Raw genomic sequence first — 115,343 nt, forward strand, 5'->3', positions numbered from 1 at the left:
TTGCACTTTTTCATTTCCTCGATCCATTCGTCAGACAAACCTTTACCTTTACGAACACTCTCGGTAATTTTAAAGGCCAAGCTCGCATCCATTCCCGCTTTATAAATTAAGAAGAGCATGATGTCATCACGACAACCGATAACGGTCTTAATGTTACAAGTGTTATTCTTTATAAGCTCTTGAGCGTTACCAAGCCAAACACCAGTACCATGAGACAAACCTGATATTTGCAGTAAGTCAGCAAAGCTGGACGGCTTCGACTCAATAAGCATTTGACGTACGAACTTGGTACCCATTTCGGGCACACCATAGGTCGCAACCGGTGATCTGATTTCGTCAGGTCTTACTCCAAGTGCATCTGTAGAGTTAAACATGCTCATTACTTTCGGATCATTCATCGGGATAGAAGTTGGATCAACACCTGTCAAATCCTGAAGCATCCGCATCATCGTCGGATCATCATGACCCAGAATATCAAGCTTCAGCAAATTCGCGTCAAAAGCGTGATAATCAAAGTGTGTGGTCTTCCATTCAGCATTGACATCATCCGCCGGGAATTGTACTGGCGTAATATCTTCTACCTCCATATAGTCTGGAACAACGACTATACCACCCGGATGCTGTCCCGTACTACGTTTAACGCCTGTACAGCCAGCCGCCAGACGGCCAACTTCAGCTCCACGCCAACGTTTCTGGTGAAGTTCTTCGTATTTTTTTGCAAATCCGAAGGCTGTCTTCTCAGCTACGGTACCAATCGTTCCGGCACGGAATACATTTTTCTCACCAAACATTTCTTTGGTAAAGTTATGTGCATTCGGTTGATATTCCCCTGAGAAATTCAAGTCGATATCGGGGACTTTATCCCCCTTAAATCCAAGGAAGGTCTCGAACGGAATATCCTGGCCTTCACCTTTGAGCTTCAGACCGCAATCCGGGCAGACTTTATCTGGTAAATCGAATCCGCTCCGCACACTACCGTCCAGGAACCATTCATTATGGCGACACTCGGGGTTTAGGCAAATATAATGCGCAGGCAAAGGATTAACTTCTGAAATTCCTAGAAATGTAGCTACTACAGATGAACCTACGGAACCCCGCGAGCCTACGAGATACCCATCCTGATTTGACTTTTTAACGAGACGTTCAGAAATCAAATAGTTGGCAGAGAACCCGTATTTAATAATCGGTGCAAGCTCTTTCTCCAAACGGGCAATAACTACCTCAGGCAGCTCTTCACCGTAAATGGATTTGGCAGTATTGTAGCAGGTCTCGCGAATTTCTTCGTCCGCCCCGTCAATAATTGGTGTAAATAGCTTATCTGGAAATAGCTCCAGTTCTTCAAAACGCTCCGCCAGCTCAACTGTATTTGTGACAACGACTTCCATCGCTTTTTCAGCACCAAGAAATTCGAATTCAGACAGCATTTCATCTGTTGTGCGGAAGTGTGCATCCGGTTTGCGTTGGTCTTTAAGCGGACTAAAGCCCGTAATCCCATTAATCGTAATATCACGATACAGCTTGTCCCGGGGTTCAAGATAATGTACATTCCCCGTTGCGATAACAGGTTTATTCAACTGTTCCCCTATTTCGCAAACCTTCCGGACTACATCGCGAAGCTCATCAGGGCCTGCTACAAAGCCCTTGTCCACCAAGTGCATGTACATGGTCAATGGCTGAATCTCCAGCACATCATAAAAATGAGCAACCTCCATGGCTTCCTCAGTCGTTTTGTTGAGTACTGCTTCAAAAAACTCTCCACGTTCACAACCGGAAATCACTAGCAGTCCATCTCTATGCTCTTCCAGCTTGGATTTTGGAATACAAGGTACACGTTTGAAATATTCCGTATGTGACATGGAAATGAGCTTATAGAGATTCTTTTTCCCTATTTGATTTAGTGCATAAATATTACAGTGGAACGGTCGTGTGTTCGAAAGATCATTACCCACATAATCGTTTAGTCGATCAAGGCGGGTCATGCCCTTCATCTTTTCAGCATCTGCGAGCAATCCTGTTAATATACCGCCGAGTGCTATGGTATCATCAATCGCACGGTGATGGCTTTCCAGAAGAACTTTATATTTATCGGCTAATGTGTTCAGCCTGTGATTCTTCATGCTTGGATATAGTAACCGCGCGAGCTCAAGCGTATCAAGAGATGGATTCGGAAGCACAGGTTCACCTATTTTACGTAACGAGGCCTGAATAAAACCCATATCAAATCTGGCGTTATGAGCTACAAGGATACTGTCACCCACAAATTCAACAAACTTACGCAGCACTGGTTCAAGATCAGGAGCATCCTTAACCATTTCATCCGTAATATTGGTCAATTGCTGAATATGATAAGGGATTTTCTCATGCGGATTAACAAAAGTAGAATAACGGTCTACTTCTTTGCCTTCGCACATTTTAATGGCCGCCAGCTCCGTAATATTATTGCGGGTAATCGATAAACCCGTGGTTTCTATATCAAACACTACATAGGTAGCTGTCTTCAAGTCCAAAGGCTGAGCGTTCTCAACAATATTCACAGAGTCATTTACAACATTAGCTTCCACGCCATAAATCATTTTTATCTTATGCTTATGAGCTGCATGGTTTGCATCAGGAAAAGCCTGAACGCCGCCATGATCAGAAATCGCAATCGCAGGATGCCCCCACTGGGCAGCTGTTTTGACATAGGTAGTGATCGGAGTGACCGCATCCATCGTACTCATCGTAGTGTGAAGGTGGAATTCCACCCGTTTCTTAGGAGCTGTATCTTTACGCGCAGGCGGTGCCTTAACTTCCGTTAAATCCGAAGGGATCATCACGAGCTCAGGAATCTGCATAAAACGGTCATATTCTACTTTCCCGCGTGCTCTTACCCATTTGCCATTAGCTAGCTGACTCATAACCTTCAGATCATCTTTAGTCTTCGCGAACATCTTCATTTGTAGAGAATCCGTAAAATCGGTCAGACTGAAAGTGAACAAGGTACTGCCATTGCGAAGCTCCTTACGATCCAGACCAAAAATGGTACCCTGAATTGTAATTTTCTTCTCTTCATCTTGAATTTCAAGAATCGGCACGGCCTGTTCCTTAATTTCATACCCCACTTGAAGCTTAATTACTTCATTAGGATCGCTATCATCAGCAGGAGCTTCTGTTTCCACAGCAGTCATCATCTGCTCAACGATCTCGCGTTGTTCTTGCTGAAGCTTTTGCTGAAATTCTTCGAATGCTTCAACATTATTATTTTCGTTCTCCGCCATTAGTAATTTAACCTTTAAGGAGAGACCGAAATACTTATCATAAAATTTAATAATTGCTCCATCGATGCTTTTTTTGCGAGCTAACTCCATCGAAGTGGAATCACTCATCGTTAACATTAAAGTATCCTCTTTAAGCTCCTGTGAGGAGCGGGTCAGCCAGCCGTTTACCGATGGAATCTCCCGATGTACCCACTCCAGAAACAGTCCCCAATATTCCTGGACAAGCTCCGCTCTGCTAACCTTCTCATCATAGATGAACAAAAAGCTTACTTTAGCTATATGCTGTAGCTTCTCACGCATTCTAAGGCAAAATGTCCGATATACCTGTGCTGGAACCAGACTATCTTTCGCTATAACGATTTGCCAGTCCCGGTTGCCACGACTGATCTCAACACGTTCTATATACCCATCCAAAAAGTAGGGGTCCATGATTGCAGGTGGAATTTCACCCTGCTTCATCAAGAGCTCGAACCTTTTTCTTCTCTCCTGGTTTTGTTCCATGCTTTCCTCCCACCTTTAATAACCCAGTTAAAACTATCCATGATATACAGTGAAAGTACAATATGATAAGAAGAAACGATGTAGTCGACTTTTAAAGACGACAACTGTTTCTCGTAAAAATATAAGAATTTATAGCGAAAACCTATAAATTCTTATATTTTAAAAAGCTTCTGGTTTCAAAAAGCATTGGGTTCTTACGGCCCGCCGACTCCTCTCGCCAGAAGCTAAATTAAAATACTACAAGACTGTTGATCGGTGCCTAATGATTAATACGCCTTTGCAAAAACCACAGTATGCTTGGCTGGTTGGCCACAGCAAATGCAGACTTGCTTAGTCTCCGCTGGATCAAAAGGAATATTGCGGCTACCCGCACCTGTCTCTTCCTTAACTTTGGACTCGCATTCTTCGGAACCACACCATCCAGCTAGAGCAAATCCACGTTTTTCGTCCATCGAAGCTTTCATTTCCTCCAAGGAATCCACAGAATAGAAATGGTCCTCACGGAATTTCAGCGCACGTTCGAACATTTCATTGTGAACCTGTTCAAGCATTGTTTGAACCTCTTCTACGAGGTTTTCCTGTTGAATAACCTTCTTCTCACCGGTGACACGTGAGACGAGAACGCAGACGCCATTCTCCATATCGCGTGGTCCAAGCTCCAAACGTACTGGCACTCCACGCATTTCATATTCATTAAACTTCCAGCCTGGGGTAACATCTGAACGATCATCTACACGTACACGAACGCCAGCATTCTTCAATTCCTTAAACAGCTCGTCCGTCCGCCCAATCACAGCTTCGCGGGTCTTAGGAGGTCCGATAGGAATCATAATAACTTGCGTTGGAGCTACCTTAGGCGGCAGAACAAGACCGCGGTCATCTCCATGTACCATAATCAAGGAGCCAATCAAGCGAGTGGTTGAGCCCCATGAAGTAGTGTGTACATACTCCAAATTATTGTCACGGCTTAAATATTGAATCTCAAAAGCTGTGGCAAACTTGGTGCCAAGGTAATGTGAAGTAGCAGCCTGAACAGCGCGTCCATCCTTCATCATCGCTTCAATAGAATACGTATCTACCGCACCGGCAAAACGCTCGGAAGGTGTCTTTTGTCCGGTAATAACCGGAATGGCAAGATAGGTCTCGACAAAATCACGGTAGTTATCCAGCATCCGCATAGTTTCTTCACGAGCTTCCGCTTCATTCTCATGCGCGGTATGCCCTTCTTGCCAAAGAAACTCAGTAGTGCGGATAAATGGCAATGTACGTTTCTCCCAACGAACCACGTTCGCCCATTGATTGATAAGTACAGGAAGATCACGATAAGATTGAATCCATTTGGAGTACATGTGGCCGAACATGGTCTCTGAAGTAGGACGAACTGCGAGACGTTCCTCAAGTACGTCACCACCCGCTTCTGTTACCCATGGCAGCTCTGGATTAAAGCCTTCAATGTGATCCTTTTCCTTCTGAAAGAAACTCTCTGGAATGAACACTGGAAAATAAGCGTTTCGATGCCCAGTTTCCTTGAGTCGACGGTTCATTTCCTCCTGAATATGCTCCCATATTTCATAGCCTTCTGGCTTAAATACAATACAGCCACGAACAGGAGAGTAATCCATCAAGTCTCCTTTTTTAATAACATCAATATACCAGCGTGAGAAATCCTCGCTTTGCGGCGTGATTTCCGTAACGAATTGTTTATCTTTTGCCATGTAATGGAATGCCTCCCGAAGAAAATTAGCCGCTGATCAAACGTAAAATATCATTATACGTAACAGCAATCATTAATAAAAATAGCAGTGCAAAACCTACAAAGTGAACCATGCCTTCATGACCCGGATCCACAGGTTTGCCACGCAGTGCCTCTACACCTAGGAATGCCAGACGGCTTCCATCGAGTGCCGGAATCGGCAAGAGGTTAAATATCCCCAGATATAGACTCAAAATAGCGGCCCAGTATGTAAGATACTGAATACCTTGTTGAGCAATTTGACCGGTTACTTCAAACGTACGAACCGGACCTCCAATATCATCCATATTGAATTTATTGATCAATTGTTTAAAGCCCAAAAAGATAGCTTCTGTCGTATCGACCATAGCTTTTCCTGAACCTGTTATCGTCTCGCCAAAACCAGCTTTACGAGTAGGCAGCTCAGGAGTGATGCCTATTTTACCGCCTTCTTGCCCTTCCATACTACGAGGAACTAGCGTAACGTTAAGGGTTTCCTCTCCCCGCTGCAGCGTCCAGTTCATTTCTTTCCCTTTGGACTCCGAGGTCAAGCTAATCATTTTTTGGTAATCAGCACCGATCTTCTCACCATTGATGGAGACAATGATGTCGCCCTTTTGGAGTCCTGCTTCTTGCGCAGGCATTCCTTCGGAGACGTCGCCAATCTTAACAAAAGTAGGATTTTCAACTTGAATACCGACCATTTGCAAATGGATGGCGAAGAGTACAAAGGCTAACAGAAAGTTCATCACAGGACCCGCAACAATAGCCAACGCACGCTGACCCACGGTCTTGCTGCCGAATTGACGATCTTTAGGTGCAATTTGTGTCTGTTGCGTTCCTTTAATCATCATCGCTTGCGGATGAACATCATAAGTAGTAACTTCTCCGTCCACATCTAAGGTAATCTGCAATTTATCCTCGAGATCGGTATTCAGCGCCTCACCACGGATAACATTTCTACGGGTGTCTAGTGCATCCAGATAAATGTTTTTAACTTTATTGTCTTGTCCGAGCCTTACCGCAATGGTCTGTCCAGAACCAATCTCGACAATCTCAGGATCTTCACCAGCCATACGGGCATAACCGCCAAAAGGCAGTAAGCGAAGAGTGAACTGAGTCTCATTCCGTTTATAAGAAAACAGTTTCGGACCGAAACCGATAGCAAATTCCCTCACGAGAATACCGGCGCGTTTGGCAAAATAATAGTGACCCCATTCGTGTACAGTCACAAGTACAAAAAACATGAGCACCGTTAAAAAAACGACCTGAACCATTTCCAAACGTATCATCCCCCTTTAGGTGTAAGACCGAAGTATGTCCTCTTAATTTATCATTATTCTCCGATCAGGCACAAGAGAATCAACTGTCCCAACCTATTTTTAGGGCAAAGTAAGTATTTCCAGTCAAGCAATAACACCATCGGTGTCCCTTAAGGAGTCGGTACGCGTTTACGCGAGAAATATAAGGATACTGTATAAAGTGAAACTTATACTTTCTTATATTTCTAAAAGGAGATCTTTCAACGTTCTACAGCGTAGCTGCCAGTTCTCGAACACGTCTATCACAGGATTCAATTTGTTCCAGATTCGGATTATGCTCGTTATTATGACGATCTAGCACTTCTCCGATTATCTCCTCAATACGCAGGAACGAGATCTCATGACTCAAGAATCGAGCAACAGCTATTTCGTTCGCAGCATTAAAAGCTGTAGTCGCCGTTCCACCAGCTTTTCCACAATCTATCGCTAGCTTCAGTGCAGGGTAACGTTCAAAGTCCATTTCACGGAAGGTCAAACGTCCTATCTCAGCTAACGACAACCGCTGAGCCGGAGATTCCCAACGAGCTGGATAAGTAAGTGCATATTGAATCGGGACACGCATATCGGGATTGCCAAGCTGGGCAATAATACTGCTGTCACGGAATTCAACATATGAGTGAATGATGCTCTCCGGGTGCAGCAGCACATTCACTTGTTCATACGGAAGACCGAATAACCAATGCGCTTCAATAACCTCTAGGCCCTTGTTCACCATTGTAGCAGAATCTATCGTTATTTTCGCGCCCATGCTCCAATTCGGATGACGAAGCGCATCTTCTACCGTCACATCCTTAAGCTGATCACGCGTGAAGTCGCGGAATGAGCCGCCGGATGCTGTTAAAGTAATGTAGGCAATATCTGAGATGTTCTCGCCATTGAGACATTGATAAATAGCTGAATGCTCACTATCAATCGGCAACAGCTTAACTCCCTTACGATTAGCAAGATCAGTGACCAAATGTCCGGCCGTTACTAATGTCTCTTTATTGGCGAGTCCAATATGTTTGCCAGCTTCAATTGCCGCTAGTGTTGATTGAAGCCCTACGCTTCCCATAACAGCCGTTACGACCATTTCGGCTTCGCCGCCAGCCGCCACTTCAACAAGCCCTTCATTCCCGCTGTAAAGCTCTATACCAGAAGGTAGGCTGGATCTAATCTCATCTGCCAGCTCTTTCGTTGCCACAGAGACTCTACGCGGGTTAAAACGACGAACTTGCTCCAGTAATAATGTTGTATTTGTTCCGGCCGCCAAGCCATCTACTTCAAAAGAGTCTGGGTGCATTGCGATGACATCTAGAGTCTGAGTGCCGATCGAACCCGTCGAACCTAGAACACTTATTTTTTTCATAGTTATACTCTCTCTCCCTTCGTTTAATAGTAAGGCATAAGCATTACAATATGTACGAATGGAAATACGATAATCCAGCTGTCACATCGATCAAGAATACCGCCATGCCCTGGCAAAAGTGTACCTGAGTCTTTAATGCCATACGCACGTTTATAAGCTGACTGCACAAGATCTCCAAGCTGTCCTAATATCGCACAAGAAAGCCCAATAAGCAATGCTCGTCCTATCGTCAAGTGTTCAGGAGCAAGCAGCGCAAACACGATAGAAATAAGCATCGAGATCAGTACCCCGCCAACAGCACCTTCCACCGTTTTGTTAGGACTGATGGCCGGCCAGAGCTTGTTCTTGCCAAAGCTTCTGCCTACAAAATATGCCCCCGCATCACTGCCCCAAATGCAGAACAGGAGCAAAAAAGTCCAGAACAAACCATGTCCGTCATCCGATGCACGAGCCACGGCCATATAAGAGAAGCCCATTCCAATGTATACAATACCAGTAAACAGCAAGGCTGTTACTCGAATATCTAATTTATTTTTAGTAAAAACGGTGACCAGAAGGAACAATAACAGCAGAATCCAAATCCCTTGCTCCCAGGACAACGGCTCATTAACACCAAGCAAATTCCATGGGATCATGAAGCTTAGAATAGCTGCGTAACCCAGAACAGTAGTACCGGAAAGCGTAGGAATACCTATCATTTTGACAAATTCATAAAAACCTATAAGAGCCATAGCAATAAGCAGAACCTGATACGGCCAGTTTCCCAGTACACATAACCCTAAAAATAATACTCCGGCAACAATTCCGGTAATCAATCGCTGCTTCAAAGGTTCCATCTCCTAACAAGCTACTTCAGTCCACCATAACGGCGTGTTCGTCGTTGATATTCAGCAACGGCCTGATGCAAATGCTCTTTGTCGAACTCAGGCCAGTACACATCAGTAAACCACAGTTCACTATAGGCAACCTGCCATAACATAAAATTGCTAAGCCGAATTTCTCCGCTTGTACGTATCAGCAAATCAGGATCGGGTAAACCAGCAGTTAATAGTCTGTTGTTAATCAACTCTGATGTAATTTCTTCTGGCGACAATATACCAGCTTGGATATCTTTCCCTAAGCTGCGCATACAGCCTTCTATTTCATTGCGTCCACCATAGTTAAGAGCAAAATTTAAGATCAATCCAGTATTCTCTTTTGTTCGAGCTACCGCCTCTTCCATAGCCTTACGGGTATATGAAGGTAAAGCGTCAGCGTCACCCATCATGCGTACTTGAACATTCTTCTCGATTAGCTCATCAAGCTCAATCGCCAGAAACTCCCCAGGCAAACGCATCAAGTAATCGACTTCTTCTTTCGGGCGTATCCAGTTTTCTGTCGAGAACGCATACATCGTTAAGTATTTAATACCTAATTCGTCTGCAGCGATCGTAGCACGTTTGACAGCCTTCATGCCGTTCTGATGACCCATAACGCGCGGTAAGCCGCGCCGTTTAGCCCAGCGTCCATTACCATCCATTATCACAGCCACATGCCGGGGAATGTTATCCGGTGAAATCTCGACTGACTGTTGCCTGTCTTTACGGCTCAGCCACGCTTGAATCCGTTTGATCATTTCCGTTTCCTCCAAGCTCTTATCAGAAAGAGACAAACCCCACCATTAACGGAGGGGCCTTAAGTCTCTTGAATATCATTAAACTTCCATAATCTCTTTTTCTTTGGAAACAAGCACTTTGTCAACTTCGGCTATGAACTTATCCGTTGTTTTTTGAATGTCTTCCTGATGGCCACGGGACTCATCTTCAGAGATACCGTTTTTCTCCATCTTTTTAATATCATCGTTGGCATCACGGCGAATGTTGCGGATCGCAACTTTCGCTTCTTCACCAAATTTCTTAGTCAGCTTAACCAAGTCCGTCCGACGCTCTTCAGTCAGCGGAGGGATAGAAAGACGAATAATGGTGCCGTCATTGGCAGGTGTCAATCCGATATCGGATTTCATGATCGCCCGTTCAATATCAGACATCGATGTTTTGTCCCACGGCTGAATCAACAGTGTCCGGGAATCCGGAGTGCTAATGTTGGCCAGCTGATTAATTGGAGTAGGTGCCCCGTAATATTCAACTTGAATACGATCGAGAAGTGATGTTGTTGCACGTCCTGCACGTAATGTTGCCAAGTCCCGTTTCAGCGATGAAATCGCTTTTTCCATACGCTCTTCAGCATTTTTTTTGACCGATTGTGGCATTAATCTACACTCCCTTTAACAATCGTTCCGATCTTCTCACCGAGAACGACACGTTTGATATTGCCTTGTTCTGTAATGGCAAATACAATGAGCGGTATATTGTTATCCATGCATAAAGATGAAGCTGTTGAATCCATAACACCGAGGTTTTTGTTCAGAACATCCATATAAGTAAGCTGTTCGAATTTCTCAGCGGTACTATCTTTGAACGGATCAGCAGAATATACTCCATCAACCTTATTTTTCGCCATCAGAATAACTTCTGCTTCGATCTCTGCCGCTCTAAGTGCTGCAGTAGTATCTGTTGAGAAGAATGGGTTACCTGTGCCTGCTGCAAAAATAACAACACGGCCCTTCTCCAAGTGGCGAATCGCACGACGACGAATGTATGGTTCAGCAATTTGCTGCATCGAGATCGAAGTCTGTACTCTTGTTGGCACATCGATTTGCTCCAATGCATCCTGCAGTGCAAGTGAGTTCATTACTGTTGCCAGCATGCCCATATAATCTGCAGTAGCGCGATCTATGCCGCTTGCGCTGCCCGCGATCCCGCGCCAAATGTTCCCCCCGCCACAAACAATCGCAACCTGAACGCCAAGTTCTACAACTTCCTTGATCTGTTCAGCGATGGAAATAATCATGTCGGCATCAATACCATATCCGTTTTGTCCTGCCAAAGACTCTCCACTTACCTTAAGGACTACTCTCTTAAATACCGGCTGTTCCAAATGTATACCCTCACTTTCTGCAAAAGACGGAACACTACGTGTACGTGTTCCGCTCTTCTGATGCTTGCCTCTATTCAATTCTTCACATTTATGATGAAACTATTATTGATTAACTTGTGCCATAACTTCTTCAACAAAGTTATCCACTTTCTTTTCCAAACCTTCGCCAAGTTCAAAACGAGCAAAACGACGGATCGAGATGTTTTCTCCGATGGTGCTGATTTTTTCATTCAACAATTGGGAGATTGTTTTGTCAGGGTCTTTAACGAAAGTTTGCTCAAGCAAGCAATATTCTTCGTAATATTTACCAATACGTCCTTCAACCATTTTTTCAATGATTTTCTCAGGCTTACCTTCGTTCAAAGCTTGAGCTTTCAGGATTTCTTTTTCTTTTTCAACATCTTCTTGTGGAACTTCTTCACGACGAACATAACGCGGGTTTGCTGCAGCGATTTGCATAGCGATATCGCGAGCAAATTCCTTGAAGGAATCTGTTTTACCAACAAAGTCAGTTTCGCAGTTGATTTCTACAAGTACACCAATACGGCCGCCAGCGTGGATGTAAGATTCTACAACGCCTTCAGTAGCAATACGTCCTGCTTTGTTCGCTGCTGCAGACAGACCTTTTTCACGAAGTAATTCTGCTGCTTTAGTGATATCGTTATTAGCTTCTTCAAGCGCTTTTTTACAATCAAGCATACCAGCGCCTGTTCTTTCACGAAGTTCTTTTACTGCTTTTGCATCAACTGCCATTGTTTATTCCCTCCAGGTAATTGTCGTTTTCTTACATTATTCAAGGCCTTTATCCTAAAAAAAGGGCAGTGAGAGGTTATCCACCTGCCAACCACCCTTTTCATTTAAGTTCTTGTATGTGTTAGTCGCTACTTAAGCAGTAGTTGTGTCTTCGCCTTGGTGAGCTTCAACAACAGCGTCTGCCATTTTACCAGTCAACAATTTAACAGCGCGGATAGCGTCGTCGTTACCTGGAATTACGTAGTCGATTTCGTCTGGATCACAGTTAGTATCAACGATAGCTACGATTGGAATACCCAATTTGCGAGCTTCTGCAACTGCAATACGCTCTTTACGCGGGTCAATGATGAACAGCGCGCTTGGAAGACCTTTCATGTTCTTGATACCGCCCAAGAATTTTTCAAGACGATCTTTCTCTTTGCGAAGAAGGATAACTTCTTTCTTAGGTAGTACTTCAAAAGTACCGTCTTCTTCCCAAGATTCCAATTTCTTCAAGCGATCAATACGCTTTTGGATAGTTTGGAAGTTGGTAAGAGTTCCGCCCAACCAACGTTGGTTAATGAAGAACATACCGGAACGTTCTGCTTCTTCTTTTACGGAATCTTGAGCTTGTTTCTTTGTTCCTACGAATAGGATTGTGCCGTTGTCACCAGCGACGCTTTTTACAAAGTTGTAAGCTTCCTCTACCTTTTTGACTGTTTTTTGCAAGTCAATAATGTAAATTCCGTTTCTTTCAGTGAAGATATAACGATCCATCTTTGGGTTCCAACGACGAGTCTGGTGACCGAAGTGTACCCCAGCTTCTAGAAGCTGTTTCATGGAGATTACTGCCATCTTCACACACCTCCTAAGTTTGGTTTATTGTGTGTCTCCTCCGCCATGCGTCATCTTTCAGCAAGACTTTCTTCAGAAGAAAGCACCCCTTGTCGAAATCAACCGGCGTGTGTTTTAACACCGTCAATTACTATACCATATTATCTCAGTGTATGCAACGATCACTTTAAAGTTATTAATTTCTCTATTATCGAGTCAATACTTTCTCCCTTATTAAAGCTATAAGAACCGGATTGAATTTTGGTATTAATCTTACGTTTGTTTGCAGCCTCTAGAAAAGTAGACTTATCTTTAATGACGCCAGCCTTCGCTAAAATATCTGTTGTTGCGGTCAATGTGCTGCCAGATGGAATTCGAACAGAAACACTAGCATTTGCTGTGACTTTAGGCGTTACAGGAGCTACAGCGGTTGGAGCGGCACTGGCCTTTGGAGTGACCTTTGGCTGCTCAACCTTGCCGTTAGTAGGCGTAGATGGCTTGTTCGGCGCAATGGCTTTATCAGAGCTCTCAGGCGTTGTAGGTGACACTGCCGGCGTGGGGGAGGCTGCAGCAGCCGGCGCAGAGGGGCTGACGTTCTCCTTGCTTTCTGCTGTCGCCCCCCCGGTCTCTGTGACTTCCTCTTTATTATCATTCTCAGCTTCCCCCGAGGAAGGTTCTGCAGCTTCATCGATGACTTTCATATTCAATTTCTCCGCACCCTGTAGAACTTGTTCTTTGGTAAGTGGAGCCGCTCCACCGGAGATCATTAGTTGAAGTAATAAAGCGCCAGTAATTAGTCCTGTGCCTAGCCCGAACAAGAATGAACGGTTCTTAATCATACCGATTCCTCCTGTTTGGCAAGTTGCAGAATCAGTTGCACTTCCCCTCGCTGAAGTCCAGCTGTCTTGGCAATGGAGTCTATCGATTTGCCCTGCTCATGCAGTTCAAACAATCTTGGGTAACGTAATTTTATCGAACTAATAGGTTTCGCTTTCACATCTGGCGACACTGAACTCATCTCTGCTGGGAGAGACGGATCTTCGTTTACACCAACTTTAACCTTCGAACCTTGTTCAACCGACACTGCAAGTTCTTTCAAACTCTTCTCTTCCTCGGCCACTCGTGCTTCTAGCTTTAAAGAGCTGTTCTGCAACTCTACCACTTGACTCTGTAATTCATTAACCTGTCCCTGCAGTACATTATGATTAGTTTGCGATTGTTGTTTAATACTACTAACTAATTGTACCAGTTCCTCATTCTCGCGCTCTATGTCTGCCATATATAGCTCAAGCGCAGCCTCTGTTTCTTTGAGGCTTTGCTGATTAGCTTTTCCTTCCTTTACACGTGCGGGAAGTAAAAGGGCATAAAGAATAGCGGCGACACCTACTAGCACAATATAAACCCATGGTTGCAAGTGCCTTATCTCCTTTTACATATCAGATGTAGATTCGTGTAGATTCTTATTAAAGACTTAGATCAATGCGTTGGCCTTTGTAAGGATGCTCAGCATCACGGGTTGCAGGCGGGTTCGAATGTTTATCTGACGAAGAATTGCCACCTGAATGCTGATTGCCTTTTCCACCGCCATCCCGTAAAGCTGATTCAGAAGACTCATCCACTTCAGTGCTCCGCATGGCCAATTCCTGACTTTGTTTTACATTTTGCCCAGCCAATTGATGTTGGTCGATAGCAGGACGTTGCTGAGATTCATTCTGAAGCTTGCCCGCCTCCGTGGTGCGAGGCAAAGCAATTTGCAGTTCCACCGGTTTTAGGCTCATCTTAACCCTTCTCTCACAAGTAATGGCCGGCCGCAAATGCTGCCCGCCCGATTAATTGTACGGCGTTAAAGATATATCCCCATCACTGTAAATAAACACAACCCGCTCCGTAGCATCCTTAACAAATCGGGTATATCTGCCGATCATGATCTTTGAACCGCCATAAATGGTTTTGATAACCTCAACTCTCGCTCTACCTGTATCTTCTAACATTCTTTCTATCTCTAGCACCCGTTCTTTAATTCTTTTTTCTTCACGTTGATGGGATTGTTTTGTAGCATTTAATTTGACGCGAAGCGCCACTTTATCCGCAGGGAGCTGACCGTTAGTAGCCAATTGATTTAATAGATACAAAGCTTTAGAGGTTTTATCCTCGTTCTCCAGCAGCTGCCGCAGCTCTTGACGAAGTTCGTTAATCTCATTTCTAAGCTCTGGAACCACGCCTACCTCAATCACAGTCGCAGTGGACATGGTGTTACCTATAGTTCTTGCTACAACTCTTTCTCCAGACTGAACGATTCCACCCACTATCAAACCTTTAGAGCCGTTACAGATAACATCTCTACCAGCACGTATATTGGAGTGCATAATACTCTGAGAAACAATTACATCTTCCCCAGCGGTTACGTTTCCATCTTGAATGAAAGAAACCTTCACACTTTTTCCAGCGGTAACTTGGCCTTTGTTATATCCGATAATTCCACCAGTAATTTCAATGGAGCCCCCAGAGATTAACTCTGCACCTTCAACGCCGCCTACAACCCGAATATCACCGGCAGACTTTACCGTAAAGCCTGAAAGGACATTCCCACGTATGACGACTGTACCTACAAAATCAATATTTCCAGTGCCGTAATCGACATCACCATTCACTTCATATACAGGAAACACATTAATTTTCCCGTTATCAGTTAACGTGACCAGTCCATCAATCGCTGCGTACATCGAAGTGCCATCGTTATCAATGAGTACATTTTTCCCGATTTTAAAATGAGCTTCCTTTCCAGCCTTGAAAGCAAGCTCATCACCAGTTACAGTCATCCCTAACTTTCCAGGCTGGGCAGGGATAATTTTAGCTATTAACTTTCCTTTAAGCACATTACGAAGCCGGACCAAGTCCTTGTAGTCGACCTTACCATCCGCTTTCTCAAGCGGTTTGCGGTCCTCTTCCAGATCAACTGTAAGCATAACTCGTCCATCTGTGCCATGCACAGCAGGATAACCTGCAGCAATCGGAACTTTACTCCAAAAAAACTCCTCAGGATGACTACTAATACGTTCGACAACATCACTCTTGATACCGTAGCGAATATTGTGACTGTGCAGGAAGGCTTCCAGTTCTGTAGATGAGCAGGAAAAATTCTCATCCTTTTTGGAGAACTGCAAATACGCGATTCCTTTGTCCTCCGAAAAAGTTATACTCAAGTACTGATTCAAAGCATATTGACCGATCAAATTTTGCTCCCCCTTGTCACCGCTAACGGTTAATCGTTCTGCATAAGGAGATCACGGTTCTTCTCGAGCGTTCCCCTCAGCCGCAAAATAGCTTTGGAATGCAACTGCGAAATTCTTGAAGGAGATAACGACATGACCTCAGCAATCTCACTTAAAGATAAATCTTCATAATATAAAAGGGACACAACGGTCCTTTCTTTCACCGTTAATTTCTCAATACCTTTGGTGAGCGCTTCGCGCAAGTAGAATTCATTTACCTTGCTATCCGGATTCTTAGCTTTATCGTCCACCAGTATGGACATTCGGGTCTCTGATTCCTCTTCACGAATCGGGTCTTCCAGTGAACAAAGTGACATCACAGCCACATCCTGCAACATATTTTGAAATTCCAGTTCACTAATATTAAGGTATTGGCTCATTTCCTCGTCACTAACTGACCTTAAGTGCTTCTGCTCCAGCTGCTGATAAGCGTCCTCAATTTTTTTAGCTTTTTCCCTAACGGATCTAGGTACCCAATCACTTTGGCGTAATGAATCTAATATCGCACCACGCACACGCCAGGACGCATAGGTCTGAAACTGCAATCCTCGTTTGTAGTCGAATTTCTCAATCGCATCAATTAGTCCCATAACCCCATTACTGGCTAAATCATCTTTGGATACATTTTTGGGTAATCCCACAGCCAAACGACTGGATACATAATCAACAATATGGAGATAACTCTCTATCAGCTTCTTTTTGGCATCAGGGTCTCTGTGTTCTTTCCACTGTTCCCATAGCTCGTCAGTTTCCAATTGAGAAGCTTTACGCTCGTTCAATAGCTTTCACCCTTCCCAAAGTTTAGTCAGCGAGCATTCGCGGCGAAATGTACCTTCCAATAAGATCACCGATTCCGCCTCAGCCCTCACTTATTCTTCTTTCAGGTGACGAACGGCCTTGGCCAATTCTTCAGGATCCTTCATCGAAACTAGCTTAGGAGGTGTAAGAGGCTTAAATCCCTCGCTATTTTCGTTTCCTTGTCCTGGCTTCGGTTTTAGTAGATTGATTAATTCTTCATCCTCATTAGGCGTGCTGATATCCAGCTTCGCCCCAAGTTCTTCACCACCAGTATCCACTTCATCCGGAGGCGATGTTTGAATCATAATAAAACCCAATACCCATCTTACGAGGAAAGCAAGCAGAAACCAGATGATAAATGCAATTAGGCTTCTTAATAAACTAGTACCCAATACATTGTTACTGTAGGTTACAAAAAAGGTAAATATGAAACCTACCAAACCCGACACCAAGTTTATCAAAATGTTTCCAATCATATTCATAATTATAGTTCCTTAGCGCCTTTTTGCACACTGCGAATAAACAATATACCAGTGTTGCAGGCTATTTCTATCGTACGGCCATAATTGCCGCCTGTGTCTTCTGCGATTAACGGAATTTTTAAATTTTCAAGTGCTAGTTTACAAGATTCAACATTACGAGGCCCGATCCTCATGGTGTCGCTCCCCCCGGCAAAGGCAAACATTTGTGAACCTCCGGCCATCTTGGCTACGATCCGGCTCCGAACCGCCCCAAGCTCTAGCAGACGGGATAAGAGCTCCGGCACTGCAGTATCTGCAAACTTAGCGATGTTTAACTGCCCTTCCCTAGCAATCTCAGATGATGGGAGCATTACATGCGCCATCCCTGCAAGCTTTTTTCCAGGGTCAAACAATGTTAATCCCACGCAGGAGCCAAGACCTGTGGTACGAATTAAACTGTCTTGGCTACCCACGTTAAGATCCGCCATCCCTACTTTAATAATGCTTTGTTCTTCAATCATTTTCAAAAGGAACTCCTAGCGATTTGAAGATTTTCGGGAATGATTCCGGATCGGGAATAAGGAAAAATTGCCCTTCAATTTCGTTTTTCCCTTCGAAGAAGGTAGTGTCGATCAACAATGCATCGTCCCCCATCTGCCCGAATTGCAGCAGACCGTAGCTAAGGATAGCGCCAGCCATGTCCATAGCAAGGGCCGGCACCGTTGGATACATAGAAAGTGCGGTGAAATCTGCTAGAGAAGAAAGATACGATCCTGCCAAAATATTGCCAATTTCGCTTAGTGCAGAGAGCTCCATTTCTCCAAGCTCTTCATTACTCGATAGCTCAATGCCCGCAATACGACTAAGCAAGTTCATAGCCGCTTCTGGTGACAGAATGAAAAACAGGTTACCTGGAGCTTCACCCTCCACACGTAGAAACACCGCATATACAAGTTCTTCGGCTCCGCCAACTTTATCTGTTATTTCTTCAAAGTTAAGGAGCTGTACCTTAGGAACAGCCATATCTATCGGCTTATTCAAGAGCTGTGATAATGCGGTGGCTGCATTTCCAGCTCCAATGTTCCCAACTTCCTTAAGCACATCCATTTTGAAATCCTTATAGTGCTTAAATAGTTCCACAGGTTAGCCCTCTAGGCTTTCTAATTGAACGATTTCGCTTTTGTTAAGCACTTCTGACAAGTTAAGCATAATCAGTAAGCGCTCGTCTCCAATCTTGGCCACCCCATCCAAATACTTTGCCTTGATGCCGCCAACAACATCAGGAGGTGTATCAATAGAATCTCTGTTCAAATCTATAACATCATTTGCAGAGTCTACAATGAAACCTACTTCCATTTCATTAACAGACACGATGATGATTCTTGTCTGATCGGTGTGTTCAGCCTCTTCGATGCCGAAACGGCCCCGTAGATCAATTACAGGAATAACAACCCCACGTAAATTAATTACACCTTTGATAAATGAATAGGTCTTAGGTACACGAGTAATGGGCATCATGCGCTCAATAGTTTGTACCTTTTCAACTTCAATTCCATATTCCTCTACGCCTAATTTAAACACTATCACTTTAATATCTTCAGCCATGGAATGAACCTCCCTGTTCTATCCTAGTTATTTAATAAAAGCGTTCGGATCAATAATAAGTGCTACTTGGCCATCACCAAGAATGGTTGCGCCAGATATTCCTTGTACATCAGGCAAATATTTACCCAGATTCTTAATCACAACCTCGTTCTGGCCAATAAAATCCTGTACTGCTAAGGCAACTAATCTTTCTCCCTTGCGCACCACTACGATTTCTGTTTCTTCTTCGGTACTCTCATCATAATCTGGTACTGAAAAGAGACGACTTAGCGAAACCAGAGGAATATGCGAATCACGGAATTCTACCATTTTATTGCCATGGATTGTACGGATCTGAGATTGCTTCACGATTCCGGTTTCCACTATAGAGGTCAAAGGAATGGCATACTTCTCGGAACCTAATCGGATAAGCATTGCAGCAATGATTGATAGAGTTAAAGGCAGCTGCACTGAGAAATTTGTTCCTTTACCTGGAGCAGAATAAATCGTTACATTGCCGCCTAAAGAAGAAATCTTAGATTTCACTACATCCAGCCCTACCCCGCGGCCTGAAACATCAGAAATGACCTCTGCTGTACTGAAGCCTGGGGCAAATAACAACTGAAAAGCTTCATCGTCCGACATACTGGCTGCCTGCTCTTGTGTTATAACACCCTTCTTCACAGCAGATTTCAGAACCTTCTCTGGATAAATCCCTGTTCCATCTTCTTCGATCTCAATGAAGACGTGATTACCACTGTGGAAAGCCCGCAAATAGACCGTTCCGGTCTCAGGCTTACCAGCAGCAACACGATCCGCAATGGATTCGATACCATGGTCAACTGCATTACGCAATAAATGCACCAGCGGATCCCCGATTTCGTCAATGACCGTTCGGTCCAGCTCAGTTTCTGCTCCTGTGATGATAAGATCTACTTTTTTGTCTAGTGACTTGGCTAGATCACGAATCATACGTGGGAATCGGTTAAATACTGTATCTACTGGAACCATCCGCAGCTTCATTACAATATTCTGGAGATCTCCGCTTACCCGGCCCATATGCTCAACCGTTTCTGTAAGATCACCATTTTGAACCTCAGAAGCCAGCTGTTCCAATCGGACACGGTCGATAAGAAGTTCACTGAATAAATTCATCAACACGTCCAAACGTTCAATATCTACACGAATGGTACGTGATGGTGCCCCACCTGTTTTGTGAGCTGCCGGTTTGTTCCCTTCTTCTTTGGTTGGCAGGGGTTTAGCGGCAGAAGCCGCAGGTGCAGCTGCTGCTGGAGCCTCAGTAGTCGTGGCAGCCACTTCAGAGGCTGCTGCTGCTGTTTCTTGACCCAGCTGTTGCAGAGAGTCTTGATCCAATGCTACTGCCGATACCTTATCAATCTCAGACAGATTTAGTATCATAGCCTGAATTTGATCAGCACTTTTTTGAGTTATGTAATAGAGAGAGAAGCTTTGATCAAATTTCTCTTGTTCAATATCCTGAACGGATGGGAAGGATTTAACCACTTCACCTGAACGCTCCAAAAGATCAAACACCATATATGCACGTACTGCCTTAAGCTGACAATCCTTGCGAATGGTTACGTCCACATATAATACTTGATGTCCTTCTTGAATCGACTGTTCTAGAACAGAAAATTGAAACTCATCTAAATGAATCGGGGTTTCAACCGCTTGTGCAGCAGGTCCTGAGACAGAAGCTGCCTCACCACCCGCAACAGGAATCTCTCCCCGGACTATAGCCTGTAAGGAGGAGACGATAGACGAAACATCCGCTTTACCCTCGCCTCCTCCCGTAATATCCTCAACCATAGACTCCAAGGCATCCAAACTTTTGAACAACGTATCAAAAATGAAATCCTGCATGCGCAGTTTGTTGTTGCGTACCAAATCAAGAACATTTTCCATTTGGTGTGTGAGTGAAGCCAAATCTTCAAAGCCCATAGTTGCTGCCATACCTTTTAAGGTATGCGCAGAGCGGAATATTACCTGTACAATACTAATGTCCTCAGGATTCGCTTCCAGCCCCATCATGCTCTCGTTCAATGACTGCAGATGATCGTTCGACTCATCAATAAACATGGATAAATATTGGTTCATGTCCATCAGTGAGCACCTCCCCTTTGAGTTCGCTTTTCTGTTATTTAACAGCTTGCACCAGCCTTGGAGCAATTTCTTGCAAAGGCAGTACGTGCTGGACGCACTGTAATTCCACCGCAGATCGCGGCATTCCATATACGACACAAGTTTCTTCGCTTTCAGCAAAGGTTGAGGTTACCCCAGAGTCGTATAAGGATTTCATCATTCTTGCCCCATCACTACCCATCCCTGTCATTAGTAACAAATGACGTTCTAACGATGTGAGCGGCAGCAATGATTCAAATAAAACATCCACAGAAGGTCGATGGCCATTACGTGCCTCCTCCTTTGTGAGTACAACCGCATATTGCCCTCTAGAGGATGGGACAACTTGTAAATGATAGCCTCCAGGTGCTATATAAGCAGTTCCTTTTTGCAATATCATCCCCTGCTCAGCTTCAATCACTTCTAGCGGGCTGAAGGTATTCAGTCGCTGGGCTAGTGATTTGGTAAAGTTAGGCGGCATATGCTGCACAATAACAATAGGCGCTGGAAAATCCGCAGGAATCTTCTCCAGAAATACCTTTAGAGCACGTGGTCCACCTGTAGAGCATCCCACGGCAACCAACTTTTGCAGATCATTACTCCCATACTTCCGGACCTGAGGATTTGCAGGAGCGTCAGAAGACACTTCCACTTTAGGTTTAGGCAACGGTTTTGGTGGGGTAGCGTTATTCTCTACTCTTGACCTTGCATTACTCTTTTCTGATAAAGGTGGTGGAGTAGAGATTAATGGTTTTGCTGCTCTTTTAGGAACAGTATGATCTAACGGCTGCTTCACCCGCGGTTTTTTGGTCACTTCATTTTTGAGTGAAGCTTTAGGTTCTACCTTGGGTTTGCCGGGCATCACTCTCGGTACAGTTGGCGGTGCGACTTCTACTGGCGGTATGTCTGGCAACTTAAATGCAGAAGCACGTGCTTCGCGCTGCTCCCGGGCCATCATAGCCTCTTTCATTTGTTCCCTTAAGGATTCTCCCACTCCCATGATATCCTGAGAGTTGGTAATCGAAGGTTTACGAATAAAGTCAAAAGCGCCCCATTCCAGTGCAAGAATGGTTTCCTTCATGCCCTCTTCATTGATCCCTGACAGCATAATCACTGGCAGAGGGTCTGAGGCCATTATTATTTTCAGCGCTTCCAGGCCGTTCATTTCTGGCATTTCTACATCCATAGTAACCAGATCTGGACGAAGCTCATTGATTTTTTCGATAGCCTCACGACCGTTTTTTGCTGTTGCCGTCACCTGAAAGTCAGCGTCATTTTCAATTAAATCGGAAATGATCTTGCGCATAAATGCCGAATCATCAACAACCAATACTTTATATGGCTTCATATCATTTCCACCTCTGTCCCAAATTCAGAACAACTATTTACTTCGCTTTAACCATTTATGGATAAAGCCTTTAATCCCTTGGACTTTTGTGGTCTTTTTAGAATCAATGGTCAAATAACTTAGGGCAAGCCGATGTATATCCTTTGCAGCAATACTGTTTGGAAAAGCCAATGTGAAAGGCGTTTGCCTTTTGACAGCCTGCACTACATGGGCATCTGAGCTTATATGACCAAGATAAGAAATATCTAATTGCAAAAAACGACTGGCGGCCATTCGGATCTTGTCGCTTGTCGCTATAGCTTCCCTTTCATCACCTGCCTGGTTCACAATCAATTTAAAGGAAGTCTCAGGATAGGTACGATTCACAACCTTCATTAATGCGTATGCATCTGTGATAGCTGTTGGTTCTGGTGTAGTAACGACTAAGCAATCGTCGGCAGAAGTTATAAACTTCATCGTTTCCTTAGATAATCCAGCACCTGTATCGAACAAAATATAATCCATGCTGTCCGCGATAAGTGCTATCTGATTTGTGAAATAATCAAGATCAGACTCTGAAAGAGTAAATAGCTCATCCATTCCAGAGCCACCTGCTATAAAAGGGAGCGAATTCGGACCGTATTGAATAATCTGCTCGATATCCGCTTCTCTTTTTAACAAATGATAAAGATTATATCTCGCCGATACGCCCATCAACACATCTATATTAGCCATGCCGATATCTGCATCGAACAGCAAAACCCGTTTGCCCATAGCCTTTAAAGTTAGAGCGAAGTTAAGTGTAAAATTCGACTTACCAACGCCCCCTTTACCACTACACACCGTAATGATCCTGGCGGATGATCCCCCTCTTACAGCTACTTTAGAATCCTGACTGGATACAAGCTGTCTTAAGGATTGTGCCTGATCCATCATGTTTCACCTGTTCCAAGAAGCAACTCACTAAGCTGTCCTTTGGTAGCCATAAGCAGATCATCAGGTACATTTTGACCATCAGTCATATAAGACAAGGTAAGTGGGAAGTCATTCAGGACATTAAAGAGCGGGCCGTAACTCCCCGTCTCATCCAGCTTTGTGAAAATAACCTTATCCAGTCTATATCTGCCGAAATGCTCTGCAATAAGTTTCATATCACGGCTTTTGGAGGTCAGGCTAAGCACAAGATAGGTTTCACTTCTCAATTCCTTCGCAAGCAAGCTTTGCAGTTCTGCTACTAGCATATCATTGCGATAATTTCGGCCAGCTGTATCCATTAATACTAGATCACAACTCTCCAAGCGAAAGAGTGCTCTTTGCAAATCTCCTGGCGATTGGACAACCTCCAGTGGAACATTGAGGATAGCAGCATAGGTTCGCAACTGTTCAACAGCTGAGATTCTATACGTATCGGAGGTGATAAAACCTACCTTGCGTCCGTGCTTAAATAGCTGTTCTGCCGCAAGCTTAGCTATGGTTGTGGTCTTTCCAACTCCAGTGGGTCCGGCAATATATACAATTTGAGTATCCCGGGCAATTCCATCAGCAATTCGTCCCGTCAGGAAACCATCAATCTGTTCTTTAAGAGATCCCATAAATTTCTCTGGTCCCCAAGTACGCCCTTCATCTACCCAACGTTCCGAGATGTTACTGATCCATTCCTCAACAAGCACAGCATCCATTTCTTGCTCTAATAAAAGATCCCGTAGCTCCTGCAGACTGTCTGGAAGTTCTCTTCCACCTGAGGATTGTCTGGCAATTCGCTCCATCCAGAGCTTCATATCTCTAATCTCACGAAGAACATCATTTTCGAGAGCAGTGGCAACCTCTGGCGATTGTTCTAATCCTAATGATTCATACAACGCTGATACAGAAGGTGCATCTTCCAGATTTAATTCAGGAAGTTTTTGCTCAGGTACTGGCTCCGGATGCTTGGCTATCGATTCTTGTACATTGATAGCTTCCGATAAGGCTGCGGCAATCTCAGCAAACGTCCGTGACTCTTCTGGCTTTTCTAATGAAACAGAAGGTACGGAAGGTATAGAAGATGTAGTGGAAGCAGATGACGCTTTTTGATAAGCCTGTGGTACTGCACTCCGTGGAATGTTCATCGCTGGCGCAGCCGGCTTTTTTGGAACATTATTCTTCTCTGCCTTTTCTACTGCTGCTACAACTTCTATTTTTTTCTTCTTAAATAACCCTAAAAATCCGCCGATTTTGATTTCCTTTGTACTTAAAATGACGGCCTCGCTCCCAAGCTCGTTGCGAATGGAAAGCATGGCGTCAGGCATCGAATCGACCACGTAACGCTTCACTCTCATAAATTCACCACTCCGACGCTTTGTATTTCAATGTTAGGCTCTAGCTCGCTATAAGACAGTACAGGAATGTCCTGCATCGTTCGTTCAATCACCTGCCGCAAATACATACGAATGGTTGGTGATGTGAGCACTATTGGCTGTTGCCCTGTCTGCAGCAATCGATTGATCTGTTCACTTAACCGCTGATAGATCGTTTGTGTCGAAGTTGGATCAAGGGCCAAATAACTTCCCTGTTCAGATTGCTGCACACTCTCGGAAATTTTCTTTTCAAGATTAGGTCCAACCGTGATGACTTTCAGTGTCTCTCCTACTTGTGAGAATTGCTGAGTAATCTGTCTGGACAAGGACTGACGAACATATTCAGTGAGAATATCCGGATCCTTGGTGTATGTCCCATAATCCGCCAATGTCTCAAAAATCGTAACCAAATCTCTGATCGATATCTTCTCACGAAGCAGCTTAGCAAGAACCTTCTGCACATCCCCAATCGCCAATACGGAAGGAATAAGATCGTCGACGAGCACTGGATAATTATCCCTAAGGTTGTCCACCAGCATCTTAGTTTCCTGTCTTCCTATCAGCTCATGTCCATGACGTTTGATTAACTCCGTCAGATGTGTTGCGACAACAGATGGAGGGTCTACTACAGTATAGCCGGACAATTCAGCCCGCTCTTTAACCGATTCATCAATCCATAATGCTGGAAGCCCAAAGGATGGTTCGATGGTCTCAATACCGTTTATAGATTCATCATCATATCCTGGACTCATTGCAAGGTAATGATTAAGTAATAATTCACCACCGCCGACTGTATTTCCTTTAATTTTTATGACATATTCATTCGGTTTTAGTTGAATATTGTCGCGAATGCGAATAATAGGTACTACAAGACCCATTTCTAGGGCACATTGCCGTCGAATCATGATGATACGATCTAACAGATCGCCTCCCTGACCTGTATCCGCCAAAGGAATAAGACCATAACCAAACTCGAATTCAATGGGATCAACTGACAGCAAATTAATGACACTTTCCGGACTTCGTACCTCTTCAATCTGCTTCTCTTCAACAAGTTGCTCTTCGGCAATCTGTTTCTTATTTAAATTTTGTCCCATACGGTAGGCTGCAAAAGCCAGCAATCCGGCCAATGGGAGCGTTGTAATCATATGTATGGGTGTAAAGAGTCCAAGAAAAGCTACCGTAACTGCGACAATATACAACAATTTCGGATAGGACAACAACTGTCCTGTCAGCTCTTCTGCAAGATTACCTTCCGAAGAAGCTCTAGTAACAATCAAGCCGGCTGCTGTCGAAATCAGCAAAGCTGGAATTTGACTGACGAGACCGTCCCCGATGGTTAATACAGAATAAGTGGATAACGCAGTAGCAAAGTCCATCCCGTGAACCATCATACCGATGATAAATCCACCGATGAGGTTGATCAGCAAGATGATAATACTCGCAATCGCGTCTCCTTTAACGAATTTACTCGCACCGTCCATGGCTCCGAAAAAATCCGCTTCGCGTTCTACGTTACGACGACGCTCACGTGCCTGGGTTTCGTTAATCATGCCTGCGTTAAGATCGGCATCAATACTCATTTGCTTACCGGGCATCGCATCCAAGGTAAATCTAGCGCCTACCTCAGCTACGCGCTCTGAACCTTTGGTGATAACAATAAACTGAACTACTACCAAGATCAGAAACACGATAAACCCAACAGCAATTTGTCCGCCAGCGATCCAGCTACCGAAAGTAGATACCACTGAACCGGCATCTCCGTAAGTCAGGATCAGTTTTGTAGTCGAGATGTTAAGTGACAGACGAAACAGTGTGGTTACTAGGAGCAATGAAGGGAAAATTGAAAATTCGAGTGCATTTTTCGTATTCATAGCAACCAGAATGATAATTAATGCGATTGAGATGTTAATAACAAGCAAAACGTCCAATAGCCAGGACGGGATAGGCAGAATCATCATAAGCACGATCCCGATGATGCCTAGCAAAACTGTTAAATCTTTAGCTTTCAATGTCCTAACCCCCCGCCTTATCTCCTCTTACCTTTAAGCTTATATACATATGCCAGCACTTCAGCCACAGCCTGGAACAGATCATTTGGAACGACATCTCCAATCTCTGCCCTTTGGAATAATGCCCGTGCCAGCGGTTTGTTTTCCATAGTCACGACGCCGTGCTCTTTAGCCAGCTCCCGGATGCGAAGTGCTACATAATCCTGCCCTTTTGCTATAATCTGCGGCGCTTCCATCTTGGTACCGTCATATTTAAGCGCAACAGCAAAGTGCGTAGGATTCGTAATGATTACATCCGCATTTGGAACTTCCTGCATCATACGCTGCATGGCCATTCTACGTTGGCGTTCCCTGATCTTACCTTTGATTAGAGGGTCACCCTCCATTTTTTTGTATTCATCCTTGATATCCTGCTTGGACATTTTTAGGCTTTTTTCATGCTCGTATTTCTGATACATGTAGTCCAGAAAAGCCATAGCCAATAGGGCAGCCCCGATTTTCAAACCAAGACTCATCGTCAGCTTGGCCGCAAATTTAAAAATCCCCTCCGCACTGATATGCGACAGGGATGCAAAGTTCTTCTTTTCTCCCCATAAAGTGCTATATACCAGATAAGCGATAATTAGAAGCTTAAATATGGATTTCAGGAACTCGACAAACGAACGCATGGAGAAAATATTTTTGAACCCTTTTATCGGATTAATCTTGCTGAATTTAGGGGTGATCCCCTCTCCTGTGGTCATAAATCCCACCTGCGCCAAATTGCTTACCAGCGCCATAACAAAAACTATTCCAAGTAATGGAGCTAGCAAAATCAGTATTTGTAGTCCATATTGATTAAATAGCAGCGTTATATTCTCAGGAGTAACCTCCAGTGTCATTTGATTCTGAAATACGTCCATATATAGCTTCATGAAACGCTCTTTCATAAAACCACCAAACATCATCAAGCTAACTATTGCTGATAACAATACAACTGCACCGGATAGCTCAGCACTTTTGGCTACTTGACCCTTCTTACGAGCATCTTGCCGTTTCTTCGGGGTTGCTTTTTCCGTCTTTTCACCGGCGAATTGTTGAAGATCCAGTCTATACCGCTTCGTCTTAGGCATAATACGCTCCCCTTACGGTCACCTACGGACTCTTCCCCATGAGACTCAATAAATTCTCCATGGATTCGAACATGATATCGAAGAGATTCTGAAACAGCACAGCCAGACCAGGCATGAGCACTAAAAGCAGTGCAAGACCTATAATGATTTTGAGCGGAACCCCAATAACAAATACATTATATTGCGGAGCCGTTCTCGCCAAGAAAGCAAGGCCAACATCAGTCAGAAACAGCGCAGTTACTAAAGGAGCCGACATTTGAAAAGCGAGTACAAAGGACTGCACAAATGTTCGAACCAGAAACTCTGATAAACTACCGTCAATCATGCCTAGAAATAAATCATTATTCATAGGAACCCATTTATAACTGTACACAATAGCATCTAGCAGATGGTGATGACCATTCATGCTCAGAAACATTAGCAGGGCAATCATATATTTGAAATTACCGATAACAGGTGCAGATGTTCCAGTCATAGGATCAATGACATTAGCAATACCGAAGCCAATCTGAATATCTATAAACGAACCTGCTGTCTGAATCGCCATAAACATCAAATATCCAATGAAACCTAGCAATAAACCTATTAATACCTCTCTGGCAATCAGCAAAATATAACTGAAATCCTGCGGGATTGTAAGTCCTGTTCCGTTAGCACTAAAGACAACCAATGCTACAAAAAAAGAAATGCCAATCTTAAAGGTTGTCGGGACCCCTTGTGAAGAAAATACAGGAACGACAACAAAAAAAGCGGTTATTCGACAAAAAATAAGCAAAAAGACGGGTAAACTTTGCAGTATGGTCTCCATGTTCATTGTTTAACCAATATACATGTAGAGATTACCTAAAATTTGGCTTGTAAAGTCAATCAGCTTCGTGACGATCCACGGACCAAATAGCAATAAAGCCAGTAGCACTGCGACGATTTTGGGAACAAACGCTAGCGTCTGTTCCTGAATCTGTGTCGTAGCCTGAAAAATACTGATTATTAGCCCTACCACCAGACCAAGAATCAGCATGGGTGCGCTGACTTCCAGCACTAAATATACGGCTTGGCTTGCTAGCCCGATTATAAACTCCGTACTCATCCCTCATGCCTCCTCTTTAGGTCAGGTGTTAAAACTAAGAAGTAATGATTTAATGACTAAGTACCAGCCGTCTACCAGTACAAAGAGCATTATTTTAAAAGGTAATGAAATCATAACCGGGGGAAGCATCATCATCCCCATGGCCATCAGTGTGCTCGCCACAACAATATCAATAATCAGGAATGGTATGAAAATTAAGAAGCCCATTGTAAAAGCTTTTTTCAATTCACCAATTGCGAAAGCTGGCACCATCACCGTCAGTGGAATATCACTGTATGTAGCCGGCTTAGTAGATCCGGTATAACCGGTGTATTTCATAAATAACAGAAGATCTTTGGTGTTCGTCTGTTTAAACATAAATTCTTTCATCGGATCAGCAGCTTTATCGAAAGCCTCGGTCTGGGTAATTGTCCCCTTCATATACGGCTGCAACGCGTTTTCATTCACTGTGGCCAGCGTTGGTGACATAATGAACAGGGTCAGAAACAGAGCAAGTCCTACCAGCACCTGGTTCGGAGGCATATTCTGAGTACCCAGCGAGGTTCTCACAAAACCTAATACGATTACAATTCTAGTAAAGCTAGTCATAAGAACCAGAAACGCCGGAGCAATACTCAGAACCGTAACAAGAAGAAGAATTGATATGGAACTGGTACCACTGCTTGAACCTTCATTACCGACCTGAATATTAACATTAGGTATAGGATCAGCATGTATCGGCGTCATCATAACCACACTGATAATACCGAACAGCAGAATAGCAAGAATTAGCTTCTTTTTCATATATTCCTCGACTCATCCTTAGTAACATCATCCCGAAGCAGCTCTTCCATTTTCTCTTTACGCTCTGGTGCAGAACGAAGCTTGGATTGCAAAGTCTCGTAAAAAGATGATGTTTCACTAAGTTCAATTTCCTGAGATGGAACCTCCCCACGCAGCTTTACCTTTACCTTGGCAATAAGCGGTGCGAGGAAATTATTCTGGTTAGAGGACTGATCCTCAAATGCCGCAATGATCAATGCTACCTCATCCGGATCGGTGACTTTATCCAAAATGGATATATTCTCACCAATCCCGATTAAGTAAAGACTGCTTCCCAGTTCGATAACCTGCATCGACTTATTAGGTCCAAGCCCTATTGCACCAAGCGTTCTTATGGAACGGTTGCTCATAAAGGTCTGATTACGTCGTCCAAGAAAACGAATTAGTACCACTATAAGTACAATGATTATCGCCAGGACAATAATAACTTTAAACAAATTCAGCAGGGTGTTACTGCTTCCGAGCGTTTCGGAATATAACATGACTTTATCCTACGCGCCCAACGTTTTGTTAATAGCTTCGATAACCCGGTCAGCTTGGAAAGGCTTCACGATAAAGTCTTTAGCTCCTGCTTGGATTGCATCGATAACCATAGCCTGCTGGCCCATGGCTGAACACATAATAACCTTTGCAGCCGGATCTACTTTTTTGATTTCTTTCAGGGCGGCGATTCCGTCCATCTCAGGCATAGTAATATCCATCGTGATGAGGTCCGGACGCAGTTCCTTGAATTTTTCTATCGCTTGAGAACCGTCCTGAGCTTCGCCCACTACTTCAAATCCGTTTTTCGACAAAATGTCACGGATCATCATTCTCATAAATGCTGCATCGTCCACGATTAGAATTCGGTTAGCCATTTTTACAAAATCCTCCCTAAGTATGCTTATTGTAATTTCTGAATTCGGTCCCACTGGCTGACGATATCCGTAACGCGTACGCCAAAGTTTTCGTCGATAACAACGACTTCACCTTTGGCAATAAGCTTGTTGTTAACCAAAATATCTACAGGCTCACCTGCGAGCTTGTCCAGCTCAATAATTGAGCCTTGTGACATTTCTAAAATATCTTTGATCTGCTTCTGGGTCCTTCCTAATTCTACGGTTACTCTAAGCGGTATGTCCATCAATAAATTTAAATTATTTTCATCAATATGACCAAAGGCCCCACCATTCAGATTTGCAAATTGCACAGGCTGTACATTTACATTGCGATTTGCCTCAGAATTAAGCGGTGGTGTCTGTCCATATGGCATCCCTTGCGGTGGCATACCGTATGGTGGCATCCCAGGCATTCCGTATGCTGGCATACCCGCTGGAGGATAATAATACCCGCCTTCTGGCATCCCTGGATACGGTGGCATACCCTGCGGTGGATATGGTGGTTGCGTTCCTCCTGCGGGCTGTGAGGGCGCCTGTTGCACCGGAGGTGCTGGAGGTGGTGTCTCAGCAGAATTCGTTATGGCAGGTGTTTCAGCCATTGTGACCGCTGCCTCCTCCTCTGCAGGACTAACATCACCAAGAAGCATGGATACCATATCTTTTGCGAACTGAACAGGCAAGAGCTGCATAATAGTAGAATCTATCAAATCACCAATTTTAAGCCGGAACGAAATACGAATTAGGGTCTCATCGTCTGGCAGACTGCCTACTCCTTCTCCGCTGGACATATTTAAAATGTCGATACCCGGAGGTGAGATATTAACAAACCGATTAAAAATCGTAGACATCGATGTAGCAGAAGAACCCATCATTTGATTCATAGCTTCTTGCACAGCGCTAATATGAATTTCATTCAACTCTTCATCCTTAGGTTCGCCAGCACCGCCAAGCATCAGATCGGCAATAACCTGCGCATCCCTAATCTTAATAACAAGTGAGTTAATGCCTTGAAACCCATCCACATATTGAACGTGAACAGCTACATGCGGTTTAGGAAAAGCAATTTCAAACTCCCCGCGTGTAATGATCGAAACTTGAGGGGTTGTAATATCTACTTTTTTCCCTAGTAAAGTGGAAAGTGCTGTTGCTGCACTGCCAAACGTTATATTACCAATTTCGCCCAAAGCATCCTGTTCAAACGGTGTTAGATAGTCATCTACCGTTTTCTCCGTAGGAGCTAATGAGCCCTCCGCAGATTGTCTCAGAAGGGCGTCGATTTCTTCTTGGGATAAATAATCTTTACTCGTCAAATTCTTCAACTCCTTCATTGACAATTTCGTCTATTTGCACGGCTACCCGATCTTTAACCATTCCGGGACTTCCGATGAACTTAAGCTTCTCCCCTACCTTAATCGACAGTCCAGAATCTACGTTTCTGTTGAGAGAAATCACGTCACCGACGCTAAGCCCTAGGAATTCAGATATGGATAAGCTCGATTCTCCAAGTTCAGCAACAATCGGCAGCTTCGCTTTATGAACTCTAGCTCTAATGGCCAGAAGCTCATCTTCATCCCGCGTCTTCTTCTCTGTCACAAACCATTGGTGAACAGAAAGTCTGGACATGATAGGCTCTAGAACGACATGCGGTATACAAAGATTGATCATGCCTGTTGTGTCTCCAATTTTGGTACTTAGAGAGATTAATGCAATGGTCTCATTGGGCGATACAATCTGCATGAACTGCGGATTCGTCTCAAGAGCTTCCATCCGCGGATGAATATCCAGCACCGTTTTCCAAGCCTCCTGCAGACTCTCAAAACATCTACTAAAGATGCGCTCCATAATTGTTGTTTCGATCTCAGTAAGAGCATTAATCTTAGAAGGTGCAGTTCCAAAGCCTCCAAGCAACCTGTCCAGCATAGCAAAAGCAATGTTAGGATGAACTTCCATTACCATGCGGCCCTCTAAAGGTTCTGCTTCAAAAATGTTCAATATCGTCATTTTCGGTATGGAGCGAATAAATTCATCATAAGGGAGCTGCTCTACTTGAACGACATTAATCTGAACGAAGGTGCGCAATTGGGCTGAAAAATACGTTGTAAGATAACGGGCGAAATTGTCATGTATCCGTGTAAGACTGCGGATATGATCTTTGGAAAAGCGGACAGCCCGTTTAAAGTCATAAGAGCGGATTTTCTTCTGAGTTTCTTCCTTTTTAAGTTCATCGGCGTCCATCTCACCTGAAGAAAGTGCAGCAAGTAGAGCATCAATTTCGTTTTGTGATAGTACATCAACCAATTCAATCACCCCCCCATCAAAGAATTATCAGGAATAAAGCTACACAGAAGCCAAAAGGAATTTGGTGATTTCGATCTGAGTAATTTGGCCCTCAGTCAATGTCTTATTGATCAGATTAATAAGCTTACTGCTAAGCTGATCTTTTCCATTCGCTCCATTAAGGTCCTCAGGTTTGGTATCTGCAAGCGTCTTGATAATTATTGGTTTGATTTTGATCTCTTTTATTTTTTCGAATTCTTCCTTTGATTTCGCAGAACTCAGTTGGAAGGCGAAATCTACTTGAAGGATAAAATCGGGATCAGCAAGATTTGTTTTGATATCAATGATCTCTGCCGTCAATTCGACGATTTCATCTGCAGTTAAATGTTTTGTTTCCACATTTTGAACAGCAGCACTTACCTCGTTCGTATCTTTCGGAAAGATCCTGTCCATTAGTAAAAATGCGGCGACCACTATCAGAGTAATCGCTAGTAATATCGTGATGAGCCACGGCATCATCTTTTTCATGTTAGCTCCTCCATTGACTGGATTTTAATGGTGGCAGCATATGTGCCTATGTCCCTGTTATAATCCCGGATCTTCGTAATAACCTCATCGGCTTTTTCGAGAACGATCAGTCTTTTTCCGGTTACGAGCGTAATATATGTATCCGGGCTTTCTTCTACCATTTCGACCAGTAGGGCATTGATCCACATCGGTGTTCCATTTAATCTTGTTACCGATATCATAACAGGCCTCCTAACAAAATAGGGGGAGGAGTAACTCCCCCACGACTCCGCATGAACCATTTAAGAAAATATAGAATTTATTGATTAAATTAACGCTTCAGGTTTACTACTTCCTGCAGCACTTCATCAGAAGTTGTGATGATACGGGAATTCGCCTGGAATCCACGCTGTGATACGATCATTTCTGTAAATTCATTGGTAAGATCCACATTGGACATTTCCAGCTGTCCAGAGATGATTGCCCCGGTGCCATCTTCTGTATTGTTCGCTGTAGTCGGAACTAGTTCGCCTTCTGCATTCGCATTAAGTGTCATACGATACAGATTGCCTCCGATTTTCTCCAGACCAGATGGGTTAGTAACCTTGGCTACACCAATCTTCACCCCAGCTCCAGTCGTTCCATCTTCCATGGTCTGAACAATTGTTCCATCATTAGAGATAGAAAACGCCGTTACATCGTCACCTAATTGAATGATCCCACCGTCGGAATCTAAAACATGAAGTCCGTCAGCGGTAACCAGATTACGCGCAGCGTCAATGTGGAAATCTCCGGCGCGGGTCAAAAATGCAGTATCTTGATCCTCAGTAAGCTTAACCAGGAAAAAACCATCTCCATCGATACGTAAATCTGTTGGGTTGTTGGTGGTTTGAGCACTGCCAGCCAAATGTAGGGTATCTATAGAAGCAATACTAACACCTAGTCCAACTTGTTTCGCATTTACCCCACCTTGACCATCCTCACCCGGTGCAGTAACACCAGAAACGGTTTGGCTCATAATATCCTTGAACATAACACGTCCGGATTTAAACCCGATAGTGTTTACGTTAGCAATATTATTACCGATTACATCAAGCTTAGTTTGAAAGCCTCTCATTCCTGAAACCCCTGAATACATTGATCTTAACATGTTTAATGTCCTCCCAGATTATAGAGTCCTAATAACTTTCCAAGTGAATTGGGACCGCGTCAGTCGGTCAGCGGCCGCCTCGGCTTTCCGTTAGGACCAGCCTATTATGAAATCACTATTGCACTATCGATTTGTGTAAATACATTATCTTTGATCGAGTTACCATCCATAGCAGTAACTACTGTGCGATTAGGAACGCTAACGATAAACGCCAAATCCTTCATTAATATCAAGGATTCTTTACTTCCCTTAGCAGCAGCTTTGTCCACAGCAGATGAAATTTGATCCAACTGACCGCTTCCAAGCTCTATCCCTCTTTGTTCTAGGCGCTTAGCAGCATGATTGCTGAATTTTAATAGTTTCTGTTGCAGTAAACTCTCAAAAGAAGCTTCCCCCGCCACAGACTGCTTAGGCAGCGAAGATCGTTGTAACGTTGTAGAATGCAGGGACGCAGGATACAGTTGGCCTATAGTTAGCCTGTCACTCATATGCTCGCCCCGCTTCCTCCGCTATTCTCCGGAGTATTACTATCTGTACCAGAACCGCTTTCTGGTGTTGCTGCGGCATTCTGAATTTGTGTAATATCGGTTAAAGCAATTCTGTCTTTTCCCACAACCGCATATTGAATACCATTGCTAACAACGATAGATTCAACATTACCTGTCTTAGGCAGCTTTGTGGCGGTGTCTGTCCAAGTAATATCTTTACCAATCAACCCGGATACAGATCCAAGGGACTGATTCATAGCATTAAGCTGAGTAGAGATATTCATCAATTGCTCCACGGATGTAAACTGGGCCATTTGCGCAATAAATTCTTTATCTTCCATCGGTTGCATCGGATCTTGATTTTGCAGCTGAGTAATCAAAATCTTCAAAAACTGATCCTTACCTAAAGTAGAATTACCCGTTGTCCGTGCACTAGAGTCGGGAGTTGTATAATTCCACTGATCTTTAGTAGAGACCGGAACTGTTGTCGCCATAACCACTCACCTCTCTTTCCTTTGTTATTAAAGTTAAGCCTTAGCAGAAAAAGATCCACCTTGGGACTGATCTTCTTGTCCCGCATTTGAAACCCAGTCCTTCCATTCACCATTCAGCTCTGCGGCTAGAACAGCATCACTGGCTTCCTCTCTGCTTTCTTTGGAACGTCTACCCTGCTGTCCACTTCCGGAATTAGGTTGGCGTCCTTCCTGCCCCCATTGCGAATTGAGTGGGGTATTATTTTGCGTAACTTCCAGCTTCTCCACTTGAAGACCTTGAGATTGCAATGCAGCGCGAAGCTGGTTCATTTGTTGTTCCAGCATATCTTTAGCGCCGGTATGTTCAGTCATGAACTGGGCAACTAAATGACCATTTTGCATGGTGATCTTAACATCAACTTGTCCGAGATTTTCTGGAAAAAGGGATATAGTCGCTTCAGCGATCCCACCTTTTTGCACAATCTCTAATTTGCCTGTAATGAAACCTGTCATTTCTTGAGCAAATTGCTGAACCGGAACAGGCGCTGCTGGCACTTCAGCCTTCAGCGGTGCTGTAATTCCTCCGCGCAGAGATAACTGCCCCGCAGTAACAACCTCATGATCCCCTTCGTTAGCTGTAATTCCTAGCGGGGAATCTTGAGCAGATTCTGTTGTCTTCGTTTCCCCGGTTACGCCTGTCTTGATTAACGGTGTGTTCGCAGTCTCTGCTTCAGCTTCTTGCACAGTTCCTGATGTCACAGGCGAGCTTACAACCGTATCATTTTTCACTACAACAGCTTCTCCGGAACGACTGCTCACATTCTGAATTGTTTTATCCGTTGGGTTATTTTTGCTTTCAGTAATAACGGGCTGTTGTAAGGAAGAATCAGAATTAATACTCACATTGCTGGTCTTTCCCTTCCCCTTATTAGTGTTAGAGGAGGACTCTTCTAAAAGCGCTGTGAAATTATTCAATAAACTGATTCCCTTAGTTGCAACTTCCTCATTGCCACTTACTGCAGCTTCTTGAATCATAGAAACTAAACTTTGCAAGTCATCTTGAACTGCAAATCTTAATGTATCAGCATTCTGTGCCAATGGTGACAAGCTTCCAGCCACTTCTGCTTCCGTTGTAGTAGTAACATTCTCTGGAGCATGGCTTCCAGATAGAAGTGCAGATACCTGAAGAATCCAAGCTTGCAAGGCTACCAACAGAGCTGGATCACTACTGATACTTTCATCCAGCTTCTCAACATCAGCAGCAAGTTTTTCAAGGAGCTCACCCTTCTGAGTGTCTTGCCCTGCTTGCTCTTCTCCAGTCGGCTGCACTTCCTTTAACAGGCCTTGCAGCAAAGAAGCTAGATTTCCCAATAGGGGTTCAGCTGGAGTCGACGAGGTGTTGGTATTGCCTCCCATGGTTTGTACCAGGGTTTGAGCAAATGGTGCAGCCGTCGTTGTTGTGCCAGTTGTAGTCGATGAACTCCCGTTTACTGCAGTTGTGTTTGCACTGACAAGCGATTGAACGACTAAACTCATTTATTTTTCACCTCCTTTCCCTATCTATTTAGCACCCATCAGACGATTAACAATTTTCGCAGTTTGCGCGCTATCATTTTTAGTCATTTCTCCCAAAATAGATGAACGAACACTATCACTAACGGTATTCATAATCGTCACGACCTTATCAGGGCTAATCTTGTACATTTCTCCTAGTAACGATGCCGCATTAGCAGGAGTCATTGAGCTGAAGGTCTGATTCAACTTTTCCTTATCCAAATTTTTACTGGTTGTTGCTGTTGCTGTTGTGCCGGCATCTTTCTTCAATCTAGATTGAAGGGCTGCGATCGCCATGTCACTCGAAGATGTGGTTTCTTTTAACTTAATCGTTACATCTGCAGCCTTTTGCGGATCCATTTTTTCCAAAATTGCAGTTTTACTCGCTTTATTCATGACACTGAAGATCTGTACCATTTCTTCTGTAGTTAAATTCTCCATGATCGGTGCAGCCTTCGAAGCTTTCATGCCCGCATACAGCTTAGCCAAATCAGAAACCTGTTTCTGATAAGGATCTTCAGTTTCTTCTGTGCTTGCCTCTGCGGTTTCAGCTTCCTTCTTCATACCTTCAATCTGTGACTCTAGCGCCTGAACCTTGGTATCCTGGGCTGTTTTTTCATCTGTAACCTTCTTCAGGTTTTCTTCCTGCTGGGCGAGCTGAGCTTTAAGCTCCTTAATCGTTGTCGCTGAGCTCACTTCCTGCTTTTTGCTTTCTTCCTTCGGTTTAGAAGGATCTGCAGGCGGATCAGGAACCCATTTTTCCAGGATAGGAATTTTATTCGCAACTTCAAGCACATTATTACGAATGTCCATATTAAAAAGCGTCAACAGTACTCCAAGCAGTACTAGCGTGAAGATAATCGGTATCATTAAGAATAAGAACCGCTCAAATTTCCCCGCTGACCCTTCATTTTCAAGTTCCATATCATTATCAATATTAGCCACTAGCGGAAACCTCCCGGGTTAGAGGGATTTCATCGCGAAGCGGACGGTTGCCATCTCATCCAGTTCGTTTTGTTCCCGTAAAATCATACTTTGCTGAAACAGTGTCTCAGCCTTGTCTTTTGCCTTCAACCATACTTTTTCATCTAAAACCTTAGTGCTTAACTGATCTTGTTTCTTCTGGACTTCTTGATGTGCACGGCTAATGTCCGTATGCTTACGGGCAATGCATTTATCCAGATATTCCACATACTCCTGCATTTCACGAATCTTAATCATAGGTGTCTTTTGCTCTGCGGCATTTTGTAAGGATAGCATGATAGCACTCCGCTGAAAGATGAGTTCATCCAGGCTTCTTTCCTGTGCCTGCAATTCTCCAAGCGCGCTTGAGAGCATCCATTCTGCCTGTGTCTTCTCATTGCCCTTCAAGTCAACGACTTTTTGAAAAGTATAATGAAACCTCATAATACCGAATCAACTCCTTGAGAACTGTGAAATTAAAGACTGTTGAACTTCAGCCAGCGTAACTTTTTCATTCACCTTTTGTTTGGTGAAATCCCATATACTGTCGATAAATTCCATCGACTCGTCAATTTGAGCATTAGAGCCTCTTTGATAAGCTCCAATATTAATCAAATCCTCTGAATCCTTATAAACGGCCATAAGGCGCTTCACATTCTCCGCTGCTGCAATCTGTTCTTCTGGAGCAATATCCTTCATTACTCGACTTATGCTGGAAAGAACATCTATTGCTGGAAAGTGTCCTTTGTTAGCAATATTTCGATTGAGTACAATATGTCCGTCAAGTATTCCTCTTACTGCATCTGCGATCGGCTCGTTCATGTCATCACCATCAACCAGTACCGTATAGAAGGCTGTTATAGAGCCTGTAGGACCTGTACCGGCGCGTTCCAGCAGTTTGGGTAAGCTGGCAAACACCGAAGGTGTATATCCCCGCATGGCTGGCGGCTCTCCAACTGCAAGTCCAACTTCACGTTGGGCCATGGCATAACGGGTGACCGAATCCATCATCAGCATTACATTAAGTCCACGATCGCGGAAATACTCGGCAATCGTTGTAGCGATAAGCGCACCTTTTATGCGAATCAATGCAGGTTGGTCAGAGGTAGCAACAATTACTACGGATCGCTGCAAGCCCTCTGGTCCTAAATCACGTTCGATGAAATCCAATACTTCTCTGCCACGCTCACCAATCAGAGCAATAACATTTACGTCGGCCGATGTATTCCGGGCAATCATCCCCATCAAAGTACTCTTGCCGACCCCCGAGCCAGCAAAAATACCGACCCGCTGTCCCTTGCCAATCGTTAGCAAACCGTCAATCGCTCTCACACCAATACTGATGGGTTCCTGCACCCGCGGTCTATTAAGTGGATTGGAAGGAATATTAAAGGTAGAGCTATGTGGCATTCGTGCTGGAATGAGAGAGCCATCAAGCGGCTGCCCCAGACCATCCAGTACTTTTCCTAACAATTCAGAACCTACTTGCACGCTAAGCGGCTTACCAGTGCCCACTACATCACAACCAGGTCCAATCGCCTGCAGTTCACCAAGTGGCATCAATAGTACCTTGTTATCACGGAAACCAACGACCTCAGCTTGCAGCGGTTTGTTTCCTTTAGAAGGGTAGATGTAGCATACATCACCTATACTTGCGTCAGGACCTTCCGATTCAACCATTAGACCGATTACCTGCGTCACTTTCCCATTGATCCTCACCGGATCGAGATTACGAAGTTGCTCCTTATAACGGTTGCTATTAAGCATCGTCTTCCCCATTTCTCTGCTCATCGGTGTCCAGCGCAATTCTTACCAGCTCTTTCTTGATCTCTGCGAGCTGAGTGTCGATTCGAGCATCAATGCTGCCAAAGGAAGAGCGGATAACACATCCTTGGTCTTTTACCGTTGAGTCGGGCAAGATTTGCAGTTCAGCCTGTGAATCAACAGCTAGTGATAATTCTTCCCGAGCAGCATTCACAAAAGCGAACTGCGCTGGGGATACACAAAGTGAGATCAAACCTTGTTCTCGCTTACGAGCCAGATTTTTGCGAATTAAGTCCATTGCGAATTGTGGTTCTACCGTTAACTGCTTGTCCACAATTTTCTCTGCAATATCACAGCTTAACTCTACTAAAAAAGGCTCCGCTTCCTGAATAATCACTTCTCTTGCTTTATACGCCTCAGTCAAAACAGCACGCGCTTCTTCCATCATCTCTGCGATCTTATGCTTCATCTCTTCCTCAGCCTGAGAAACACCTTCCTCATAACCTTGCTGATGAGCTTCAGCTTTGATAGCTTCGATCAGATGTTCATCCTGCTCACGCCGTTGTTTCCACCACTCTTCAGCCTCCGCTTTCGAGGACTCTACAATCTGTTCCGCTTCAAGAGATGCATTCCGAACCTGCTCTTCAGCAAAATCCTGAGCGTCCTTAAGCATTTGCTTACGCGTCTCTTCTGCCTCTTCACGTGCGGGATCATGATAGTCAGTCTCGCTTAAAGTCTCCTCGGGAACGGGCTCCTCAGTTAGGCCCGCATATTGCCGGGCCTGTTCCAGTCTCTTAAAGACATCAACCGGAACATACTGGGAGTGTTTGATCAGCTTAGACAATGATGTCATCTCCTCCGCCACGAGCGATGATAATTTCACCAGACTCTTCGAGTCTGCGGATCGTGCCTACAATACGAGTCTGTGCTTCTTCAACATCACGCAGCCGCACAGGACCCATGTATTCCATTTCTTCTCGGAACGTTTCTGCCATACGCTTGGACATATTTCTGAAAATAACATCCCGTACTTCTTCGCTGGCAACTTTGAGTGCAAGCTGTAAATCCGCATTATCGATATCACGAACAATGCGCTGTATTGAACGATTGTCCACATTAACAATATCTTCGAATACGAACATCCGTTTTTTGATCTCTTCGGCAAGCTCTGGATCTTGAATTTCGAGAGAATCCAGAATCGTACGTTCTGTCCCCCGGTCAACCCCATTCAAGATTTGTACAATTGATTCGATACCACCGGCATTTGTATAATCCTGGGTTACTGTAGCGGAAAGCTTCTGCTCCAGCACACGTTCAATTTGCGTAATTACTTCTGGAGAGGTACTGTCCATCACAGCAATTCTTCTAGCCACCTCTGCCTGCTTCTCTTGAGGAAGCGAGGAAAGGATTGCAGCAGCTTGTTCAAATTGCAGATAAGACAATACAAGTGCAATAGTCTGTACATTTTCATTCTGGATAAAGTTGAGAATCTGATTAGGATCCGCTTTTCGTGCAAAATCGAAAGGTCTTACTTGCAATGTTGCAGTCAGACGATTAATGACCTCCATTGCTTTTGTTGACCCAAGCGCTTTCTCCAGAATTTCTTTAGCGTAGTTAATACCGCCTTGTGATATATATTCCTGGGCGAGGCATATCTGATGGAATTCAGACATGATCGACTCTTTTTCACCGCTGTCCACTTTGCGAACATTAGCAATTTCAAGAGTCAGCTGTTCAATCTCCTCGTCTCTTAAATGTTTGAAAATTTGCGCCGATACCTCGGGCCCTAGTGTGATAAGCAGGATCGCAGCTTTTTGACGGCCACTAAGTCCCTGCTGGCTAGCCTTTGCCATTAGTTCACCTCTGTTCGTCTGCAAGCCATGTACGCAGCAGATTTACGAATTCGTCTGGCTTCTTCTTGGCCAAACTTTCCAATTGCTTACGAACTTGACTTTCATTCGTCACGCTCTCCAAGTTAATAGAAGGAAATTCAGTAGGAACCTGCAATGGAATGTCTTCATCTTCCTCTTCCACAGTCTGTTTACGACTCCGGTAGATTAGATATCCTCCACCTGCTCCAACCAGCAATGCTGCTGCTCCGATAGCCCATATCATCCAAGAAGCGAGACCACCTTTAACGGTATTGGCATCGGTGCCACCAAATTGTTGCGAGTAGACCGAAACCTTTTTGGTCAAATCAGCGTCTGTATATGTAGTACCTGAATCTGCAAGAGAAGCGCGAACAATATTCACCAAAATATTTTGAATTGCAGCTGATGTTGCATCATCTAAACTTTTTTCTCCTGAAGGTGGTTCAACTGCAACATTTATGGTTAAGTCTTTAACAGTATACGGACTAGCAATAACATCTTTAGTAATTCGGTTAACTTCGAAGTTCCTCGTTTCCGAAGATTCCTCCGAGGTAGAAGTATCCGCACCCGCATTAGAAGGATAGCCCGTAACATCTTGAGAACCAGTGCCAGCCACTCCGCCAGTCGTGTTACCTTGACCCGAATACGAATTACTAATTATTTGTGAACTGATCTCAATCCCCTTCATGTTCTCTGTATCCACAGGGGTAACAAGATCTTCCTTCCGGTTTTCCTTGTCAAAGTTCAACTTTGAGAACACAAGAACATCCACTTTATCAGGACCGGTAAGAGTGCTAAGGAATTGTTTCACATTTTTCTTTACTTCTTCTTCGAATTTCTTCTGAAGAGCGAAGTTTTCTTCAACTTGGTTTGTGACACCAGCCTGTCCACCTTTAGCTGTTGGCATTAATTCAATTTCATTATTTGCAATAGTAATGTTGTCAATTGGTAAATTAGGCACAGCAGTTTTCACAAGATTGAAATACCCGTCAATATTGTCTTGGGTAGGTCTAAATCCTGGATCAAATGAAAGCACAACGGATGCAGACGCCTGCTCCTGATCAGCCTGTGAGGCAAAAACTGTCTCTTTAGGCAAATTAATCAGCACTTTTGCATCTTTAATCCCTTGCATACGTCTCATTAACTGTTCAACTTCACCGTTTAATGCATTATTGTACTTCACGTTAAACTCGCTATCTGTTGTACCTATCATTGACGAATTTTCGTCAAAGACTTTATATCCGATAGAGCCACCTTGAACAATCCCCTGAGAACCGATATCCACCTTGACCCGAGCTGCTTCTGTACTTGGTACAGAAATACTCTTTCCATCTTGACTTAATCGGTATGAAACACCTGCTGAATCTAAGGCTTTCATTACTCCAGCCGAATCCGTACTGTCCAAATCTTGAAATGCTACTTCATATTCTGTTTTTGAAAGCTGCATGGTCATAACTACGATTATTATTAGAATGATAAACAATGTTGAAAAGAATAAAATCTTCTGTTTACCACTAAATCTGTTCCAATACAAGAGAACCTTCTCCCGATATTGGGCAAATCTTTCATTCACAGTGTCACCCCATCCGAAACTAAGCTAGGATTTATTATATTTGAGTTCTCATAATTTCTTGATAGGCTTCAATCACTTTGTTCCGGACTTGTGTAGTCAACTGTAAACTCAGTAGAGCCTGTTGGGAAGAAATCATCACTTCGTCAATGTTCACTTCTCCCAATACAAATTTATTACTCATATCCTTAGCTTGTTGTTCCTGATCAGCCACTTTATTGAGCGCATCCTCAAGATAAGAGCCAAAGCTCTCCATCGAATTAGCAGGAGTGGATGAAACTTCGGAAGATGTCGGTTTCATTGCAAGCTGCTGTACAGCCTGAACCCCATTAGATATATTCTGTATCAACTGTTTCCCCCCCTTAAGTTAATTAACATTCATTTATCTACCAATTTCGAGTGCCTTGCTTACCATAGCTTTGGATGCATTAAGCATCGTAACATTGGCATCATAAGAGCGAGATGCAGATAACATATCAACCATTTCTTTGGTAATGTCTACGTTTGGCATATAGACATATCCTTCAGCATCCGCATCGGGATGGCTTGGATTGTACACCGGCTTCAATGGTGAAGAGTCTTCTATGATCGACTGCACCTTAACCCCTTCATTGCTATTATTCATTTTCGAATTTAGTATATTCGAGAATTTATTACTTTCGTTCGTTTCCAAAACAACCAACTTACGTCGGTAAGGAACAGCCTTGCCATCCACCACGGATGCTCTTGTAGTTTCAGCATTGGCTACGTTGGAAGAAATTACATCCATCCGCAACCGTTGAGCCGTTAATGCAGATGCGCTGATCCCAAAACTACTACCAAAGTTCATACTCTCTTATCCTCCTTGAATTACGGCTCGCATCATCGAAATCTGACTGTTAATCTGTTCAACATAAGAACTATACCTAAGCTGATTCTCTGCGCTTAACGCCATTTCGCGATCTACATCCACATTGTTGTCGTTATTGTTCATAGAGGTAGTTTCATCAGTATTTTCAACAGCAGCGGGAACAATTGTGTTGCTGCCAAATTGATAATGCCGGGTATCCGAAACTTTCGCTCTAAGTGTAGATTGGATTCCACTTTCCTGTTGTTGCAGGATACTTTCGAATGAAACATCAGAACGTTTGAAATTGGGCGTATCTTGATTAGCCACATTATTTGCTAGAGCATTTTGTCGTTTATAGGCAGCATCAATGCCTCCCTGCAATCGTTGAAAACTGACACTATTCAGCAATCCCAAGACAATTCCTCCTTTCAAAGCTATCATAATGAAAAGAATTCCACAACTTCCATCAAAAAACCTGCTTGCTTTCGACAAATAAAGAAAAAAATACTCTAAATTTACGGTATTCCGTCGAACGCTGTCGCAATGAATAACACTTAGCATTTTCACATACATTGATTTTCATTTAATTTGTATATTATTACAATAAGAAATAAGCCCTATCTTTTTAGAAAAGACAGGGCTTTTAGCACTTTATTACTATTTATTTACATTTTCAACTCATTTTTTTCTTTTTAATTGCATGTTTTGACATAATTTTACGTTTTCACGACACCAATTTGTAATTTATCTAATCCGTTATGCCCAAATTCAAAATACATAGATTTTTTGTTTTTTTGTCGCTTTAAAGAATATACTGACTTAAATCACGATCCTGAGCTATACTTGCCAATTTCTCGCGCACATACTCCGGGGTAATAACCATTTTTTCTAAAGTCAGCTCAGGTGCTTCAAAAGAAAGATCCTCTAACAGCTTCTCCAAAATAGTATGAAGACGCCGTGCACCTATATTCTCCATATTTTGATTCACTGAAGCCGCTATTTTGGCGATCTCATGTATAGCATCCTTCTGGAATTCCACTTCTAAATTTTCTGTTTTAAGCAGATTCACATATTGTTTAGTTAAAGCATTCTCTGGTTCCGTCAAAATAGAAACGAAATCCTCTAACGTTAGACTACTCAGCTCTACGCGAATCGGAAAACGACCTTGAAGTTCTGGAATCAAATCTGAAGGCTTAGCAATATGGAAAGCTCCGGCAGCCATAAAGAGTACATAGTCTGTCTTCACAGGACCGTATTTCGTCATAATGGTCGAGCCCTCTACAATCGGCAAAATATCCCGTTGCACGCCTTCACGCGACACATCCGGTCCAGACCCTTTTCCCTGACTCGCTACTTTATCGATTTCATCAATAAAAATAATGCCTGATTGTTCAGCCCGAGTCACGGATTCCTGGATCACATCATCCATATCTATCAGCTTGGCCGCCTCATCCTGAATGAGTACCTTGCGCGCTTCGCGAATAGGAAGCTTACGTTTCTTCGTCCGCTTAGGCAGCAAACTGCCGAACATCTCTTGCATATTCATACCCATCTGGTCATTTCCTTGACCTGCAAACATATCCATCATAGTTGGCGCTGTATCCTCAACATCAATTTCAATGATGTCATCTTCCAGCTGACCAGCTAACAGCTTAAATCTAACCCCACGGCGGCGTTCACTTAGGCTTCCATCCTGCTCAGCGTCTTCTTTAGAGTCCTCTTGGGCAGAATTCCCTCCAAAAATCATCTCGAAAGGATTCTTTTGTGATTTATTTTTGGAAGACGAAGGGACCAATATAGAAACAATCCGCTCATTAGCCAGTTCTTCCGCACGATCCTTAACCTTCTCCGTACGCTCAAGCTTCACCATACGAATAGAAGTCTCTACCAGATCACGAACCATAGATTCCACATCTCGACCTACATAACCGACTTCAGTAAATTTAGTGGCCTCCACTTTGATGAACGGTGCATTAACAAGCTTTGCTAGACGCCGGGCGATTTCTGTCTTTCCCACACCTGTAGGTCCGATCATCAAGATGTTCTTAGGAACGACTTCATCACGCAGTTCCTCTGCTAGCAGACTGCGCCGATACCGGTTACGAAGCGCAACGGCTACCGATTTCTTGGCTTGCTTCTGACCTACGATATATTTATCCAATTCGGCTACAATTTGACGGGGTGTAAGCGATTGATTCACCATCGTGAATTCCTCCTTGTCTCTATGGCACTGAGTCTATAATTGTTCAACAATAATGTTGGAATTAGTGTACACACAAATTTCAGAAGCTACCTGAAGCGATTCTCTAGCAATATCCGCAGCGGAAAGATTGGGTGCATGACGTTTGAGTGCTCGACCTGAAGCCAGCGCAAAATTACCACCGGAACCAATCGCAAGAACGTCATCATCCGGTTCGATAATTTCACCATTTCCGGAGATCAGGAGCATTCCTTCCTTATCCATAACAATCATCAAAGCTTCAAGCTTCCGAAGAATACGATCTTGACGCCAATCCTTCGCTAATTCAACTGCAGCCCGCTGCAGGTTCCCATGATGCTCCTCCAGCTTGCCCTCGAATTTTTCGAATAGGGTAATAGCATCCGCAACGGATCCCGCAAAGCCTGCTATTACTTGTCCTCTGTACAGGCGACGGACTTTTCTGGCCGTCGTCTTCATAATAACACTCTCTCCGAATGTAACCTGTCCATCACCTGCTATAGCTGCCTGTCCGTTATGTCTTACAGCACAAATTGTAGTCGCATGAAAGCTGGGTACCATGATTGTAAGTTACCTCCTTAAGATGGGCTTTGTTCGCTATCGACAACCTCCGGCTCCGAATAAGCGAGTCCTGTACGGTTGGCATACTCGGCAAGACTGTCCAGAGCGCGATGAGCTAACATTTCATTCTTTTCCTTCTTATTGCGGATCTTCTTCTCTACCTTCGGCAACAGACCGAAATTGGCATTCATAGGCTGAAAATGCTCTGGATCGGCAGAAGTAATATAAGCTGGCATGCTGCCTAGAACAGTATCCTGCGGGAAGATCAGTCCTTCCTGACCGAGTGCTGCCCGTGCAGCATTAATACCAGCTATGAGCCCGGAAGCAGCTGATTCCACATAACCTTCTACACCTGTCATCTGTCCAGCAAAAAAGAGTCTTTCCTTGCCTTTCATCTGATAGGTAGGGTGCAGAAGCTTAGGAGAATTAATAAATGTATTTCTGTGCATCACACCATAACGAACATATTCAGCATTCTCAAGACCTGGGATCAGCGAGAATACACGCTTTTGCTCGCCCCATTTCAAATGGGTCTGAAAACCAACAAGATTGTAAAGTGTGCCGGCAGCGTTATCCTGACGGAGTTGCACAACCGCGTAAGGAAGTTTACCTGTATGCGGATTGATAAGTCCTACTGGCTTCATTGGGCCAAATAACGCTGTTTGCTTGCCGCGTTTCATCATGATTTCGATAGGCATACAGCCCTCAAAGTATATTTCTTTCTCAAAATCCTTGAGTGCTGCTGTCTCAGCAGAAATCAACGCATCATAAAACACGTCGAACTCCTCTTCTGTCATCGGACAGTTCAGATAAGCCGCTTCACCTTTATCATAACGGGAAGCCAAATACACCTTGTTCATATCAATGGTGTCTTTCTCAACAATCGGTGCTGCTGCATCATAGAAGTAGAAATACTCTTCACCCAGCAGCCCTTTTATTTCAGCAGATAATGCCGGTGAAGTTAGTGGGCCCGTTGCAATAACAACAATCCCTTCCTCCGGTATATGCGTAAGTTCTTCATTTATGACTTCCACGAGCGGATGATTATGCAAAGTATGGGTGATCTCACCTGAGAACCCGTCCCGATCTACGGCAAGTGCTCCTCCTGCGGGTACCGCGTGTCGGTCAGCAGCACCTAATACAAGAGAGTTCAAACGTCGCATTTCTTCCTTCAATACACCTACAGCATTTCCTAATCCATTCGCACGCAAGGAGTTGCTGCATACCAGTTCAGCAAATTGATTCGTGTGATGGGCTGGTGTCTTTACTACGGGTCTCATCTCATATAATCTTACCGGTACTCCTAGTGATGCTATTTGCCAAGCGGCTTCGCTTCCTGCGAGACCCGCTCCAATTACTGTTACTTTTGCTGTATCTGACACTGTCTTTTTTCCTCCCATAGAGACTATTAATCTGCTAATTCTTCTTCGTTGTCTAGAACCGCCTCTGTATGATCACAAGATGTACATTGTAGCTTGGTTCCTTGCTTATTACGTTTCTCAATCATCCAAGATCCACATGATGGACATGGTTTTATAGAAGGTCTATCCCATGAAACAAAATCACAACCAGGGTACTGATCGCAGCCATAGAAAACTCGCCCTTTTTTGCTGCGTCGCTCCACAACCTTACCTTCATGACATTTAGGGCAAGTTACGCCAATATCCTTGATAATCGGTTTCGTGTTTCGGCAATCCGGAAAGCCAGAGCATGCTAGGAATTTCCCAAAGCGACCCAGCTTATACACGAGAGGTTTGCCGCATTTCTCACAGATCTCATCAGAGACTTCATCTTCAATCTCAATTTCTTTCATCTCTTCTTCCGCGAATACCAAACGCTTCTCAAACGATTCGTAAAACTCTGCAAGAACCTTTACCCAGTCTTCTGAGCCCTCTTCCACATGGTCAAGATCCCCTTCCATGTTCGCGGTGAATTCAACGTTTAGGATTTCCGGGAAAAATTGCTCCATCTGCTCTATAACAAGCTCGCCAAGTTCGGTTGGCATGAATTTTTTCTCTTCAATAGCCACATAACCACGCTTCTGGATGGTTTCCAGCGTTGGGGCATATGTACTTGGACGGCCTATACCCAGCTCCTCAAGCGTCTTTACAAGTCTTGCTTCCGTATATCGTGGAGGCGGTTGTGTAAAGTGCTGCTTAGGCTCGATCTCCTGCTTATTTAAAGCATCTCCCGCTTGAAGCGGCGGCAAATACTTGTCTTCATCTGTAGTTCCGTCATCGTTGCCTTCTACGTAAACCTTCATGAACCCGGGGAATGAAACCTTCGAACCAACAGCTCTGAATGTAGCAGTACTTGCAGCAATATCGACCGAAAGCGTATCCAGCAGGGCAGAAGACATCTGACTTGATACGAACCGCTCCCACACTAGCTTGTAGAGACGGAATTGATCACGGCTCAAGAACTCTTTGACCATTTCAGGTTCGCGTAATGCCGAGGTAGGACGAATCGCTTCATGCGCTTCCTGTGCTCCAGCTGCCTTTTTAGAATACTGCCGTGGGGATTCTGGCAAGAACTTCTCACCATACTTAGCTGTTATAAGCTCTTTAGCTTCATCCTGAGCGGTGACAGAGAGACGCGTGGAGTCAGTACGCATATAAGTGATCAAACCTACGGTACCTTCTTTACCGAGTTCCACACCTTCGTATAGCTGCTGTGCAACGGACATTGTCTTAGCGGCACGGAATCCAAGCTTACGAGCTGCTTCCTGTTGAAGTGAACTGGTGGTAAAAGGAGCTGAAGGATGACGTTGTCTTTCCTTCTCCTTCACATCACTCACCTTAAAAGATGCGTTCTTAATGGCTTCAAGAACCTCCTGAACATCACTTTCCTGGTTCAGTTCTTTTTTCACACCATTCAGCTTATGAAACTTAGCTTCAAAGACGGAATCCCGGATTCCAAGCTTCGCTGTTATGCTCCAATATTCGGTGGGTACAAAAGCGGAGATTTCATTCTCACGATCCATAATGATCTTCACGGCAACGGATTGTACACGTCCAGCAGATAAACCTTTTTTGACTTTCTTCCATAATAGAGGGCTAATCTTGTACCCTACCAGTCGATCCAGAATACGTCTAGCCTGCTGTGCATTCACGAGATCCATATTAATCTTACGCGGTGTCTTAAAAGCATCTTTTACCGCTTGTTTGGTGATCTCATTAAAAACAACTCTGCATTCTTGTGTATTATCTAAATCCAGCGCATGCGCCAAATGCCAAGCAATTGCTTCCCCTTCGCGGTCGGGGTCAGCTGCGAGATAAACTTTTTTAACTTTTTTACTAGCGTCTTTCAATTCCTTCAATATAGATCCCTTACCGCGGATAGTAATATATTTGGGACTGAAATCATTCTCCACCTCAACACCAATTTGACTCTTCGGTAGATCTCTAATATGTCCCATTGATGCCTTTACAATATATTTACTACCTAGATATTTGCCAATTGTCTTCGCTTTTGCAGGCGACTCGACAATAACTAATGCATCTGCCATAGACTCTTCCTCCTCGTTAACACTCGCACCTCTATATTAAATTACCTTGTAAATAGCTCCTGGTAATTGTGTTACCGCTTTTTTTATGATTAAAGATAACAGAACTGAATGCAAATGTCCAAAATCCCATCCTGTTCTTACAAGCAGATCGTCCAATATAAAAGGGCCTTGATGCAGTATATGGTATAGGTGAGACTCCTCATTTGTCAATTTCTTTTCAATCATAAAGTCGTCTGCTGTCTGTTCGGTAGTGCTATTATTCCCTGTTTTTATTACGTTTGTCGGCAAATAAGAAGTGTATTCTTCTATAATATCTAATCCACTGGTTACCAGCTTTGCCCCCTGTTTGATAAGCTCTAACGCCCCTCTGCTCTTAGGTGATGTAATAGGTCCGGGAACTGCGAAGACATCCCTTCCAGCTTCCAAGGCAGCATCGGCTGTAATAAGTGATCCACTGCGACTGTCAGCCTCCACTACCACTGTCCCCCGTGATAAACCTGCTATGATCCGATTACGCTGTGGAAATAATCCAGGATGACTTTTAGTTCCAAGAGGATACTCTGTAATGACAAGCCCATCCTGAGAGATACGCCGCTCCAGTTCAATATTCTCAGTTGGATAGACTTTGTCCAACCCTGTTGCCACTACCGCTATGGTCCCTCCACCGCTTCTTAGCGCCGCTTCATGACAAATGCTATCGATCCCCCTCGCAAGTCCGCTAACCACCGTTAGACCTGCTGCACTAAGCTCCTCCGCGAGAATCTCCCCTACCTTTCGTCCATAAGCTGTTGGCACACGAGTGCCAACCATCGCCACACTAGGAGTTGATAACAGTTCCAAACGCCCTCGATAATAAAGGATCCACGGTGGCTGTGCCGTCTCCTTCAACAAAACAGGATAAGCCGCATCAAACACAGTGACCATCTTCACTGCACATTCTTCCATTAATAAGCGCCTTTTGGTGATCCATTCTAATGTATATATGGAAGCAAGATAATTCGACAGCTTTCCGTTCAATCCGATCGTTTCCCAATCTTTTGCACTACAGGAAAATGCTCGTTCTGACATTAAGCCGGCTCTGCGAATCTTGTCGATACTCTTCCAGCCAATCCCCTCCACTTCATTAAAACCAAACAGCAGATCTTTTTCTTCCATATAAGCTTACTCTCCTTTAATGGAAGGGTTAGCCTTCCCTATTTTGTAACATGAATTAGAGGAATGCAATATTTTCTTGTAATTCAATATTTTTCTATGTTAAAAAACAAAAAAAGCAACCTTTTATCCCTTGGATAGGAACAAAAGGTTGCTTACCTCTGAAATAATTATACACGAAAGAAGCCCACTCGCGTAGAGTGAATTCCTTCAAGTAAATAAAATAATTAATGCGTTGTAAAAGCGCTAAGAATACCGCGTTCTTCAAGCACACTTACTAGCGTTGAGCCCATTTCGGCAGGTGTAGGAGCAACCTTGATTCCGCACGATTCAAGTACGGCAATTTTCTCACTCGCTGTGCCTTTGCCTCCGGAAATAATAGCACCCGCATGCCCCATACGTTTGCCAGGAGGTGCAGTAGCGCCGCCAATAAACCCTACTACCGGCTTAGTCATATGCTCACGAATCCACTCTGCTGCTTCTTCCTCTGCGGTTCCGCCAATTTCACCAATCATGATGACTGCCTTTGTACCCGGATCCTCATTAAAAAGCTTCAGAATATCAATAAACTCTGAGCCTTTAACAGGGTCTCCGCCAATACCTACAGCTGAAGATTGCCCGATTCCACGCGTGGTCAGCTGATGAACAGCCTCATAGGTTAGAGTTCCGCTGCGCGAGACAACACCTACGTACCCTGGCATATGAATATAACCCGGCATAATTCCTATTTTGCACTCACCAGGAGTGATAACTCCCGGACAGTTGGGTCCGATCAATACAGTAGAGCGCCCCTCCATATAACGGGACACTTTTACCATATCAAGTACTGGAATCCCTTCGGTAATACAAATCACCAGGTCGAGTTCTGCGTCCACGGCTTCCATTATGGAGTCTGCTGCAAATGCTGGCGGTACATAGATTACACTAGCGGTTGCGCCTGTAGCCGCCTTAGCAGCTACAACAGTATCGAATACCGGAAGGCTAACCTCACTGCCATTTTCAAGCGTGATGTTGACAGATGTTCCACCTTTACCCGGTGTTACCCCTCCAACCATCTGTGTTCCATAATCCAGCGCACCTTTAGTATGGAACAAACCCGTTGATCCTGTAATTCCCTGCGTGATAACTTTCGTATTTTTATCTACAAGAATGCTCATGCCTTAAGTCACATCCCTACTTATATTGTCAAATACGATAACTGGCTTCCTAAATCAGGCCATTATTGCACAAGAGACACAATCTTACGGGCACCGTCCGCCATAGAATCAGCAGCAACAATATTCAGTCCCGATCCGGCCAAAATCTGCTTGCCCAATCCAACATTTGTTCCCTCAAGACGCACAACCAGCGGTTTGGTCAAACCCAGTTGACTAGCCGCTTCTACAACACCGTTAGCGATAACATCACAGCGCATAATACCACCGAAAATGTTAACAAAAATTCCGTTCACCTTTTCATCGGATAAAATGATTTTAAAGGCTTCTGTTACCTTCTCGGTCGTTGCACCGCCCCCTACATCCAGGAAGTTGGCGGGTTCGCCCCCATAATACTTAATAATATCCATAGTCGCCATCGCGAGACCTGCACCGTTTACCATGCACCCAATATTGCCATCAAGTGCAATGTAACTAAGGTCATACTTCGAGGCTTCGATTTCCTTTAAATCCTCTTCATCCAAATCCCGCAGCTCTAGAATATCCTTATGACGGAACAAGGCGTTGGAATCAAAATTCAGTTTGGCATCCAGTGCCATCACATTCCCATCCGCAGTCACTACCAATGGGTTAATTTCGGCAATAGAGCAATCTTTATCCACGAAAGCTAAATATAGCGCTTGCATGAATTTCACAGTTTTGCCTACCAGCTCATTAGGAATAGAGATACTGTAAGCCAGCTTACGCGCCTGGAAAGTCTGCAAACCCACTGCCGGATCAATGATCTCTTTAAAAATTTTCTCCGGATGTGTTGCAGCTACTTCTTCAATCTCAGTACCGCCTTCTTCAGAAGCCATCATGACCACTCGGCCAGTACCTCTGTCAACTACGATACCAATGTAATACTCCTTAACAATTTGACAACCCTCTTCAATGAGCAGTCTTTTTACTACCTTACCCTCCGGTCCAGTCTGGTGAGTTACTAGAGTCTTGCCCAGAATCTCAGTTGCGTAACTACGCACCTCATCGATATTCTTAGCAACCTTTACTCCTCCAGCTTTACCGCGTCCACCTGCGTGAATCTGAGCTTTAACTACAACAACCGGTGTGCTCAGTGACTCTGCGGCTTCTACCGCTTCCTCCACTGTATAAGCTACTTTTCCATTCGGTACGGCTACACCGTACTTCTTAAGCACTTCTTTTCCCTGATACTCGTGGATATTCATAGCGGTAGCCTCCTAAAGTAGCGTGGTGACTAAACAGGCAGCCTGTTGTCATCTCGCTTTCCGTTTTGATTGCCGCGGGGTTAGGGATAGGCTGATGTTATACATGCAGCACTATTCCGGAACCAGCAGAAAATGATCTACCACTCGTAAAAAGAATGGCATTATTTCTGCAAGAGACATTGTGTAAATCTATAAGACTAAGCTTATATTTACCTATATGCCATACAAAGGAACCCAGAATAGTGTAACATGTTTTTAAAACGCTTACCTTAAATATATTCATGATTTGTACACATTTTTTCGCTTGATTTCATGCCGGAATGCGAACGATCGCATTGACTCCTTACTACGCTTACTTTTTACTATCTTGGATATTAGCTTCGTGAACACGATTCAGTAAGTCTTTAAACTGATCAAGTAGCTCTATGGATTCATTATTTGTCAGTGTCGTTTCTTCCATCATTTTGCCGGGAATACACACGGCATCACTTTGAAGTGCCCAGCCTTGTTTCGTTAGTGAGATTAATACCTTTCGCTCATCCTGCATCGAGCGTTCACGTATAATTAGGCCTGCAGCTTGCAAGCGTTTCAATAGCGGAGTCAGCGTGCCTGAATCCAAAAATAACGCCTCACCAATCTCTTTTACTGTACATTGCTGCCGTTCCCATAACACAAGCATTACTAAGTATTGGGAGTAAGTTAAACCAATCTTATCCAAATACGGTTGGTACAGCTTTGTAATCTCACGCGAGCAAGCATAAATGGTAAAACAGAGCTGATTCTCGATCAGCAGCTCTGGGGTTGTAGTCATTTTCTGCATATCTTCTTCACTCATTTTCATATTTATTCACCCGCCTTATCTCTTTATTTTATCATAATTCCCTCATATATCATAATAATAGCAAAAAATTAATTTGACTTTTATATTAATTGTGATAAATTAGATTGTACACAAACTAATTAATGAATAGGAGAGATTTATTATGATGACAATTCAACAAAAGATGTATGAAACCACAGTTAAAGCCGTTGGGGGAAGAAACGGTTATATAGAATCAGAAAGCCCTAAACTCAACCTTACGATCAGTACACCACGTGAAATGGGGGGTGCCGGTGGTGAAGGCACTAATCCTGAACAATTATTCGCAGCTGGCTACTCCGCTTGTTTTGACAGTGCTCTAAACATGGTTGCTCGTCTTGGAAAAGTGAAGATTGAAGGCAGTGAAGTTACGGCTACTGTAAGCTTTGGTAAAGTTGAAGATGGCGGATTCGGCATTGCGGTTAAGCTTGACGTGCTGGTTAAAGGCGTTGACAGAGAAACCGCAGCATCTTTGGTAGAAGCTGCCCATGGCGCATGTCCTTACTCCCGTGCCACTCGTGGCAATATCGAAGTAGAACTGAATGTACTGTAAGAAATTATAGAGAAAAATGTATGTGAAATTTGCTAAACGATCTAACCTTCGTTTGAATACGTGGCATTTCACATTCGAAGTCGCTAACGGACACAGTTGATCTTAAACGCAACTTAATCCCATATTTGGGATGCTATCGGACCTCATAGCAGCTATAGGAATGAAAACCACTCAATCGAAGGAATAGCGTCTCCAGAGTCCGAATCTACGCTCCAAGGGCTAAAAACTTGCAAACAACGTCCTCTAGGTCCGTTCCATAAGCATCAGAGCATAATAATGGTTCGGCGGTGCTCGTCACTACCGGTCCATAGTAAGAGCAGCGATTCTCATTAACGGGAATCGCTGCTCTTTTATCTTTATTCCTCCGCTAATACCTGTCGATCCAGATTACGGTATTGCACAGCTTCCGCGAGATGTGCAGAAGAAATATCCTGTGCACCCTCCAGATCAGCTATGGTACGGGATAGCTTAATAATCCGATCATGCGCTCGCATGCTTAGACCTAAATTCTCCAAAATATCATACAGCATTTGAGCACTCTCTCGGTTTAGGCTTGCATATTTCCGAAGGGAAGCACCGGAAAGTTCACTGTTCCATGAAATCGCCAGTCGTTTGTAACGTTTAGCTTGGATGGCCTGAGCAGCCAACACCTCCGCACGCATATCTGCTGACGATAAAACATGCCCCTGCCGATTCCATTCCTTCGGGCGGGGAACATCAACCTGTAAGTCGATCCGATCCAATAATGGACCGGATATTTTGGCTCGATATTGGGCAATCCTTGATGGACTACAGGTACAATTTTGCTGGGAGATACCGCTTCCAAAAAAGCCGCAGCTGCACGGATTCATCGATGCAGCGAGCATGAATTTGGCAGGAAAAGTAAAGGAAGCCCGGGCACGACTTATAGTAACCACCCCATCTTCGAGTGGCTGTCGCAGCACTTCAAGCACATTCCGGGAGAATTCAGGCAATTCATCCAGAAACAGAATACCTCGATGCGCAAGACTTACCTCACCTGGCTTGGGAATACCGCCCCCTCCAATTAATCCGGCAGAAGATATCGTGTGGTGTGGAGAACGAAATGGACGACTTCGCAGCAAACCGTTGTGTGCATCCTTCAAATTTCCAGCCGCACTAAAAATTTTGGTTACCTCAAGTGCCTCACTGTCCGACAATTGTGGAAGGATACTGGGAAGGCGTTTGATCAGCATCGTTTTGCCTGTGCCAGGTGGGCCGATGAGCATAATATTATGCATCCCTGCAGCCGCGATAGTTAGTGCTCTTTTCACATGTTGCTGTCCAAGCACATCACTGTAATCATCCATTATTTCATTCGCTTCGGAAGAAGCAGCCTCAGAATCAGAATATTTAGGGTTATATTTGAGATGCTCTACAGAAAGAACAAGCACCGGAGGTTGTTCTTTTGCCCCCGTCCCCATACTCACGGATACAGGAAAAGGAAGTGGTGATCCTTCAGATTCTTCTAGAGGAACTAGCTTATCTATAATCGGACCAAAGCTAGCCACAGATTCAGCAGCATTCGCTAACGCTTGCAAATGGTCGATGGTATAAACATTCATGCCACTGATTAAAGCGGCTTCTGCCGCATTGCCTTGCGGGAGCAGAACGGCTTTAAACCCGCTTTTACGCGCTGCTTCAACCATCGGCAGCACACCCGAAACCGGACGCAGACTGCCGTCGAGCGCAAGCTCTCCAATCAAAAGCATCTCTTGAGCTGAAGGCATAATCAACTGGCCACTAGTTATCAGTATCCCTAAAGCAATCGCTAGATCAAAAGCGGAACCTTCTTTACGCAGGTCAGCTGGAGCAAGATTGATCGTAATACGCTGCTGTGGATAGCGGTAACCGCAATTTTTAACGGCAGCCCTAACTCGTTCAACAGCCTCGCGAATCGCTGAATCTGGTAAGCCAATGATATTCGTCTGCGGCAGTCCATTTGCAAGATCGATTTCCACACCGATCATTACCCCTTCAATCCCATACAGACACGCGCTAAACATTTTCCCATACATAATAAAAACACCTCATCTCCTGAATTACACCCTAATTTGGGGTGTCATAGCTTCAAGAAAAAAGGTGCTTCCTTATTTTCCAAATATATATATTAGCTGTTAAGTACATTATAGAAGTTGTGTCCTAACGCAATCTGTGAGCAATTTATCTTTAGAATAAGAAATTCAAGTTTTACATAAAAGCGAAAGCACATCTCTAAAGACCTACATCAATCCCCTTCTTTAACTACGACCGAGTCCCTAATCTGCTCAAAAGTCAACGGTTTATAGTTCCAATGCTCTACACAAATGTTAAAATGATTGTTTCCCTCATATTTTTGCCCATGAATATGGCCGTGCACATTTACGTAAGGCATATGTTTATTCATGTACATAGGCTCATGTGAGAGGAAAAAGAAATCCTTATAAATCAAAGGATATTCACTAACCTCATCAAAACCTGCCTCAAGCCACCAACTTCGGCTGCGGCCGCGATCATGATTGCCAAGGATCAGGATTTTGTATCCATGCAGTCTGGCCACAATCGCACGAGTTGCCTCCTTATTCAGAAAAGAAAAGTCTCCCAAATGAAATACTTTGTCGTCCGGATTCACTACCGAATTCCAACTTTCAATCATAACTTCATTCATTTGCTCTACATCGTTGAAGGGTCTGGATTCAAAATCAATGATCAACTTATGCCCAAAATGATGATCTGATGTGAAAAAAACCTTAGCCATGTGCACCCTCCTTTTGTTCCTATTCTAATGACAGTATGTATGAAAAAAGCTCCGACTACCCATAAACCCTAGGAAATTCGGAGCCCCGAGGACTTTTCCGCCTAATTTCTCACGAAATTATACGTATCATTCTATGTCATGAGGCGATGACGGAATACCTCTTTATTGTTAATGTTACTTTTCCCAGTCGCGCCGCTTACTCGAACGTTTATTAACATCACTCTGAATCAGTTCAGCTAAAGGAGGCGCCTCCTCATTGTCAATGAGCCAGCCACGCATCTCCTTGATCGCTTCCACCTGTCCATTGCCTTTGTCACGCCATGTAAGCAGTTCAATAACTCTAATTACAAGCGCTAAGAGACTGCTATTGCTGTTTTGCGACTTTTCAGCCCGGATTTTTTGAAATAACGCTTCATTTTCCCAATCTATTAATATTTCCTCCGCTATAGTGGGCCGCATTACCGTGAAGGTCTTATTGCAATTATCGCAACAGACGACAGATATTGGCTCTGCTTTAAATTCTACTTCAATCTTCTGCTGGCAATATTGGCATGTAAAACTAACCTGCATTTCAGAAGGTTTATTCTTCACTAGACAGCCCTCCTCATGATGACATTAAAAAGTTACTCCTAATGTTTACCCATTTCTTTTGAGAAATGACCCACAGTGCGGAAGGTATGTAAAGACTTTTTTATCAGAACAGCAGCAAATTCATAAAGAATCGCATGAGAAAATAGAGTTACTCTTAAAACGCCTCGCGAATATGACTAAGTGAAGCTAGGCTAAGATCGTCATTTAACAAGACACTAATTACATCAAAAGAAACCCGCCGTTCCTCATAACCTTTCATATGCAAATAAACCTGTGTTGTACTCCGAACCTGGTTTATTTTGCGAGCATTCACCGATTCTTCTGGAGTTCCCTGAAGCAGCTCTCCACTGCGGCTACGAACTTCGACAACAACAATACAGTCTTCACGCTCCGCAATGATATCAAGCTCTCCAGTACGACAACGCCAATTCCGTTCCAATATCATATACCCGCTAGAAGATAGGTACTGCACAGCTCCGTTCTCTGCAGCAGCTCCTTTCTCTTTGCGGTTATAGTGCTTTCTTACATAGGGCTCTTTCATTCTTGTCCCCGTTCACCAGCGGAACGATCGCTCTGATACACAAAGCTGAGGATTTCCGCCACCAGCTGATAGAGCTCAGACGGAATCTGTTGGTCCAGATCAAGCTTTGAAAGAACCTCCACGAGGGCTGCATCTTCCTGAACAGCAACCCCGCTCTCCTTAGCCTTTTGCAGAATCAGGTCTGCTATCGCGCCTTGTCCCTTGGCTACTACGACAGGGGCCTCGTTTTGTCCGGGACTATATTTGAGAGCGACCGCTTTTTTGAGCCCTTGTGAAATTGGCTGTACAGGCTCATTCATATACGGTAATCCACTCCTTTGTAAGCCTCAGGAACATAATCAACAAACTTATTAGTATTGGAGCCAGCAAGCTCTTTAGGCAAATTCAATTCTGGCAAGGGTTCGGTTCTTAAACCTGATAATTGATAACCGATGGATTCTACTGCAGTTTTTATATCTTCACGCCGCGTCTCCAGCAGCTCAAGCACCCACGGATGATCATTATGAAGCTTAAGACTAACGATTCGATCTACAACCTGCACATCTACCAATGTCTGCCCTAGCTGCTTCATGTCCAAATCGAACCACAATCGACAGTTAGCTGCATCCAGCTCCCCTTTGCGGCCCCGCCTGGACTGGATATGAACCGATGCAGTTTCCTGCCCATCTGGACCTTGCAGCGGCAAGAACAGTGTAACCTGCGCGAAGGGAGCAGTCCGATCTGTATTCAGCAGCAGCTGTTGGCCTGTCAGCTGCTGCACTAGCCCGCTCGCGGCATCTTTTACCGCGGGAGGCACCTCGCTGCTGCTCATAAGCTGCAGCAGCACGCCCTTCAACGTGTCGGCAGCTTGCTCCCCGCCGACACTGCCTAGCGCGGCTGCAGCTGTCCCCGCTGCCGCTCGCGCCGTCTCCGCGGCCGGCAAAGCGCCGCGCACGGCCTGCTGCTCGTGCTCCGCACCGAGCAGCTTCAACACCCGCCCCACCCACGACTCCGCATCCGCGGGTGGGGCGGTATCTGGCTGCACCGGCGAAGCCGCAGCAGCCATTGTCTCCCCGCGCGGCACTGCCGGCGCGGGGGCAGGATCTTGTCCCGCCGCGTCAGCGGGCGGGATATTCGCGAGCTGCGGCATGCTGCCGCGCAGCTCGGTGAGCACGCCCTGCAGCTTCGCGAGCAGAGCAGCCCCGCTAGGCGCAGCAGCTTGGCTTCCCGCAGCAGCTTGGCTATCTGCACCTGCTGATCCAGTGGCGCTTGTAATCGCGCCACTGACACTACCCTGCGCTCTATCTTTATTTAGACTCATTTCATTGCCATGAGTTTCGCTCTGATTAGAACTATTTTGATTGCTTACAATTCCGTCCCCTTGCGTGTTAGCAGCACTACTCTGAGTTCCTGAAGCAAGCGTAGAAGTTATTTTCCCAGTCAAAGGTTCACCAGTATTTCCACTCTTCGAGAGCTGAACTACCTCACCAGCCTCTTCGGGGACCACTGGCTTGGCAGTTACAATACCGGTTTCATTCTCAGGAGTTTCAGCTGTACTTGCAGCTGCACTTCCTGATATTTCTGATTTCACTGAATTCAAAGGAATTATTGGTTCATCAGAAATAACTCCGGCTCCCGTTGCCCCTCCTGTTGCAGCAGCACTTCCGCTTGTAGTAGTAACACCACCACTACCTTCAGCAGGTTTACTTACAGGTTGTCCAGTTCCTTTAACCGCCACCTGGTCCATTTCCGCATCAGCATCACCTGCTGATACCACTTCCCCGTTAATCACAGCGCCCGTACCTGTCGTTACAGGAGCATTCAGCTTTCCGGTTGGGGTACCCATTCCAGTTTTAGCTTCGGCTGTTGTTGTTTCTTCACCGGCGACTTGACCTGCCCAAATCGTAATCTGTTCTTCGAGCGCTGACAAAAGCTGATGAAGCTGCGGACCAAAAACCGCCTGCTGCAATCCTTTCACACTTTCAGGGGTAACCGGCAAGCCCCGCTTTACAGAAATGACAGCTGCATCAAGCCACTCTGAGGTCGGCACGCCCGCAGGTTTCGCACTCATTACAGCATCCAGAATCGCCGCTGTCTCTTTGGTAAGCGGAATACCACCCGACTGCATCGCCAACACAATTTCCCGACCCGCTTTGGAGTCAGTAAGCCCAAGCGATTCCAATGCCTCGCCCATGTTTTGCGGGGTGGCTAACACCGTTTCGCCGAGGGAGACCGGCTTCAATACGGGCAATCCGCCTTCTCCGGGTGCTCCAACCTGTAAGTTCAGGGTCTCTCCTGGCAGTAGTGGTGTTTCCAACTCCGCACGAACAGGTGTACCTTGAATCTGCACAACGGCTTCTTTTCCCGAATCCGAGACAGACAATACAACACCACGTACAACCTGCCCTTCCTTCAATTCCAAAGACTTGGCTGCTCCCGGTTTATTATCCCCGAGCAATCCACGGATCAATGTTCCGATATTCATACCGTTTCTCCTCCCTCCATTTTCTCTCTTCTTACTATATCGGTATTAATCCGACTTTTTTGAGCGGTGAATTCATCCAAGCTTAAACGCCTTTGGCGTCTTTTATATTCTGATATTTCTAAAAAAGGGTTTGCTGTTCAGCAAGAATCTTCCCAATAAAGCTGCGCCGATGCATAGGTGTCGGACCTAACGCCGTAATTTGTTCCCTGTGAAGCTTGGTCGCATAACCTTTATGTATCGCAATCCCATAATCAGGGTATAATTCCTCCCACACCCCTTCACACAGTCTATCTCTTGTTACTTTAGCTATAATCGAAGCTGCCGCAATGGACTGGCTGTTTGCATCTCCTTTTATGATCGCCTGCTGCGGCAACGGAAGATCAACTTTTTCAGCATCGATTAACATATAGTCCGGGGTATGACTAAGACCTTCTACCGCTTTTTTCATCGCCAGACGAGAAGCCTGTTTAATATTAATTTCATCAATCATGCGGGAATCCACATAACCTACACCAATAGCTATCGCCTGCTCCATAATAATCTCGAATAAGGCATCTCTTTTTTTCGCTGTAAGCTTCTTAGAGTCGTTGACGCCATCAATAATAAGCCCTTCCGGCAAAATCACCGCTGCTGCAACAACATCCCCAAACAAACAACCTCTGCCTACTTCATCTACGCCGGCTATACGGCGATAAGACTGTTCCCAGCCCTCTTTTTCATAACTCAACATATCTATCGTACTCACGATCTGTCACCGCCAATTATAAATTATTCTATAAACTACATAAGTCAGCTTACCATAGTAAAGCTCACATGGTCATGTACAAATAACCACTCCAATTTGATCCAAATCGGCAAAAAAAAGAGCCCCCGAAAATTTCCGGATGGCTCTTCCATACCCATTCATTTAAACGCCTTTAAGGTGTTTCCAGCGTAAAACGACCAAGCTTACCTGCCCGCAGCTCATGCAGCAAAGCACGTGAAGCTTTTTCCAGATCAACACGTCCACCGCTAATCAGACAACCGCGTTTGCGGCCCACGGCTTCCATAACTGCAACGATCTCATCAGGGTTCTCAAGATCCTCAGGAAGCTTCTCAATACCAAAGCGTTCTTGAAATCTGGAACCATAATCCTTGACCAAATACTTCACTGCATAAAAAGCAATGTCCTCAATGTTCAGGATTTCTTCTTTGATCGCACCCGTCACGGCCAAGCGGTAACCCACGTCTTGATCCTCAAACTTCGGCCATAAGATACCAGGAGTATCCAGAAGCTCCAGATTACCTCCTGTTTTAATCCACTGCTGGCCCTTAGTAACCCCTGGGCGATCACCCGTAGCAGCGATACTCTTACCAGCCATTCGATTAATCAGCGTTGATTTACCGACGTTAGGAATACCGACGATCAATGCGCGCATAGCCCGTGGGTTCATTCCCCTTGCGATCTGCCGATCAATTTTTTCCTTCAACAGCAGCTTGACCTGCTCCGGAATCTCCTTAACGCCTGTTCCAGTAGATGCGTCCACAGGATGGGCAACATGCCCTTGTTCCTTAAAGTACGCCAGCCACTTCCGAGTAATTTCCGGATCCGCCAGATCCGCTTTGTTCAAAATAATTAATCTCGGCTTGTCCCGCAAAATATCGTCAATCATCGGATTGCGGCTGGAAAGCGGCAGACGGGAATCGAGCAACTCTATAACAACATCAATCAGCTTCAGCTTATCCTCGATTTGCCGCCTAGCCTTCGTCATATGACCAGGAAACCAATGAATGGCCATTGCCGTCACCTCCTTTGACTTCTGTCAACTTAATGGTTAATCAGTGTAATATCTTTTATCGGCCAGAAGATTAAATCTGCACGACCCACAATATCACCCAGCGGCACATAGCCAATCATCCGGCTGTCTGTACTATCCGAGCGATTATCCCCCATAACGAAAATATGTCCTTCTGGTACAGTACCATCCGTGAATTTTTCATTTGGAAAATCTTTATTATTATACAGAGCGTTGTTACTATGCGCAGCATCAATAGCGCCTTGGATGTAAGTCTCGTTAACAACCTCACCGTTAACTGTAACTACATCTCCTTCTACTTTCACAGTATCTCCAGCCACACCAATTACACGTTTAATAAAATCTCTGCCTTCAGATGGCACGTGGAATACAATAACCTCACCCCGCTGCGGAGATCTTATATCGTATAAAATTTCATTAACGATAACACGTTCTCCCGTATGGAAATTAGGCTGCATGGAAGGTCCATCTACAATAAAAGGCTTGAATAAAAGCCAGCGAATCAGTATAACCAGAACTAAAGCAATCGCAATGGCCTTGACCCATTCCAGCACTTCATTTTTCTGTTTACGTGGGTTCTGCTCGCTTGATTCCAAAGTTTCGCTTTGTTCCTGCTGCATAGTTCACCGTCCTCTCTTAATACTACTCTTACTATACAACACAAAAAAACTCCTGCCAAAAACCCCTCCACAGATACTCCTTCAGGAGGCCTTTTCGGAGAAGCTTATCCCCAAGCGTATATGTCACACGCATTGTATACCAAGCTAAAACGCCCTCAGCGTCCTTTTAAGGACGGTATGCGTTTATGCGAGAAATATAAGAATAATGTATAACGTAAAACTTATGCTTTTCTTATATTTCCAAAAAAAAATAAAGCGAAAGGGGCTTGAACTCAAGCCCCTCTCCTCTGTCACTATTCTAGCGACGAATTTCTTTAATTCTCGCTGCTTTACCACGTAGTTCACGAAGGTAATAAAGCTTAGCACGACGCACTTTACCACGACGAGCCACTTCGATTTTTTCGAGTTTAGGCGAGTTGATTGGGAATGTTCTTTCCACACCAACACCGTAAGAAATTTTACGAACCGTAAAAGTCTCACTGATTCCACCGCCACGACGTTTGATTACAACGCCTTCGAACAACTGGATACGCTCACGAGTTCCCTCGATAACTTTTACATGCACCTTCAAAGTGTCACCCGGACGAAAACTAGGGATATCTTTACGAAGTTGCTCTTGCGTAATAGCTTGTAGGATATTCATTAAGGACTTCCTCCTTCCGTACAGGTGTTCTTGCCTCTTCCGGAGAGATCTGAGCTCTCCCTCATTATCCGCAGCGGACCACCGTATTCCACACAACAGAGTTAATAATATCATAAAGGACGGGCTAATACAACTTATTTTTCTATTTTATAACGGTAACATATCTCTTTTTTTTGCCTTAGACTGGCAGTCTTTACACAAGCCGACCACGGTTCCATTGTCTTGAGCATAGAAGATCAACTTCCCATTCTTCTTCTTGCAAGAAGAGCAAGGTTGCTCCCCTGGACTCTGTTTGGCTTTGCGATGACTATCCATTGAGATCACATTACTGCTAGTCGTGCGCAAAGGATCGCTTGAGCTGCTTGTTTTCTTTTTCTGAACGATATAATACCCAACACCCAGCGCTAGCAAGACAAGCAAAATAACTACATATTTCATCTGGCTCCCTCCGCTCTTCATGATTTACTTGAGGTAAGAAAATAAAAAGACCGCCCTGTGATGCAAGTAAGGCAACGGTCTATATCGTATTCGCAAACTAGCCTTAGCACATCTCACTATAAAAAGCGCTTTTCAGTAGCTGCTGAAGATTATATATGAGAGCATCTTCGCTCTTTTTATATGTACTCTTACCGATTTTAATGTGAGCGTAAGATCTATATTTCATTTTAGCACAATTGAAATTTGAAGTGTAGTGAACACTTTTTAAATACCTAGTCTTTGGTCCAGTATATTAACCCGCCTACAGCCGTTTTTACAATAAATCCCCATAGGCTATACTTACAGAAGTACGTACATAACGTAGCGCTTAGGGAAGAACACATATACCCAAAAATAAGGAGGATTTTATTCAATGAAAAAGAGTAATACAACTAGCGTAATGGCAGCTGTAGCCGTCTTGTCCGTCGTACTTCTGGCAGGATGCACAGAGTTACCGGGTAGGCAATCCGCTAATAATGAACTAGGAAAGAATATTACTGAAGATGTGCAGCAAAATATTGGTGAGGCTGTGAAGCAAGAGCTAGGTAAAGCCGCTGCAAGCGTGGAACAGGCCGTTCAGGATACAGCTACCAAGGTGGTCGACGAAGTTAAAGCAAACAGCATTAGCAAAGAACTATCCTTATCTAAAGAGATCGGCTCTGCTTCAGTGCTTAGCATGAACAATGCAGTGGGAGAAATAGAAGTTACATCAACTACGGGTGATCAAATTAATGTGAGTGCGACAATCTTAGCCCATAACGGCTCCGCTCATAAAGCTGACCGCCAGAAAATCTTGGATGACGCTGAGATTTCAATAGACGTTAGTGGCGATACTCTGAAGGTATCTACAAATTCCAAATCAAATCCGAAGAAGGATTTATGGACTTGGGCTCAAGACAAATACGGTTATTCAGATTTTAGCATTAACTATACCATTGAGATCCCCACCCGTATGGATGAATATCAAATCACCAATAATGTCGGGCAAATTCGTCTCCGCAATCTGGACGGAAATTACCGCGTCGTCAGCAACGTTGGAGCTATTGATATCGAAGGAGCTAACATCACCGGTAAGTCCACTCTAGAGTCTAATACAGGAAGCATACGCATGGATATAGCCGGAATGAAGAGTGATAGCCGTCTTAAAGCGACAACAAATGTAGGTAGCCTCAATGCTGTTCTAGCCGATGGCGTGAAATGTAGCTTGGTGGCTAAAAGTGATCTAGGCCAGATCACCGGGGTTGAGGGTGGCAAACGTGATGTTAACGGAGGAGGTCCTTTGTTGTCCTTAAGCTCTGATATAGGTGCAATTACAGTAGAGTAACCAACCACTAAAAACAGACCGTCCGGATTAGCGGACGGTCTGTTTTTGCATCATCATATCAGATTAATGCAATAGCCAACAGTGTGAACAAGCTGAGAGTTAAAATATTGTCAGCAGCATAAGGGTAACCAAAAAATGCAGAAGTCTGCACAGGTCCATTGGATCCTGTTCTTAAGTAAACATTATATCTGTCCACATCTGTAATCACACCTTCATGCTGTCTGCCATCAGTAGTCAGGATACGTACCCTTCTATTCTTACAACGTAAACAATTATAATAAGCCTCCACTAGTGTACTCCTCCTCATTCGTAATGATATACTCTATGGTGAGGAGTACAGGTCGGTAACGGCTAAGTTACATAGGTCATTTGTTTGGATCGATATTTACTTCCCGTTCTCTGCATTTTTTGTATTCCCAAAGGTTATATATAAGGAAAGACATATTTTCGGCTTGTTATCCGTACCATCCTATCCATTCAAGGAGGCCAATCGAATGAATGTAGCACGTAAACAGTTTATTAAGGAAGGCGTACTGCGTATTACCATCTTTATTATTTTATCATCGCTTACCTATACCGTTCGCAACTATGCATGGGCAGTTACTGTTCTCGTATGTTTTGCGCTTTACGCTCTACTTACAGGAGTATATCGCCTCTCAAGCAAAGAGTAGAATGCGCCTCCACGAATTTTTATAGTTAACCAAACGCCCCCTTTCCAAAGAGTTTTTAATTCTCCTTGAAGAGGGGGCGTTTACATTCTGATCAGAATCACAGGGTTTGACCTCTTAGTAGAGCACAATAAAACCATTAGATGTAGTGAACTTTCGTTCGCTATACTCTAATGGTTTTATTGGACTTGCTTATTCATACTTAATTATTAATCTTATATGTTCAAGCTTTAAAGGGCGAATGGGAATTACGATTTGCGATTTGTATAATAATCGATAATATCATTCACGGTGCGGAGCGGCTCCGCATCTTTGTGGATCGTGTCCACGCTAGGCTTGAATTCTTCACGCGTCTTCGTAGTCACTTCAGTTCATTCCTTTCAATAGTTAAGCTTGCTGCATCGTAAGCTGCATATAGTATTACGCCACCTCTATCTATTACCCCAAATAGAAGAGTTCAACGCACCTATGCTCATTTGTTTTGGAAATTACGCAAAAAAATACGAGATTATAGCCCTTCTTATACTTAATTAAAACATAACAAAAACGCCTCCTTAACGTAAGATACGTTAAAAAGACGTAAAATATGCCTGTTTTATTAAAATTTTACTCCGGCTTGATTTCATTTTTCAGACGTTCCAGTGTTTTCTTGTCTTTCAATGTTAGTTCTGCACTTTCGAGCAAATCAGGTCTACGTTCAAGTGTACGCTGTAACGCTTGCTCTCTCCGCCATACTTCGATGTTGGCGTGATGGCCACTCAGCAACATATCTGGTACCTTCCAGCCGCGAAATTCAGCGGGTCGAGTGTAGTGAGGATATTCCAACAGCCCTGTACTGAACGAATCCGTGATCGCAGAGGTTTCATTTCCAAGCGCCCCTGGCTGTAGCCGAACTACTGAATCAATAACCGTCAGTGCTGGTAGTTCTCCACCCGTTAGCACATAATCGCCAATCGACAGTTCATCTGTAACCAGATGCTCCCGTATCCGCTCATCGTAGCCCTCATAATGACCACATATAAAGATTAGATGCTGCTCTTGTGCCAGTTCCTCAGCAATCTTCTGATTATAGGTCTTTCCTTGTGGGCACATAAGAATGATGCGTGGCTTCACAGAGGAAGGCGACGGGACTGCAGATTCAGCACCATTCTCCAAAGGACTAGCCTCGATCCCCAATACATGTTCTACCGCTGCAAAGATCGGGTCAGGCTTTAGTACCATACCCCCGCCCCCGCCATACGGTGTATCATCCACACTGTTGTGCTTATTTCCTGAGAAATCACGAAAGTTCACAGCATTCAAAGATACAATCCCTTTTTCGCGTGCCTTACCAAGAATACTTGTGCTAAATACGCCTTCGCACATCTCCGGAAAGAGCGTTAGCACATCAATTCTGATCATGGCAATAGTCCTTCCATTAAGTGAACCGTAATTCGTTTGGCCTCAATGTCCACGTTCAGCACTACATCGTTAATTACAGGGATAAGGATGTCTTGACCTTTAGCAGGCTTAACAACCCACACGTCATTTGCACCTGGCTGTAAAATTTCCGTAATTGTGCCAAGCGGTTCACTTCCAGCATCATCCGTATAAACTTCACAGCCAACGATTTGGTGGAAGTAATATTCGTTCTCTGGCAGATCAACCAGATCATTACTTGGCACCTTAAGCAAACTTCCCTTATACTTTTCCACTTCGTTAATATTGGTATATCCCTTAAGCTTAACGATAAACATACCCTTATGCTCTCGAGCGGATTCTACAGTCACTTCGAATTTTGCACTGCCATCTGCAGGAATGACGAACAGCTTCTTGTCTTTAGCGAAACGAACCTCAGGAAAATCGGTATGGGATAATACTTTAATCTCCCCGCGAATTCCATGTGTATTCACAAGCCGGCCTACGGTTAATTCTTCCGTCATATAACCCTCTCCTCTACAAGCTTCATCTATATATTTGAACAAAAAGGAGCCGGGATATACTATCCCTAGCCCCTCATTGTACGCATTATTTAAGATAAAATATCTACAGTTACGCGTTTATCGCTCTTGACTGCTGCAGATGTGACTACTGTACGGAGCGCCTTGGCGATCCTGCCTTGCTTGCCGATGACCTTTCCTACATCATCTGGATGTACGGACAGCTCATAGACAATCAAATGCTCTTTCTCCACAGCCCGTACCGTCACATCTTCTGGATGATCCACTAAAGCCTTAGCAATTACTCCAACTAATTCTTCCATAGAGGACCCTCGCAATCAGTCATTATTTCTGTTGCTTAAGCTCATGAAACTTCTTCATCACGCCTGCTTTGGAAAGCAAGTTGCGGACGGTATCAGATGCTTGCGCACCTGTTTGAAGCCATTTAAGAGCTTTTTCCTCATCGATCTTAACTACTGCCGGTTGTTCAATCGGATTATAATAACCGATTTCCTCGATAAAACGACCGTCACGAGGGGACCGGGAATCGGAAACCACTACACGATAGAAAGGCGCTTTATGCGCTCCCATTCTTTTTAGACGAATACGTACTGCCACGAAAAATCACCTCCTTATAATAGTTTCCAACATTAGTTGGACAGACATTCAAGATCATTTAAAAGGGAATTTCAGCCCTTTTCCACCACCAAGACCTTTAAGCTGCTTCATGGCATTTTTCTTGGAGGCTTTGCCGCCTCCGCCCATCATGCCGGAGAATTGCTTCATCATCTTACGCATCTCATCAAATTGTTTGATGAGGCGGTTGACCTCAGCGACTGAGGTTCCGCTGCCGGTTGCAATACGCTTGCGGCGGTTATGGTTAATGATCTCAGGCTGTTGCTTCTCCGCCTTAGTCATAGAATGAACTATGGCTTCAACGCGTCCCATTTGCTTATCGTCGACCTTTAAATCTTTAATGCCCTTGGCTTTGTTCATACCCGGGAGCATATCAAGAATTTGATCGATAGGGCCTAGCTTCTTCACCTGATCCATTTGCTCTAGGAAATCGTCGAACGTAAACTCTGCATTACGCATCTTACGTTCCATTTCTTTAGCCTTGTCAGTATCAATGTTCGCTTGGGCTTTCTCAATCAGCGACAGCATGTCGCCCATACCCAGAATCCGCGAAGCCATACGTTCCGGATGGAACGGCTCCAGCGCGTCGATCTTCTCCCCTAAAGCAGCGAATTTAATCGGGCAACCGGTAACAGCTTTTACTGACAGTGCAGCACCACCACGGCTATCGCCGTCGAGTTTCGTCAATACGACCCCTGTAAGCTCAAGCTGTTTATTAAAGCTCTCGGCTACATTCACGGCGTCTTGACCCGTCATAGCATCTACTACAAGAAGTACTTCATCAGGATTTACAACATTGTGAATCTGCTTGAGTTCTTCCATTAGTTCTTCATCAATATGCAGGCGGCCTGCAGTATCGATAATAACATAATCAAGTCCGTTATCCTTCGCATGTTGTACAGCTTGTCTGGCAATTTCTACCGGACTAGTCTGATCACCAAGTGAGAATACAGGAACCTTAATCTGTTCTCCCAGCACTTGCAGCTGCTTGATAGCAGCAGGCCGGTAAATATCTCCCGCAACCAGGAGCGGACGATGATTGCCCTTCTGTAACAGCTTAGCTAGCTTACCCGAAGTGGTTGTCTTACCAGCCCCTTGTAGCCCCGCCATCATAATGACGGTCGGCGGCTTGTTCGACTTGGCCAGCTTCGCTTGGCTTCCGCCCATCAGCTCGGTTAGTTCCTTGTTGACGATGTCGATAATTACCATGCCAGGCGTAAAGCTGTCCATGACTTCCTTGCCGATGGACTTTTCTTTCACCTTAGCCACGAATTCTTTAACTACCTTGAAGTTAACATCGGCTTCCAGAAGGGCTAACCGCACTTCACGCATAGCTTCGTTTACGTCTTCTTCGGATACTTTACCTTTACCGCGTAGCTTGCTGAACACATTCTGCAATCTTCCGGTTAAACCTTCAAACGCCATATGCAGATTTCTCCCTTCATGCTACTCTAACCTCTGCAAGCGATCCACGATCTCCGCGAACCGAAGTTTATATTGCTCAGGCAGCATCCCATTCTCCGGCAGTCTGCGCAGCTCTTCTAAATATTTAGTACGACTCTCATGTTTCACTAATAGTCCAAGTTTTTCTTCATAATTCTCAAGGACTTGCTCAGCGCGCTTAATATGCTCATAAACAGCTTGGCGGCTGATTTCAAATTCAGCGGCAATCTCTCCCAAGGAAAAATCATCGTGAAAATAATATTTAAGAAACGTTTGCTGCTTATCTGTAAGCAGTCGTTCATAGAAGGCAAAAAGCAAATTGATACGATTCGTTTTCTCGAGCCTATTCTCCTGACTCATTAAGGACAACCCCTTCGTCAAGGAAAAACACTTTACACCTTCACAACGTCCCTTATGATACCTAAAAGAAAGAGAGATGTCAAGCACTTTTGCTTGTCATCTCTTTCTTTATTAAAAATCCATATTTTCCGCGATAAATCCGCTTGAAATTATTGGATTGGCAGTACATAAACCAATATGGCGAAGAAATGTGTGACACTGCCTGCAAGAACAAATACATGCCAGATCGCGTGATGGAACGGAAACCCTCTCCATACATAAAAAACTGTACCTAGAGTATAAAGCACTCCGCCAGCCATCAGCAGAATCATACCACCGTCCGCTACCACTGCCGAAAGAGGATTCCAGGCGATAACAATCAGCCAACCCATAGCAATGTAGAATACCGTAGACATGAACAAGAACTTTTTAACAAAAAACGCTTTGAAGAAAACGCCAAATACTGCGATTCCCCATATAACACCAAATAAACTCCAGCCAAGTGTTCCCCGAATAGCTACTAGCAAAAAGGGTGTATACGTGCCTGCGATAAACAGATAAATAGAGGAGTGATCGAAAAATTCGAACAAATCCTTTGCCTTGCCCTCTTTGAGACTATGCACAAGTGTTGAATTGAGATACAGAAGCAGCATTGTCGTTCCATAAATGGAGAAGCTGACTACATGCCATGCCGTTCCTTTCAGACTTGCAAAAACAACAAGCAGGACAAGTGCAGCGACGCTTAATACAGCTCCGATCCCGTGCGTAATCGCATTCGCGACTTCTTCTCTCCGGGTGTAGGTGTGAGTATTTGCCATATCCATATCCTTCCGTCTAAGCTTTCTTTCTATTATACCACGCGGACCTCACTGGATTACAGTTTGTAAATCTCCGTGTATTTCTCCTCCAAATAATCAGCCAGATAATCTGGACTGAGCGGCTCACCTGTTACTTGTTCGATAATTTGCGAAGGGGTCAGACTTTTTCCGAAACGGTAGATTTTTTCTGTTAACCATTCTTTAATCGGCAAAAGATTTCCCGCAGCAATCAATTCATCGTAGTTCGGCAGCTCCTTGCGGAGTGTATTCAAGATTTGGGCAGCATACATATTTCCCAAAGAGTAGGATGCAAAATATCCGAAGTCTCCACCGGACCAGTGCACGTCCTGCAATACACCAAGCGCATCATTAGGCGGTGTAATACCTAAATATTCTTGATATTTAGCATTCCATACCTGAGGCAGATCTTTGACAGATAGTCCTTCATTAAAAATAAGCTTTTCGATCTCGTAACGCACAATAATGTGCAGATTGTATGTAAGCTCATCTGCTTCAATTCGGATGAATGAATTTTCCACACTGTTAATAGCCCGGTAGAAATCCTCTACATCTACATTAGCAAGCTGCTCTGGGAAATGCTGCTGCAGATCACCGTAATAACGTTGCCAGAACGCACGGCTGCGGCCGATCATATTCTCCCATAGTCTCGACTGAGATTCATGAATCCCCATCGAAGCGCCTTGAGCCAGCGGTGTTCCCACTAAATCTTGGCTGATATTTTGTTCGTAAAGCGCATGTCCACCTTCATGCAGTGAACTGAAGACGGCGCTAGTCACGTTATCAAGTAAATAAGCGGTCGTAATACGAACGTCACCTGGATTCAGCCCTGTAGCAAAAGGATGCACACTCTCATCCAAGCGGCCTGCGTCGAAGTCATAGCCCATTTGCTTCAGAATAAAGTTACCAAACTTTTGTTGCTGCTCTTTAGGGAAAATCTGCTGCAAGAAGCTGGTATCAGGTTTATTAGGTGAAGCAGCGATAGCTTCCACTAACGGAACCAAGCGGCTGCGGAGGCGACTGAACACTTCATCCACCTTTTCTACCGTGAGATCAGGCTCATACATATCTAGTAGCGTATCGTAACGTGTGCCATTTACACCCCAATAATCGATGAACTCTTGTTTCAGAGCTACGATTTTACTTAAATAAGGTTCAAATGTAGCAAAGTCATTGTTCTCCTTAGCTTCTTCCCAGATTGTTTGGGAATGAGCAGACAGGACAGCGTACTCTTCAAATCTTTTGGAAGGAATACTCTTACTGCGCTCATACTCTTTGCGGCAATCGTTGACGATCTTTTGTTGATTAGCTGTAAGCTGGCTCAACACTTCTGGACGGCTGAAAAATGCTGTGAAGTCACCCATCTCCTGTGAAATCTCAAGTCTGAACAATTCTCCACTCAGCATCCCAATCGTACCGGAACGAACTTCTACTCCCTTACGTGGTGCACCTGTGCGCAAATCCCAGTGCATTAATTCTATGGCCTCTGAATATCCACTAATTTTTGCTAATAACTCGCTGAATTGTTCCCATCGTTCCTTTACTTGTTGTTCCATTCTACTCCACCTGCTTTCTCTGTTTTACAGACTCCTCTTGATGATACTTTTTTGAATGAGTATAATCAACTTCAGAGATTACATCTCTAATTTTAAATATTTAATGAGTTACATAAGAAGCAGAGCATGCTTCGAACAAAAATCAAGGAGCGTGAACAGGGCTATGATGATTCAAGTTACACCTCTCGCAGAAAGGAAGTTGAAGGAAAGGCTTGGAGATCAGCCAGGATTTTTCAAGCTCTTTTATGATACGGTAGGCTGCGGGTGTGACGGAATTAATGTGTTACTGATTGTTTCAGAAGTGGAGCAAGGCGATTCTAGGATAGAGACGAATTCTCTTCCCTTTATCGTAAGCCGGCAACAGGAAATCTTTTATGAAGACAAGATGCGACTCGATGCAGAGGAACGTTTCTCTTCCTATAAGCTGGTCAGTGATTCTCAGATTTATGGCAACAATATCATGGTAAGAGATATGCGCAACGTAAGTACAATTCAAGGAATTTAAGGGAGGAAGCTAATATGAGCCACGTATCAGAAATTATTAACTTTAATAAAGGTTTTGTAGAGAATAAGGACTATGAAGCTTATTTAACCAGTCGTTATCCTGACAAAAAAATGCTGATCATCACCTGTATGGACACTAGACTCGTTGAATTATTGCCGAAAGCCATGAATTTCAAAAATGGTGATGTCAAAATCATCAAAAATGCTGGCGCGGTTATTTCTCAACCTTTTGGTAGTGTTATGCGTAGTGTAATGGTAGCTCTATATGAACTAGATGCTGAAGAAGTAATCGTGGTTGGACACTATGAATGCGGTATGGCCTCCCTCAATGCGGACCATATGATCAATTCCATTAAAGAACGTGGAGTATCTGAAGAAGTGCTGTCTACACTGGAGAATTCCGGAATCAAACTTACAAAATGGCTGCGTGGGTTTGACAATGTCGAAGAAGGGGTAATTCAGACTGTGGACCTGATTAAACGTCATCCACTGCTTCCCCCTAATGTACCTATCCATGGCATGATCATCGATCCGGCAACGGGAGCGCTTGAGCTTGTCGCTGATGGGTATAAGTAACGAATGACGACTCTCTAACTGCTGTTTGCGTGGATCCTGGATCCACGCTTTTTTTGTGTATAAAAGTATAAATTATGATAAATAAAATTGAAACCTTGTGGGGCATGTCTGCGTATTACCGACCATACACAAAAATTCATGCTCACAGGAGGGTTTTCGTACTAAATGAAACCAATGAAACGCGTAATGATGATTCTAATGGCCTTCACTCTGTTTTTTGCAGTGGTTGCTCCAGACTTTGCCGATGCACGTCGAGGTGGCGGCGGATTCAAATCCGGCACTCGCAGCTATTCAACAACTCCAAAAAAATCAACAACAACAAATAACATCAAAAAAAGTGACAGCACTAAAAGTTCCACAGCAGGATCTGCTGCAAATACAAAACGTGGCTTCTTCAGCGGCGGCAGCTTAATGAAAGGCATGATGATCGGTGGTTTGGCTGGATTATTATTCGGTGGAATGTTTGGTGGAATGGGAGCTTTTGGTGACTTCCTAGGCTTTGCCGTTAATATGCTAGCTATCTATGTATTGGTTATGCTCGTGATGTCCTTCTTCCGTCGTAGAAAAGAACGTCGCCGCTTAGAAGAACAGGATGGTCGTTACTAATGTCTACAATTGTTCTAAGCATGGATGAGATCATCAATGCCCTCTGTCTGCACATGGCGGAACGAAAGGCTGTTCGTCCAGAGGATGTTCAGGTAGAACTGAGCTGGGAAGAAGATACCGGTTACTCTGCAGAGGTTTGGGTACAGGGCCGCAGTCAATTTCTAGTGGAGTCCAATATGATTGAAGCGATCTTGCGTTACATGCTCAGCGAATATGGTGTTCGCGCCTATCGTGAAGATGTAAGACTGGACCTGGATGAGGAAATCACAGCGATTGTAAATACAGGGAACTAATGATAGTAAAAGGGACAACCCGAGGGGTTGTCCTTTTTTGATATAACGCTATTCATAGAAATATTGCTTTACCGTCCCTACTCCGTCTGCCACTTCAATTTCTGCATAAGCTCCATTAATAAAAGTAACCTGCGGCGGGACATGACCACAATCGATATCATAAACGATCGGTACCTTAAGCTCTTCAAATAGTTCAGCATAGATATCCTCGGCAGTATAGTTATCCACAGGCCGATTAGCTGGACTTCTGCCAAACATAATCCCCGAACAATTCTCAAACCACCCTGCCAGCTTCATCTGCACTAAAGATCTGCGTAAATCCGCTGTGTTCAATTCACAATTTTCCAAATACCAAACAATAGGTTCGTCATGAATCATTTCTTGCTGAAAATGCTGGAGCTTTCCATAAGGTGTGCCGATCAAATGCCTAATTACATCTATACAACCACCCAACAGACGTCCTTTCATCGTTACAGCATCTGTAGTTAGAGACTTCCAATAAGTCTCCTCTGTCAAATGAAAAACGCATGGCGAAGGCACATCATGCTGCCATTCCCGCTGATATTTAAGAGATGAATGCTGCACAATGGACTCACCCACTGGTGTCTCTAGAACCGCCTGCCAGAGGGTTGTAGTATCATCCGAATACTCTCCCCGTAAATCAATGAGATTCGCTCCGTGGGCAGTAGCCAACCCGGTTGTCAGCGTGACCGCAAGCAGCAAGACGCTTATATCTGAATATCCCACGATCCATTTGTCCTGCAAAGCATCAAAATCAATAAATTCCAGAGCTTCAATTAACAATTCCCCGCCCCAAGGCGGAATAAGGACATCGATTCCATCATCTTTGATCATCTCATTAAACTCATGACCACGAACATTGGCTGGTGCAGATTTAGCCTTATCTTGCTTCCATGCCGTTTCGCCGATAATGACATTAAATCCTTGCGACTTCAAACGGCTGGAGGCCAGTGTTAGTAGTTCTGCATTTTGAATGCCTACTCCAGATGAAGGTGCTGTAACGCCTATCGTCGCATTCTTTTTCAAAAAAGGGTATCTAATCATATGCCACCTCCCAGAGTTTGTACCCATTATATCCCTAAAGTGATAATGAGAACACCTTCTTCTAACACATACTTTACGCCTACAAAAAAAGGACCTGGCGGGATGCGTCAACGTATGACCACAAATCCTGCACATGTCCTTCTTCAATTAAATCCAAGCACTAGATTAAAGAGATAGCAAGCAGTTCAAACAACACAAGCGGTAAAATCACATTATTATTGTATGGGGGACCTGGATAAGGTCCTGGATATGGGCCAGGTCCCGGGCCCGGATGAGGATGATACGGCTGATGAGGGTTGTAAAACCCTCGGGGCATTTGCCCATTAGCTGCAACGTTCAGATACAAGTGTTTATTATCTACTCCGGCTATAACGCCTTCATGTACAAAGCCATCTATTGTCTGTACGTTCACCTTATGGTTAAGGTATGGCTTGCAAGATTGATGTAGGGAATCGCGGACACCGTGCAGGTGCCGGATCACAGCAGGATCGGCCTGATAAATCACATTCTGTTGCTGCCCAGTGTTAAATGTCGACATGGATGTTCTGACCTCCGTAAATGGATTTGCTCCATTCTATGCAGAAGCCTAGATTACGGTGCCTATTAAATGGGCTATTCTTAGAATGGCAGAGCGACCTTCTCAACCTTAACATTTACGGAAACTAGAGACAGTCCCATCATATTCTCAACAGCATTTCTTATATAGCAGACCTCTTGAATCACACATCCGTAATTAACTATGACCTGAAGATCGATGGCAACATCCACTTCTTTTACTTCAACGGACATTCCTTTTTTTACATTTTTACCGCTTAGACGTTTAGCCCAGTTGTCCGAGATACTGCTTCCTGACATGCCGGCAATACCCGGTGTGTCCAGAACCACTTGCCCGACGATCGAAGTCACCACATCATCTGAAATATGAATTAGTCCTTGCTCCGTTCCTTCATTCATAGAAATCCCTCCATAATGTTTTATTAACTTAAGAGATATCAGGACTCTCCTCTACCTCTATCTCTACCCGGCGTTGCTTGACAAACAAATAATAGGCCTTGGTCAAGACGATTTTAACAATCATATACAGCGGAATAATCAGCAATATCGCAATGATCCCGCCTAAATCACCGCCAACTAATACCAGGATAATCGTTGTCAGTGGATGAATATCGAGCTTTTTCCCAAAGATGTAGGGAGCGATTAAATTATCCTGTATCTGCTGCGCTACCAGAACAATGATGATGGACCAGACGGCTATAGACGGCGATTGAATGAATCCGATGATGAAAATAGGGATACTAGACAGTATCGCACCAATAAAAGGCACGAAGTTCATCACAACTGCGATTACAGTCAACAGCAATGCATATTGCAGGCCGATAATAAGGAAACCAATATACATCAGAACGCCTAAGGCTAAATTAACAAGCACCCGGCCCACGATAAAGCCACTAAGCGCACTGTCGATTTCAGTCATCATTGTAGTTCCTTCTTCACGATACTTCTTTGGAAAGAAACTTACAATCTTACGTCCGAATTTCCCACCTTCCTTAAGCATGTAGAATAACATAATCGGAAAGGTGAATAAAATGATCGCGAAATTCGAAACAAAAGAGAACAATCCTGATACGTAATTCGTTAACAGCGTAAACCCTTTATTCAAATAATCCGTCAATGTGGAGGCTGGATTCGCATCAGCAGGGATCAACGCAGACAGAAATTCATTATCTTCTAGTTTCAATAGCTGTTGATTCAAGGAGGCAATGAGATTCGGCATATTATCGACGAAATTAACTAATTGTGTGCGAAGTGAAGGCCAAACGCCGATAATAAAAGCAAACAGAAGCACTAAAATAACTACATATACGATGATAATCGCCAAAGAACGATTCAGCTTATATTTCTCCAAGGTATCGATCAGTGGCCGCAGCAGGTAATAAAAGAAACCCGCCAGCATTAAAGGCACTATAATGACACTGAACAAAGACAGGATCGGTGTGAATAAAAAATCTACGCGTGAGCCTAAAAATACAATGCCTAACACTAAAAGAATCGCTAGACAAACTCTGATGAAATTGTTCAGTTTAGCCATACTTTCTCTCCCGTCTTCTGATTTGGATGTCTTCCAGCTCGTTATTTCGGAATCCGGATGGTGAATACCGTAGGTTCCTTCTTTCGTCGACTGAGATGAAGCGTCCCCCCCATTTTCTCTGTATTTTTCATAGCTATCGAAAGACCTAGCCCTGTTCCTCCCGAAGCTGTCCGCGCTTTATCTCCCCGAACAAACGGATCAAACATTGTGGACCACAGCTCTTCTGGAATACCCACTCCAGTATCAGCGATTTCAATCGTGACTTCTTTCTCCAAAGGGATCACCTCCACACGCAAATGTGTACCTGGAGGATTATAGATCAGTGCATTGGAGATCAAATTATGAACCACACTCGAGAGCAGCTCCGCATCAAAGTTCAAGAACACATCCTCTTCGGGAACATTTAGATGCAAAACAAAGTTCTTTTGTTCAATCTCTCCGTACGTATCTGCAATGATTTCACGAATAAATTCGCCCAGTTCTTGATGTTCCATTCGTAGCAAGAAATCCGGTGAATCTATTTTTAACAGCTCCAGCATGTTCTGAATCAGCTTAGTAACCTGTGAGGATTTATTATAAATATAGCTTAAATATCTTTTTTGGCGTTCTTCATCCTCGCCTCTACCCTCTACAAGCGCCTGTGCAAAGCCTTGTATACTCGTTATCGGCGTCTTCAGATCATGGGACAGATCAACCATCATCCGTTTCTTACTTTCCTCTGCCTGGCGTTTTTCTTTGGTCGTCTTTTCAATTACGTCTGCCATATAATTAAAAGTCTCTCCAATTTGCGAAAATTCCTTCTCTGCATATAAAGCGATTCGAGTATCATAATTCCCCTGAATCATCTGCTTCAATCCAAGCGTGATGATACGCAGTGGTTTCCTGATTCGCCGCGCTACCCAATAGCTGTACACGATAATTAGCAAAAGAATCATTCCCACACCCAAAAAGACGTAGTATGAGAGCGAATGATTAAAGTAGGCCACGAAGGGATCACTATTAATGGTGATGGTGATAGCTTCCCGCGGCAGCTTCAAGAGCAGCCACTCCGATTCGCTCTGAGCATTTAGCGTGGTCAACGAGTAAAAGTAAGCTTGATCTTCTCCATTTTCCAAACTTTTTAAAAGCTGGTTACTGGTATATTGGGTTACACCGTCTTTTTTTTCTCCAACAACCTTGGTGACCTTCATGTCTTGATCCAAGACCTCGATCCATCCCCCGCTACGCAGAAGACGTTTGGTTTCTATCCCATGCTCCAGATTATCTCGATAAGCACTAGCTTCCACCTTCAAATCAGGATCAGCGATTTTATTTTTTTCAAAAATATGGGTCACATCAAGATTAATAAACAAATAATATACAATCACGAGAAAAAACAAAATACAGATAAACAACAAAAAATCCAGCGTCAGCGATGATTGTAAAGGTCGTTGATCTCTATTGCTCCATAGGCGCTTCAATTTTGTATCCCAGCCCTCTAATAGTCTTTAAATATACTGGCTTTTTGGAATCTTCCTCAATTTTTTCCCGGATATTGCTGATATGTACCATGATACTATTATCTTCGTACACATAGAAATCTTCCCACACGGCCTCATAGATTTTTTTGCGTGTAAAGACTCGTCCAGGCTGCTTCATCATTAGTTCCAAAATTTTGTACTCGGTAGAAGTAAGCACCACAGGTTCACCTGAACGATAGAGCAGACACTGGCTTTGATCCAGCATTAATTCACCTAATACAATCTGTTCAGCTTCTTTTTCCTCAACGACTTGCGCATCGAAATGATGTACACGCCGCAGCAGTGCTCCAACACGGGCTACTATTTCTAATGGATTAAACGGTTTGGAAATATAATCGTCGGCTCCTAGTTCAAGACCCAGAATTTTGTCATGATGTTCGCTTTTGGCGGATAAAAATAACACTGGAAAATGATGCACCTCGCGGATCTTTTTCAATAATTGCAGTCCATCCAGACCCGGCATCATAATATCCAGAATTGCCAAATCAACTTTATGGTTCTGTACCTGCGTTAAGGCTTCAGTACCACTGTTTGCTTCCAAAATGTTGTACTCTTTCTCTAAATATAATCTTAGCAATTCCACAATTTCTGCTTCATCATCAGCGATCAATATTGTATACATGATAATCCCCCCATCTAACTATATTCTGTGATTATTAACAGAGCCTAAACACAATCTAAAGAATAGCTAAATTATCACATAGTAATAAAATAAAAATCGCACACGGGAAACCGTCCCATGTACGATCGTAATTTGTCTGGATTGTGAGGATCACTACTTTAAAAAGCTACGCCAATTCCGCCTTCCCCAGCATAGGTTCCCATAACCGGCCCCATGCTTGAGAGTAAGACTTCTTTGAAGGGATGCTTTAGTAAAATGCGTTCTTTAATCTCGAGTGCCAGCTTCTCACAATTACTGTGTACAATAGCGATAACCGCTTTCTCGTAATCATGCTGCTTCTCATCCAAATGCGCTAGCAGACGATTCAGTGCTTTTGGAAGACCCCGGGTCTTCTCCACTACTTCGACAGTGCCTTCTTCGCTGATTTTGAGCAGCAACTTTATATTGAGTACAGACGCTACGGCTCCCGAGAGCCGACTTAGACGTCCGCCTTTCATTACATTCTCCAGAGTGTCCAGCGTAAAATAAGCGTTAACTTCCTCTATCTGCTGAAGTACCTTTTCCTTGAGCTCTTGCAAGCTTGAACAAGTTAAGGACCACTGCGCCGCCAGGCCGACAATCAATGACAGCCCGCCTGAGAAGTTTTTGGAATCTATAACCTCTATTGCATTGGTATGTCCTTCATCCTTATACATTTCCATAGCAATCATAGCCGTCTGATAAGTGCTACTAATATTAGAGGACATACAAATGACCATAATGTCAGTTCCCTCCTCCACTTGCTTGAACTTCTCAAGGAATTCGTTGGGACTTGGACTAGCTGTGGTAGGCAGCTCCTTGGATTCGCGCATTTGAGCATAAAAGCTTTTCGTGTCCGTATCTGCCGGCATTAACTCATGCCCAAAATGAACCGGTAGGTGGATCACGGAAACATTATACTTCTCCATGTAGTCAAGGGGTAGGTCTGAACCGCTGTCTGTTATGATCTTGATTGCCATAATATAAGTACTCTCCTTTCAATATCAGTACTATTATAGCCACCATAAAATGAAATCTCCAGTAACCTTTATAACTTGAAAAATTCTTCGATCTGTGTTATGTCTTTCTTCCTTAACTTGTCCTTATATGATATGGTTTATGAATAAGCGTATAGAAATGGAGTGTATGTATGAGTAAGGGTAGAGTATGGAACAGAGGCAAACATGATGGTACAGGACTATCGAGGAAAAAAACCGTAGATCAAGAGGGTGCAGCTTCTACTGAAACTAAATCCACAGAACCTTCGAATGAACCTTCCAATTCAAGAATTGATACCGTAAAACCGATGAATCGCACGAATTGGGTGACCAGACCCACCCGTGTCAGCAATAAAGATTCGAAAGACAAACGATAATTCATACATTCTGAGATTTGAGGACCCAGATGACGTTATTGGCAAATTTCCAGCCTTTTGAGCAGAGTTTCGGACTCCAGAGACGTTATTCCGTAGAATGAGGTTCATATATGGTGTCTTTAGTGCCATTAGTGGCTATACGGTCCGTTAGCATCCCAAATGCGGAATAAAACTGCGTTTAAGGTCATCTGTGTCCGATAGTTATCTTTGTACATGCAAAAGTAATAAAATCCAGCGAACAACAAAAAGGGTTGTCCCAGTAGCCATTTCATCATTTCATGGCTTATGGAACAACCCTCTTCTATTTTCTACGCCATATATCCTAACTCCGCTTCATCTCTGGAGGGGGCTTCGCCAATTAACTGCTTCAATAGTTTTTTCATCATTACCGAAGCCTTTACTTTGGTATGGAGACACGGAGAAACCTCTATTTCATAGTTCCCTTGTTTGATAGCTTCCTTCAATTCTTCCACAGTTGAGCAGGAGTCTTGCAGACGATTCACAACACTGCCATATTGCAAACACTGATGACTGTCACTGCCAGCAATCACAGGCACACCCAGCTTCTCAGCAAAGGGCGTGATCAGGTTTTTATAGGTCTCCACCCCCTGCATGTAAATATCCTTAGCGTTGAAATCAAAAGCGTCTAATCGCTGAAGCAATGCCGGATCCAGTTGATGTAAAGGTGTAGAAGTTCGGAAGGGATGGGCTCCGATTTTCCAAAGATTATGTTCGTCGGCCATATCAAGCAACTGCTTAAAAGGTATGAAATTCCCCTCCTGCGTATGCTCATCTAGTAAAGCGCGAACAGCTAGAACATTCTCCTTCAGTCCGATCAACAGGATATGACCTGTCTCCGCGATATCCACTTCCATGCCTGGAAACAGTTTAAGTCCGTTCACATCGTAATAATGCCCGTTATAGGGATAAGTCTGATCCAGCGCATCATACATCGCAAAGAAATTAGAAGTATTAAAATGCTCGGTCAATGCTACAGCCTGTAATCCATTTGCCTTGGCTTCGAACATCATCTCCGCAAAATATTCGGGGGAAAACGTAGATTTTTTAGATAATTTACCATGGGTATGCAGATCAATATTCATCATGTCTAATTCGTCTCCTTTGAGCTTGTAAGTTATGTTAATACACCAGTTCAGGGTAGAGATAACCAATACAGAATATCAAGATGACATAAGCAGTGGATCCGGATAAAAAGTACCAGTCGGACCGCTTCATTTTCAAATAAGATAACTTGATCTTCTTCACTTTCTTATTATTAAGGCCGTAGCTAAATCCCCGAGTCTCAAGTGCTTCAATCGTTGTTCGAGAACGTTTAGCTGTGTTCAACATGAGCGGGTAAAATGCCAGAATGACGATTCGCAAATAATACGTTATTGTTCGCCAATAGAAAATTCCATGTTGAAGCGGTCGTTGCCCTCTCAATCTAAAGGAAAGTAGGATCTGATGGAATTCCTCTAGTAAAGTAGGCAAAATACGATAACCATAAGATAAGCTGAATGCAAAAGTATCAGGGATTCCTAAGGACAGTAAGCCGTCACTAAGTCGTTCCGGATCAAGACTAGAGAAAACCGTAATACTCGCCAGCGAAATCACCGAAAGCTTAAGCGTCAGTGTCAGCATAGGCAGCAAGGATTCAATCCCCCCGCCGAAAAAAAGCGACAATATAAACATCCAGCCAATCTGGCTGATCAAGCCGAGACATAATATAAAAATAATATAGGGGCTGACCCGGGAGAGGACGGTTGTTAAAACCATAAGCACGAACATCCCTAACAGGATTGTCCGGTTATGTACAAACCAAGGCACGATGGCAAAAAAGAGATACCAGAGCAGCAGGGTTCGCGGGTCCAGCCTGCCCAGAAAAGTGCTGCTGCTGTTATATGCGGTCCCGAGTAACTCCAATTTGATTTGTTCTACAGATATACGGTCAAGTGCCCGTTTAACGGCTTCCATGGATTGCAGCTACCTCCTTCTTTTCCACTAAACTCACAAACTCTTCTAAGCTACTGCAAATTCTAGGGAGACCGAGCATACGACTTAGCTCCATCAATTGAGTCTGGGCCAGACCCGCACGCCGTAAAAGAAGGCCGTCAGCGAAAATTTCATCCTTCGTCCCATCCGCAATTATCCGCCCTTGATGCATTACAATTATTCTGCTGGCCCATTCAGAGACAAGCTGCATATCATGAGTTGCGATGACGACCGTCTTCACATGATTACGAAGCGTCTCCAGCACATGTACCATTTCTTGTTTGGTCGAAATGTCCAGATTAGCTGTCGGTTCATCAAGCAACATGATAGCAGGCCTAACCGCGGCACCAATCGCCAAGGATACCCGGCGCTGCTGCCCTCCACTTAGCAGTCGGGCATCCCGTTCAGCCAGCTCGCTTAAGCGAAATGCCTTTAGCATCTCATCCACTCTTCCATCCGTATCTGGTAGTTTCCGCGCCTTCAGATAATAAGCAATTTCCTTACGCACAGAATCCTCGATAAACATTTCCTCCGGATTCTGGAATACGTAAGCTACCGTACCGGAGAGACGTTCAGGCGGCAGCCCGTTCACCGTCATATCTTTAACCTTTACGGTTCCATCTGTAGGTCTGACAATACCAGCAATCAGCTTCATTAATGAAGATTTACCTGCTCCGTTGTTGCCAATAAGAGCAATGGACTCTCCCTGCCCCAGTTCTAGCTGAATTCCATTCAGTACAGGATGTGGCACCTTATGAATCGTACGGTAAGAGAGGTGAACATTCTCCAGCTGAACGATAGAATTTTTTTCTTTTGCAGCTTTGGGGAGCTGCTCTTGCATACGTCTGATTGGAAGTGTCTCCTTGGCATCCTGACGAAGCGTCATGCGGGTACTACCTTCATCAGCATTTAAGGGAAGCAGCTTTGACTTCTGATCATCAGGCTGTAGCAGCCAAGCCGCCCGGGTCACATCCGGTGGGTATATGCCCAGCTCTAGCAATTCTTGTACAGATGACAAAGCTTCACGCACAGGCTTCTGCCAGCGCATTTTACCTTGATCCATCAGGACAACATTTTTGCAATAATCCGCAATAAATTCCGCATGATGCTCAATCACTACAATGGTCTTTCCATGCTCCTCATTCAAACGCTGCAAAATATCATAGATATGACGGGCATGCTGCGGATCCAGCTGGGCTACGGGTTCGTCGATCACCAGAATTTCCGGATCCATAGCTAGGGCTCCAGCCAGAGCGAGCAGATGTTTTTGCCCACCACTTAACTGCCAAATAAATTCGTGCCTCAAGTCACTAAGTCCGGTTAACGCCAGCGCACGCTCTCCCCGTTCCTTGTAATCCGTAAACCCATAATTTAGAGGTGTAAAAGACACATCATCAAGCACTGTCGGTCGTACCAATTGATTCTCGAAATCCTGATAAACATAACCGATACGTTTGGACAGCTCTGCTACACTTTTTCCATCCGCAGATTGGCCGCGAACTGTCACCTCTCCACTGAAATCACCAGTGTAATAATGAGGAATTAAGCCGTTAAAGCATTTGCAGAGAGTAGATTTCCCGGAGCCATTACTGCCGATGATCGCAATAAAATCTCCTTCTCCCAGTCGTAAGTCTACGTCTTGCAATACTGGTTGTTCGGCTCCCGGATACGTAAAGTTAATTTTGTTCAATTCAAGAATTGTATTACGCATCTGCTTGACCCGCTTCCTGTCTTTTTCGTGCCGAACGCCGAAGCAGTGCAATAATCGCCGTTGCCGCTACTACAGCCGCCACCAACATACTGAGCCAAATCAAGGTCTTTTCATTCGATTCCGCCCCTGCAAGCTCAAAATCACCGAAGTTCCAGCCCGATTCCGATAACAATTCCGAACCCACTGCTACCATCACTAGAAAGGTTCCGGCAATGACCAGCTTAGGAGATAGCCACGCTCCTGTTGCATATTTCATATTCCGCTCACGTGGCTTCATGCCGAGCAATGGTTCAATTTTTCCATATAAACGCGGAACCAGATACATAGTAGGAATTAGCGCGAACAAAATACCGGAGAAGAGGACATCATTCAAGAACCCTACTCCCTCAATTACAACGATACTTTCTGCCAGTCCTTTAACAGCCTCTAGCTCTTCTACCCCTACCCATACCTTCACAATATCTATAACGGAGCTAAAAAACTGGTGAATCGCCACGCCGGTAATCGCAGCCACTCCAACCTGTCTACGATTCTTCGGATCAGATACCATGCGGCCTGCGGTATACATCGCCAGTGAGAAGGTAATGAATTTCTCCAGCTCCCCTAAACCTCCAAATTGGCCTAACATCAATTCCCCGAAGATTACCTCACCAACAGCTGCTCCGACCGCCGCATATAAGGGGTGAAACAACATACATAATGTCAAAGGAATGAAGGCGAAATATTCAATGGATAATTCAATCGGGCCCAGTTTGATCCCAGGCACTAGCTCGGTAAACATATTGGACAACCCGTAAAGCGACATCGACAGTACAAAAATCATCATTTTTTGTGACTGAGTCAGTGTGTAACGCGTTTTTATCGTGCTCATGAAATATTTGGCCTCCCAATAAGAATTTATCTTCATTATAAGAAGGCCATGTCATCACAGCTTTTTTCATTTGTTAAATGAGAGTAATATTTTTTTCAATATTTTTAACGTTGTAAAAATATTTACAACATATTCACACGTTATATTCTATCTATCGCATCATCATAGGAGGATTGAGAGATTGTATAAAGATTGGAACCATCGCGCTTTTTCGCCTAATCAACGGATAATTGCCGACTTTATTCAAAAAAATGAGCAACGTGTGGTCTATATGACCGAACAAGAAATGGCAGACGAGCTACATTTGAGCATCGCCTCTGTTTCACGGTTCTGGAAAGCTGCGGGATACAAACATGCCAAAGATTTTAAAAACCGGCTCCGTTTCCGCTTTGAATCCACACCTTCTGTAAAAATGCGTGATGCCATGCAGCGATCAGACGATACCTCACTCCCTCAACTGCTGCTGGACAATTGTTCACATCATTTGCAAGAAACACGCCGCTATTTAAGCGACGATGTACTAAAGCGTGCAGTAGATGCGATATCTACAGCTCGGATTATTTATGTATACAGCCCTGGACCTTGCGCCGGATTAGCAGAGCTAATGATCTATCGAATGGCGCGTTTTGGTCTTCAAATGAAAAAAATGGCCCCCAGCGGCCATGAGCTGCTAGAGACCTTAATGCATGCTGACAAACAAGATGTCTTGCTTGTCTTTGGATTTGTGCAAATACTGCCTGAGATTGAAGTCATACTGAACCATGCACGTGAAGCAAATTACCAGGTCATCCTGATCACAGATAGACTTGTCTACCCGCGATCCCAAGATGCAGATATCGTGCTTTATGCGGGGAGAGGTGAGGTTTGGGAGTTCCATTCCATGGTTGGCCCCACCTATATTATTGAGAATCTGATCCTTGGAGTGGGATTAGCGAACAGGGACAGTAGTCTAAGCAAGCTGGATAAATTGCAGCAATTGCGCGCGCAGTATGGGGGGAAGCTCCCACGGAGTTAGGTTGACTGCAAGGATAAGGGGAATTTAATTCATTCCTAAAGCTTCTTTAATTTGTGGGATAGATAAACCGTTTGCTTTCATTTCTTTGATCCAAAGAATGCGCGCGACGGTTTCTTCTCTTTTATATCTGCGTGTTAAATTCTCCTCTGCCTGTTCAAAGGGCAGCATGCCTTCTTCTGTATAATGTTTGAGTGTACTATAACGAGTATTTGTGATTCTTACTAATTCCCCTATCGATACATATTCTGATGCCATAATATTCTCCATGGATCGTTGTCTAGACATTGATAACCAACTCCTTTACAGCGGGCGCTTCGGAATAAGACGCACACCTTGAATTGGCACTTTCATCATTACAAAATGTGGGATCGCATCGTAGAGCAAATTATCAATTTTAAGAGTCGCAATCGATCCTCTCTCCAGCACCTTAACTTCATGTCCATAGGACATTAATCTTGTAATAACTGCGTCTAACCTTTGATTAGAATTATCAAACCAGGACTCTGTTTCTATAAAGACAGCCCGTGATCGCTCTAGGGCAGGGAAGATAAGATTGAGACTACTGCCGATAAAGGTCTTCGCAAACTTTGTCTTCAATGCTAAAAAACGTTTGATACCTAACTCAACTCCCTGGCGAATTTGTATAGGAAACAGCGCCTTTGCCCATAAGTTACTTTGGTATAGATCATGTAATTTGATATTCACCTCTTCTAATTCGTTCAGCGAGAAGAAATCATGCATACATCCACATTCACGAAGTAGCCATAGCATACAAATGACCTCATCTGTTACTGGGCCCTCTTCCAAAATCTCTGCCCGCATATTCTCTGTAATGCTCGTGTACGCCTCCATATTACTGCGATAGGCTCTAATTTCAACTTCAGCAGAATCAAAATACATGTCGCTCCCTATCAGGCTTGGTATATCTTCAAGCAAATTCATTGCTTGAAGATAATCTGAAATCGCGGTTTCGAACTTTTTTAATTGATGGTTAGACTTCCTCGAAGCCTTCTTTAACCACCAATTTAGATCACCCTTCACCTCAGCACTATTATGAAGTAAGGATTGTAGAACAGTTTCTCTATAGAGTGTTGAATGAGATTGATCAAGTGCTTCCTTGTGCAAAGTTAACTTGTTCTCAGATTGTGTGAAACATCCCTCTAAGTAAAGCTCCAATATAACCGCTGCTGCCATGCAGCGCAAAGACACTTTCTTGACAGTAGTCATCTGAAGACTTCTCTGTGCATTAAGCGCGATCAATGAAAAACTTGGTGCTAATTTAAGATCCATCATAACCATCCACCCCTATCCATTAATTCCTATTAACAGGATGATATTTATTCCGTATGGTGAGCGTTTGATTAACTTACTACTTACTACTTACTACTTATCACTTACAATACACCATCTTTACAATAATTGTCAATGGTCTGGAATAACGTAAAGAAGGCCCTGCCCTTAATGGTCAAGCCCCGATTTTACAGACACCAAAAAAAAGACCCTAGGCTATAAGCTGCTTCCGGTAATCAACCAGGGTATCTTAGAAACAGGAGGATCAGTTCTAACGGGAATTTATGCAGCCAATGAAGCAATTGGAGCATCCGGCTGGTCACAAAAAAGAAGTCGCCTTGTAAAGCTAAATAAAGAAGGCTGGCCATGTGAGCCTGCCTTCTTTATTCACTCAGATCAATAAGTAATTTGGTTAACTCTAGATTTTCAACCTTGTCTTCTTTGACGACAAAGGCAAGGGAAGGATGATAGAATCCTTCGTCAAGCTTGATAACGTTCACCCAATAGTTAACAACACCATCTACTTTCTTTTCGCTGCGGGATGCCTCAGGGATAGCTGCAATGATATCCTTTTCACTGCTTCTGATACCGATATTTTTATCCGTCCTAAGCGAAGAAAGAGAGTTAATCGGTATATCAACTACGCCTCCGACTGGCTTAGTTTCTCACTACGGTAAAACTGATCGTCAAATTATCTTTTTCATATAACCAGCGCATGTTAAGATGTTCCCCCACTGGGTCATCCGTTTCGAATGAATTACCGCTCCGCTTTTTTCAAATGCTTTAATGAATTTTCGAAAGAATATGGAATCTTAGTCCTAAGTTTAGAGAGTTTTTCAACCTCTCCCATAGCGATAGCTTCCTTAATAGCAGGAACCAACTTCGCTTGAATAATGCCCCAACTTTCTGCCTGAAGAAGTTCGTCTATCAACATATGCGGTTTGGAATATTGTTCAATTTTTGTTCTCCTCTTCTCGATTTCTACCCTCTAATAGCTCTATCTTTATTTTTTCAAGACATAGCTTCTCCCTTAGAGTGTATAAGTTCATCCTTATGTTCTAATACTTCTATTATCATAGCAGCCCCCATTCTGAATCCGAGAGTATAGGCGGAAGCGGATGAGATAGAGTTCTGCATGCCACTCAGATCCAAGGCTTGTTCAATCATAGTAAAGTCTTCTATAGATAACTTTGCTTTTAGGATGTCCATAAACTCTGAGATTAGCTTGGAGTTCTGTATATACTCGGGATCGCGTAAACACAAAAGTTCACTTGGACAGATTTTCCCGTAATATAAATCCTCCAAAAGACTCACCAGTCATCCCTCCCAAATCATCTCTTCAATCATCTTAGCGAATTTATCGCTAAAAATCAATAGCGAATAATTCGCTAAGATATGCTTGCCTTGGAGGTGTTTAGTATGTATCAACGTATCCGAGATTTGCGTGAAGATAAAGATTTAACTCAAACCCAAATGGCAGAGTATTTGCAATGCAGCCAGAGGATTTATAGTAATTATGAACGCGGTGATGTTGATATTCCCACGGCCATTCTGATTAAGCTAGCAGATTATCATAAGACGAGTACTGACTATTTACTAAACAGAACGAACCAAAAAACTCCTTACTCTAAAAGTTAAATTTAAAGAATGAGTAGATATCGCAGTTTTCAAAGGATTTCATTCTTATGCTGATGAGCATTGTACACAGGAATCCGTGATTTACGCGAAGACAAAGATCTGACACAGCAACAAATAGAGGAGCTTTTACATATTACACAAGCCACCTACTCCCGCTATGAAAATGGAAATTTGGATGTTCCGAGCGCCGTTTTAATTACGCTAGCTAATTTCTATAAAGTAAGCATCGACTATATTTTAGGTCAGACAGATAATTCTAAATGCTATCCCAACAAAAAATAATCCGCAGCACAAACAAGCTCCTGTGATAATCACAGGAGCTGTTCACGTTTAGGCTAAAAATAGCCTGAAATTAGGGGATTCTCTTAGATACGCTCAGGCCAGCAAGGTACGGGCTACCTGATCCACAATGTAATTGATACCTGTCGGTCCGTAGCAGCCGATCCATGTAGCGGCATCTACCGGGTATATATACGGCCGCTCATCGGAATCCAACATCCCTCGGACGCTTTGCTCTGTCGCAGATACCCCCTCCTGCATCATCTCGTTACTAAGTAAAAAATAATGGCTGGCATGCACAGCCGGCAGTCTATCAACTGTAATATGATAAGCCGTGTCGGAAGTGTCTGCGACAAATAGAGGAGCAGGCAGACCAAGATCCCGGTACAGCACGGCACCTGTGCGATGGGAGGCAGTATGCACCCGTACCAGCGACTCACGCGGACGGATCAAGGCCACGCTCTGACCCGCCAGCGCCGTTGCAAGCTGCTCAGACAGCAATGCTGTTCGGCGCAGGTAATCCGCAATAATACGCTCCACCTCTGTCCGCTTGTCCGTCAATTCACCGAACAGGCCCAGAATCGTCTGCCAGCTCTCATTCCGTTGAAACATTAGGGTTGGCGCAATCCGGCTTAACCGTTCATAATGCTGAGCATGCACCTCAGTACAGACAATCAAATCCGGCCGCAGCCGTTCGACAGCTTGCAGGTCCGGGTACTCATAAGTTCCGAGCATTTCCGTTGTCTTAAGCCTTTCCCTGATATATTGGGGGAATTTTAACGCTGCACTGCCCGTTCCTACACTCCCTGCCGGAGATATCCCAAGCGCAAGCAAATGGTCTGCATATTGAACGTCGAGTACGGCGATACGTCTCGGAGAAGCGGTGACGCAATATTCGCCTCGCATATGACAAATTACCGGGCCTTGCAGCGACTGGTACGATGAGGCCAGGCGATCCGGCAGCCCAGAATATGCTGAGAGAGCACCGATCCCTGAAGCGGCAGTGCGCCTGTAGATCTGCGGGGGAACTCCATGATATTTCTTAAATGCCCTGCTAAAGTAATACATGTCGCGATAGCCCGTTTTTTCTGCAATTTCGCCGATGGGAGCATCCGTATGACGCAACATCCGCTCGGCACTCTCCATCCGCAGCTGGATTACATATTCCATCGGTCCTAGTAACTTCTCCTGTTTGAATCGCCGCTGTAACTGTCTTGTACTGCATCCGGCAAGCGCTGCCAGCTCCTTAAGCTCCAGCTCCTGACGATAATGCCCCGCTATATAGGCAGCGACAACATCCACCATATCCGCCTCTGTGCCTTTCTGACCACATTCATACTCCATAATAAGCTCGTAAAGCATTCCTTGCAGTAGCGCATTCGCATGGAAACGCTCCAGCCCTTCGCCCCGGCTCCATTTGGCTTCGATTTGTTCCGCAGTCTGATGCAGTTCAGCCAGGAGCACAGGACGGTGAACAAATGAAGTTCGTAATGGGTGATTGCGCTGCGGAAACAGAACATGGGCAGCCCCCAACATTGGAAAAGCCTTGTATATAATAACAGTATAATGAATGGTTTCTGATCCAGCAGTCAAAGTAAATGCTGATCCCTTGACTGCGTGACAAGCGAAATAGGCCTGGATATGGCAAATTTCGCCATTCATCACAAGCCTACCTTCCCCGCCGCCTGCCAGCAGCAACACATTGGCTGTTAATCCGGTTTCGCTCATAACGCCGCCGGGTGGCAAAGTACCGCTACGCACATCAAGCATCTTGATCGTTGTATCACTCCATAAACTTGCCTGTTCTTTCAGCGGCATTTCTCTCATCTCCTGACAATAGCATCCTCTGTTAAACGGGCGCACTCGAATAGGATTACATGCTTTAGTGAAAGCGCGTCCGCAACATAAGTGAGTGCGTTGCTGTTGTCATTTTAATTGAGATTCATTCTCATTGTCAATTTTCGGACATTTTCCGCAATATTCCGCCGACATCCTGTAATAAAAACAGCAGGTGATACGCTTGTTTTTTGCAACCGGAGCCAGGTCATTGTTCTCTGTGAACCGGGTAAACGGATTGCGTCTTGCGCCGAACAATTGTCCGGGAGCTATCCGGGTCAGGAAGGCAAAATCGGCTTGCATTCGTTGCCTCTCTTGCCCAAATTCACCTGTTCCAGGAGAATACAACGGGGCAATGCGTACCATAATATTCTCCCAAAGTACTGCCATGGAGACGGGACCAATTGCAGCAAGCGTGTGCAGCAGCGGCGCAAGACGTACCGCGAAAATTTCCTCTACGATCTCTTCTCGCCACGCTTCCCTGTCTTCCGGTGCCGCCGTCGCTCGAAGCCCGTTCAGCGCAAGGAAAGGAAAACGCGTATCCCCTTTAAAAGCTGAGGAAGCCGGATGATAGAGGAAGCAGTTCTCCAGCGGGATGGAGACTTCCCGGTTATGAAGGGTCATAGCGGTCAGCATCGGCGCGATCCACAGATAACCGATCCGCTTGGCCAGCATGGAAGCGGCAACCTGCATATCAGGCGCACCGATATAACCCTTAAGCCAGCTTACATATTCGCGGCATGCAGCTTCTTCGTGCAACTGGCTAAGGGCAATTGTCCGAACGTTTCCTTCAGGCGGTTCACCTACCCACAGACGGTATTCCTCCGCCATTTGCTTCCAGGTGGCAGACGACAGATAGTTGTCCATTTTAATGCGATCCCAACAGCGCTTCCGCGGTTTGATCTACAATATTATTGAGGGCAATTGGCCCATAATAAGCGATCCATAGCGTTGAATTCACATTGTATACGCGGTTATTTTTAACGGCATCATGAGATTTCCAGACCGGACTGTTCGCCATTGCCTCTGCCTCTTTGGCAAACAATTCATCCGATAACAGGAAATAGTGATCTGCTCCGATATCAGCGATGGTCTCCATCGAAATTTCAACGGAGGTATCATCTTTGATCTCCTGAACGAATGCAGGGATATTCAATCCCAAATCCTCATAAAGAATGCTTCCGGTCCGATGTTCGGGACCGTGTACGCGAATACCTTCCGGTCTTGGGCGAATCAGAGCTACCGTTTCGTCACCCAGCTTCGCCGACAGCTGTTCCCGCAGTCCGACGATTTTGTCCTCGTAGGCTTGACGCACTACCTTCGCCTCCGCCTGCTTGCCCGTTATCATACCGATTGTAGCCGATGTATCCCGCCAATCTTCATAGAAGTCGAGTACTATTGTGGGCGCTATTTTACTAACGCTGTCATACACCTGCTCCTGAAAGTCCGTCATCAATATAAGATCCGGATTCATCGCTACAATAGCTTCAAGATTGGGCTCATCGCGTGTGCCCAGGACCTTCACATCACCCAATTGTTCACTTAAATATTCTGGAAACTTTGCATCTTTCGCTCCAGCCACAACGCTGCCTGCCGGATGCTCGCCTATCGCTAACAATTGATCGACGAATTTCACATCAAGCGCGGCGATGACCTTCGGCTTCTCAGTCAGCGTATATTCGCCCTTCATATGCGAGATGGTAACCGGGAAGGCTGCAGTCTGAGCCTGTGTCTCAGATGTAGGTGACGGCTCGGCTGAAGCAGATGGCAGTGCGGCAGTGCCCGCATTTGCTCCACCTCCAGTACCGCAAGCCGTTAGCACAAGTACCAGCGCCATCATCCATATCATTAATAGTCCTGCTTTTTGGGCAGCTTCTACCTTTCTAACGGTTGCTTGCCTCTTCTTTGTTCTTTTCATGCTGACTCCCCCTTATGTATGATAATGATTTTCATTATCAGATCAATAAAGCGAGTATAATCTATCTTCACACTCTATTTCCATGTACTTTTGCGACATTGCAGCCGGATTAATGCGACATTGCACACCATAGGAACGACTCAGGAGAACCACGGCTGGCTACAAAAATTCCACAGAAGCACCTAAATCCCTAATTTTAACAAAAATTTCTTTGCTCCTGTTCTGAAAATAGCCAACACAGTCGATGGTAATCTCGCTCAATTCAAGCTTTTCCTTCTCCAGAAACTGATCATCGAGCAATCTGGCTACTTCAGAAATGGTTCTTCCATTGCACTCCCTGCTTCTTCCCAAAATGAAAAAAGGTATCTTTGTATTACACAAAGATACCTTTTTTCATTAAAAGCTTACGGCTCAATCCCCCACACAAGCTGACCATTCATATACCCGGTGACCTGTTCATTGTTGATGAACTGACTGCTGGATGCCTTGAACGAATAATCATTAGCCTGGTTGTAATTGGACCAGTCGGTTTTGGAGAAACGGGTTTGAATTTCTGCGCTCTGACCTGGATTAAGTGTTCCAGCCGAACTCGTGAAACCAATTTCCAAAACATAATCGGCACTGGCAACAGGAGTCGCCAGCTTAACGAAATTGCCGGTTACATTCGCATTTCCGATGCTGGCCCAGTCGATCCAGAAACTCTGATCTTTCTCGCTATCAATCGTATAGTAATACCGGACCTTCACATCACTTAGTTGAATCGCTGAATCACCGGTATTGACTACTTTGATTTTGGGTGAAATCCCGTTGGTGGAGGCACTTGTGTTGCCATTAAAAGCTTGGACCGTCAAATCTCCAGTGGGTACTGGAACACTGCTATCCGTTACGTTCACTGTAAGAACAGCATTATTTCCTCCATTAAAATGAAAGGTTAGGGTATTCTGTCCCAGCGGCAGCGTGGAAAGATAGGATTTTTTCAGAACAACAGCAGCGCTTGATGCCGTATAATCCTGACTCGCTAAAAGTGTGGAATTTCCATTTGTGATACTTGCAAGCTGGTGTCCATTTAAGGTAAGGGCTACGGAAATATCCTGGGCTAGATTCGCCGCTTTATCAAATGCCGCGCTCACGGGCGCAATGGATGCGCTCGGTGTGGAATCGACAATTTTGACTTTTAATACGGGATCTTGTCCTTTATTAAAATCAAAGATGATCGAATGCTCGCCAACCGGCAGTGTCGCCAGAAATGCTTTTTTGAGCAGCAGCGTATTTCCACTCAAGGTATAATCCTGATTCGCTGTCAATGCATTGGCGCCAGCCCGGAGAGTGGTTAACGTATTGCCGTTTGAATTCACGGTTATGGCTTTGTCGGTTTGATTGGGCGCATACTTATCAAATTCGACGGATGCAGGTGTGATGGACGCATTTGGATTTGGATTGTTAACCTTCAAATCAGGCAGCTCATCGAGCGTGATTACATAATTGCTTTGGTACAGTGTCGTTAAGGTAGCCGGATAATTAAAGGCAGAACTCATGAGATGCTCACCATACCACGGTAAGAAATAAAGCCAGCCCGATTTTTCCTCTGTCAGATTCTGAACGCTTGGAACGGTGTCGTTCTCAGTCATGGCTACCATTTTCGTACCGCCTGTTAAATCAACAAGCTGATAGAAAATCGAGGTAATTGCGTCCTCATTGGGGACACCAGACAAACCGTCATAGCGGTTATAGATCGTATTGTATTTATCATAGCCTACAATATCCACCTGATCATCGCCGGGATACCATGCGGGAGAAGTGCTGTACACGTAGCTGTTGTAGGTCCAGATCAAATTGTGCAGGCCATACGTTTCTGTAAGTTCGGTATAGAGCAGATCCCATAATTGCTTGTACACCTCCGAGCCAGCGGAAGCCCACCAGAACCATGCACCTTCCCCATTCAATCCGCCGTTGCCCTCCGCCTCATGGAAGGGTCTGAAGATAACCGGCACATTGTTATTTTGCAGAATCTGCAGTTGCTCCGCCAAATCCTCAATAGCCAGTTGTACATATTGGTATTCTTTCGTACCTGGAACTACCGCATTAGCAGTATTAAAATTGGTTTCTGTCGGCTTATAGGTGGCTTTCTTCCAATCCACAAATTCCCCGAGCTGATAGGCGGTGAAATCTTTGGGTACAGTGATATGCCAGCTATTTGTCGCAATCCCGCCCCGGTTATTCACCCAATCGATCATCCGGGCGGTTGTACCATCCTCCCAGCCGTAAAGCGGATTGTAATTCATCAAATCAAATCCGCGGATGGCCGGATACTTTCCGGTCAAATTGTGAATCCAATCAAACTCCAGCTCGGAATTGCCATCATTTCCTCCTCCGTAAATCTCCTGCTGACCGGAGATCATATGATTGCCGTAAACCTCCGTTAAATAATTCATCAGCAGCTGAGTTTCTGATGTGGCTTGAGGATCGCTGAGAACAGGTTGCACATCCAGGGGATCAAGATCGGCATAATCCACCGTGAAAGCATCAAAATAAGCGAAACCCCAGCCGGCCTTCAGTTGAATAGTGTTGCTGCCTTGATTCAGCTTGTGATAGCCAAAATCGAAATTCGACCATGTGGTCGTATAGGGCAGCATATACGACCCCTTCGTAACGCCGTTAACGGCTAAAGATTGAAGCCTGCCGTCAGCACTGAGCTCCTGCATATAACGTGTGGAGATCGTATACATGCCGGTTTCTGGGACAGTCACTGTGAAGGAAATTGTACCGGAATTCTGCATCCAGACAAATCCGCTTCCAGAGTATCCGGGTTTGGGCTGTCCGTAAATTTGGGTCGTCACTTGAAGATCGGAGGTGAGCTGAGCGTTTTCGCTTTCAATTGTGAAAAGTGCGTTGTCTGCATGAACGGGCGGCGCTGTCATCAATCCAAATAGCAGAGTAAATGCCAGCATCATTGTGATTGCCTTCTTGAGCAAATTTTTCATTTCCACCTTTCCTCCCTATGTTAAATATGGTAAATAAAAGTTCAATATACCATCTCTTGGATGCGCTTTCATAGATAAGATAGCATATATTCCATATTTTGTAAATCTATCAAATCGAGAAAATTTCCACATGCAAAAAAACTCCCACCAATATTTATTAGGAGGAGTTAAATAACATTGGCTTCTTACAACTTAAAGTTTCGGAGCGGCTTTCCGTACCGCACCAAAACATGCCATAAGAGTTTTAATTCTTGAAGTACTTCTTTTTCGGTTCCTCGGTCCCGCCATGCTGAAGGATCATGCTTTAAGTGCATAGCAGCAGATCCAATCATGCTCGCATCAATATAACCGTGATGAGCAATACGCTTAGCCAAGGAGGGCATCGAAGGCCCTCTAAAATCTGAAGGCACTTCGTTTACCCACATCGCGAATCCCATGTGCCAATAGAGTTGGATGGCATTCTGTAAACATATTTGCTCCAGGTCTTGCCCTGTTGGAGTACCCTTGAATGAAGGATCGGCAACTAAGATTTCCACATCTTCCTTTAGACGGATGTTTCCATGAACTTGCGCTTCAATATAGTGGTTAAGATTACGTTTAGCTTCACATTTTGAAGAGTCTGAAAACGGCATTGTGAGGTTGACCCGAAGATGGTCAACTAATTTTTGTGATCGAAGATCTTTTTCCCCTAGAGCGGAATCTCTTAAGAAAATCTCCTCTAATAATGCCGCCATCATATCATCAAATTCTGCATATGTCCCTTTCTGTACAGGGTTTTGATGCGAATCCATATAGGTGTATGTACTGCGATAAGAAACCTCAGGGGATAGGAGGAAATAGCAGGAGCCAAAGCGCGGAGCTGGCCCATCCGAATGACGCATCAAATCAAGAGCGCCATATTTAGGGCGTTCGCTATTCGAAGCACCCTCTTGTTGGTATGCCCCTCCAAATAGTCTTTCCTCCCACAAATCACGTGGACCGCCAGAATAGGCTGATACACTACCACTGGATAACAAGGTCTCAAATTGGCTCTTGTACACGCCTTGCTCCAATAGCGCCTCTGCAACACTTTTCTTTACCGGATCTAGTCGATCTGGATGGAAATGTAGAGCAATCTTCGCATGTGACTTTATTTTGACCACAGCATCTTCAAACTCTTCCCGATCCACATTAGACATTTGAAGAATTTCATGGATGGTCTGAACTGCTTCACTTTTTCGAGTTCGCGCGTAATTCGTAACATATTCTAAAGCCGATAATTGTGACTCCGATAGTTCCTCAGTGAACTGAGACTCTCTTGTTTATTGGCATTTGCATCGCCTTTCCACTCCATTGCTTATTCACTCCTTTCTAGACCCAGTACATAAGAAAAGAGACTTGATTTCTCCTCTCACTGTATCAAACGCTTCTTCACTTAAAACTTCATATCCTTACTATCGCAGATTCCGATAACTTTACATGGATCTCGAATGATATAAATTCAAGATCGAATGTTGCTGGCTTGAACATCGTATGCGCGTTATGCGTAATCTTCCTTTTTCGCAGGAGTAATCAACTCGATTTGCTCGTAAGGTGCTGTCAAATAGGGACTCAAAACAAATACCATTCAGTTAACCGTCAGTGTCACAACCACTCAACCATAATTAGAGCGTCTCAGCCAATTTCTGAATCTTTGAGTGGGAAATTAAATATACATTGCCTATAATGTCGATTTTGTTGCCCTTCACACGTACAGCACCATCTTTGTCTGCCGCCACATAAATATCTATTTTATTTGATAAAGGGAAACGCTCCTCAATCATTGCGGTGTTATCATGATCAAAATGAGCTTCAAAAGAAAAGTGATTAAGAGCCATACCTTCACAAACAGTGCATTCATTCACATATTCATCAGACATGTTCATCCCACCAGCACTTGTTCCCATTACAACAGCATTGCTTTTTTTAATCAAATCCGATAATTCATATTCCGTCAAAAGGTGCTTTTGGTCCCGAGCGGTTCCACCACATAAAAAAACGACAGAGGCGTTTTGAATTAATCGCTGGGCATCTTCCTTCTGCGTGCGGTCATCAATGAAATGATATTCATCAAAATAAATGTTAGCCTGATTAAACCATGTCCTTTCAAAAACACTATCAATATTAACTTGTTCATCACTAAAATCAGACGATTCAGCGCTAATCATAACCAGCGATTTTCTGTCTGTTATATCCTCATGCAACACATTGACTAGCTTCTCAGAAAAACCCTTATCATAAAACCAATCTAAGTAATAGTGAGTTTTCATCCGTAATTTTACCTCCATATGTAATATTTAAATTTATCCATTCCATTTATACCATGAATATCGTACCATATAATGGAATTCAATAAATCTTACAAATTGATTAAAACAAAAAAATCCAAGCATCATTAGTTCCTTCGGTGAACAGCAAAAAGACTTACTCGAGGTATCGATCCCTTCAAGTAAGTCTTTATTTCTAAAGTTATAAAGATACTAGTCCCTTAAACGAAAACATACTCCCCATCACCAATCGAAATCGTCTTCCCTTTCAGCTCTAACGAATCCGTTTCAAAAACCACCTGTTTGAATTGGTTTTCGTCTCCTTGCACGAAAGCAAATGATCTATCGCCAATCTTAAGGCTGAAGGTATCATCCTCTGACTTCGTAACAGGCAGTCCGAATATCGTTCCCCAATGGTTGGCTGCAGCTTCAGGATCGGAGACATGGAATACAGCACGCACGATTTCTACTTCTCCCGCAGGATGAGGTTTAATGACTCCAGATGATGTTAATCTTTCCACTCGCTCTGTATCCGTTCCGCTCCATTGAATGATGAACGGATAGACCAGTCCCCCAAAGTCACCAGCAATGGTCATCATCCGCCACTCTATTAATCTTCCCTCGTTATCTAGACGCTTACCATCGATAATTGGAGATAATGATAAGCCTGCTACTTTCAGGGAAGCCGCTACTTCTTCAATATCATCCGTCCGGATGACTACTCTACTTAGAACTTCATGTTCTGGTAGAAGTTTTACTGCATCTTTCACCACTAAATTATGTTCAGTTGCCTTTGCCAGCTCAAGATTCTCAATGCCCAGAAACTCGAGATAGGTTAGCCCAAAGTAACTTAAGGCATTATAGGTTCCCCAATCTTTATGAGAGCCTCCCTTAAAAGCAACCAATCCATGAGCTCCAAAGATCTCAACCGGTTTGGCCAAATCATTGACATAGTGAACTAAATGATCCCATTTCATCGTTGCCATGATTACTTCACTCCCAGCTCAGTAGTACGTTTTACGGCTGCCAGAACACTTCTTTGCAGACCCGCTGCGAAATCACTGTTGTTTAATTCGTACAAGCCATGCATGCCGACACCGCCAGGTGAATTATTAATATCCAGCAGCTGTCGTGGATGCAGCCCTGTCTGTTGCAGCATTGCTACCGAGCCCATCATATTCTCCAGTGCAACCTTCCAGGCTTGCTCACGCGGCAGTCCGGCAAGTACACCTGCATCCACGAGAGATTCAATGAAATAATAGATATAGTTAGGACCCGCCACACCAAATCCAGTGAAAACATCCATTAACGCCTCATCCAGATATTGTACTTTTCCAAAGCCGAGTAGGAAATGCTCCACTTGATCACGAGTAGCATAAGCATTTAACGCTACACCACTATAGCCATATCCTGTATCGGTTAAAGTATTGGGGATAACCCGGATAATGGACCGTTCAACTCCAAAATACCCAGCTAACTGATCATTTGTCACACCCGCCACAATCGATACGATTGCGGAAGAAGCTGTAGCGAATTGTTGTACGTTTTGACCAAGTGTAGTTAAATCATCCTGTGGGCGAACTGCCACTACAATCACATCTGCTGTAGACAGGTTATGCTCTTGCGAACTCTCCGTATCTACACCGTATTTGGTATTCAAAAACTGCAGACGCGTTTCATTAATATCCGCTACACTAATTTGATTTACAGACAAGGTGTTATTCGCTATACATGCGCGGATGATCGCTTCGGCCATCTGTCCGCCACCAATAAAATGAATCTTTTCTTTGGTCACTCCGTTCACTTCCTTAATTAATTGTTGTCCCAAGCTTCAGGTAGAATGAAACCATCATATTTTTCTAATCCAAGAATATATTCTTCAAACTCTTTGGATTCATAAGCAGCTTTCAAATCTTTAGCCCACTGAGAATTTTCATCCTTTTTATTAACCGATACGATAATTCTGTGTTCCATAGGTGTGTTTTCTATTTTCAAAGCATCCGTAATCTTTCTGTCCGAATTAGCAATATAATTACCATTTACAACGCCATAATCAACATCTTGAAGGGAGACAAGGATTTGAGCGGGGTCCAATATTTTAATATCAATATTATATTTATCCGGTTCCATACTATTAATATTAAAATCCGCTACGCCTGCCCCTTCTTTAATTTTGACCCAACCCAATTCTTCCAGAATACGCAGTGCACGCTCTTGGTTTACCGGATCGTTCGGAACAGCTACGGTTGTACCGTCTTTAACATCGTCTAGCGTGGTATGATTTACAGAATAAAGACCTTGTGGAGCACCTGGAACATAAGCAATTCCGACCATATCTGCATTGATTTCTTCGTTAATGGCCTCCATATAAGCTGTACTTTGGAATATGCTTGCGTCAATGGAGCCTTCCTTCATTGCTGGATTGACCTGCATGTTTTGCGAGAAGGTTTTAATGTCAACGGAATACCCTTGTTTCTCTAGAATCGGTAGAATCGATTGGCGGAATTGTTCCTCATAGGTTCCGACACCAAATCCAACGGTAAGCTTTTTCTTATCTCCAGAATCCCCCGCCTCTTTATTGCCACAAGCCGTCAACACTGCAAGAACACCTATCATCATCACTAACATTAACTTTTTCATACTTACTTCCCCTATTCCAATATAGATTTTTTAAATTGTGCCAACGCCTCATCCGTCACATTGAGTGGGATTGCGCAATTTGGAGATAGAATAAACGGCTGGTCTTTCATTAACTTTAATGCATCTTCAGCCTGCTGCTTGATTTGGGCAATATCGTTTACCGCAAACAACCCATGATCGACTCCACCCACTTTAGTAGCTTTGAGATTTGCCTCTAACCCTGGATTTCCCTCGGCTATCGTATCCCAACTGATCCCGTCAATCCGATAATCGTTGAACTTCTCAGGCTGGGCGTAGGCTCCACAAGTATGAAGAATGTTTTTTCCATAGCTTGCTGCTTCTAACACAATAGAATCATAAGGTCTGGACAGTTCGTCAAACATAGCTTCATCAAATAATCCTGGGTGAGCTGTGCCCGTCACTGCGTAGAACAAACCGTCAGAACCCGCTTGCTGTAACTCTTGTACATAATCGGCTAAGGTTAAGGAAATCGCATGTAGCGCATGATGTGCTGCCGCTCGATGTTCTTTAAACAAGGATTCCAAAGTTACCGGGTGCTCAATACCAAACACCGTTTTAGTAACGTAAGCAGAACGCCCTACAATAAATAGCAATACTGTTAATGGTGAAAATACCGTTTGGATTAGCGGGGTGTCTGGTAACCCTTGACGAATTTTTCTAACCGCATCTAAATGCTCTGCCAAAGGTGCTGACTGGACTGCCTTTTTGACATCGATATCCCACAGACTAGCCGCTGTTGGAATAGCCGTCGTTTGCTGTCTCGGAAATACGGTCTGATAATCCGTAAAATCGTATTGATTCCCCCAAGCTTCCGCCAGATAAGTCGCTCTTGGATTAATCTTGACCCAATCCCAATCATATTTTTTCGTAAAAGAAATCGTAGTTTCTGCTAAATCATCTGCAGTTTGTTCTTTGTCGATAAAATGGCGCCAACCACTTCCGATTGGACGATCCGCCCGTTCTCCAGATAATAATGCTTTAAAACGATCTTGCTTACTCCATTCACTCATCTGTCGAGTCCCTCCCAGAATATGTAGTAACTAGTAACGGCGAATTTTTCTTGCTAGCGTGTTGCCTAAAGATTGAATACCTTGCACTAAAATAATCAGGATAATCACGGTGGCTACTACGACAACAGTGTCAAAGCGTTGGTATCCATATACGATCGCCAAGTCTCCCACGCCGCCTCCCCCTACCGTTCCAGCCATTGCAGTTGCACCTATCAGACCAATCGTCGCTGTTGTAAGAGACAGGATTAAGGATCCAACCGCCTCTGGCAATAAAAAGTACCAAATGACTTGAAAAGGAGTGGCTCCCATCGCCTCAGCGGCTTCAAGGATTCCCGGATTCACTTCAAGCAGTGAGTTCTCTACCAACCGCCCTATATAAGGTGCGATATAGATAATCAAGGGTACGATCGCTGCGCTTGTCCCAATTGAAGTATGAACAATCAATCGTGTGAAAGGCACAATCGCAACCAGTAAAATAATAAAAGGCAATGAGCGAATGATGTTGATAATTGGATTTAGTACGGCGTAAAGCGCTTTGTTCTCCAAAACCCCACCCGGACGAGTGATGACAAGCAATATCCCAAATGGGATCCCAATCAGGGAACCAACAAACAAGGAGAACCCTACCATTTGAATTGTTTCTATAATCGCCTGCAGAAATTGATCACCTGTTACTGTGGTCGAAAACATTAGATTCTACCTCCTCTACACCGACTCCATTTCTTGTTAAGAAAGATAATGCATTGTTAATCTCTGCTGCCTCACCATCGAATTGAATGATCACTGTTCCCAGTGTTGTTTCTTGAATCTCCGTCGTATTCGCAAATAAAATATTGACCTTTATATCGCAGGAGCGAATCATTTCAAACAGGATAGGCTCAGAGGCACTTGCTCCCACAAAATTAAGCTTGTACAGCTGACTTCCGGGTTCTGTTTTGATAGATTTCCGCACGCTAGAGGTCATGCTATTTTGAATAACCGTCTTCACGAAATTTTGCGTGGTCAGATGTTTTGGACTTCCGAATACATCTAGAACACTTCCTTGCTCAATAATCCGGCCTTCTTCCATGACCGCTACCTTGTTACAAATCTCTTGAATCACGGACATTTCATGTGTAATGATCATCACGGTAATGTTGTATTCAGCATTGATTTTTTTTAATAGCTGTAAGATAGAATGTGTGGTCTGTGGATCTAAGGCAGAGGTCGCTTCGTCACATAAAAGGATAGACGGATTCGAGGCAAGCGCTCTGGCAATCCCGACACGTTGCTTCTGACCACCTGATAGCTCACTCGGGTAACTCCCCGCTTTGTCACTTAATCCAACAAACTCTAGCAGCTCCATTACCCGCTGGCGGATTTCATTTTTATTCTTTTTTAGGAGAACTAGAGGGATCGCCACATTATCAAATACTTTTTTAGATTCTAATAGATTAAAATGTTGAAAAATCATTCCGATATTTTTCTTAGCGGTACGCAACTCTTTATCGTTGTATGTTCCCAAATCACGTCCAGCGACCATAACTTGTCCTTTGGTGGGTCTTTCCAAATAATTGACTAAACGAATTAATGTACTTTTCCCAGCACCGCTATAGCCGATAACCCCGAATATATCGCCTTTTTCGACCTTTAAATCGATTCCTTTAAGAGCATCAATAGTGGTCCCTTTACGAGTGAACGATTTGTAAACATTCTTTAATTCAATCATTTCCATTCCCCTCAATCATCTTTAGGATTAAGCTTCCTCTTGCAGCTTCACCAGCGCTTGTTCTGCCAATAAAGCGAAGTACTTAGCAGCTGGCAATATCGCAGCTTCATCAACATCGAAACGAGGGTGATGTAAGGGATAGGCTGGACCTGATCCTATATTCACAAAAGCACCCGGTATCTGTTGTAAATAAAAAGAGAAATCTTCTCCACCCATCTGTGGAGGAATATCATGTACTTCATAGCCGAAATCTGAGGCGATCTCTTTGGTAAAGTCCGCCCATTCCCCATGATTTATCGTTGCGGGTGGACCTGGATGCCAGTGTAACTGGGCCTCTGCCCCAGCTCCCGCAGCAATCCCTTCGATAAGACGAGTCATTTGTATTGGAATATTGCGGCGAATCTCTTCATTGTAAGTTCTTACTGTACCTTCTAATTCGACTTTTTCCGGCAATACATTCCATGTGAAGCCTCCATTAATTCGGGTAACACTTAACACTACTGGTTCAGTGGTGCTGTTTTGGCGACTTACGATGGTTTGTAGTGCGGTAATGATCTGAGCCGCAGTTACAATCGTATCTACACCTTTTTCAGGATAAGCAGCATGAGCGCCGACACCTTTTATTGTAATTTCAAAACGGTCAACACCGGCTGTTAAAGCTCCTGTTCTTGTTCCAAAAGCTCCCGTTGGCAAGTCAGGTGAATTATGGAGACCAAATATAGCCGCCACATCCTGGAGTCCTCCCGAGGCTAAGACACTTTCCGCCCCATGCCCTGTTTCTTCCGCGGGTTGAAACAATACTCTAACCTTTCCAGGTAGTTCATTTTCACGAGCCTTTAATAATAATGCAGCACCTAAAATAGTAGCCGTGTGAAAATCGTGACCACAGGCATGCATCTTTCCTGGGATCTCTGAGGCAAAGGACAATTCAGTTTGTTCCTCTATGGGAAGTGCATCAATATCACAACGAATGGCCACTATGGGTCCGTGACCCTGCCCGATCTCTGCGATGAGTCCGGTTTGTAAAGGTAAGTCAAGGATGTGAATATTGGCTTGGGTCAGCCATTCCCGTAATTTTGTTGTGGTTTTAAACTCTTCATACGCTAATTCAGGCTCACGATGCAGGTTTCTGCGAACCTCTATTAATTGATTAGCTAAAGCTTGCTCAACCTCATTTAGTGGTTTCATAGGTGACGTACTCCCCTTTCGTTATGCTTCCAGCTTTTCTTCAATCCCTTTGATGCGATCAAGCGCAGTCGATAGACTGCTTAAAATATGATCTTGCATGGCTTTTTCAGCACCATCTTCATTTTTAGCAGCGATCATTTGTAAAATAAGATCATGTTCTTCATCCGCTTGTGTGTTCCAATCCCCATGCATAGAGACGAATCGACAATAACGAAGCGAATGATCTCTTAATTGATTCAGAACCTTCTCGAAGGTTTTTAGTTCGCTGATTTCTGATAAATAATCATGGAACTCAAATCCATATGTAACAAAATTCTGATTATCACCAAGCTGGAACGAGTGTTTCATTTTTGTAATCATCGTCGTTAAATTCACAATATCTTTCTCTGTGGCATGCTTAGCTGCACTTCTTGCAATATAGCCTTCAAGCATGCTGCGAATAAGAAATATTTCTTCAACCTCTTTAAGGGTTACTGAAGCTACCCGCAGTCTTCCATTTGGCTGTCGAACCAGAAAATCCTCGTTCTCCAGTCTCTGTATCGCCTCTCTTAGAGGTGTGCGGCTGACCCCGAGCAAGGCCGCCAAATTTTCTTCATTTACAGGTTGATTCGGTTCAAACTCGCTATCAATAATTTTTTGTTTTAATTCATAGTAGGTATTATCCTTTGATAACCTTCGTGATCGTATCGCCATTTCTATACTGCTCCTCATCGATAATCTGTGGGGTCCGAATCCCAATAATATATTTGTATAATTGTATACAATTATTAGTTAAGAATGGATTGGTTAGTTACATTCCCTTCCATACCGTTCAAGCTTTTTTATACTATATTCCAATTATTCCACCTAGTCAAGTAGGAATTAAAGATCAATTTAATCCCCTCTTTTCAACACAAAAAAACCCTACAACCCTCAGGGGTTGTAGAGTTATTTTTGGATAAATAAATTTCAGAATTAGAAGGAAATAATCCCCGAGGTATGGAGTAGCACTAGGAACACTAGGATCGGCGCCACATAACGGAGCATAAACAGCCAAACACGGAACCAGCGCGCCTGTAGTCCAGCGGCTTCCGCTGCACCTTTCCAGAAATAACCGGCGAAGATGGTAATCAGCAGACCTCCAAGCGGCAGCATAATGTTAGAGGTGATAAAGTCCAACCCATCAAATAGAGATTTGCCACCAATCGTTAGCTCCGGGAACATCCCCAGTGACATCGCTAAAGGAATACTAAGTAGGAAACAGATCAGCGTCAAAATCCAAACCGAACGTTTCCGGCTCCAATTCCAGCGCTCCATTGTGAAGGATACAGGCACTTCAAGCAGCGATACAGCTGAGGTTAGAGCAGCAATCGCCAGCAAGATAAAGAACAAACCGCCGAAGAGCGCACCAAAAGGCATAGCCGAGAAAGCGGCTGGCAAAGCGATAAAAATCAGCGAAGGCCCCTGATCAGGAGCAATACCAAATGAGAAGGTCGTCGGAAAAATAATCAAGCCTGCGATAAACGCGTATAACAAATCTCCTGCACCGATTGCGATGGCAGCGGTACCCAGCGATTGTTTTTTATCAACATAAGATCCGTAAGTCAGGAGAATCCCCATCCCGAGCGATAATGAAAAGAAAGCATGTCCCAATGCAACTAGCGCAGATTCCGCTGTCAACACTGAAAAGTCCGGTTTTAGGAAAAAAGATACCCCTGCGGATGCACCCGGTAAGGTTACTGCGCGAATCATTAACACTACAAGGAGTACGACCATACCAGGAATTAATACTTTGTTAAATTTCTCAATCCCGCCTGATACGCCAAGGATGACTACACCTGCCGTAATCAGAATGGCTATCCCCTGCCAAACGATCGGCATATATCCGGAGACAAACGAATTGAATTCACCTGCATAATCAGTAGTGCTGAATAGTTGTCCATTAAAAGCAATCATCGAATAGTTCAGCGTCCAGCCAGCAACAATAATATAAAAGGAGAGAATTAGAAACGGCGCAAGTACCTGCAACATTCCAGCTGCAAACCAACTCTTCCCGCCTCCAGCCCGCATAAAAGAGGTCGCCGCGCTACCACGCCCGCTGCGTCCGATAGCCAGTTCTGCCAACAGCACCGGTAACCCTATCAGCACTAAACAGACGATGAAAAGCAGGAAAAAAGCTGCCCCCCCATTTTCTCCTGTAATATAAGGAAACTTCCACATATTCCCTAGCCCAACCGAGCTGCCGATGGCGGCAAAAATAAAGCCCGCGGAAGAGAAGCGTTCCTCCTTCTCCGAGAGAAGATTTTTGTTACCCTTCATTTGATTCATTATAACGCCCCGTTTTCTTTTTTAGACCTCATTATAGCTTAAGTAACAAAGCACGTCATATGGAAATTTTCTGACTATTTTTATAACCACTCGAATTTTCTGTTTGTAAACGCTTATATTATTCATTCGGCCCTTGAATCTCATTATATCCACTAATGTCGTGCCCCATTGCTTCAATGAAACGAATTGTCTATATCCTGACAATATTTTTAACGAAAAAGGCTCCCACTAAGGGAGCCTTTTCTAAACATTATTTGCGGACAGAGAGAATGAACCTCTCAAGCTTAGCTGTATCGGTTATGCTCCGATTACATTCCAGATTATCCAGACATACGTATTGACCCACAGCAGAAATATTATCCGGCGAAACGTTCACATTCTTGGTCTTAACATAAAAGAATGCAAGCTCTTGATGCCGATTGCAGAACATGCAGTACCCTTTTTTGTGCGTTGGTGTGATTCTACCCTCAATACCAATGAACTGTCCTTCGTACGGATAGATAATGAATAATTTATTACTGGCAATATCTATCCAACTCAAATACGTTATGTTGCGATAGTCGATGAGTTGTAGATCAGGTACTTTCAGTTTCTTATTCTTAGGGAATAGCTTCTGAATCTGCTTCAGCGTAATCGTCGGATATGACTCTAGGTATGGTTCTAATTCACTAAGATATCTCTGGAAATCTTCTGCAGTTTCGAAGGTCGATATTTGTTCCAGCATCTGCTTGTGATTCTCCGTAAGAGAAGGAAATGCCTCAATAATGTTCGTAGCAGCACTATATCTTACAGTCTCCAAGACTCTACGATCCGCAACAGTTCGCAGGGTATGCAGAACAAATTTCGTTTGTTTCTTAATTAAGTTATATTGATGGTTTCTAATAAATGGTGTACACATCGCTTTTCAGCCCCTTATTTATATTAAAAGTTCATAAGGTGCAAAGCCCATTTATAGAAACGATAAAATTAAGTTGGGCGATATATCCATCCATCGCACCTCACGCAAAGTATCGCCCTATATTAGGCTTTGCGTGAGGAACTTCTAGCTAATGGGCATTTCAACATTAGCACTGTACCACCTCCGAGCATATTTCATGCCAAAAGTATAGCACCGTATTTTAGAAGGCGCAATTCATATCGGGTTGCTTATTTGCATGCCATACCTACAAAAAAAAGGGAGCTACGTGGACTAGTCCAGTAACTCCCTCTTTTTTGACTATTCTTTTACAGCGCCGACTACGATCCCTGTCACAAAATAACGTTGCAGGAATGGATAAACTAACAGTATCGGTAGCGCACTTATGAAAATCTGTGAAGCCCGTATAGTCCGTTGAGACAAGTTAGCTACAGCTGACGGATCAAGCTTGGACATATCTGCCTGAACGATAATGGTCTGCATAAACGTCGCCAGTGGCAGCTTATCCGAATCTCTGATATAGATTATACCGTCAAAGTAAGAGTTCCAATGACCCACCATCATGAATAGGGAAACCGTTGCAATGACTGGTAAGGAGACTGGTAAATATATTTTCAAAAAGGTCTTAAAATGTCCTGCTCCATCAATAAAGGCTGCTTCCTCAAGGTCCTTAGGTACACCACGGAAGAAGTTCAGCAGCAAAATGATGTTAAATACGGCTACCAATCCAGGTAAGATAAGTGCCATCAAAGAATTCATCAGCCCGAGCTTTAGAATTAGGATATATCCCGGAATCAGACCCCCACTGAACAGCATGGTTACGACAAAATACCAAAGATAGATATTACGCGCCCGGAAAACTCTAGTTTCCTTAGAAAGAGCATAGGCTGCAACCGTATTTACTACCAGTGCAAGTGCTGTTCCTAGTATTGTCCGCTCTACCGACACCCACAGGGATGTAAGAAAATTAGTATTGTTAAAAGTTTTTGCATAGGCCTCCAAAGTGAAGCCAATTGGCCAAAAGGTGACCAACCCAGCATTGGCTGGGGCGGACGCACTAAGAGATACCATGAGTAAGTGATACAATGGCAGCAAGCAGAGCACCGAAAGGATAGTTAGGAGCACATTATTGAATATGCTAAATATTCGATATGGAAGGGTTTTATGGTACATTTGTTGTCATCCTTTCTAGAAAATTCTGTACCCTGCAAATCTATAGGCAAGTCGGTATGAAATAACGATTAGAATTAAACTAATTGCTGATTTAAAAAGATTAACTGCGGTCGCAAAGCTGAATTGTCCGCTGAGAAGACCTTCTCTATACACAAAGGTATCAATGATATCCCCTTGTTGATAGATCAAAGGACTATATAGGTTAAATACCTGGTCAAAGTTGGCGTTCAATACATTGCCCAGTGCCAAGGTCGCAATTACAATAGCAATTGGAATAAGTGCTGGTATGGTAATATACATCGTTTGCTTCCAGCGACCTGCCCCATCCACTTCAGCAGCTTCATAAAGTGATGGATTAATGCCGGATAGCGCAGCTAGGAAAATGATCGTGTTGAAACCAAATTCTTTCCAAACATCACTGGCTATGATGGTAAATCGGAACCAGTTGCCGTCCCCTAGAAAAAATATCGGTTTTATGCCGAAAACGGACGAAATAAACTGATTCACAATCCCTGTTTGAGCTAGGATATCGATCAGAATTCCTGAAAGGGTAACCCATGACAAGAAATGCGGTAGATAGACGAGTGTTTGAATCGATCTTTTAAGGCCCATATTCCTTACCTCATTAAGCAACAAGGCGAATATAAAAGGAATAATCAGGTTCAAAACAATTTTGGAGCAAGCAAAAAACAGTGTGTTCCAGGTAATTTGCAGGAAATAATCGTTCTCCCACATGTACCTAAAATGCTTAAGTCCGACCCATTCGGAATCAAAAAATCCTAATGCAGGCTTATAATCCTGAAATGCCATGAGTATTCCTGACATGGGGATATAAGAAAAAATAAAAACCATAATTGCCGCCGGTAATACCATGAAGTGGAGCACCCATGGTTGTTTATAGCCTTTTTTTCTTTTTCTTTTTATACTTGGTTTATTTTCCAGGCCTACCTGCTGTATTGAATTAGCCTCCATAGCTCTCTCCTGTTCCCAAAAAAAATATTTTGTGTGTGATGGGGATCTCTGCTATAAATAGTATCAGGCGTTTCTCAGGTTTGACTATATAACATTGTTAGGCTTGATATGGTTTTATTAGGACATCATCTGGAGGGTACATTTATGAATATTTGGAAGCGCTTTACATCCCTGAGAGAATTAACACAATCCCGGTTTAGTTTGTTTGCCAAAATAAACTGCCTGATCATACTCTTGTTCATCCCCATCATTATCATGTATACCTTTTCAAATAACGTCACATACGATGTTGTAAGCAAAGAGCTGCAGGTGTCCAATACGAAGCAGCTCACTTTTCTGTCCAGTCAAATTGATTCGCGTATTAATCAGATGATGGACTTCACCCTTATCCTTTCTAGAGATCCCAATGTCAGAGCCTTCAACGGATTAAACATTTGGGCTGATCGATATGATCAGATGCAGACCCGGTATGTCATTCAGGAAAAGATGGTGCTTCAATCTGGGGTTGCAGATATTTGGCCTGCCAGATATGCCGTACATTCACAGCAAAATAAAGATGTCATCTCCAACTACAATCGAGCATTTGGGTATGATGAGGATTACTTAAAAAGAAATATGAGTGGAAAATGGACGTATGGCGATCACAGCTTGGAATCTAAAGACGAGTTAAAATCCTTCTACTGGTTCTATACAGATTCCTTAGCTCAGCCGGGGATGTTGACGGGAAGCAACTTGGTGATTGAGGCCAGCTTCAGTTATGAGAATATTCAGAACATGCTGGATACGTACAAGGAAGGTGGACAAGGTGATCCTTTTCTCTATCATAAAGGGAACTCGCCAATTCTGAATCGCAGTGCGGACAAGCAGCTATCTGAAGAACTCATTCGTTACCTGGATAAACACTCACCTGAGAATACTACCCAGGATGTAGTCAAACTCAATGGCAAGAACTACTTGGTCAGCTCTGTGAAGTCCTCCTATTTGGATTGGAATTTAATAGATGTTGTCCCTCTATATCAAATTCTAAAACCCATTTCGCTCAGTCAGGATTTGTTCTATATCTCGATGATTTTGCTGTTTGTTATGGGAATTTCCGCTTCCATATTACTATACAGAAATGTTCAATATCCTATCAAAAAGCTAATTAAAGGCTTACGGCGCGTGCAGCGTGGAGATTATTCTGTACGTCTTCATAATGAAGGCCGGAACGAGTTTTCGTTTCTATTCCATCGCTTTAATGATATGTCCCATCAAATTCAAGACCTGATAGAGAATGTGTTCAATGAGAAAATCCGTGCCCGCGAAGCTACACTAAAGCAACTGCAGGCGCAAATCAATCCGCATTTTCTCTATAACTGCCTTGGTTATATTATCAATATGGCCCAAATGAAGGATGAGGACGCTGTCGTCTCCATGGCTTATAATTTAAGTGCTTACTACCGTTATACTACCCGAATGGAACGGGAAACCGCGTCACTGGATGAAGAAATCAAGCTGCTCGTCAACTATTTGGATATTCAAAAGCTGCGCAATGCCAGAATTGATTATCATATCGAAATCCCTGAGAACATGTTAAGCCAGTCTGTGCCACGTCTAATGCTACAACCTATTGTGGAGAATTCAGTCATTCACGGAGTGGCCAAATCGTATTCATCGGGTGAGATCAGCATTAGTGGTGAGATTTCGAACGGCTTCTGCAAGATCTACATTGATGACGACGGACCTGGCTTGAATCCGGAGCAGCTGGAAGCTTTGAATCGTAAAATGCAGGAGCCATTGCAGGAAGAAATGGGCTGCGGGCTCTGGAATACGAATCAGCGGATCATGCACCTGTTCGGCAATCAATCCTGTCTAACCTTTAAACCTTCCCCTCTTGGAGGTTTCCGAACAGAGATTATCTGGGAAATCCCTACGGAGGATGAATATTCTAAATTTAAGAATCATCAAGGAGAATAACAACATGCAAATGATTATAGTAGACGATGAAGCACACTGGGTAGATAATCTTGCCATGACAAAACCCTGGCATACGCTAGGCATTGAACAGGTGCATAAAGCGTATTCGGCACGTGAAGCGCTACAAATTATCGATACCAACCCTATTGATATTGTGGTCTCGGATATCCAAATGCCCGAAATGACGGGAATTGAATTAATAGAGCGGATAAGAAAACGTGATAAAAAGATCAAATGTATTATTTTATCAGGACATTCGGAGTTCGATTACGCCAAAAAAGCACTTCAGCATAATGCCGTCGATTACTTGCTTAAGCCACCTACCGATGATGAAATTATCGGTGCAGTCAAAACTGCCATCGAGCAATTGAACACAGAATGGGAACTTATCAGTTCGCTTAAACGAACCCAGTTTACCCTTCGTGAGAATCTGCCGCTTTTACGTGGTCAACTGCTGCTTGATGCCTTGCAAGGTCATCAATTTCAAGCTGGCGAATGGGAACGGAAGCTCGTAACTTATGATTTGCCCTTCCATTCTGGCGATTGCGCTTTGATGCTTGTACGCATGGAAGAAGAATTTAGCCATTATAACAATAATGATCAAACCTTAATTGAATATGCCATCATCAATATGGCTGAAGAGATTATGGGTGAGTTTATGCAGGTCTGGGGCGTTAAAGAGGAACATGGATATCTTGTGTTTCTGCTTCAGCTTAAAGAGAAAGGATCCGACATCGGCAAAGAAACCATCCTAGAAAAGCTTTCTTTACAGCTTCAGTATAAGGTTAAGCAATTTCTGAAAGGTTCCCTGTCCATAGTAATCACCGAGTGGTTCCAGTTTCCCGAGAAGGTGTCGAGCCGTTTCCGTCAGGCCACAGCTTATTTCCGGCAGATCGTGGGAGACGAGCGCGAATTCGTAATGCGGGTCAGCGAATTTGAACCTTCCACTACCCAAGGACCTTTGGATGCCCTTTACACCCCGCCGACACTAATTCACCTGCTTGAAAGTGGGCATTGGGATGCTGCGGAAGAGAAACTACTCGCTGTCTGCGCGGAGCTGGATGAGAAATGGTCTGAATCGTGGGAGCATTGCATGGAGGCCGGTTTTTTAATCACTGCATCCTTCACGAATCTCGCACACCGAAATGGG

Annotated in this window: 120 protein-coding genes and 1 pseudogene (2 of these 121 running past the window's edge); 13 read left to right on the plus strand and 108 right to left on the minus strand. The window is 43.9% G+C overall.

Annotation, left to right across the window (positions count from 1 at the left end; translation table 11 throughout):
* The 55 genes from MHI15_RS01615 to MHI15_RS01885 form a co-directional block, all read right to left on the minus strand.
* Positions 1 to 3,758, minus strand: the 5' portion of a protein-coding gene (locus MHI15_RS01615) for a PolC-type DNA polymerase III (RefSeq protein ID WP_341164065.1). The gene continues 571 nt to the left of window position 1, outside the view; only the first 3,758 of its 4,329 coding nucleotides appear in the window; the start codon lies at positions 3,756 to 3,758; its stop codon lies beyond the left edge, outside the window.
* Positions 3,759 to 4,024: 266 nt separating this feature from the next.
* Positions 4,025 to 5,473 (minus strand): proline--tRNA ligase, encoded by a 1,449-nt coding sequence (proS, locus tag MHI15_RS01620; protein WP_036688477.1) that lies wholly within the window; start codon positions 5,471 to 5,473, stop codon positions 4,025 to 4,027.
* A 25-nt stretch (positions 5,474 to 5,498) separates the two neighbouring features.
* Complete coding sequence (gene rseP / locus MHI15_RS01625) at positions 5,499 to 6,773, minus strand: RIP metalloprotease RseP (RefSeq protein ID WP_076127839.1); 1,275 nt, start codon at positions 6,771 to 6,773, stop codon at positions 5,499 to 5,501.
* Between the two features lie 247 nt (positions 6,774 to 7,020).
* Positions 7,021 to 8,160 carry a 1-deoxy-D-xylulose-5-phosphate reductoisomerase gene (locus MHI15_RS01630; protein WP_341164066.1) on the minus strand — a complete coding sequence of 380 codons (1,140 nt, stop codon included), beginning with the start codon at positions 8,158 to 8,160 and terminating at the stop codon, positions 7,021 to 7,023.
* 23 nt (positions 8,161 to 8,183) lie between these two features.
* Positions 8,184 to 8,987: a phosphatidate cytidylyltransferase gene (locus MHI15_RS01635; RefSeq protein ID WP_076127836.1), complete on the minus strand. Its 804-nt coding sequence runs from the start codon at positions 8,985 to 8,987 to the stop codon at positions 8,184 to 8,186.
* A 20-nt stretch (positions 8,988 to 9,007) separates the two neighbouring features.
* Complete coding sequence (locus MHI15_RS01640; protein ID WP_076127834.1) at positions 9,008 to 9,775, minus strand: isoprenyl transferase; 768 nt, start codon at positions 9,773 to 9,775, stop codon at positions 9,008 to 9,010.
* Between the two features lie 78 nt (positions 9,776 to 9,853).
* Positions 9,854 to 10,408 carry a ribosome recycling factor gene (gene frr / locus MHI15_RS01645; protein WP_076127832.1) on the minus strand — a complete coding sequence of 185 codons (555 nt, stop codon included), beginning with the start codon at positions 10,406 to 10,408 and terminating at the stop codon, positions 9,854 to 9,856.
* Positions 10,408 to 11,136: a UMP kinase gene (gene pyrH, locus MHI15_RS01650; RefSeq protein WP_036688491.1), complete on the minus strand. Its 729-nt coding sequence runs from the start codon at positions 11,134 to 11,136 to the stop codon at positions 10,408 to 10,410. The genes frr and pyrH overlap by 1 nt, the downstream gene beginning before the upstream one ends.
* Before the next feature lie 102 nt (positions 11,137 to 11,238).
* Positions 11,239 to 11,889, minus strand: coding sequence for a translation elongation factor Ts (gene tsf / locus MHI15_RS01655; protein WP_036688492.1), 651 nt, complete (start codon positions 11,887 to 11,889; stop codon positions 11,239 to 11,241).
* Between the two features lie 132 nt (positions 11,890 to 12,021).
* On the minus strand, positions 12,022 to 12,723 hold the full coding sequence (gene rpsB, locus MHI15_RS01660) for a 30S ribosomal protein S2 (RefSeq protein ID WP_036688493.1): 702 nt from the start codon (positions 12,721 to 12,723) through the stop codon (positions 12,022 to 12,024).
* Positions 12,724 to 12,884: 161 nt separating this feature from the next.
* Positions 12,885 to 13,541 (minus strand): endolytic transglycosylase MltG, encoded by a 657-nt coding sequence (locus MHI15_RS01665; protein WP_076182641.1) that lies wholly within the window; start codon positions 13,539 to 13,541, stop codon positions 12,885 to 12,887.
* Positions 13,538 to 14,116, minus strand: coding sequence for a hypothetical protein (locus MHI15_RS01670; RefSeq protein ID WP_076279614.1), 579 nt, complete (start codon positions 14,114 to 14,116; stop codon positions 13,538 to 13,540). Before MHI15_RS01670 ends, MHI15_RS01665 begins: the two co-directional genes overlap by 4 nt.
* A 49-nt stretch (positions 14,117 to 14,165) precedes the next feature.
* Positions 14,166 to 14,480, minus strand: a complete 315-nt coding sequence (locus MHI15_RS01675; protein ID WP_076127826.1) for a hypothetical protein — start codon at positions 14,478 to 14,480, stop codon at positions 14,166 to 14,168.
* A gap of 51 nt (positions 14,481 to 14,531) precedes the next feature.
* Positions 14,532 to 15,935 carry a DUF342 domain-containing protein gene (locus tag MHI15_RS01680; protein ID WP_036688497.1) on the minus strand — a complete coding sequence of 468 codons (1,404 nt, stop codon included), beginning with the start codon at positions 15,933 to 15,935 and terminating at the stop codon, positions 14,532 to 14,534.
* 29 nt (positions 15,936 to 15,964) lie between these two features.
* Complete coding sequence (locus tag MHI15_RS01685; RefSeq protein ID WP_076127824.1) at positions 15,965 to 16,753, minus strand: FliA/WhiG family RNA polymerase sigma factor; 789 nt, start codon at positions 16,751 to 16,753, stop codon at positions 15,965 to 15,967.
* Positions 16,754 to 16,843: 90 nt separating this feature from the next.
* Positions 16,844 to 17,254: a hypothetical protein gene (locus MHI15_RS01690; RefSeq protein WP_370510671.1), complete on the minus strand. Its 411-nt coding sequence runs from the start codon at positions 17,252 to 17,254 to the stop codon at positions 16,844 to 16,846.
* A gap of 2 nt (positions 17,255 to 17,256) precedes the next feature.
* A complete protein-coding gene (locus MHI15_RS01695; protein ID WP_036688499.1) occupies positions 17,257 to 17,754 on the minus strand; it encodes a chemotaxis protein CheD in 498 nt (165 codons plus the stop codon).
* Positions 17,747 to 18,340 (minus strand): chemotaxis protein CheC, encoded by a 594-nt coding sequence (locus MHI15_RS01700; RefSeq protein ID WP_282579874.1) that lies wholly within the window; start codon positions 18,338 to 18,340, stop codon positions 17,747 to 17,749. The genes MHI15_RS01695 and MHI15_RS01700 overlap by 8 nt, the downstream gene beginning before the upstream one ends.
* A 36-nt stretch (positions 18,341 to 18,376) precedes the next feature.
* A complete protein-coding gene (locus MHI15_RS01705; RefSeq protein ID WP_036688501.1) occupies positions 18,377 to 18,838 on the minus strand; it encodes a chemotaxis protein CheW in 462 nt (153 codons plus the stop codon).
* A gap of 27 nt (positions 18,839 to 18,865) precedes the next feature.
* Positions 18,866 to 20,941 carry a chemotaxis protein CheA gene (locus MHI15_RS01710; protein WP_076127821.1) on the minus strand — a complete coding sequence of 692 codons (2,076 nt, stop codon included), beginning with the start codon at positions 20,939 to 20,941 and terminating at the stop codon, positions 18,866 to 18,868.
* Positions 20,942 to 20,975: 34 nt separating this feature from the next.
* Positions 20,976 to 22,307 carry a protein-glutamate methylesterase/protein-glutamine glutaminase gene (locus MHI15_RS01715; protein WP_076127819.1) on the minus strand — a complete coding sequence of 444 codons (1,332 nt, stop codon included), beginning with the start codon at positions 22,305 to 22,307 and terminating at the stop codon, positions 20,976 to 20,978.
* A gap of 33 nt (positions 22,308 to 22,340) precedes the next feature.
* On the minus strand, positions 22,341 to 23,222 hold the full coding sequence (locus MHI15_RS01720) for a MinD/ParA family protein (RefSeq protein WP_076182658.1): 882 nt from the start codon (positions 23,220 to 23,222) through the stop codon (positions 22,341 to 22,343).
* On the minus strand, positions 23,219 to 24,604 hold the full coding sequence (flhF, locus tag MHI15_RS01725) for a flagellar biosynthesis protein FlhF (RefSeq protein ID WP_076304474.1): 1,386 nt from the start codon (positions 24,602 to 24,604) through the stop codon (positions 23,219 to 23,221). The genes MHI15_RS01720 and flhF overlap by 4 nt, the downstream gene beginning before the upstream one ends.
* Positions 24,601 to 26,634: a flagellar biosynthesis protein FlhA gene (gene flhA / locus MHI15_RS01730; RefSeq protein ID WP_341164067.1), complete on the minus strand. Its 2,034-nt coding sequence runs from the start codon at positions 26,632 to 26,634 to the stop codon at positions 24,601 to 24,603. The genes flhF and flhA overlap by 4 nt, the downstream gene beginning before the upstream one ends.
* Positions 26,635 to 26,651: 17 nt before the next feature.
* Complete coding sequence (flhB, locus tag MHI15_RS01735; RefSeq protein WP_248548838.1) at positions 26,652 to 27,746, minus strand: flagellar biosynthesis protein FlhB; 1,095 nt, start codon at positions 27,744 to 27,746, stop codon at positions 26,652 to 26,654.
* Between the two features lie 22 nt (positions 27,747 to 27,768).
* Positions 27,769 to 28,554, minus strand: a complete 786-nt coding sequence (gene fliR, locus MHI15_RS01740) for a flagellar biosynthetic protein FliR (protein ID WP_076220245.1) — start codon at positions 28,552 to 28,554, stop codon at positions 27,769 to 27,771.
* A gap of 9 nt (positions 28,555 to 28,563) precedes the next feature.
* Entirely contained in the window at positions 28,564 to 28,833 is a 270-nt protein-coding gene (gene fliQ, locus MHI15_RS01745; RefSeq protein ID WP_076220246.1) for a flagellar biosynthesis protein FliQ, read from the minus strand.
* Between the two features lie 21 nt (positions 28,834 to 28,854).
* A complete protein-coding gene (gene fliP, locus MHI15_RS01750) occupies positions 28,855 to 29,616 on the minus strand; it encodes a flagellar type III secretion system pore protein FliP (RefSeq protein ID WP_076220247.1) in 762 nt (253 codons plus the stop codon).
* The gene (locus MHI15_RS01755) at positions 29,613 to 30,137 is read right to left on the minus strand and encodes a flagellar biosynthetic protein FliO (RefSeq protein WP_036688521.1); all 525 of its coding nucleotides are present in this window, start codon (positions 30,135 to 30,137) and stop codon (positions 29,613 to 29,615) included. The genes fliP and MHI15_RS01755 overlap by 4 nt, the downstream gene beginning before the upstream one ends.
* A 9-nt stretch (positions 30,138 to 30,146) precedes the next feature.
* A complete protein-coding gene (locus MHI15_RS01760; RefSeq protein WP_076127811.1) occupies positions 30,147 to 30,512 on the minus strand; it encodes a response regulator in 366 nt (121 codons plus the stop codon).
* A 26-nt stretch (positions 30,513 to 30,538) separates the two neighbouring features.
* Complete coding sequence (gene fliY, locus MHI15_RS01765; protein ID WP_076281606.1) at positions 30,539 to 31,843, minus strand: flagellar motor switch phosphatase FliY; 1,305 nt, start codon at positions 31,841 to 31,843, stop codon at positions 30,539 to 30,541.
* Positions 31,833 to 32,831, minus strand: coding sequence for a flagellar motor switch protein FliM (gene fliM / locus MHI15_RS01770; RefSeq protein ID WP_036688529.1), 999 nt, complete (start codon positions 32,829 to 32,831; stop codon positions 31,833 to 31,835). Before fliM ends, fliY begins: the two co-directional genes overlap by 11 nt.
* 39 nt (positions 32,832 to 32,870) lie before the next feature.
* Positions 32,871 to 33,338, minus strand: coding sequence for a flagellar basal body-associated FliL family protein (locus tag MHI15_RS01775; protein WP_076100380.1), 468 nt, complete (start codon positions 33,336 to 33,338; stop codon positions 32,871 to 32,873).
* Entirely contained in the window at positions 33,335 to 33,559 is a 225-nt protein-coding gene (locus tag MHI15_RS01780; RefSeq protein ID WP_036688535.1) for a flagellar FlbD family protein, read from the minus strand. Before MHI15_RS01780 ends, MHI15_RS01775 begins: the two co-directional genes overlap by 4 nt.
* Before the next feature lie 89 nt (positions 33,560 to 33,648).
* Positions 33,649 to 34,467 carry a flagellar basal body rod protein FlgG gene (gene flgG, locus MHI15_RS01785; RefSeq protein WP_036688538.1) on the minus strand — a complete coding sequence of 273 codons (819 nt, stop codon included), beginning with the start codon at positions 34,465 to 34,467 and terminating at the stop codon, positions 33,649 to 33,651.
* A 104-nt stretch (positions 34,468 to 34,571) separates the two neighbouring features.
* The gene (locus MHI15_RS01790) at positions 34,572 to 34,955 is read right to left on the minus strand and encodes a TIGR02530 family flagellar biosynthesis protein (RefSeq protein WP_036688541.1); all 384 of its coding nucleotides are present in this window, start codon (positions 34,953 to 34,955) and stop codon (positions 34,572 to 34,574) included.
* Complete coding sequence (locus MHI15_RS01795) at positions 34,952 to 35,449, minus strand: flagellar hook capping FlgD N-terminal domain-containing protein (RefSeq protein ID WP_036688543.1); 498 nt, start codon at positions 35,447 to 35,449, stop codon at positions 34,952 to 34,954. The genes MHI15_RS01790 and MHI15_RS01795 overlap by 4 nt, the downstream gene beginning before the upstream one ends.
* A gap of 33 nt (positions 35,450 to 35,482) precedes the next feature.
* A complete protein-coding gene (locus MHI15_RS01800) occupies positions 35,483 to 36,964 on the minus strand; it encodes a flagellar hook-length control protein FliK (RefSeq protein WP_340033268.1) in 1,482 nt (493 codons plus the stop codon).
* Between the two features lie 24 nt (positions 36,965 to 36,988).
* A complete protein-coding gene (locus tag MHI15_RS01805; protein WP_076127908.1) occupies positions 36,989 to 37,906 on the minus strand; it encodes a MotE family protein in 918 nt (305 codons plus the stop codon).
* A 39-nt stretch (positions 37,907 to 37,945) separates the two neighbouring features.
* Positions 37,946 to 38,389, minus strand: a complete 444-nt coding sequence (gene fliJ / locus MHI15_RS01810) for a flagellar export protein FliJ (protein WP_036688544.1) — start codon at positions 38,387 to 38,389, stop codon at positions 37,946 to 37,948.
* 9 nt (positions 38,390 to 38,398) lie between these two features.
* Positions 38,399 to 39,712 carry a flagellar protein export ATPase FliI gene (gene fliI / locus MHI15_RS01815; RefSeq protein WP_036688546.1) on the minus strand — a complete coding sequence of 438 codons (1,314 nt, stop codon included), beginning with the start codon at positions 39,710 to 39,712 and terminating at the stop codon, positions 38,399 to 38,401.
* The gene (locus MHI15_RS01820) at positions 39,705 to 40,553 is read right to left on the minus strand and encodes a FliH/SctL family protein (RefSeq protein WP_036688548.1); all 849 of its coding nucleotides are present in this window, start codon (positions 40,551 to 40,553) and stop codon (positions 39,705 to 39,707) included. The genes fliI and MHI15_RS01820 overlap by 8 nt, the downstream gene beginning before the upstream one ends.
* On the minus strand, positions 40,546 to 41,562 hold the full coding sequence (gene fliG, locus MHI15_RS01825; protein WP_036688550.1) for a flagellar motor switch protein FliG: 1,017 nt from the start codon (positions 41,560 to 41,562) through the stop codon (positions 40,546 to 40,548). Before fliG ends, MHI15_RS01820 begins: the two co-directional genes overlap by 8 nt.
* A gap of 4 nt (positions 41,563 to 41,566) precedes the next feature.
* Positions 41,567 to 43,153 carry a flagellar basal-body MS-ring/collar protein FliF gene (fliF, locus tag MHI15_RS01830; RefSeq protein ID WP_076127802.1) on the minus strand — a complete coding sequence of 529 codons (1,587 nt, stop codon included), beginning with the start codon at positions 43,151 to 43,153 and terminating at the stop codon, positions 41,567 to 41,569.
* A 34-nt stretch (positions 43,154 to 43,187) separates the two neighbouring features.
* Entirely contained in the window at positions 43,188 to 43,499 is a 312-nt protein-coding gene (gene fliE, locus MHI15_RS01835) for a flagellar hook-basal body complex protein FliE (RefSeq protein WP_036688553.1), read from the minus strand.
* A 33-nt stretch (positions 43,500 to 43,532) separates the two neighbouring features.
* Positions 43,533 to 43,979 carry a flagellar basal body rod protein FlgC gene (gene flgC / locus MHI15_RS01840; protein ID WP_076127801.1) on the minus strand — a complete coding sequence of 149 codons (447 nt, stop codon included), beginning with the start codon at positions 43,977 to 43,979 and terminating at the stop codon, positions 43,533 to 43,535.
* A gap of 6 nt (positions 43,980 to 43,985) precedes the next feature.
* Positions 43,986 to 44,393, minus strand: a complete 408-nt coding sequence (gene flgB, locus MHI15_RS01845; protein ID WP_036688558.1) for a flagellar basal body rod protein FlgB — start codon at positions 44,391 to 44,393, stop codon at positions 43,986 to 43,988.
* Between the two features lie 388 nt (positions 44,394 to 44,781).
* Positions 44,782 to 46,182, minus strand: coding sequence for an ATP-dependent protease ATPase subunit HslU (gene hslU / locus MHI15_RS01850; protein ID WP_036688559.1), 1,401 nt, complete (start codon positions 46,180 to 46,182; stop codon positions 44,782 to 44,784).
* Positions 46,183 to 46,215: 33 nt separating this feature from the next.
* On the minus strand, positions 46,216 to 46,758 hold the full coding sequence (gene hslV, locus MHI15_RS01855; RefSeq protein WP_036688562.1) for an ATP-dependent protease subunit HslV: 543 nt from the start codon (positions 46,756 to 46,758) through the stop codon (positions 46,216 to 46,218).
* A 17-nt stretch (positions 46,759 to 46,775) separates the two neighbouring features.
* Complete coding sequence (trmFO, locus tag MHI15_RS01860; RefSeq protein ID WP_076100371.1) at positions 46,776 to 48,158, minus strand: FADH(2)-oxidizing methylenetetrahydrofolate--tRNA-(uracil(54)-C(5))-methyltransferase TrmFO; 1,383 nt, start codon at positions 48,156 to 48,158, stop codon at positions 46,776 to 46,778.
* Positions 48,159 to 48,166: 8 nt separating this feature from the next.
* The gene (gene topA, locus MHI15_RS01865) at positions 48,167 to 50,266 is read right to left on the minus strand and encodes a type I DNA topoisomerase (RefSeq protein WP_076281603.1); all 2,100 of its coding nucleotides are present in this window, start codon (positions 50,264 to 50,266) and stop codon (positions 48,167 to 48,169) included.
* 36 nt (positions 50,267 to 50,302) lie between these two features.
* Positions 50,303 to 51,421, minus strand: coding sequence for a DNA-processing protein DprA (dprA, locus tag MHI15_RS01870; protein ID WP_340033269.1), 1,119 nt, complete (start codon positions 51,419 to 51,421; stop codon positions 50,303 to 50,305).
* A 224-nt stretch (positions 51,422 to 51,645) separates the two neighbouring features.
* Positions 51,646 to 52,575 carry a succinate--CoA ligase subunit alpha gene (sucD, locus tag MHI15_RS01875; protein ID WP_036688571.1) on the minus strand — a complete coding sequence of 310 codons (930 nt, stop codon included), beginning with the start codon at positions 52,573 to 52,575 and terminating at the stop codon, positions 51,646 to 51,648.
* 62 nt (positions 52,576 to 52,637) lie between these two features.
* Complete coding sequence (gene sucC / locus MHI15_RS01880; protein WP_038571984.1) at positions 52,638 to 53,798, minus strand: ADP-forming succinate--CoA ligase subunit beta; 1,161 nt, start codon at positions 53,796 to 53,798, stop codon at positions 52,638 to 52,640.
* Between the two features lie 352 nt (positions 53,799 to 54,150).
* A complete protein-coding gene (locus tag MHI15_RS01885; RefSeq protein WP_232061396.1) occupies positions 54,151 to 54,633 on the minus strand; it encodes a MarR family winged helix-turn-helix transcriptional regulator in 483 nt (160 codons plus the stop codon).
* 148 nt (positions 54,634 to 54,781) lie between these two features.
* Between MHI15_RS01885 and MHI15_RS01890 the strand changes: the two genes are divergently transcribed.
* The gene (locus MHI15_RS01890; protein ID WP_036688575.1) at positions 54,782 to 55,210 is read left to right on the plus strand and encodes an organic hydroperoxide resistance protein; all 429 of its coding nucleotides are present in this window, start codon (positions 54,782 to 54,784) and stop codon (positions 55,208 to 55,210) included.
* A gap of 356 nt (positions 55,211 to 55,566) precedes the next feature.
* On the opposite strand, the gene MHI15_RS01895 is transcribed toward MHI15_RS01890, so the two are convergent.
* The 11 genes from MHI15_RS01895 to MHI15_RS01945 form a co-directional block, all read right to left on the minus strand.
* Positions 55,567 to 57,246 (minus strand): YifB family Mg chelatase-like AAA ATPase, encoded by a 1,680-nt coding sequence (locus tag MHI15_RS01895; protein ID WP_076281601.1) that lies wholly within the window; start codon positions 57,244 to 57,246, stop codon positions 55,567 to 55,569.
* A 209-nt stretch (positions 57,247 to 57,455) separates the two neighbouring features.
* The gene (locus MHI15_RS01900; RefSeq protein ID WP_036688580.1) at positions 57,456 to 57,965 is read right to left on the minus strand and encodes a metallophosphoesterase; all 510 of its coding nucleotides are present in this window, start codon (positions 57,963 to 57,965) and stop codon (positions 57,456 to 57,458) included.
* Positions 57,966 to 58,139: 174 nt separating this feature from the next.
* Positions 58,140 to 58,556 carry a hypothetical protein gene (locus tag MHI15_RS01905; RefSeq protein ID WP_081383206.1) on the minus strand — a complete coding sequence of 139 codons (417 nt, stop codon included), beginning with the start codon at positions 58,554 to 58,556 and terminating at the stop codon, positions 58,140 to 58,142.
* A 154-nt stretch (positions 58,557 to 58,710) separates the two neighbouring features.
* Positions 58,711 to 59,097 carry a YraN family protein gene (locus tag MHI15_RS01910; RefSeq protein ID WP_076281600.1) on the minus strand — a complete coding sequence of 129 codons (387 nt, stop codon included), beginning with the start codon at positions 59,095 to 59,097 and terminating at the stop codon, positions 58,711 to 58,713.
* Positions 59,094 to 59,396 carry an EscU/YscU/HrcU family type III secretion system export apparatus switch protein gene (locus MHI15_RS01915; RefSeq protein WP_038571992.1) on the minus strand — a complete coding sequence of 101 codons (303 nt, stop codon included), beginning with the start codon at positions 59,394 to 59,396 and terminating at the stop codon, positions 59,094 to 59,096. The genes MHI15_RS01910 and MHI15_RS01915 overlap by 4 nt, the downstream gene beginning before the upstream one ends.
* Complete coding sequence (locus MHI15_RS01920) at positions 59,393 to 61,561, minus strand: DNA ligase (RefSeq protein WP_341164068.1); 2,169 nt, start codon at positions 61,559 to 61,561, stop codon at positions 59,393 to 59,395. Before MHI15_RS01920 ends, MHI15_RS01915 begins: the two co-directional genes overlap by 4 nt.
* Positions 61,562 to 61,679: 118 nt before the next feature.
* Positions 61,680 to 62,291 carry a ribonuclease HII gene (locus MHI15_RS01925; RefSeq protein WP_076100429.1) on the minus strand — a complete coding sequence of 204 codons (612 nt, stop codon included), beginning with the start codon at positions 62,289 to 62,291 and terminating at the stop codon, positions 61,680 to 61,682.
* A 187-nt stretch (positions 62,292 to 62,478) separates the two neighbouring features.
* Entirely contained in the window at positions 62,479 to 63,339 is an 861-nt protein-coding gene (ylqF, locus tag MHI15_RS01930; protein ID WP_036688587.1) for a ribosome biogenesis GTPase YlqF, read from the minus strand.
* Positions 63,340 to 63,368: 29 nt separating this feature from the next.
* Positions 63,369 to 63,977, minus strand: coding sequence for a signal peptidase I (gene lepB / locus MHI15_RS01935; protein ID WP_036688589.1), 609 nt, complete (start codon positions 63,975 to 63,977; stop codon positions 63,369 to 63,371).
* A 298-nt stretch (positions 63,978 to 64,275) separates the two neighbouring features.
* Entirely contained in the window at positions 64,276 to 64,620 is a 345-nt protein-coding gene (rplS, locus tag MHI15_RS01940; RefSeq protein ID WP_036688590.1) for a 50S ribosomal protein L19, read from the minus strand.
* 147 nt (positions 64,621 to 64,767) lie between these two features.
* Complete coding sequence (locus MHI15_RS01945) at positions 64,768 to 65,058, minus strand: hypothetical protein (RefSeq protein WP_051491579.1); 291 nt, start codon at positions 65,056 to 65,058, stop codon at positions 64,768 to 64,770.
* Positions 65,059 to 65,470: 412 nt separating this feature from the next.
* Between MHI15_RS01945 and MHI15_RS01950 the strand changes: the two genes are divergently transcribed.
* Entirely contained in the window at positions 65,471 to 66,421 is a 951-nt protein-coding gene (locus MHI15_RS01950; RefSeq protein ID WP_036688593.1) for a hypothetical protein, read from the plus strand.
* Between the two features lie 58 nt (positions 66,422 to 66,479).
* On the opposite strand, the gene MHI15_RS01955 is transcribed toward MHI15_RS01950, so the two are convergent.
* Positions 66,480 to 66,710, minus strand: a complete 231-nt coding sequence (locus MHI15_RS01955; RefSeq protein ID WP_036688596.1) for a hypothetical protein — start codon at positions 66,708 to 66,710, stop codon at positions 66,480 to 66,482.
* Between the two features lie 205 nt (positions 66,711 to 66,915).
* Between MHI15_RS01955 and MHI15_RS01960 the strand changes: the two genes are divergently transcribed.
* Entirely contained in the window at positions 66,916 to 67,092 is a 177-nt protein-coding gene (locus tag MHI15_RS01960; protein WP_341164069.1) for a hypothetical protein, read from the plus strand.
* A gap of 603 nt (positions 67,093 to 67,695) precedes the next feature.
* On the opposite strand, the gene trmD is transcribed toward MHI15_RS01960, so the two are convergent.
* The 8 genes from trmD to MHI15_RS02000 form a co-directional block, all read right to left on the minus strand.
* Entirely contained in the window at positions 67,696 to 68,487 is a 792-nt protein-coding gene (gene trmD / locus MHI15_RS01965) for a tRNA (guanosine(37)-N1)-methyltransferase TrmD (RefSeq protein WP_076279625.1), read from the minus strand.
* Positions 68,487 to 69,011, minus strand: a complete 525-nt coding sequence (gene rimM, locus MHI15_RS01970) for a ribosome maturation factor RimM (RefSeq protein WP_036688599.1) — start codon at positions 69,009 to 69,011, stop codon at positions 68,487 to 68,489. The genes trmD and rimM overlap by 1 nt, the downstream gene beginning before the upstream one ends.
* Before the next feature lie 89 nt (positions 69,012 to 69,100).
* Positions 69,101 to 69,331: a KH domain-containing protein gene (locus MHI15_RS01975; RefSeq protein WP_036688600.1), complete on the minus strand. Its 231-nt coding sequence runs from the start codon at positions 69,329 to 69,331 to the stop codon at positions 69,101 to 69,103.
* A 22-nt stretch (positions 69,332 to 69,353) separates the two neighbouring features.
* On the minus strand, positions 69,354 to 69,626 hold the full coding sequence (rpsP, locus tag MHI15_RS01980) for a 30S ribosomal protein S16 (protein ID WP_036688604.1): 273 nt from the start codon (positions 69,624 to 69,626) through the stop codon (positions 69,354 to 69,356).
* Between the two features lie 54 nt (positions 69,627 to 69,680).
* Complete coding sequence (ffh, locus tag MHI15_RS01985) at positions 69,681 to 71,069, minus strand: signal recognition particle protein (RefSeq protein ID WP_036688607.1); 1,389 nt, start codon at positions 71,067 to 71,069, stop codon at positions 69,681 to 69,683.
* Between the two features lie 21 nt (positions 71,070 to 71,090).
* Positions 71,091 to 71,447: a YlxM family DNA-binding protein gene (gene ylxM, locus MHI15_RS01990; protein WP_036688609.1), complete on the minus strand. Its 357-nt coding sequence runs from the start codon at positions 71,445 to 71,447 to the stop codon at positions 71,091 to 71,093.
* A gap of 149 nt (positions 71,448 to 71,596) precedes the next feature.
* Positions 71,597 to 72,244, minus strand: coding sequence for a PAQR family membrane homeostasis protein TrhA (gene trhA, locus MHI15_RS01995; RefSeq protein WP_076279607.1), 648 nt, complete (start codon positions 72,242 to 72,244; stop codon positions 71,597 to 71,599).
* Positions 72,245 to 72,300: 56 nt separating this feature from the next.
* On the minus strand, positions 72,301 to 73,818 hold the full coding sequence (locus MHI15_RS02000) for a carboxypeptidase M32 (protein WP_036688614.1): 1,518 nt from the start codon (positions 73,816 to 73,818) through the stop codon (positions 72,301 to 72,303).
* Between the two features lie 163 nt (positions 73,819 to 73,981).
* Here MHI15_RS02000 and MHI15_RS02005 point away from each other — a divergent pair, with 163 nt between their 5' ends.
* From MHI15_RS02005 to MHI15_RS02020, 4 genes are all read left to right on the plus strand, one after another.
* Positions 73,982 to 74,323 (plus strand): iron-sulfur cluster biosynthesis family protein, encoded by a 342-nt coding sequence (locus MHI15_RS02005; RefSeq protein ID WP_076127099.1) that lies wholly within the window; start codon positions 73,982 to 73,984, stop codon positions 74,321 to 74,323.
* Positions 74,324 to 74,337: 14 nt separating this feature from the next.
* Positions 74,338 to 74,898, plus strand: coding sequence for a beta-class carbonic anhydrase (locus MHI15_RS02010; RefSeq protein WP_339187575.1), 561 nt, complete (start codon positions 74,338 to 74,340; stop codon positions 74,896 to 74,898).
* Between the two features lie 174 nt (positions 74,899 to 75,072).
* Complete coding sequence (locus MHI15_RS02015; protein WP_081383222.1) at positions 75,073 to 75,504, plus strand: hypothetical protein; 432 nt, start codon at positions 75,073 to 75,075, stop codon at positions 75,502 to 75,504.
* Positions 75,505 to 75,512: 8 nt separating this feature from the next.
* Positions 75,513 to 75,797 carry a YxcD family protein gene (locus tag MHI15_RS02020; RefSeq protein WP_036689115.1) on the plus strand — a complete coding sequence of 95 codons (285 nt, stop codon included), beginning with the start codon at positions 75,513 to 75,515 and terminating at the stop codon, positions 75,795 to 75,797.
* 48 nt (positions 75,798 to 75,845) lie between these two features.
* On the opposite strand, the gene MHI15_RS02025 is transcribed toward MHI15_RS02020, so the two are convergent.
* The 7 genes from MHI15_RS02025 to MHI15_RS02055 form a co-directional block, all read right to left on the minus strand.
* Entirely contained in the window at positions 75,846 to 76,862 is a 1,017-nt protein-coding gene (locus MHI15_RS02025) for a S66 family peptidase (protein ID WP_076301634.1), read from the minus strand.
* A gap of 160 nt (positions 76,863 to 77,022) precedes the next feature.
* Positions 77,023 to 77,400 carry a hypothetical protein gene (locus MHI15_RS02030; protein ID WP_036688624.1) on the minus strand — a complete coding sequence of 126 codons (378 nt, stop codon included), beginning with the start codon at positions 77,398 to 77,400 and terminating at the stop codon, positions 77,023 to 77,025.
* Between the two features lie 80 nt (positions 77,401 to 77,480).
* Entirely contained in the window at positions 77,481 to 77,816 is a 336-nt protein-coding gene (locus MHI15_RS02035) for an Asp23/Gls24 family envelope stress response protein (RefSeq protein ID WP_341164070.1), read from the minus strand.
* 28 nt (positions 77,817 to 77,844) lie between these two features.
* Positions 77,845 to 78,951, minus strand: coding sequence for an AI-2E family transporter (locus tag MHI15_RS02040; RefSeq protein WP_036688627.1), 1,107 nt, complete (start codon positions 78,949 to 78,951; stop codon positions 77,845 to 77,847).
* A 41-nt stretch (positions 78,952 to 78,992) separates the two neighbouring features.
* A complete protein-coding gene (locus MHI15_RS02045; RefSeq protein ID WP_076182735.1) occupies positions 78,993 to 80,411 on the minus strand; it encodes a sensor histidine kinase in 1,419 nt (472 codons plus the stop codon).
* Positions 80,389 to 81,096, minus strand: coding sequence for a response regulator transcription factor (locus MHI15_RS02050; protein WP_170914177.1), 708 nt, complete (start codon positions 81,094 to 81,096; stop codon positions 80,389 to 80,391). The genes MHI15_RS02045 and MHI15_RS02050 overlap by 23 nt, the downstream gene beginning before the upstream one ends.
* Positions 81,097 to 81,251: 155 nt before the next feature.
* Positions 81,252 to 82,091: a DegV family protein gene (locus MHI15_RS02055; RefSeq protein ID WP_036688632.1), complete on the minus strand. Its 840-nt coding sequence runs from the start codon at positions 82,089 to 82,091 to the stop codon at positions 81,252 to 81,254.
* Between the two features lie 170 nt (positions 82,092 to 82,261).
* Between MHI15_RS02055 and MHI15_RS02060 the strand changes: the two genes are divergently transcribed.
* Positions 82,262 to 82,486 (plus strand): hypothetical protein, encoded by a 225-nt coding sequence (locus tag MHI15_RS02060; RefSeq protein WP_339187582.1) that lies wholly within the window; start codon positions 82,262 to 82,264, stop codon positions 82,484 to 82,486.
* Between the two features lie 308 nt (positions 82,487 to 82,794).
* Here the strand turns inward: MHI15_RS02060 and MHI15_RS02065 are convergent, their stop codons facing one another.
* Genes MHI15_RS02065 through MHI15_RS02080 form a run of 4 tightly spaced genes read right to left on the minus strand, consistent with a single transcriptional unit; the run spans position 82,795 to position 87,060 of the window.
* The gene (locus tag MHI15_RS02065; RefSeq protein ID WP_305953529.1) at positions 82,795 to 83,592 is read right to left on the minus strand and encodes a PHP domain-containing protein; all 798 of its coding nucleotides are present in this window, start codon (positions 83,590 to 83,592) and stop codon (positions 82,795 to 82,797) included.
* Positions 83,593 to 83,626: 34 nt separating this feature from the next.
* Positions 83,627 to 84,460: an energy-coupling factor transporter transmembrane component T family protein gene (locus MHI15_RS02070; RefSeq protein ID WP_076100351.1), complete on the minus strand. Its 834-nt coding sequence runs from the start codon at positions 84,458 to 84,460 to the stop codon at positions 83,627 to 83,629.
* Positions 84,447 to 86,189 (minus strand): ABC transporter ATP-binding protein, encoded by a 1,743-nt coding sequence (locus tag MHI15_RS02075; protein WP_445667995.1) that lies wholly within the window; start codon positions 86,187 to 86,189, stop codon positions 84,447 to 84,449. Before MHI15_RS02075 ends, MHI15_RS02070 begins: the two co-directional genes overlap by 14 nt.
* Positions 86,182 to 87,060, minus strand: coding sequence for a cell division protein FtsQ (locus tag MHI15_RS02080; RefSeq protein ID WP_076127114.1), 879 nt, complete (start codon positions 87,058 to 87,060; stop codon positions 86,182 to 86,184). The genes MHI15_RS02075 and MHI15_RS02080 overlap by 8 nt, the downstream gene beginning before the upstream one ends.
* A gap of 181 nt (positions 87,061 to 87,241) precedes the next feature.
* Between MHI15_RS02080 and MHI15_RS02085 the strand changes: the two genes are divergently transcribed.
* Positions 87,242 to 88,075 (plus strand): MurR/RpiR family transcriptional regulator, encoded by an 834-nt coding sequence (locus MHI15_RS02085; protein ID WP_076127116.1) that lies wholly within the window; start codon positions 87,242 to 87,244, stop codon positions 88,073 to 88,075.
* Positions 88,076 to 88,099: 24 nt separating this feature from the next.
* Here MHI15_RS02085 and MHI15_RS02090 read toward each other — a convergent pair whose 3' ends face one another.
* The 4 genes from MHI15_RS02090 to MHI15_RS02105 form a co-directional block, all read right to left on the minus strand.
* Positions 88,100 to 88,360, minus strand: a complete 261-nt coding sequence (locus tag MHI15_RS02090) for a helix-turn-helix domain-containing protein (protein WP_076190848.1) — start codon at positions 88,358 to 88,360, stop codon at positions 88,100 to 88,102.
* A gap of 15 nt (positions 88,361 to 88,375) precedes the next feature.
* Positions 88,376 to 89,368, minus strand: coding sequence for a hypothetical protein (locus MHI15_RS02095; protein WP_341164072.1), 993 nt, complete (start codon positions 89,366 to 89,368; stop codon positions 88,376 to 88,378).
* Between the two features lie 754 nt (positions 89,369 to 90,122).
* Entirely contained in the window at positions 90,123 to 90,299 is a 177-nt protein-coding gene (locus MHI15_RS02100; protein ID WP_341164073.1) for a hypothetical protein, read from the minus strand.
* Positions 90,300 to 90,376: 77 nt separating this feature from the next.
* Positions 90,377 to 90,679, minus strand: coding sequence for a DUF6809 family protein (locus tag MHI15_RS02105; RefSeq protein ID WP_076127124.1), 303 nt, complete (start codon positions 90,677 to 90,679; stop codon positions 90,377 to 90,379).
* 105 nt (positions 90,680 to 90,784) lie between these two features.
* Between MHI15_RS02105 and MHI15_RS02110 the strand changes: the two genes are divergently transcribed.
* Positions 90,785 to 91,003 (plus strand): helix-turn-helix domain-containing protein, encoded by a 219-nt coding sequence (locus MHI15_RS02110; RefSeq protein WP_076100339.1) that lies wholly within the window; start codon positions 90,785 to 90,787, stop codon positions 91,001 to 91,003.
* Between the two features lie 60 nt (positions 91,004 to 91,063).
* Positions 91,064 to 91,285, plus strand: coding sequence for a helix-turn-helix domain-containing protein (locus MHI15_RS02115; protein ID WP_076127127.1), 222 nt, complete (start codon positions 91,064 to 91,066; stop codon positions 91,283 to 91,285).
* 93 nt (positions 91,286 to 91,378) lie between these two features.
* Here the strand turns inward: MHI15_RS02115 and MHI15_RS02120 are convergent, their stop codons facing one another.
* From MHI15_RS02120 to MHI15_RS02205, 18 genes and pseudogenes are all read right to left on the minus strand, one after another.
* On the minus strand, positions 91,379 to 93,100 hold the full coding sequence (locus tag MHI15_RS02120; RefSeq protein WP_341143253.1) for a helix-turn-helix domain-containing protein: 1,722 nt from the start codon (positions 93,098 to 93,100) through the stop codon (positions 91,379 to 91,381).
* Between the two features lie 108 nt (positions 93,101 to 93,208).
* The gene (locus MHI15_RS02125; protein WP_341143254.1) at positions 93,209 to 93,985 is read right to left on the minus strand and encodes an IucA/IucC family C-terminal-domain containing protein; all 777 of its coding nucleotides are present in this window, start codon (positions 93,983 to 93,985) and stop codon (positions 93,209 to 93,211) included.
* 1 nt (position 93,986) lies between these two features.
* On the minus strand, positions 93,987 to 95,036 hold the full coding sequence (locus MHI15_RS02130) for an ABC transporter substrate-binding protein (protein ID WP_341164074.1): 1,050 nt from the start codon (positions 95,034 to 95,036) through the stop codon (positions 93,987 to 93,989).
* Between the two features lie 404 nt (positions 95,037 to 95,440).
* The gene (locus tag MHI15_RS02135) at positions 95,441 to 98,017 is read right to left on the minus strand and encodes a glycosyl hydrolase (protein WP_341164075.1); all 2,577 of its coding nucleotides are present in this window, start codon (positions 98,015 to 98,017) and stop codon (positions 95,441 to 95,443) included.
* Between the two features lie 185 nt (positions 98,018 to 98,202).
* Positions 98,203 to 99,294 (minus strand): annotated as a pseudogene (locus MHI15_RS02140) (DUF3626 domain-containing protein); the annotation flags it as partial.
* A 366-nt stretch (positions 99,295 to 99,660) separates the two neighbouring features.
* On the minus strand, positions 99,661 to 100,305 hold the full coding sequence (locus MHI15_RS02145; RefSeq protein WP_341164076.1) for a Type 1 glutamine amidotransferase-like domain-containing protein: 645 nt from the start codon (positions 100,303 to 100,305) through the stop codon (positions 99,661 to 99,663).
* 218 nt (positions 100,306 to 100,523) lie between these two features.
* Positions 100,524 to 101,288 (minus strand): VOC family protein, encoded by a 765-nt coding sequence (locus tag MHI15_RS02150; RefSeq protein WP_341164077.1) that lies wholly within the window; start codon positions 101,286 to 101,288, stop codon positions 100,524 to 100,526.
* 2 nt (positions 101,289 to 101,290) lie between these two features.
* Complete coding sequence (proC, locus tag MHI15_RS02155) at positions 101,291 to 102,130, minus strand: pyrroline-5-carboxylate reductase (RefSeq protein WP_341164078.1); 840 nt, start codon at positions 102,128 to 102,130, stop codon at positions 101,291 to 101,293.
* Positions 102,115 to 102,942 carry a MetQ/NlpA family ABC transporter substrate-binding protein gene (locus tag MHI15_RS02160; protein ID WP_076141012.1) on the minus strand — a complete coding sequence of 276 codons (828 nt, stop codon included), beginning with the start codon at positions 102,940 to 102,942 and terminating at the stop codon, positions 102,115 to 102,117. Before MHI15_RS02160 ends, proC begins: the two co-directional genes overlap by 16 nt.
* 11 nt (positions 102,943 to 102,953) lie before the next feature.
* Positions 102,954 to 103,973, minus strand: a complete 1,020-nt coding sequence (locus MHI15_RS02165) for a uroporphyrinogen decarboxylase family protein (RefSeq protein ID WP_076127146.1) — start codon at positions 103,971 to 103,973, stop codon at positions 102,954 to 102,956.
* Positions 103,974 to 104,003: 30 nt separating this feature from the next.
* Positions 104,004 to 104,663: a methionine ABC transporter permease gene (locus MHI15_RS02170; protein ID WP_036688669.1), complete on the minus strand. Its 660-nt coding sequence runs from the start codon at positions 104,661 to 104,663 to the stop codon at positions 104,004 to 104,006.
* Complete coding sequence (locus MHI15_RS02175; RefSeq protein WP_036688670.1) at positions 104,638 to 105,681, minus strand: methionine ABC transporter ATP-binding protein; 1,044 nt, start codon at positions 105,679 to 105,681, stop codon at positions 104,638 to 104,640. The genes MHI15_RS02170 and MHI15_RS02175 overlap by 26 nt, the downstream gene beginning before the upstream one ends.
* Before the next feature lie 27 nt (positions 105,682 to 105,708).
* Entirely contained in the window at positions 105,709 to 106,869 is a 1,161-nt protein-coding gene (locus MHI15_RS02180; RefSeq protein WP_076127150.1) for an amidohydrolase, read from the minus strand.
* Positions 106,870 to 106,890: 21 nt separating this feature from the next.
* Complete coding sequence (locus MHI15_RS02185) at positions 106,891 to 107,562, minus strand: GntR family transcriptional regulator (protein WP_052097124.1); 672 nt, start codon at positions 107,560 to 107,562, stop codon at positions 106,891 to 106,893.
* A gap of 261 nt (positions 107,563 to 107,823) precedes the next feature.
* On the minus strand, positions 107,824 to 109,176 hold the full coding sequence (locus MHI15_RS02190; RefSeq protein ID WP_076127152.1) for a sodium-dependent transporter: 1,353 nt from the start codon (positions 109,174 to 109,176) through the stop codon (positions 107,824 to 107,826).
* Between the two features lie 250 nt (positions 109,177 to 109,426).
* Complete coding sequence (locus MHI15_RS02195; RefSeq protein WP_076179940.1) at positions 109,427 to 110,074, minus strand: FusB/FusC family EF-G-binding protein; 648 nt, start codon at positions 110,072 to 110,074, stop codon at positions 109,427 to 109,429.
* Positions 110,075 to 110,392: 318 nt separating this feature from the next.
* Positions 110,393 to 111,265, minus strand: coding sequence for a carbohydrate ABC transporter permease (locus tag MHI15_RS02200; protein ID WP_036688680.1), 873 nt, complete (start codon positions 111,263 to 111,265; stop codon positions 110,393 to 110,395).
* Positions 111,266 to 111,280: 15 nt separating this feature from the next.
* A complete protein-coding gene (locus MHI15_RS02205) occupies positions 111,281 to 112,237 on the minus strand; it encodes an ABC transporter permease (RefSeq protein ID WP_036688682.1) in 957 nt (318 codons plus the stop codon).
* 144 nt (positions 112,238 to 112,381) lie between these two features.
* Between MHI15_RS02205 and MHI15_RS02210 the strand changes: the two genes are divergently transcribed.
* Both MHI15_RS02210 and MHI15_RS02215 read left to right on the plus strand, forming a co-directional pair.
* On the plus strand, positions 112,382 to 114,193 hold the full coding sequence (locus tag MHI15_RS02210) for a sensor histidine kinase (protein ID WP_036688684.1): 1,812 nt from the start codon (positions 112,382 to 112,384) through the stop codon (positions 114,191 to 114,193).
* A gap of 4 nt (positions 114,194 to 114,197) precedes the next feature.
* Positions 114,198 to 115,343, plus strand: the 5' portion of a protein-coding gene (locus tag MHI15_RS02215; RefSeq protein ID WP_341164079.1) for a response regulator transcription factor. 465 nt of this gene lie beyond the right edge of the window; the window shows 1,146 of its 1,611 coding nt (coding positions 1-1,146); the start codon lies at positions 114,198 to 114,200; its stop codon lies beyond the right edge, outside the window.

Origin of the sequence: Paenibacillus sp. FSL H7-0918 (assembly GCF_038007025.1) — a bacterium.
GTDB classification, from domain to species: Bacteria; Bacillota; Bacilli; order Paenibacillales; family Paenibacillaceae; genus Paenibacillus_AQ; species Paenibacillus_AQ odorifer.

Coding starts and splice junctions, on each gene's coding strand:
- proS (WP_036688477.1), bottom strand. CDS start 5,473: ATGGCAAAAGATAAACAATTCGTTACGGAAATCACGCCGCAAAGCGAG.
- MHI15_RS01630 (WP_341164066.1), bottom strand. CDS start 8,160: ATGAAAAAAATAAGTGTTCTAGGTTCGACGGGTTCGATCGGCACTCAG.
- MHI15_RS01640 (WP_076127834.1), bottom strand. CDS start 9,775: ATGATCAAACGGATTCAAGCGTGGCTGAGCCGTAAAGACAGGCAACAG.
- frr (WP_076127832.1), bottom strand. CDS start 10,408: ATGCCACAATCGGTCAAAAAAAATGCTGAAGAGCGTATGGAAAAAGCG.
- tsf (WP_036688492.1), bottom strand. CDS start 11,889: ATGGCAGTTGATGCAAAAGCAGTAAAAGAACTTCGTGAAAGAACAGGC.
- rpsB (WP_036688493.1), bottom strand. CDS start 12,723: ATGGCAGTAATCTCCATGAAACAGCTTCTAGAAGCTGGGGTACACTTC.
- MHI15_RS01665 (WP_076182641.1), bottom strand. CDS start 13,541: ATGATTAAGAACCGTTCATTCTTGTTCGGGCTAGGCACAGGACTAATT.
- MHI15_RS01675 (WP_076127826.1), bottom strand. CDS start 14,480: ATGAGCCTAAAACCGGTGGAACTGCAAATTGCTTTGCCTCGCACCACG.
- MHI15_RS01690 (WP_370510671.1), bottom strand. CDS start 17,254: ATGAATATGATTGGAAACATTTTGATAAACTTGGTGTCGGGTTTGGTA.
- MHI15_RS01695 (WP_036688499.1), bottom strand. CDS start 17,754: ATGATTGAAGAACAAAGCATTATTAAAGTAGGGATGGCGGATCTTAAC.
- MHI15_RS01700 (WP_282579874.1), bottom strand. CDS start 18,340: ATGGATGTGCTTAAGGAAGTTGGGAACATTGGAGCTGGAAATGCAGCC.
- MHI15_RS01705 (WP_036688501.1), bottom strand. CDS start 18,838: ATGGCTGAAGATATTAAAGTGATAGTGTTTAAATTAGGCGTAGAGGAA.
- MHI15_RS01710 (WP_076127821.1), bottom strand. CDS start 20,941: ATGGACATGAACCAATATTTATCCATGTTTATTGATGAGTCGAACGAT.
- MHI15_RS01715 (WP_076127819.1), bottom strand. CDS start 22,307: ATGAAGCCATATAAAGTATTGGTTGTTGATGATTCGGCATTTATGCGC.
- MHI15_RS01720 (WP_076182658.1), bottom strand. CDS start 23,222: ATGATGGATCAGGCACAATCCTTAAGACAGCTTGTATCCAGTCAGGAT.
- flhF (WP_076304474.1), bottom strand. CDS start 24,604: ATGAGAGTGAAGCGTTACGTGGTCGATTCGATGCCTGACGCCATGCTT.
- flhB (WP_248548838.1), bottom strand. CDS start 27,746: ATGCCTAAGACGAAGCGGTATAGACTGGATCTTCAACAATTCGCCGGT.
- fliR (WP_076220245.1), bottom strand. CDS start 28,554: ATGGAGACCATACTGCAAAGTTTACCCGTCTTTTTGCTTATTTTTTGT.
- fliQ (WP_076220246.1), bottom strand. CDS start 28,833: ATGAGTACGGAGTTTATAATCGGGCTAGCAAGCCAAGCCGTATATTTA.
- fliP (WP_076220247.1), bottom strand. CDS start 29,616: ATGAAAAAGAAGCTAATTCTTGCTATTCTGCTGTTCGGTATTATCAGT.
- MHI15_RS01755 (WP_036688521.1), bottom strand. CDS start 30,137: ATGTTATATTCCGAAACGCTCGGAAGCAGTAACACCCTGCTGAATTTG.
- MHI15_RS01760 (WP_076127811.1), bottom strand. CDS start 30,512: ATGGCTAACCGAATTCTAATCGTGGACGATGCAGCATTTATGAGAATG.
- MHI15_RS01775 (WP_076100380.1), bottom strand. CDS start 33,338: ATGAAAAAGATGATGCCGTGGCTCATCACGATATTACTAGCGATTACT.
- MHI15_RS01780 (WP_036688535.1), bottom strand. CDS start 33,559: ATGATATCGGTAACAAGATTAAATGGAACACCGATGTGGATCAATGCC.
- flgG (WP_036688538.1), bottom strand. CDS start 34,467: ATGTTAAGATCAATGTATTCAGGGGTTTCAGGAATGAGAGGCTTTCAA.
- MHI15_RS01790 (WP_036688541.1), bottom strand. CDS start 34,955: ATGAGTGACAGGCTAACTATAGGCCAACTGTATCCTGCGTCCCTGCAT.
- MHI15_RS01795 (WP_036688543.1), bottom strand. CDS start 35,449: ATGGCGACAACAGTTCCGGTCTCTACTAAAGATCAGTGGAATTATACA.
- MHI15_RS01800 (WP_340033268.1), bottom strand. CDS start 36,964: ATGAGTTTAGTCGTTCAATCGCTTGTCAGTGCAAACACAACTGCAGTA.
- MHI15_RS01805 (WP_076127908.1), bottom strand. CDS start 37,906: ATGGAACTTGAAAATGAAGGGTCAGCGGGGAAATTTGAGCGGTTCTTA.
- fliJ (WP_036688544.1), bottom strand. CDS start 38,389: ATGAGGTTTCATTATACTTTTCAAAAAGTCGTTGACTTGAAGGGCAAT.
- fliI (WP_036688546.1), bottom strand. CDS start 39,712: ATGCTTAATAGCAACCGTTATAAGGAGCAACTTCGTAATCTCGATCCG.
- fliG (WP_036688550.1), bottom strand. CDS start 41,562: ATGGCAAAGGCTAGCCAGCAGGGACTTAGTGGCCGTCAAAAAGCTGCG.
- flgC (WP_076127801.1), bottom strand. CDS start 43,979: ATGAACTTTGGTAGTAGTTTTGGGATCAGCGCATCTGCATTAACGGCT.
- hslU (WP_036688559.1), bottom strand. CDS start 46,182: ATGGTGAATCAATCGCTTACACCCCGTCAAATTGTAGCCGAATTGGAT.
- hslV (WP_036688562.1), bottom strand. CDS start 46,758: ATGGTACCCAGCTTTCATGCGACTACAATTTGTGCTGTAAGACATAAC.
- trmFO (WP_076100371.1), bottom strand. CDS start 48,158: ATGGGAGGAAAAAAGACAGTGTCAGATACAGCAAAAGTAACAGTAATT.
- topA (WP_076281603.1), bottom strand. CDS start 50,266: ATGGCAGATGCATTAGTTATTGTCGAGTCGCCTGCAAAAGCGAAGACA.
- dprA (WP_340033269.1), bottom strand. CDS start 51,421: ATGGAAGAAAAAGATCTGCTGTTTGGTTTTAATGAAGTGGAGGGGATT.
- sucD (WP_036688571.1), bottom strand. CDS start 52,575: ATGAGCATTCTTGTAGATAAAAATACGAAAGTTATCACGCAGGGAATT.
- sucC (WP_038571984.1), bottom strand. CDS start 53,798: ATGAATATCCACGAGTATCAGGGAAAAGAAGTGCTTAAGAAGTACGGT.
- MHI15_RS01885 (WP_232061396.1), bottom strand. CDS start 54,633: ATGAGTGAAGAAGATATGCAGAAAATGACTACAACCCCAGAGCTGCTG.
- MHI15_RS01890 (WP_036688575.1), top strand. CDS start 54,782: ATGATGACAATTCAACAAAAGATGTATGAAACCACAGTTAAAGCCGTT.
- MHI15_RS01895 (WP_076281601.1), bottom strand. CDS start 57,246: ATGTATGGGAAAATGTTTAGCGCGTGTCTGTATGGGATTGAAGGGGTA.
- MHI15_RS01900 (WP_036688580.1), bottom strand. CDS start 57,965: ATGGCTAAGGTTTTTTTCACATCAGATCATCATTTTGGGCATAAGTTG.
- MHI15_RS01910 (WP_076281600.1), bottom strand. CDS start 59,097: ATGAAAGAGCCCTATGTAAGAAAGCACTATAACCGCAAAGAGAAAGGA.
- MHI15_RS01915 (WP_038571992.1), bottom strand. CDS start 59,396: ATGAATGAGCCTGTACAGCCAATTTCACAAGGGCTCAAAAAAGCGGTC.
- MHI15_RS01920 (WP_341164068.1), bottom strand. CDS start 61,561: ATGAATATCGGAACATTGATCCGTGGATTGCTCGGGGATAATAAACCG.
- MHI15_RS01925 (WP_076100429.1), bottom strand. CDS start 62,291: ATGTTGAGTTATGAAAAAGAGGGCTGGGAACAGTCTTATCGCCGTATA.
- ylqF (WP_036688587.1), bottom strand. CDS start 63,339: ATGGCCATTCATTGGTTTCCTGGTCATATGACGAAGGCTAGGCGGCAA.
- lepB (WP_036688589.1), bottom strand. CDS start 63,977: ATGCAGCAGGAACAAAGCGAAACTTTGGAATCAAGCGAGCAGAACCCA.
- rplS (WP_036688590.1), bottom strand. CDS start 64,620: ATGAATATCCTACAAGCTATTACGCAAGAGCAACTTCGTAAAGATATC.
- MHI15_RS01945 (WP_051491579.1), bottom strand. CDS start 65,058: ATGAAATATGTAGTTATTTTGCTTGTCTTGCTAGCGCTGGGTGTTGGG.
- MHI15_RS01950 (WP_036688593.1), top strand. CDS start 65,471: ATGAAAAAGAGTAATACAACTAGCGTAATGGCAGCTGTAGCCGTCTTG.
- MHI15_RS01960 (WP_341164069.1), top strand. CDS start 66,916: ATGAATGTAGCACGTAAACAGTTTATTAAGGAAGGCGTACTGCGTATT.
- rimM (WP_036688599.1), bottom strand. CDS start 69,011: ATGACGGAAGAATTAACCGTAGGCCGGCTTGTGAATACACATGGAATT.
- MHI15_RS01975 (WP_036688600.1), bottom strand. CDS start 69,331: ATGGAAGAATTAGTTGGAGTAATTGCTAAGGCTTTAGTGGATCATCCA.
- ffh (WP_036688607.1), bottom strand. CDS start 71,069: ATGGCGTTTGAAGGTTTAACCGGAAGATTGCAGAATGTGTTCAGCAAG.
- ylxM (WP_036688609.1), bottom strand. CDS start 71,447: ATGAGTCAGGAGAATAGGCTCGAGAAAACGAATCGTATCAATTTGCTT.
- trhA (WP_076279607.1), bottom strand. CDS start 72,244: ATGGCAAATACTCACACCTACACCCGGAGAGAAGAAGTCGCGAATGCG.
- MHI15_RS02000 (WP_036688614.1), bottom strand. CDS start 73,818: ATGGAACAACAAGTAAAGGAACGATGGGAACAATTCAGCGAGTTATTA.
- MHI15_RS02005 (WP_076127099.1), top strand. CDS start 73,982: ATGATGATTCAAGTTACACCTCTCGCAGAAAGGAAGTTGAAGGAAAGG.
- MHI15_RS02010 (WP_339187575.1), top strand. CDS start 74,338: ATGAGCCACGTATCAGAAATTATTAACTTTAATAAAGGTTTTGTAGAG.
- MHI15_RS02015 (WP_081383222.1), top strand. CDS start 75,073: ATGAAACGCGTAATGATGATTCTAATGGCCTTCACTCTGTTTTTTGCA.
- MHI15_RS02025 (WP_076301634.1), bottom strand. CDS start 76,862: ATGATTAGATACCCTTTTTTGAAAAAGAATGCGACGATAGGCGTTACA.
- MHI15_RS02030 (WP_036688624.1), bottom strand. CDS start 77,400: ATGTCGACATTTAACACTGGGCAGCAACAGAATGTGATTTATCAGGCC.
- MHI15_RS02035 (WP_341164070.1), bottom strand. CDS start 77,816: ATGAATGAAGGAACGGAGCAAGGACTAATTCATATTTCAGATGATGTG.
- MHI15_RS02040 (WP_036688627.1), bottom strand. CDS start 78,951: ATGGCTAAACTGAACAATTTCATCAGAGTTTGTCTAGCGATTCTTTTA.
- MHI15_RS02055 (WP_036688632.1), bottom strand. CDS start 82,091: ATGGCAATCAAGATCATAACAGACAGCGGTTCAGACCTACCCCTTGAC.
- MHI15_RS02060 (WP_339187582.1), top strand. CDS start 82,262: ATGAGTAAGGGTAGAGTATGGAACAGAGGCAAACATGATGGTACAGGA.
- MHI15_RS02065 (WP_305953529.1), bottom strand. CDS start 83,592: ATGATGAATATTGATCTGCATACCCATGGTAAATTATCTAAAAAATCT.
- MHI15_RS02070 (WP_076100351.1), bottom strand. CDS start 84,460: ATGGAAGCCGTTAAACGGGCACTTGACCGTATATCTGTAGAACAAATC.
- MHI15_RS02075 (WP_445667995.1), bottom strand. CDS start 86,189: ATGCGTAATACAATTCTTGAATTGAACAAAATTAACTTTACGTATCCG.
- MHI15_RS02080 (WP_076127114.1), bottom strand. CDS start 87,060: ATGAGCACGATAAAAACGCGTTACACACTGACTCAGTCACAAAAAATG.
- MHI15_RS02090 (WP_076190848.1), bottom strand. CDS start 88,360: ATGTCTAGACAACGATCCATGGAGAATATTATGGCATCAGAATATGTA.
- MHI15_RS02095 (WP_341164072.1), bottom strand. CDS start 89,368: ATGATGGATCTTAAATTAGCACCAAGTTTTTCATTGATCGCGCTTAAT.
- MHI15_RS02100 (WP_341164073.1), bottom strand. CDS start 90,299: ATGTTGATAGACGAACTTCTTCAGGCAGAAAGTTGGGGCATTATTCAA.
- MHI15_RS02110 (WP_076100339.1), top strand. CDS start 90,785: ATGTATCAACGTATCCGAGATTTGCGTGAAGATAAAGATTTAACTCAA.
- MHI15_RS02120 (WP_341143253.1), bottom strand. CDS start 93,100: ATGCCGCTGAAAGAACAGGCAAGTTTATGGAGTGATACAACGATCAAG.
- MHI15_RS02125 (WP_341143254.1), bottom strand. CDS start 93,985: ATGGACAACTATCTGTCGTCTGCCACCTGGAAGCAAATGGCGGAGGAA.
- MHI15_RS02130 (WP_341164074.1), bottom strand. CDS start 95,036: ATGAAAAGAACAAAGAAGAGGCAAGCAACCGTTAGAAAGGTAGAAGCT.
- MHI15_RS02135 (WP_341164075.1), bottom strand. CDS start 98,017: ATGAAAAATTTGCTCAAGAAGGCAATCACAATGATGCTGGCATTTACT.
- MHI15_RS02145 (WP_341164076.1), bottom strand. CDS start 100,305: ATGAAAACTCACTATTACTTAGATTGGTTTTATGATAAGGGTTTTTCT.
- MHI15_RS02150 (WP_341164077.1), bottom strand. CDS start 101,288: ATGGCAACGATGAAATGGGATCATTTAGTTCACTATGTCAATGATTTG.
- MHI15_RS02160 (WP_076141012.1), bottom strand. CDS start 102,942: ATGAAAAAGTTAATGTTAGTGATGATGATAGGTGTTCTTGCAGTGTTG.
- MHI15_RS02165 (WP_076127146.1), bottom strand. CDS start 103,973: ATGAGTGAATGGAGTAAGCAAGATCGTTTTAAAGCATTATTATCTGGA.
- MHI15_RS02170 (WP_036688669.1), bottom strand. CDS start 104,663: ATGTTTTCGACCACAGTAACAGGTGATCAATTTCTGCAGGCGATTATA.
- MHI15_RS02175 (WP_036688670.1), bottom strand. CDS start 105,681: ATGATTGAATTAAAGAATGTTTACAAATCGTTCACTCGTAAAGGGACC.
- MHI15_RS02180 (WP_076127150.1), bottom strand. CDS start 106,869: ATGAAACCACTAAATGAGGTTGAGCAAGCTTTAGCTAATCAATTAATA.
- MHI15_RS02185 (WP_052097124.1), bottom strand. CDS start 107,562: ATGGCGATACGATCACGAAGGTTATCAAAGGATAATACCTACTATGAA.
- MHI15_RS02190 (WP_076127152.1), bottom strand. CDS start 109,176: ATGAATCAAATGAAGGGTAACAAAAATCTTCTCTCGGAGAAGGAGGAA.
- MHI15_RS02195 (WP_076179940.1), bottom strand. CDS start 110,074: ATGTGTACACCATTTATTAGAAACCATCAATATAACTTAATTAAGAAA.
- MHI15_RS02200 (WP_036688680.1), bottom strand. CDS start 111,265: ATGTACCATAAAACCCTTCCATATCGAATATTTAGCATATTCAATAAT.
- MHI15_RS02205 (WP_036688682.1), bottom strand. CDS start 112,237: ATGGAGGCTAATTCAATACAGCAGGTAGGCCTGGAAAATAAACCAAGT.
- MHI15_RS02210 (WP_036688684.1), top strand. CDS start 112,382: ATGAATATTTGGAAGCGCTTTACATCCCTGAGAGAATTAACACAATCC.